The sequence below is a fragment of the Halomonas caseinilytica genome (assembly GCF_001662285.1).
Taxonomy (GTDB): Bacteria; Pseudomonadota; Gammaproteobacteria; order Pseudomonadales; family Halomonadaceae; genus Halomonas; species Halomonas caseinilytica.
The window spans coordinates 167,631-281,323 of record NZ_BDEO01000011.1 but is presented as its reverse complement, the minus strand read 5'-3'; the positions used below and the strand labels follow the sequence as shown (position 1 = coordinate 281,323).

General features: G+C 64.3%; 104 protein-coding genes (1 of these 104 only partly in view). 74 read left to right on the top strand and 30 right to left on the bottom strand.

What is annotated here, in order from left to right:
• Positions 1–71: 71 nt before the first annotated feature.
• From accC to dsbD, 3 genes are all read right to left on the bottom strand, one after another.
• Positions 72–1,412 carry an acetyl-CoA carboxylase biotin carboxylase subunit gene (accC, locus tag HSDC_RS13460; protein ID WP_064700448.1) on the bottom strand — a complete coding sequence of 447 codons (1,341 nt, stop codon included), beginning with the start codon at positions 1,410–1,412 and terminating at the stop codon, positions 72–74.
• 28 nt (positions 1,413–1,440) lie between these two features.
• Entirely contained in the window at positions 1,441–1,908 is a 468-nt protein-coding gene (accB, locus tag HSDC_RS13455) for an acetyl-CoA carboxylase biotin carboxyl carrier protein (protein ID WP_064700447.1), read from the bottom strand.
• Positions 1,909–2,044: 136 nt separating this feature from the next.
• On the bottom strand, positions 2,045–3,964 hold the full coding sequence (gene dsbD / locus HSDC_RS13450; RefSeq protein ID WP_082920043.1) for a protein-disulfide reductase DsbD: 1,920 nt from the start codon (positions 3,962–3,964) through the stop codon (positions 2,045–2,047).
• A 189-nt stretch (positions 3,965–4,153) separates the two neighbouring features.
• Between dsbD and HSDC_RS13445 the strand changes: the two genes are divergently transcribed.
• Positions 4,154–5,173 (top strand): DUF2333 family protein, encoded by a 1,020-nt coding sequence (locus HSDC_RS13445; RefSeq protein WP_064700446.1) that lies wholly within the window; start codon positions 4,154–4,156, stop codon positions 5,171–5,173.
• A gap of 103 nt (positions 5,174–5,276) precedes the next feature.
• Here HSDC_RS13445 and ppa read toward each other — a convergent pair whose 3' ends face one another.
• Positions 5,277–5,807 carry an inorganic diphosphatase gene (gene ppa / locus HSDC_RS13440; RefSeq protein ID WP_064700445.1) on the bottom strand — a complete coding sequence of 177 codons (531 nt, stop codon included), beginning with the start codon at positions 5,805–5,807 and terminating at the stop codon, positions 5,277–5,279.
• A gap of 231 nt (positions 5,808–6,038) precedes the next feature.
• On the opposite strand from ppa, the gene HSDC_RS13435 reads away from it, so the two are divergent.
• Positions 6,039–7,763 carry a bifunctional protein-serine/threonine kinase/phosphatase gene (locus HSDC_RS13435; RefSeq protein ID WP_064700444.1) on the top strand — a complete coding sequence of 575 codons (1,725 nt, stop codon included), beginning with the start codon at positions 6,039–6,041 and terminating at the stop codon, positions 7,761–7,763.
• 125 nt (positions 7,764–7,888) lie between these two features.
• Here the strand turns inward: HSDC_RS13435 and HSDC_RS13430 are convergent, their stop codons facing one another.
• A complete protein-coding gene (locus HSDC_RS13430) occupies positions 7,889–9,148 on the bottom strand; it encodes a 6-phosphofructokinase (RefSeq protein ID WP_064700443.1) in 1,260 nt (419 codons plus the stop codon).
• A gap of 223 nt (positions 9,149–9,371) precedes the next feature.
• On the opposite strand from HSDC_RS13430, the gene mpl reads away from it, so the two are divergent.
• The 3 genes from mpl (at position 9,372) to HSDC_RS13415 (ending at position 12,049) form a co-directional block, all read left to right on the top strand.
• Positions 9,372–10,754, top strand: coding sequence for a UDP-N-acetylmuramate:L-alanyl-gamma-D-glutamyl-meso-diaminopimelate ligase (gene mpl / locus HSDC_RS13425; RefSeq protein WP_064700442.1), 1,383 nt, complete (start codon positions 9,372–9,374; stop codon positions 10,752–10,754).
• Complete coding sequence (locus tag HSDC_RS13420) at positions 10,744–11,364, top strand: flavin prenyltransferase UbiX (RefSeq protein ID WP_064700441.1); 621 nt, start codon at positions 10,744–10,746, stop codon at positions 11,362–11,364. The genes mpl and HSDC_RS13420 overlap by 11 nt, the downstream gene beginning before the upstream one ends.
• A gap of 61 nt (positions 11,365–11,425) precedes the next feature.
• Positions 11,426–12,049 (top strand): LysE family translocator, encoded by a 624-nt coding sequence (locus HSDC_RS13415; RefSeq protein ID WP_064700440.1) that lies wholly within the window; start codon positions 11,426–11,428, stop codon positions 12,047–12,049.
• Positions 12,050–12,061: 12 nt separating this feature from the next.
• On the opposite strand, the gene HSDC_RS13410 is transcribed toward HSDC_RS13415, so the two are convergent.
• From HSDC_RS13410 to HSDC_RS13400, 3 genes are read right to left on the bottom strand one after another with little or no spacing between them, the layout of a single operon-like run.
• Positions 12,062–13,465, bottom strand: a complete 1,404-nt coding sequence (locus HSDC_RS13410) for a bifunctional DedA family/phosphatase PAP2 family protein (protein WP_064700439.1) — start codon at positions 13,463–13,465, stop codon at positions 12,062–12,064.
• 15 nt (positions 13,466–13,480) lie between these two features.
• Entirely contained in the window at positions 13,481–14,431 is a 951-nt protein-coding gene (locus tag HSDC_RS13405; protein WP_064700438.1) for a GGDEF domain-containing protein, read from the bottom strand.
• Positions 14,424–15,284, bottom strand: coding sequence for a hypothetical protein (locus HSDC_RS13400; RefSeq protein WP_064700437.1), 861 nt, complete (start codon positions 15,282–15,284; stop codon positions 14,424–14,426). Before HSDC_RS13400 ends, HSDC_RS13405 begins: the two co-directional genes overlap by 8 nt.
• 99 nt (positions 15,285–15,383) lie before the next feature.
• Here HSDC_RS13400 and HSDC_RS13395 point away from each other — a divergent pair, with 99 nt between their 5' ends.
• The 11 genes from HSDC_RS13395 (at position 15,384) to lipB (ending at position 25,795) form a co-directional block, all read left to right on the top strand.
• Entirely contained in the window at positions 15,384–16,697 is a 1,314-nt protein-coding gene (locus HSDC_RS13395; protein ID WP_064700436.1) for a glutamate-5-semialdehyde dehydrogenase, read from the top strand.
• Positions 16,678–17,367 carry a nicotinate-nucleotide adenylyltransferase gene (nadD, locus tag HSDC_RS13390; RefSeq protein ID WP_064700435.1) on the top strand — a complete coding sequence of 230 codons (690 nt, stop codon included), beginning with the start codon at positions 16,678–16,680 and terminating at the stop codon, positions 17,365–17,367. The genes HSDC_RS13395 and nadD overlap by 20 nt, the downstream gene beginning before the upstream one ends.
• Positions 17,368–17,503: 136 nt before the next feature.
• Entirely contained in the window at positions 17,504–17,875 is a 372-nt protein-coding gene (gene rsfS, locus HSDC_RS13385; protein WP_064700434.1) for a ribosome silencing factor, read from the top strand.
• Positions 17,872–18,339: a 23S rRNA (pseudouridine(1915)-N(3))-methyltransferase RlmH gene (gene rlmH / locus HSDC_RS13380; protein WP_064700433.1), complete on the top strand. Its 468-nt coding sequence runs from the start codon at positions 17,872–17,874 to the stop codon at positions 18,337–18,339. Before rsfS ends, rlmH begins: the two co-directional genes overlap by 4 nt.
• Before the next feature lie 33 nt (positions 18,340–18,372).
• Positions 18,373–20,268, top strand: a complete 1,896-nt coding sequence (mrdA, locus tag HSDC_RS13375) for a penicillin-binding protein 2 (RefSeq protein ID WP_064700432.1) — start codon at positions 18,373–18,375, stop codon at positions 20,266–20,268.
• Position 20,269: 1 nt separating this feature from the next.
• Positions 20,270–21,430, top strand: coding sequence for a rod shape-determining protein RodA (rodA, locus tag HSDC_RS13370; protein ID WP_064700431.1), 1,161 nt, complete (start codon positions 20,270–20,272; stop codon positions 21,428–21,430).
• Between the two features lie 73 nt (positions 21,431–21,503).
• Positions 21,504–22,559 (top strand): lytic murein transglycosylase B, encoded by a 1,056-nt coding sequence (mltB, locus tag HSDC_RS13365; protein WP_064700430.1) that lies wholly within the window; start codon positions 21,504–21,506, stop codon positions 22,557–22,559.
• On the top strand, positions 22,556–23,452 hold the full coding sequence (locus tag HSDC_RS13360) for a septal ring lytic transglycosylase RlpA family protein (RefSeq protein ID WP_064700429.1): 897 nt from the start codon (positions 22,556–22,558) through the stop codon (positions 23,450–23,452). The genes mltB and HSDC_RS13360 overlap by 4 nt, the downstream gene beginning before the upstream one ends.
• A 53-nt stretch (positions 23,453–23,505) precedes the next feature.
• Complete coding sequence (locus HSDC_RS13355; RefSeq protein WP_425292855.1) at positions 23,506–24,735, top strand: D-alanyl-D-alanine carboxypeptidase family protein; 1,230 nt, start codon at positions 23,506–23,508, stop codon at positions 24,733–24,735.
• A 110-nt stretch (positions 24,736–24,845) separates the two neighbouring features.
• Entirely contained in the window at positions 24,846–25,160 is a 315-nt protein-coding gene (locus HSDC_RS13350; protein WP_064700428.1) for an HP0495 family protein, read from the top strand.
• Positions 25,161–25,162: 2 nt separating this feature from the next.
• Positions 25,163–25,795, top strand: a complete 633-nt coding sequence (gene lipB, locus HSDC_RS13345) for a lipoyl(octanoyl) transferase LipB (protein ID WP_137055307.1) — start codon at positions 25,163–25,165, stop codon at positions 25,793–25,795.
• A 99-nt stretch (positions 25,796–25,894) separates the two neighbouring features.
• Here the strand turns inward: lipB and lipA are convergent, their stop codons facing one another.
• Both lipA and HSDC_RS13335 read right to left on the bottom strand, forming a co-directional pair.
• On the bottom strand, positions 25,895–26,962 hold the full coding sequence (lipA, locus tag HSDC_RS13340) for a lipoyl synthase (RefSeq protein WP_064700514.1): 1,068 nt from the start codon (positions 26,960–26,962) through the stop codon (positions 25,895–25,897).
• Between the two features lie 153 nt (positions 26,963–27,115).
• On the bottom strand, positions 27,116–28,105 hold the full coding sequence (locus HSDC_RS13335) for a LysR family transcriptional regulator (RefSeq protein ID WP_064700513.1): 990 nt from the start codon (positions 28,103–28,105) through the stop codon (positions 27,116–27,118).
• Between the two features lie 187 nt (positions 28,106–28,292).
• Between HSDC_RS13335 and HSDC_RS13330 the strand changes: the two genes are divergently transcribed.
• The 6 genes from HSDC_RS13330 to HSDC_RS13305 all read left to right on the top strand — a co-directional run bounded on the left by HSDC_RS13330 (position 28,293) and on the right by HSDC_RS13305 (position 36,265).
• Positions 28,293–29,105, top strand: coding sequence for an ATP-binding protein (locus HSDC_RS13330; RefSeq protein ID WP_064700426.1), 813 nt, complete (start codon positions 28,293–28,295; stop codon positions 29,103–29,105).
• A gap of 104 nt (positions 29,106–29,209) precedes the next feature.
• Complete coding sequence (locus HSDC_RS13325; RefSeq protein WP_064700425.1) at positions 29,210–31,456, top strand: DUF3141 domain-containing protein; 2,247 nt, start codon at positions 29,210–29,212, stop codon at positions 31,454–31,456.
• A gap of 390 nt (positions 31,457–31,846) precedes the next feature.
• The gene (gene topA / locus HSDC_RS13320; protein WP_064700424.1) at positions 31,847–34,483 is read left to right on the top strand and encodes a type I DNA topoisomerase; all 2,637 of its coding nucleotides are present in this window, start codon (positions 31,847–31,849) and stop codon (positions 34,481–34,483) included.
• Positions 34,480–34,953, top strand: a complete 474-nt coding sequence (locus tag HSDC_RS13315) for a DUF6586 family protein (RefSeq protein WP_064700423.1) — start codon at positions 34,480–34,482, stop codon at positions 34,951–34,953. Before topA ends, HSDC_RS13315 begins: the two co-directional genes overlap by 4 nt.
• 204 nt (positions 34,954–35,157) lie before the next feature.
• Positions 35,158–35,802 (top strand): L,D-transpeptidase family protein, encoded by a 645-nt coding sequence (locus tag HSDC_RS13310; protein WP_064700422.1) that lies wholly within the window; start codon positions 35,158–35,160, stop codon positions 35,800–35,802.
• A gap of 199 nt (positions 35,803–36,001) precedes the next feature.
• The gene (locus HSDC_RS13305; RefSeq protein ID WP_064700421.1) at positions 36,002–36,265 is read left to right on the top strand and encodes an Lpp/OprI family alanine-zipper lipoprotein; all 264 of its coding nucleotides are present in this window, start codon (positions 36,002–36,004) and stop codon (positions 36,263–36,265) included.
• A gap of 112 nt (positions 36,266–36,377) precedes the next feature.
• Here the strand turns inward: HSDC_RS13305 and HSDC_RS13300 are convergent, their stop codons facing one another.
• Entirely contained in the window at positions 36,378–37,445 is a 1,068-nt protein-coding gene (locus HSDC_RS13300) for a L,D-transpeptidase family protein (RefSeq protein ID WP_244534462.1), read from the bottom strand.
• A 125-nt stretch (positions 37,446–37,570) separates the two neighbouring features.
• Positions 37,571–41,017, bottom strand: a complete 3,447-nt coding sequence (mfd, locus tag HSDC_RS13295) for a transcription-repair coupling factor (protein WP_064700420.1) — start codon at positions 41,015–41,017, stop codon at positions 37,571–37,573.
• Between the two features lie 182 nt (positions 41,018–41,199).
• Here mfd and HSDC_RS13290 point away from each other — a divergent pair, with 182 nt between their 5' ends.
• The 8 genes from HSDC_RS13290 (at position 41,200) to nqrM (ending at position 49,363) form a co-directional block, all read left to right on the top strand.
• Positions 41,200–42,663, top strand: coding sequence for a glyceraldehyde-3-phosphate dehydrogenase (locus HSDC_RS13290; RefSeq protein ID WP_064700419.1), 1,464 nt, complete (start codon positions 41,200–41,202; stop codon positions 42,661–42,663).
• 295 nt (positions 42,664–42,958) lie between these two features.
• A complete protein-coding gene (locus tag HSDC_RS13285; protein ID WP_064700418.1) occupies positions 42,959–44,308 on the top strand; it encodes a Na(+)-translocating NADH-quinone reductase subunit A in 1,350 nt (449 codons plus the stop codon).
• On the top strand, positions 44,308–45,534 hold the full coding sequence (locus HSDC_RS13280; protein WP_064700417.1) for an NADH:ubiquinone reductase (Na(+)-transporting) subunit B: 1,227 nt from the start codon (positions 44,308–44,310) through the stop codon (positions 45,532–45,534). The genes HSDC_RS13285 and HSDC_RS13280 overlap by 1 nt, the downstream gene beginning before the upstream one ends.
• Positions 45,534–46,346: a Na(+)-translocating NADH-quinone reductase subunit C gene (locus tag HSDC_RS13275; RefSeq protein ID WP_064700416.1), complete on the top strand. Its 813-nt coding sequence runs from the start codon at positions 45,534–45,536 to the stop codon at positions 46,344–46,346. The genes HSDC_RS13280 and HSDC_RS13275 overlap by 1 nt, the downstream gene beginning before the upstream one ends.
• Positions 46,347–46,348: 2 nt before the next feature.
• On the top strand, positions 46,349–47,017 hold the full coding sequence (locus HSDC_RS13270) for an NADH:ubiquinone reductase (Na(+)-transporting) subunit D (protein WP_064700415.1): 669 nt from the start codon (positions 46,349–46,351) through the stop codon (positions 47,015–47,017).
• A 1-nt stretch (position 47,018) separates the two neighbouring features.
• Complete coding sequence (nqrE, locus tag HSDC_RS13265) at positions 47,019–47,636, top strand: NADH:ubiquinone reductase (Na(+)-transporting) subunit E (RefSeq protein ID WP_064700414.1); 618 nt, start codon at positions 47,019–47,021, stop codon at positions 47,634–47,636.
• 69 nt (positions 47,637–47,705) lie between these two features.
• Entirely contained in the window at positions 47,706–48,938 is a 1,233-nt protein-coding gene (gene nqrF, locus HSDC_RS13260; protein WP_064700413.1) for an NADH:ubiquinone reductase (Na(+)-transporting) subunit F, read from the top strand.
• Positions 48,939–49,108: 170 nt separating this feature from the next.
• Positions 49,109–49,363: a (Na+)-NQR maturation NqrM gene (nqrM, locus tag HSDC_RS13255; protein ID WP_064700412.1), complete on the top strand. Its 255-nt coding sequence runs from the start codon at positions 49,109–49,111 to the stop codon at positions 49,361–49,363.
• Between the two features lie 54 nt (positions 49,364–49,417).
• Here the strand turns inward: nqrM and HSDC_RS13250 are convergent, their stop codons facing one another.
• The 6 genes from HSDC_RS13250 to leuS form a co-directional block, all read right to left on the bottom strand.
• Entirely contained in the window at positions 49,418–49,849 is a 432-nt protein-coding gene (locus HSDC_RS13250) for a DUF488 domain-containing protein (protein WP_064700411.1), read from the bottom strand.
• On the bottom strand, positions 49,839–50,816 hold the full coding sequence (locus HSDC_RS13245) for a PA2778 family cysteine peptidase (protein WP_064700410.1): 978 nt from the start codon (positions 50,814–50,816) through the stop codon (positions 49,839–49,841). Before HSDC_RS13245 ends, HSDC_RS13250 begins: the two co-directional genes overlap by 11 nt.
• Before the next feature lie 17 nt (positions 50,817–50,833).
• Positions 50,834–51,223: a PA2779 family protein gene (locus HSDC_RS13240; protein ID WP_064700409.1), complete on the bottom strand. Its 390-nt coding sequence runs from the start codon at positions 51,221–51,223 to the stop codon at positions 50,834–50,836.
• A 138-nt stretch (positions 51,224–51,361) separates the two neighbouring features.
• Entirely contained in the window at positions 51,362–52,417 is a 1,056-nt protein-coding gene (gene holA / locus HSDC_RS13235; protein ID WP_064700408.1) for a DNA polymerase III subunit delta, read from the bottom strand.
• Between the two features lie 10 nt (positions 52,418–52,427).
• On the bottom strand, positions 52,428–52,919 hold the full coding sequence (locus HSDC_RS13230; protein WP_064700407.1) for an LPS-assembly lipoprotein LptE: 492 nt from the start codon (positions 52,917–52,919) through the stop codon (positions 52,428–52,430).
• A 21-nt stretch (positions 52,920–52,940) separates the two neighbouring features.
• The gene (gene leuS / locus HSDC_RS13225; RefSeq protein ID WP_064700406.1) at positions 52,941–55,523 is read right to left on the bottom strand and encodes a leucine--tRNA ligase; all 2,583 of its coding nucleotides are present in this window, start codon (positions 55,521–55,523) and stop codon (positions 52,941–52,943) included.
• A 218-nt stretch (positions 55,524–55,741) separates the two neighbouring features.
• Here leuS and HSDC_RS13220 point away from each other — a divergent pair, with 218 nt between their 5' ends.
• Positions 55,742–56,263: a zinc ribbon-containing protein gene (locus HSDC_RS13220; protein WP_064700405.1), complete on the top strand. Its 522-nt coding sequence runs from the start codon at positions 55,742–55,744 to the stop codon at positions 56,261–56,263.
• A gap of 5 nt (positions 56,264–56,268) precedes the next feature.
• Here HSDC_RS13220 and HSDC_RS13215 read toward each other — a convergent pair whose 3' ends face one another.
• Complete coding sequence (locus tag HSDC_RS13215) at positions 56,269–57,609, bottom strand: hypothetical protein (RefSeq protein WP_064700404.1); 1,341 nt, start codon at positions 57,607–57,609, stop codon at positions 56,269–56,271.
• An 80-nt stretch (positions 57,610–57,689) separates the two neighbouring features.
• A complete protein-coding gene (locus HSDC_RS13210; RefSeq protein ID WP_064700403.1) occupies positions 57,690–58,586 on the bottom strand; it encodes a LysR family transcriptional regulator in 897 nt (298 codons plus the stop codon).
• Positions 58,587–58,742: 156 nt separating this feature from the next.
• Here HSDC_RS13210 and leuC point away from each other — a divergent pair, with 156 nt between their 5' ends.
• The 16 genes from leuC to HSDC_RS13130 all read left to right on the top strand — a co-directional run bounded on the left by leuC (position 58,743) and on the right by HSDC_RS13130 (position 74,966).
• Positions 58,743–60,182 (top strand): 3-isopropylmalate dehydratase large subunit, encoded by a 1,440-nt coding sequence (leuC, locus tag HSDC_RS13205; protein WP_064700402.1) that lies wholly within the window; start codon positions 58,743–58,745, stop codon positions 60,180–60,182.
• A gap of 3 nt (positions 60,183–60,185) precedes the next feature.
• Positions 60,186–60,830 (top strand): 3-isopropylmalate dehydratase small subunit, encoded by a 645-nt coding sequence (gene leuD, locus HSDC_RS13200; RefSeq protein WP_064700401.1) that lies wholly within the window; start codon positions 60,186–60,188, stop codon positions 60,828–60,830.
• Positions 60,831–61,034: 204 nt separating this feature from the next.
• A complete protein-coding gene (gene leuB, locus HSDC_RS13195) occupies positions 61,035–62,114 on the top strand; it encodes a 3-isopropylmalate dehydrogenase (RefSeq protein ID WP_064700400.1) in 1,080 nt (359 codons plus the stop codon).
• Positions 62,115–62,217: 103 nt separating this feature from the next.
• The gene (gene asd / locus HSDC_RS13190) at positions 62,218–63,330 is read left to right on the top strand and encodes an aspartate-semialdehyde dehydrogenase (protein WP_064700399.1); all 1,113 of its coding nucleotides are present in this window, start codon (positions 62,218–62,220) and stop codon (positions 63,328–63,330) included.
• A 208-nt stretch (positions 63,331–63,538) separates the two neighbouring features.
• Positions 63,539–64,474, top strand: coding sequence for a tRNA pseudouridine(38-40) synthase TruA (truA, locus tag HSDC_RS13185; protein WP_064700398.1), 936 nt, complete (start codon positions 63,539–63,541; stop codon positions 64,472–64,474).
• Entirely contained in the window at positions 64,467–65,108 is a 642-nt protein-coding gene (locus HSDC_RS13180) for a phosphoribosylanthranilate isomerase (RefSeq protein ID WP_064700397.1), read from the top strand. Before truA ends, HSDC_RS13180 begins: the two co-directional genes overlap by 8 nt.
• Before the next feature lie 53 nt (positions 65,109–65,161).
• A complete protein-coding gene (gene trpB / locus HSDC_RS13175) occupies positions 65,162–66,376 on the top strand; it encodes a tryptophan synthase subunit beta (RefSeq protein ID WP_064700396.1) in 1,215 nt (404 codons plus the stop codon).
• Between the two features lie 9 nt (positions 66,377–66,385).
• Positions 66,386–67,189, top strand: coding sequence for a tryptophan synthase subunit alpha (trpA, locus tag HSDC_RS13170; RefSeq protein ID WP_064700395.1), 804 nt, complete (start codon positions 66,386–66,388; stop codon positions 67,187–67,189).
• 78 nt (positions 67,190–67,267) lie between these two features.
• The gene (accD, locus tag HSDC_RS13165; protein WP_064700394.1) at positions 67,268–68,299 is read left to right on the top strand and encodes an acetyl-CoA carboxylase, carboxyltransferase subunit beta; all 1,032 of its coding nucleotides are present in this window, start codon (positions 67,268–67,270) and stop codon (positions 68,297–68,299) included.
• Positions 68,300–68,309: 10 nt separating this feature from the next.
• On the top strand, positions 68,310–69,617 hold the full coding sequence (gene folC / locus HSDC_RS13160) for a bifunctional tetrahydrofolate synthase/dihydrofolate synthase (RefSeq protein WP_064700393.1): 1,308 nt from the start codon (positions 68,310–68,312) through the stop codon (positions 69,615–69,617).
• On the top strand, positions 69,614–70,297 hold the full coding sequence (locus tag HSDC_RS13155) for an SPOR domain-containing protein (protein ID WP_064700392.1): 684 nt from the start codon (positions 69,614–69,616) through the stop codon (positions 70,295–70,297). Before folC ends, HSDC_RS13155 begins: the two co-directional genes overlap by 4 nt.
• Before the next feature lie 5 nt (positions 70,298–70,302).
• Positions 70,303–70,881 carry a CvpA family protein gene (locus HSDC_RS13150; protein WP_064700391.1) on the top strand — a complete coding sequence of 193 codons (579 nt, stop codon included), beginning with the start codon at positions 70,303–70,305 and terminating at the stop codon, positions 70,879–70,881.
• Between the two features lie 59 nt (positions 70,882–70,940).
• Complete coding sequence (gene purF, locus HSDC_RS13145) at positions 70,941–72,458, top strand: amidophosphoribosyltransferase (RefSeq protein ID WP_064700390.1); 1,518 nt, start codon at positions 70,941–70,943, stop codon at positions 72,456–72,458.
• A 9-nt stretch (positions 72,459–72,467) separates the two neighbouring features.
• Positions 72,468–73,694 (top strand): O-succinylhomoserine sulfhydrylase, encoded by a 1,227-nt coding sequence (locus HSDC_RS13140; protein WP_064700389.1) that lies wholly within the window; start codon positions 72,468–72,470, stop codon positions 73,692–73,694.
• Between the two features lie 83 nt (positions 73,695–73,777).
• Positions 73,778–74,332, top strand: a complete 555-nt coding sequence (locus HSDC_RS13135) for a cytochrome b (protein WP_064700388.1) — start codon at positions 73,778–73,780, stop codon at positions 74,330–74,332.
• A 49-nt stretch (positions 74,333–74,381) separates the two neighbouring features.
• Positions 74,382–74,966, top strand: coding sequence for a YceI family protein (locus HSDC_RS13130; RefSeq protein WP_064700511.1), 585 nt, complete (start codon positions 74,382–74,384; stop codon positions 74,964–74,966).
• A 128-nt stretch (positions 74,967–75,094) separates the two neighbouring features.
• Here HSDC_RS13130 and HSDC_RS13125 read toward each other — a convergent pair whose 3' ends face one another.
• Entirely contained in the window at positions 75,095–75,889 is a 795-nt protein-coding gene (locus tag HSDC_RS13125) for a 2OG-Fe dioxygenase family protein (protein WP_064700387.1), read from the bottom strand.
• Positions 75,890–76,168: 279 nt separating this feature from the next.
• Here HSDC_RS13125 and HSDC_RS13120 point away from each other — a divergent pair, with 279 nt between their 5' ends.
• From HSDC_RS13120 to HSDC_RS13110, 3 genes are all read left to right on the top strand, one after another.
• Positions 76,169–77,986 carry a putative bifunctional diguanylate cyclase/phosphodiesterase gene (locus HSDC_RS13120; RefSeq protein ID WP_064700386.1) on the top strand — a complete coding sequence of 606 codons (1,818 nt, stop codon included), beginning with the start codon at positions 76,169–76,171 and terminating at the stop codon, positions 77,984–77,986.
• A 129-nt stretch (positions 77,987–78,115) separates the two neighbouring features.
• Entirely contained in the window at positions 78,116–79,402 is a 1,287-nt protein-coding gene (locus HSDC_RS13115; RefSeq protein ID WP_064700510.1) for an MATE family efflux transporter, read from the top strand.
• A 192-nt stretch (positions 79,403–79,594) separates the two neighbouring features.
• Complete coding sequence (locus HSDC_RS13110) at positions 79,595–80,854, top strand: D-amino acid dehydrogenase (RefSeq protein WP_064700385.1); 1,260 nt, start codon at positions 79,595–79,597, stop codon at positions 80,852–80,854.
• Positions 80,855–80,964: 110 nt separating this feature from the next.
• Here the strand turns inward: HSDC_RS13110 and HSDC_RS13105 are convergent, their stop codons facing one another.
• The 3 genes from HSDC_RS13105 to phhA form a co-directional block, all read right to left on the bottom strand.
• Complete coding sequence (locus HSDC_RS13105; RefSeq protein ID WP_064700384.1) at positions 80,965–82,152, bottom strand: amino acid aminotransferase; 1,188 nt, start codon at positions 82,150–82,152, stop codon at positions 80,965–80,967.
• On the bottom strand, positions 82,153–82,491 hold the full coding sequence (locus tag HSDC_RS13100) for a 4a-hydroxytetrahydrobiopterin dehydratase (protein WP_064700383.1): 339 nt from the start codon (positions 82,489–82,491) through the stop codon (positions 82,153–82,155).
• 105 nt (positions 82,492–82,596) lie between these two features.
• Positions 82,597–83,412 (bottom strand): phenylalanine 4-monooxygenase, encoded by an 816-nt coding sequence (phhA, locus tag HSDC_RS13095; RefSeq protein WP_073292155.1) that lies wholly within the window; start codon positions 83,410–83,412, stop codon positions 82,597–82,599.
• Positions 83,413–83,697: 285 nt separating this feature from the next.
• Here phhA and HSDC_RS13090 point away from each other — a divergent pair, with 285 nt between their 5' ends.
• Together HSDC_RS13090 and HSDC_RS13085 are read left to right on the top strand one after the other, a co-directional pair.
• Positions 83,698–85,263: a sigma-54-dependent transcriptional regulator gene (locus HSDC_RS13090; RefSeq protein ID WP_064700382.1), complete on the top strand. Its 1,566-nt coding sequence runs from the start codon at positions 83,698–83,700 to the stop codon at positions 85,261–85,263.
• Positions 85,260–85,871, top strand: coding sequence for a hypothetical protein (locus HSDC_RS13085; RefSeq protein WP_064700381.1), 612 nt, complete (start codon positions 85,260–85,262; stop codon positions 85,869–85,871). The genes HSDC_RS13090 and HSDC_RS13085 overlap by 4 nt, the downstream gene beginning before the upstream one ends.
• A 22-nt stretch (positions 85,872–85,893) precedes the next feature.
• On the opposite strand, the gene cfa is transcribed toward HSDC_RS13085, so the two are convergent.
• Positions 85,894–87,045, bottom strand: coding sequence for a cyclopropane fatty acyl phospholipid synthase (gene cfa / locus HSDC_RS13080; RefSeq protein WP_064700380.1), 1,152 nt, complete (start codon positions 87,043–87,045; stop codon positions 85,894–85,896).
• 171 nt (positions 87,046–87,216) lie between these two features.
• Between cfa and HSDC_RS13075 the strand changes: the two genes are divergently transcribed.
• The 5 genes from HSDC_RS13075 to HSDC_RS13055 all read left to right on the top strand — a co-directional run bounded on the left by HSDC_RS13075 (position 87,217) and on the right by HSDC_RS13055 (position 92,031).
• The gene (locus tag HSDC_RS13075) at positions 87,217–87,525 is read left to right on the top strand and encodes an MTH1187 family thiamine-binding protein (protein ID WP_064700379.1); all 309 of its coding nucleotides are present in this window, start codon (positions 87,217–87,219) and stop codon (positions 87,523–87,525) included.
• 255 nt (positions 87,526–87,780) lie between these two features.
• Positions 87,781–88,881 (top strand): 4-hydroxyphenylpyruvate dioxygenase, encoded by a 1,101-nt coding sequence (hppD, locus tag HSDC_RS13070; protein ID WP_064700378.1) that lies wholly within the window; start codon positions 87,781–87,783, stop codon positions 88,879–88,881.
• 189 nt (positions 88,882–89,070) lie between these two features.
• Positions 89,071–90,531: a sodium-dependent transporter gene (locus HSDC_RS13065; RefSeq protein ID WP_064700377.1), complete on the top strand. Its 1,461-nt coding sequence runs from the start codon at positions 89,071–89,073 to the stop codon at positions 90,529–90,531.
• Between the two features lie 224 nt (positions 90,532–90,755).
• Complete coding sequence (cobA, locus tag HSDC_RS13060; protein WP_064700508.1) at positions 90,756–91,565, top strand: uroporphyrinogen-III C-methyltransferase; 810 nt, start codon at positions 90,756–90,758, stop codon at positions 91,563–91,565.
• 49 nt (positions 91,566–91,614) lie between these two features.
• Positions 91,615–92,031, top strand: coding sequence for a septal ring lytic transglycosylase RlpA family protein (locus tag HSDC_RS13055; protein ID WP_064700376.1), 417 nt, complete (start codon positions 91,615–91,617; stop codon positions 92,029–92,031).
• A 128-nt stretch (positions 92,032–92,159) separates the two neighbouring features.
• Here HSDC_RS13055 and HSDC_RS13050 read toward each other — a convergent pair whose 3' ends face one another.
• Genes HSDC_RS13050 through HSDC_RS13035 form a run of 4 tightly spaced genes read right to left on the bottom strand, consistent with a single transcriptional unit; the run spans position 92,160 to position 95,843 of the window.
• Positions 92,160–93,218 carry an ABC transporter substrate-binding protein gene (locus HSDC_RS13050; RefSeq protein ID WP_064700375.1) on the bottom strand — a complete coding sequence of 353 codons (1,059 nt, stop codon included), beginning with the start codon at positions 93,216–93,218 and terminating at the stop codon, positions 92,160–92,162.
• Complete coding sequence (locus HSDC_RS13045) at positions 93,215–94,588, bottom strand: sensor histidine kinase (protein ID WP_064700374.1); 1,374 nt, start codon at positions 94,586–94,588, stop codon at positions 93,215–93,217. The genes HSDC_RS13050 and HSDC_RS13045 overlap by 4 nt, the downstream gene beginning before the upstream one ends.
• A complete protein-coding gene (locus HSDC_RS13040) occupies positions 94,585–95,247 on the bottom strand; it encodes a response regulator transcription factor (protein ID WP_064700373.1) in 663 nt (220 codons plus the stop codon). Before HSDC_RS13040 ends, HSDC_RS13045 begins: the two co-directional genes overlap by 4 nt.
• Positions 95,244–95,843 carry a helix-turn-helix domain-containing protein gene (locus HSDC_RS13035; RefSeq protein ID WP_064700372.1) on the bottom strand — a complete coding sequence of 200 codons (600 nt, stop codon included), beginning with the start codon at positions 95,841–95,843 and terminating at the stop codon, positions 95,244–95,246. Before HSDC_RS13035 ends, HSDC_RS13040 begins: the two co-directional genes overlap by 4 nt.
• A 185-nt stretch (positions 95,844–96,028) precedes the next feature.
• Here HSDC_RS13035 and HSDC_RS13030 point away from each other — a divergent pair, with 185 nt between their 5' ends.
• From HSDC_RS13030 to HSDC_RS12950, 17 genes are all read left to right on the top strand, one after another.
• Positions 96,029–97,015 carry a Bug family tripartite tricarboxylate transporter substrate binding protein gene (locus tag HSDC_RS13030; protein ID WP_064700371.1) on the top strand — a complete coding sequence of 329 codons (987 nt, stop codon included), beginning with the start codon at positions 96,029–96,031 and terminating at the stop codon, positions 97,013–97,015.
• The gene (locus HSDC_RS13025) at positions 97,015–97,467 is read left to right on the top strand and encodes a tripartite tricarboxylate transporter TctB family protein (RefSeq protein WP_064700370.1); all 453 of its coding nucleotides are present in this window, start codon (positions 97,015–97,017) and stop codon (positions 97,465–97,467) included. Before HSDC_RS13030 ends, HSDC_RS13025 begins: the two co-directional genes overlap by 1 nt.
• Positions 97,467–98,993: a tripartite tricarboxylate transporter permease gene (locus tag HSDC_RS13020; RefSeq protein ID WP_064700369.1), complete on the top strand. Its 1,527-nt coding sequence runs from the start codon at positions 97,467–97,469 to the stop codon at positions 98,991–98,993. Before HSDC_RS13025 ends, HSDC_RS13020 begins: the two co-directional genes overlap by 1 nt.
• 331 nt (positions 98,994–99,324) lie before the next feature.
• Positions 99,325–100,647 (top strand): urea ABC transporter substrate-binding protein, encoded by a 1,323-nt coding sequence (gene urtA, locus HSDC_RS13015; protein WP_064700368.1) that lies wholly within the window; start codon positions 99,325–99,327, stop codon positions 100,645–100,647.
• A 253-nt stretch (positions 100,648–100,900) separates the two neighbouring features.
• The gene (gene urtB / locus HSDC_RS13010; RefSeq protein ID WP_064700367.1) at positions 100,901–102,502 is read left to right on the top strand and encodes an urea ABC transporter permease subunit UrtB; all 1,602 of its coding nucleotides are present in this window, start codon (positions 100,901–100,903) and stop codon (positions 102,500–102,502) included.
• A gap of 6 nt (positions 102,503–102,508) precedes the next feature.
• Positions 102,509–103,633: an urea ABC transporter permease subunit UrtC gene (urtC, locus tag HSDC_RS13005; RefSeq protein ID WP_064700366.1), complete on the top strand. Its 1,125-nt coding sequence runs from the start codon at positions 102,509–102,511 to the stop codon at positions 103,631–103,633.
• Positions 103,630–104,469, top strand: coding sequence for an urea ABC transporter ATP-binding protein UrtD (gene urtD, locus HSDC_RS13000; protein WP_064700365.1), 840 nt, complete (start codon positions 103,630–103,632; stop codon positions 104,467–104,469). The genes urtC and urtD overlap by 4 nt, the downstream gene beginning before the upstream one ends.
• The gene (gene urtE, locus HSDC_RS12995) at positions 104,469–105,167 is read left to right on the top strand and encodes an urea ABC transporter ATP-binding subunit UrtE (protein ID WP_064700364.1); all 699 of its coding nucleotides are present in this window, start codon (positions 104,469–104,471) and stop codon (positions 105,165–105,167) included. The genes urtD and urtE overlap by 1 nt, the downstream gene beginning before the upstream one ends.
• Positions 105,168–105,434: 267 nt before the next feature.
• Complete coding sequence (locus HSDC_RS12990; RefSeq protein ID WP_064700363.1) at positions 105,435–106,325, top strand: urease accessory protein UreD; 891 nt, start codon at positions 105,435–105,437, stop codon at positions 106,323–106,325.
• 160 nt (positions 106,326–106,485) lie between these two features.
• Positions 106,486–106,788, top strand: a complete 303-nt coding sequence (locus HSDC_RS12985; RefSeq protein WP_064700362.1) for an urease subunit gamma — start codon at positions 106,486–106,488, stop codon at positions 106,786–106,788.
• Between the two features lie 89 nt (positions 106,789–106,877).
• The gene (locus HSDC_RS12980; protein ID WP_064700361.1) at positions 106,878–107,231 is read left to right on the top strand and encodes an urease subunit beta; all 354 of its coding nucleotides are present in this window, start codon (positions 106,878–106,880) and stop codon (positions 107,229–107,231) included.
• On the top strand, positions 107,228–108,937 hold the full coding sequence (ureC, locus tag HSDC_RS12975; RefSeq protein ID WP_064700360.1) for an urease subunit alpha: 1,710 nt from the start codon (positions 107,228–107,230) through the stop codon (positions 108,935–108,937). The genes HSDC_RS12980 and ureC overlap by 4 nt, the downstream gene beginning before the upstream one ends.
• Before the next feature lie 58 nt (positions 108,938–108,995).
• A complete protein-coding gene (gene ureE, locus HSDC_RS12970; protein WP_064700359.1) occupies positions 108,996–109,469 on the top strand; it encodes an urease accessory protein UreE in 474 nt (157 codons plus the stop codon).
• On the top strand, positions 109,459–110,148 hold the full coding sequence (locus HSDC_RS12965) for an urease accessory protein UreF (protein WP_244534460.1): 690 nt from the start codon (positions 109,459–109,461) through the stop codon (positions 110,146–110,148). Before ureE ends, HSDC_RS12965 begins: the two co-directional genes overlap by 11 nt.
• Before the next feature lie 250 nt (positions 110,149–110,398).
• Positions 110,399–111,040: an urease accessory protein UreG gene (gene ureG, locus HSDC_RS12960; RefSeq protein WP_064700358.1), complete on the top strand. Its 642-nt coding sequence runs from the start codon at positions 110,399–110,401 to the stop codon at positions 111,038–111,040.
• Positions 111,041–111,083: 43 nt separating this feature from the next.
• Entirely contained in the window at positions 111,084–111,674 is a 591-nt protein-coding gene (locus HSDC_RS12955; RefSeq protein WP_064700506.1) for a HupE/UreJ family protein, read from the top strand.
• A gap of 97 nt (positions 111,675–111,771) precedes the next feature.
• The gene (locus HSDC_RS12950; protein ID WP_082920037.1) at positions 111,772–113,244 is read left to right on the top strand and encodes a phospholipase D-like domain-containing protein; all 1,473 of its coding nucleotides are present in this window, start codon (positions 111,772–111,774) and stop codon (positions 113,242–113,244) included.
• Positions 113,245–113,262: 18 nt separating this feature from the next.
• Here the strand turns inward: HSDC_RS12950 and HSDC_RS12945 are convergent, their stop codons facing one another.
• A protein-coding gene (locus tag HSDC_RS12945) for a YihY/virulence factor BrkB family protein (protein ID WP_064700356.1) crosses the window boundary here: on the bottom strand, positions 113,263–113,693 show its end. The gene runs 499 nt beyond the window's last position; only the last 431 of its 930 coding nucleotides appear in the window; its start codon lies off the right edge, out of view — the gene reads right to left on this strand; it ends in the stop codon at positions 113,263–113,265.

The following is a 113,693-nucleotide window of genomic DNA, read 5'->3' as shown; positions in this document are numbered from 1 at the left end:
ATTGGCGGATCGTCGAAACGACAACGGGGCGGCGTCCGCCGCCCCGTCGGGGAGGGCACGTCGGCCATGACTTACAGGCCGAGTTTCTTCTCCAGATAGTGGATGTTCACGCCGCCCTGCTGGAAGTAGCCGTCGCGGACCAGATCCTTGTGCAGGTCGGTATTGGTCTTGATGCCTTCGACCAGCAACTCGTCCAGGGCGTTGCGCATACGGATCAATGCCGTCTCACGGTCGTCGCCCCAGGTGATCAGCTTGCCGATCAGCGAGTCGTAGTGGGGCGGTACCGAGTAGCCGGTGTAGACATGGGAATCCATGCGCACCCCGAGGCCGCCGGGCGGGTGATAGAGGGTGACCCGGCCGGGAGAGGGCATGAAGGTCCGGGAGTCCTCGGCGTTGATGCGGCATTCGAAGGCATGGCCGGAAAGCTCGACATCTTCCTGACGGATCGACAGGGGAAGCCCCGAGGCGATGCGCAGTTGTTCACGGACGATGTCGACGCCGGTCACCATTTCGGTCACCGGGTGCTCGACCTGTACCCGGGTGTTCATCTCGATGAAGAAGAACTCGCCGTTCTCGTAGAGGAACTCGAAGGTGCCGGCACCACGGTAGCCGATCTTGAGGCAGGCATCCCGGCAGGCCTGGAAGACCTGTTCGCGCGCCTGCTGGTCCAGGCCGGGGGCCGGGGCTTCCTCGAGAACCTTCTGATGGCGACGCTGCAGGGAGCAGTCCCGGTCATAGAGATGAATGGCATTACCCTGGCCGTCGGCCAGTACTTGCACCTCGACGTGCCGCGGATTCTCGAGGAACTTCTCCATGTAGACGGTGCCGTCGCCGAAGGACGAATGTGCCTCGGTGCGGGTCACATTGACCGCGGAGAGCAGATGGCCTTCGGTGTGCACCACGCGCATGCCGCGCCCACCACCGCCGGCGGCGGCCTTGATGATGACCGGATAGCCGATGCGACGCGCGGTGGCCAGTATCTCGCCTTCGTCGTCGCCCAGCGGCCCGTTGGAACCGGGCACCGTGGGAACACCGGCTTCCTTCATGGCATTGATGGCGCTGACCTTGTCGCCCATCAGGCGGATGGTCTCGGCGGTCGGGCCGATGAAGGTGAAGCCGGAGCGTTCGACCTGCTCGGCGAAGTCGGCGTTCTCCGAGAGAAAACCGTAGCCGGGGTGGATGGCGCTGGTGTCGGTGACTTCGGCGGCGCTGATCAGCGCCGGGATGTTGAGATAGGACTGGGCCGAGGGCGCGGGGCCGATGCAGACAGCCTCGTCAGCCAGGCGTACATGCATCAGTTCGCGGTCGGCCTTGGAGTGGACCGCGACTGTCCGAATGCCCAGTTCCTTGCAGGCGCGCAGGATGCGCAGGGCGATCTCGCCGCGATTGGCGATGAGAACCTTGTCCAGCATGATGGAGTCCGCCAGTGTTGTGGGAAGATCAGGAAATGACGACCATCGGTTGCTCGAACTCGACCGGCTCGCCGTCCTCGACCAGGATCGCTTCGACCACGCCGTCACGGTCGGCTTCGATCTGGTTCATCATCTTCATTGCTTCGACGATGCACACGGTCTCACCCTTCTTGACGCTCTGACCGAGCTCGACAAAGGCCTTGGCCCCCGGCGCCGGCGCGCGGTAGAAGGTGCCCACCATGGGCGAGACGATGGCTTGGCCCTGGTATTCGGGGCCTTCGTCGGCCGCCGGGGCTTCAGCAGGTGCCGCCGGTTGCGGAGCCGGTGCAGCGGACGGTGCCGGGGCCGGCCAGGCAGGCGTTGCGGGCTGGGGGTGTTCCGTACCGTTGGGATGACGGCTGATGCGAACCGACTCTTCGCCTTCCTGGATCTCGATCTCGCTGATGTTCGACTCTTCCAGCAGCTCGATCAGCTTCTTGACCTTGCGGATGTCCATGACGTTGTCTCGATCAGTGGGTTCTGGGGTGCCCGGCGCAGTCAACCCGGGCGATTTCTGAATAGATCGCGGCAAGTTGGCGTGCTTTGCCGTCTCTAGGCGCCGTAAAGGCTGATGGAGCGGAGTTTGCCGAAAATCAACGTGGATGTCCAGCCAGCAACGAACGCTGTTCGTTTAGCGGTTTCACGGTGCCTGATGCTACCTGGTCGCGTTGCAACCAGTTGGCCACTTCGTTCAGGTGCGCGGCCAGATCGGGAGCGTCGACTTCCCCCTGGATGCGTGCGTCGCGCAGTTCCCGACTGCCGTCGAAGAATAGCAGGCTCGGCGGGCCGAACAGGCCGAAGTGGTCGAGCAGTTCGCGGCTGGTCTTGCCGCTTTCGGTAACATCGACATCGATCCGCCGGAAATCCTCGAGGGCCGCGATCACGCGAGGAGAGGGAAATACCTCGCGTTCCATGACCGTACAGGAGATGCACCATTCGGCGGTGACATTGACCATGGCGGGCGTGTCGCTGGTGGCCAGCGCCGACTGTAGTTCATCGAGGCTCTCGACCACGGTGACGTCCCGTTGCGTGGCTTGCTCGACCGGCGAGGCAGGCAGGGTGGTCGTGGTCGGGGCCAGCGGACGCAGCGGGTCATGGGCGCCGCGCGAGGCGCCGATCACCAGGGTGATGCCCCATGTCAGCAGCAGCAGGCCGGCGGCCTGACGAACCCGGGGCCAGCCCTGGGCCTGGTCGAGGTTCAACGCGCCCAGCGCCAGTGCTGTGCCGATGGCCAGGGCCGCCCACAGCAGCAGGCCGACGGCGCCCGGCAGCAGACGCTCGATCAGCCAGATCGCCACGCCCAGCAGGAGGATGCCAAAGGCAATCTTGATGCCGTTCATCCAGGGGCCGGTACGCGGCAACAGCGTGGTGCCGAAGGTGCCGACCAGCAGCAGGGGAAGGCCCATGCCTAGGGCAAGGGCGAGCAGGGCGGCGCCACCCATCAGGGCATCGCCGGTGGAGGAGATGAAGACCAGGGCGCCGGCCAGCGGGGCGGAGACGCAGGGCGAGACCACCAGCACCGAGAGCGCGCCAGCCAGGGCCAGGCCGATGGGGCCGCTGCGCTGGGCCTTGTTCTGCCAGGCCTCGAGTCGCTGTGTCAGGCGTGGGGAGAGGCGCAAATCGAAGGCACCGAACATGGCTAGTGCGAAGAGCACGAAAAGCAGGGCAAAGGCGCCCAAAACCGGGGCCGACTGCAGCCTGGCCTGCAGGTTCAGGCCGGCACCGAACAGACCCATGAGGACGCCGACGACGGCATAGGTGGCGGCCATGCCGGCCACATAGCTGGCCGAGAGGGCGAAGGCGCGTGAGCGACTGGGGTTCTGGCCGACGATGATCGAGGATAGGATCGGCACCATGGGCAGCACGCAGGGTGTGAAGGTCAGCCCCAGCCCGGCAAGCAGAAAGAGTCCCAGGACCAGCGGCAGGCTGGCGTTGCCTATCAGTTCGCGGAAGTGGCCATCCTCGCTGCGTGGCGCTTCGCTTGCCGCTGCTGAGGCCTTGGGGGCGGTGGCCCGAGAGTTCGCGCCGTCGCCGCCGGTTGGCGATCGCCAATCGGCGAAGGCTGCCGGGGCCTGGCCTTGCGGCGCCTGCAGCTCGAGGGTCTCGGGTGGATAGCAAAGGCCGGCGTCGGCGCATCCCTGGAAGGTCAGCACCAGATCCAGGGGGCCCTGATGGGGCGTGTCCAGCGGGGCCTCGAGGACCACGCGGTCATAGTAGACGTTGACCTCGCCGAGGAATTCGTCGGTCTTGGGTTCGCCAGGGGGGAGCTCGAGATCGCCGAGGTTGACGTCCGCGTTCCGGGCCTCGACATCGAAGCGGTGCCGATACAGATAATAGCCATCGGCGTTTTCGAAGCCGATCTTCAGGGTGTCGCCGTCATGCCAGACACTGGGTTGGAAGGCTTCCATGACCGGCAGAAACTCCGAATCATCGCCCGAGGCAAACCAGTCGGCCTGAACCGACAGTGGCAGCAGCAACAGGACGAGGCAGGCGAAACGGCGAAGCTGTGACACGGGATTTCCTTTCTCCGGGGCGTGGATGGCGCGGTTGAGACTCGCGCGATGGCTTGGGGTTCCGCGCCTGTGCCGCTATGCTCAGGTGCGGAGGTATTCATGGAGGCGTCAGGATAACGCACTCGAGCGGGATGGCGTCATGATCATGATCCGTCCGGCTCTTCATCTTTACGGTAGGGAAACACGCAAATGGGATTGACGAGAAAGGGTGAGGCGCGCCGTCGCAGCAAGGTCGAGGTGCTGGAGCGCCCGCAATATGGCTGGATCTGGAAACCGTTGCTGGTGTTGCTGATCCTGTATCTGGTGGTGACGGTGGCGCTGGGTGTGTGGTGGAGCCGGACGCCGGCAAACTTCGATGTGGAAGAGGCTGTCGCCGAGCAGCGGGGTGGCGGCACGGCCGAGCGCGGTGCGGTGACGGTTGCCGGCCTGCGGACCACCTTGGCGACCCTGCTCGACAAGCCCGGTGGCTACCTGCGCAACGATATCGCACCGCCGGGGTTGTGGCTCGACAATATGCCGGCCTGGGAGTTTGGAGTGATGCGTCAGGCGCGTGGCCTGATGGCGGCCATGCCAGCGATGTCAGAGGGGGAGGCCTCGTCGCTCGAGTCGGCAGCGACCCGCCTGCGCGGCGATGGTCGGGACTGGTTGTATCCTTCCACGGAACACCATGTCCGACAGGCTATGGAGGCGCTCGATGCCTACCTGGCGCAGCTCGAGGAACCCGGGGCGGTCGGCTTCGGTGATGGCGGACAAGGGCTCGCTGACTGGCTGTCGCAAGTGGCCGGATCGCTCGATGACCTGGGAGGGCGGCTCTCGGCCAGCGTCGGTGACAAGGAGCGCCTCGCCGACCTCGGGGTGCCGGCGTCATCGATGCCTGAGTCGACGCCCTGGTATCGAGTCGACAATGTCTTTTTCGAGGCCCGCGGCCAGGCCTGGGCGCTGCGTCACCTGCTGGCGGCGATGCGTCGCGATCAGGCGGATGTGATTGAAGCGGCCGGGTTGGCCGAGCGTTGGGATGCCTTGACCGTCGAGCTGGAGCGCAGTCAGCGCCGGCTCTGGAGTCCGGTGGTGCTCAATGGCTCGGGGTTCGGTATCTTCGCCAACCATTCCTTGGTGATGGCCAGCCATGTGCTGCGGGCCAGGGATCTCGTGCGCGAGCTGGCCGGGAAGCTGCCCGAGTCGGGCGAGGCGACCGCTCCGGCAACCTAGAGTGCCCTCGGGGCGACATGGCCTGGCCACGGTCAAGAAGGCCGGGAGCAGACGACGAAGGGCCGCCCGAGGGCGGCCCTTGCGTTCTTGCGTGACGCGTGGATCAGGCCTTGTCGTAGGCAGCCACGGACTTCTCGATGGCCTTGCGAGCGGCTTCGGCGCCTTCCCAGGATTCCACCTTCACCCACTTGCCTTTCTCGAGGTCCTTGTAGTTCTCGAAGAAGTGGGCAATCTGCTGGCGCAGCAGCTCCGGGAGGTCGGTGACTTCCTGGATGTCGTCGTAGAGACTGGAGAGCTTCGCGTGCGGCACGCACACCAGCTTGGCGTCCTCGCCGGCCTCGTCGGTCATGTTGAGAATGCCGACCGGGCGGGCACGGATCACGCTGCCGGGAGTGACCGGATAAGGCGTCACCACGAGGGCATCGAGGGGGTCGCCGTCATCGGCCAGGGTGTGGGGGATGAAGCCGTAGTTGGCCGGGTAGAACATCGGCGTGGCCATGAAACGGTCGACCAGCAGCGCGCCCATGTCCTTGTCGATCTCGTACTTGACCGGCGCATGGTTGGCCGGAATTTCGATCGCGACATAGACGTCGTTGGGCAGATCCTTGCCGGCGGGGATGTTGTCGAAGTTCATGAGGGCGTCCTTCTCTGGCGAGTGTCCGGTTCGAGTGGAGCAAATGCGGCGAATTATACGAAGCCGTCGGGGGGATTACCAATCCCTTCCTGTTGTCGTGGCCTGTCGATGTGGCGATTGAAGCCACTACGGCTTTGGTGGGCGAGCCAGCGTCGCCGACGACGTGTATGATGGCCCCCTGTTGAGCCGCCGGCATGTCCGGCGAGTCGCCGCGAGCCCGAGGAGAATGTCTTGGCATCCGCGCAACTGTCTCTGAGTTACGGTCAGGCCTTCGTGGCGCCGGAGCGGCGTCGGCATCGCAGTTCGATGTCGGTCCTCGTGCCCGAGGCACTGCAATTGTCGACCAAGGGCGCCTGCGCCCTGATCAGCGACTCCACGACTCGCAATACCCTGGCCAAGCAGGCCGGGGACATCAGTGTGCGTGGCTTTTTGGCCGATTACTTTTCGACGCCCGATCACTGGGACGTGAAGACGTCGGTCAACCGAGTGCTGCGTTCGCTCAATGGCTGGTGCTTCGGGCAGAGTCGCCAGCTGAGCGATGGGAGTTATGTGAGCTCGTTGTCCGCGATGATCTATCGCGGGCGGGAAGCCCACCTCTTCCACATGGGCGATACCCTGGTGTTCCGCCTGAGGGGGGCCGAGTTCGAGCAACTCTCGCGTGATCACGTCACCGATCTCGGAGGCTATCGTTACCCGTCCCGGGCGTTGGGCATGGATGCCAGCATCGATATCGATTATGCGCGTATGCCCCTCAAGCAGGGTGACATCTTTCTGTTCACCACCCAGGCGGTGCAGGGCACCCTGATGCCGTCCGATTATGTCGGCCTGATTCGCCAGGATGCCAGTGATCTGGATGCCGCCTGCGAGCGACTGGCCCAGACCGCTCGGGCGCGCGCCCAGGAGCGTGGCTACGGTGGTGACCAGTTCTGCTTCCAGCTGGTGCGCATCGACGAGTTGCCCGAGGAAGAGGAGGACCGGCCCGGCAAGGTCTACGGTGATCTGCCGATACCGCCGGAATTGTCGGTGGGCGAGCGGTTGGACGGGCTGGAGGTGCTGTCGGTACTGTCGCGGACGGCGCAGTCTCGCGTCTATCGCGTGCGCGACTTGCGCGGCGGCCGGGAAATGGTGATGAAGGCGCCGAGTCCCGAGCTGTCCACGCGCAATGCTTACCTGGAGCACTTCCTGCTACAGCAGTGGGTGGTAGAGCGGGTGCACTCGCCCTTCGTGGTCAAGGTCATGGAGCCCTCGCGGCCACGCCGCTTCCTCTACTACCTGATGGCCTACGTCGAGGGCGAGACGCTTACCGCCTGGGCGCGTCGTCATCCCCAGGCGAGTTTGGCGCAGCGCCTCGACATTGCCGTCCAGATGGGCAAGGCCCTGCAGGCGTTGCATCATCGCGATCTGTTGCACCAGCAGGTGCATCCCGACAATGTGCTGATCGACAAGCATGGCCAGGTGGTGCTGGCGGATTTCAGCGCCTGCCATCTTCGCGACGTCGATGGCCATCGGCGCTCTCGTACCCTGGCGCGTCAGGTGGGGCTGACCGAGCACAGCGCCCCTGAGTATGCGCTGGATGATGAAGTGGGCCGTCGTAGTGACCAGTATTCGCTGGCCTCAACGGTGTACTGGCTGTTCACCGGCGAGCTTCCCTATTCGCTGCCGACCAAGGATCTGCTGCGGCATACCGATCTGGAGCAGATGACCTATCGCAGCGCCCGGACCCTCAATCCCGAGGTCTCGCCGGCGCTGGACGATACGCTGCGCCGTGCCTTGGCGCCCCAGCGGGCCCTGCGGTTCCGGCGACTCTCGGAATTTCTGCATACCTTGCGAGAGTCGGCCAGCGACACGAAAGGAGCGGCACAGGATGGCGGTTCGGCCCGTGAGCCGGCCCTGTTCTGGCAGGGCGTGGCGGGGATCCTGCTGCTGTTGCTGGTGCTGTCCTGGTTGTTGCGCTAGAACCAGGCTGCGCCCGGAGCCGAAAGATCGTCCGCTTCGCGGCCGTAAGCTTGAAGCTGGAAGAAAAACCCTTGGCCCCATGCCGTCAGGGTTCATGCTGTCTTCCAGCTTCCAGCTTCCAGCTTTTAGAGCTTGAATTCCGGTAGCTTGCGTTCGACGCGATGCTTGGCGAGCTTGGCGACCTTCGGCAGGCCATTCTCGAAGGGCGGGAAGTCCTCGCCCTGGATCAGCGGGGCAAGGTAGCGACGGCATTCCTCGGTGATGCCGAAGCCGTCCTCGCGAATGAAGTCCCGAGGCATGAACTTCTCGCGGTTGGCCACGTCGGCCAGCGGTGCAGCCTCTACGGTCCAGGCATAGGGAGCGTCACTGGTGCGCTTGATGGCGGGCATCTTGGCATTCTGTCCATCCAGTGCCAGTTCCACGGCCTTTTCGCCGACGGCATAGGCCTGGTCGACATCGGTCTTGGAGGCCAGGTGCCGCGCGGCGCGTTGCAGGTAGTCGGCCACTGCCCAGTGATACTTGTACCCGAGGTCCTGCTTGATCATGCCGGCCAGTGTCGGTGCCACGCCGCCCAGTTGGCGATGGCCGAAGGCATCGGTATTGCCGGAATCCGCCAGGAAGGTGCCATCCTCGTAGCGGGCTCCTTCGGAAACCACGATAACGCAGTAGCCGTAGAGCTTGACCGACTCCTCGACGCGGGCCATGACCGCGGCGCGATCGAAGTTGATCTCGGGGAAGATCACCAGGTGTGGGGGATCGCCTTCGCCCTGGCCGGCGAGGGCGCCGGCAGCGGCAATCCAGCCGGCGTGGCGGCCCATTACCTCGAGCACGAAGACCTTGGTGGAGGTCGCGCACATGGAGGCGATGTCCAGGGACGCTTCCAGGGTCGAGGTGGCGATGTACTTGGCCACGCTGCCGAAGCCCGGCGAGTTGTCGGTGATCGGCAGATCGTTGTCCACCGTCTTGGGAACATGGATGGCGGTAAGTGGGTAGCCCATCTTCTCGGACAGTTGCGAGACCTTCAGGCAGGTGTCGGCGCTGTCGCCGCCGCCGTTGTAGAAGAAGTAGCGGATGTCGTGGGCGCGGAAGACCTCGATCAGCCGCTCGTACTGGGCGCGATGGGTTTCGATGTCCTTGAGCTTGTAGCGGCAGGAACCGAAGGCGCCGGCCGGCGTGTGGCGCAAGGCGGCGATGGCTTCGTCGCTCTCCTGGCTGACATCGATCAAATCCTCGGTCAGGGCGCCGATGATGCCGTTATGCCCGGCATAGACCTTGCCGATCCGGTCATCGTGGCGGCGGCAGGCTTCGATGACACCGCAGGCGCTGGCATTGATCACGGCGGTGACGCCACCGGACTGGGCATAAAAGGCGTTGTGCTGAGCCATGGAGCTATCCTGTTGCTGGGTCGCATCAAGGGGCGCGCGGCCGGCGACGTTCCTGTCGCGTATCGCCGCCGCCGAGGGTTCGGAGCAGGCGAAGATTCTAGCCCATTGACCGGAACGCTGCATCCCATGACCTCGCGCGGCGATGGCTGGAGGGGGCGCGGGTGCCATGCTAGTCTGCCGCTTTCCGCCAGGCGGCCTGGCACGAATTTCCTGCGGAGACGGCATGCATCTTCACATCCTCGGTATCTGTGGCACCTTCATGGGCAGCCTGGCCCTGCTGGCCCGCGAGCAGGGGCTGCAGGTCAGCGGCTCCGACGCCGGCGTCTACCCGCCCATGAGCACCCAACTGCAGGAGGCGGGCATCACGCTGATGGAGGGCTATGGCGCCGACAACCTCGATCCCCGGCCCGACCTGGTGGTGGTCGGCAATGCCTTGTCGCGCGGCAACCCCGAAGTGGAAGCCTTGCTCGACCTGGGCCTGCCGTATGTCTCGGGGCCTCAGTGGCTGGCAGAGCATGTGCTCCCGGGGCGCCGGGTGATTGCCGTGGCGGGGACGCATGGCAAGACGACGACGGCGAGCCTGGTTGCCTGGTTGCTGGAGGAAGCGGGGTTGTCGCCGGGCTTTCTGATCGGGGGAGTGCCGCGCAACTTCGGTGTCTCGGCGCGTCTGGGGGCGCTGGATGCGCCCTTCGTGGTCGAGGCCGACGAATATGACACCGCCTTCTTCGACAAGCGTTCCAAGTTCGTACACTATCGACCCGAGATCGCCATCCTGGGCAATCTCGAGTTTGATCATGCCGATATCTTTCCCGACCTGGCGGCTATCGAGCGCCAGTTCCATCATCTGGTCCGTACCGTGCCCGGCAAGGGACGGTTGTTGGTCGCCGACGGCGAGCCGGCCCTGGATCGTGTGCTCGAGCAGGGCTGCTGGACGCCGGTCGAGCGCTTCGGCCAGTCGCCGGACAGCGACTGGCAGCTGACCCTCCAGCGAGGCGACGCAGGGCGCTTTGACGTCAGCCATCGGGACGCCGGCGTCGAGGAGCGGGCCGTGGTCGACTGGCCCCTGAGTGGCACCCACAACGCGCGAAATGCCCTGGCCGCACTGGCTGCCGCCCATGCATGCGGCGTCGGCCTTTCCCGGGGAAGCGAAGCCCTGGCGCGCTTCGAGACACCGCGGCGGCGTCAGGAGTTGCGGGGCGAGGTGGCGGGTATCCGCGTGATCGATGACTTTGCCCATCATCCCACGGCCATCGCCGCGACCCTCGAGGGGCTGCGTGCCACGGAAGGCGGCGGTCGCCTGCTGGCGGTGATCGAGCCCCGATCCAATACCATGCGACTGGGATCCCAGCGTGAGCGACTCGCCACCAGCGTGGCGAGTGCCGACCTGGCCTACTGGTACCAGCCGGCGGAACTGGACTGGTCGCTGGCACCGGTGATCGAGGCCGCCACGACCCCGAGCCGGGTATACGATGATCTGGATGCCCTGGTGGCGGCGCTGGTGGACGATGCCAGGGCCGGGGATCGTATCGTGGTGATGTCCAACGGGGGCTTCGGTGGCATTCACGAACGACTCCTGGCTGCGCTGGAGGCAACCCATGGCCGATGATCTGCACCCCCCCGTCACCGTGGCCATCACCGGCGCCTCTGGCGCCCAGTACGGGCTGCGCCTGATCGAAGTGCTGGTGGCCGCCGACCACGAGGTCTGGGTGATGATCTCCAAGGCTGCTCATATGGTCATCGCCACGGAGACCGATGACGATCTCCCCGCGCGACCCGAGCGACTGGTGGTGGCGCTCACCCAGCGGTATGGCGCGAAACCCGGCCAGATTCGCTGTTTCGGCCGTGAGGACTGGATGGCACCGGTGGCGTCCGGTTCGGGCGCCAGTTCAGCGATGGTGATCTGCCCTTGTTCCACCGGCACTCTCTCGGCCGTTGCCTGTGGGGCCAGCAACAATCTCATCGAGCGCGCGGCGGACGTCGCCCTGAAGGAGCGACGCACTCTGGTGCTGGTGCCTCGCGAGACGCCTCTGTCGGCGATCCATCTGGAACACATGCTTGCCCTGACGCGCCAGGGGGCGGTAGTGCTGCCGGCGGCGCCGGGGTTCTATCATCGCCCGCGTGAAGTGGAGGACATGATCGACTTCATCGTGGCGCGCATTCTCAACCAACTGGGCATCTCGCACCGGCTGGTGCCGCGCTGGGGCGAAGCGCCGTAGCGCAGGCGCCTCGCCCCTGTCATCGTTCGACGGGCTGCCGTTCGACCATAAGGATATGGACATGCTCAACCTTTCCCTGCTTTCGGTCTTCGTACCCACCTTTCTGCTCGTGTCCCTGACGCCGGGCATGTGCATGACGCTGGCCATGGTGTTGGGCATGACCCAGGGCGTGCGTCGTACCCTGTGGATGATGATCGGCGAGCTGGCCGGGGTCGGCTTGGTGGCCGCCGCCGCGGGGGCGGGGGTGGCGACACTGATGTTGCAACAGCCCGCGCTGTTCGCCGTGTTCAAGTGGCTCGGGGGCGCCTACCTGATCTATCTGGGCGTGATGATGTGGCGCTCCCGGGGGCGCATGGCGGTGCCCGAGACGTTGGATACCCAGGCGGCGGCGGGGCGCCGTGAGCTGGCGGTGCAGGGATTCGTCACGGCAGTGGCCAACCCCAAGGGCTGGGCCTTCTTCGTGGCCCTGCTGCCGCCGTTTCTCGATGCTTCCCGGCCCCTGGCGGGGCAGTTGGCCCTGTTGATCGCGCTCATCCTGAGCATCGAATTCCTGGCGCTGGTCACCTATGCCACCGGAGGCCAGACCCTGCGCCACCTGCTGGGCAAGAGCCGTAACGTGCGTCTGCTCAATCGTATCGCCGGCACATTGATGCTGGGGGTCGGGATCTGGTTGGCGCTGGGCTGACCCGGACGTTGTTTACGCTGGCCCCAGCCAGGCCACCCGTGCCGCGCAGAGCGCCAGGGATGCGGCTCCCAGCGCCCACCAGGGGCAGGGCGAGAGCCGGGGCCGTTCCTGGCGCTGCCAGGCAAGCTGGACCAGGGCACAGACCACCAGTCCCAGCAAGGCGCCGCCGATCAGGTCGCTGAGCCAGTGTACGCCGATCACCAGCCGGGAGAGGGCCATGGGCACGATGATGGCGATCGCTCCCCAGTAGGCCCAGAAACGCTGGCTTGTTGGCAGTTCCCGAGCGATGAAGGCGGCGGTCATCCCGAACAGCACAACGGCCGTGGAGGTATGGGCGCTGGGGTAGGACATCGACCCCACGAGGAAGTCTGGTGTCAGCGGACGGGGGCGGGCGGTCAGGGTCTTGCCCAGGGTGTTGAGCAGGGCGATGCCGAGCAGGCCGCCGCCGACGTGGCCCAGAATGTCCCAGCGTCGTTTCCATAGCCACCAGAGTGCCCAGGGCAGCAGCAGGGCGACAATGCCGAAGAGGTCGCCGACATCTCCCAGGATGTGACCGAATCGAGTCAGGCCGGGTATCGTCATGGTGTCGATCAGGTTGTTGAGACGCTGATCCATGGCCATCGGCCCATCATGCTGCAGAACCACCAGGGTCCAGGCCGAGAGGGCGGCGAGCGACGAAAGCAGCAACAGCCAGGAGGCCAGGGGAGGATCCCGGTCGCGTTGAAGGGACAGGAGTCGCCAGATCATGCGCCCCAGGGCATGGCGCCGAGACAGCCAGGCCAGGATGCGATAGACATGGCCGTCGCGGTAGGTCTGGTGGCGCAGCCAGGAGAAGGTCAGGGCCAGCGCCACGACCAGCACGCCGAGTCCGGCCAGCCAGGACCTGAGCCCCTCGGGCAGTCCCGGTAGTCGTTGCCAGGCGTGGCCGAGCAGGTAGCCGGGAAGTACATAGGCCGGAGCCCACAGGGCCGCCGATATCAGGTTGGCCCAGGTGAAGGTGCGAGGAGGCATGTGCAGCATGCCGGCGATCATCGGGATGATGGGACGCACCGGGCCAACGAAGCGTCCCAGGAAGACCGAGAAGGAGCCATGCGTACGGAAGAAGCGCGCGCCGTGTGCGAGCCACTCCGGATGGCGCGAGAGAGGCCAGAAGGTGGCGACTCTTTCGCGCTGGGCGTAGCCGAGCCAGAAGCTGAGCCCGTCACCGGCCACGGCGCCGAGAAAGGCCGCGAGAATGACCAGTGTCACGGAGATTTCCTGATGGCCGGCCATGGAGGCAACGGCGGTGATCAGGACCACGCCGGGCACCAGCAGGCCGACCAGGGCCAGCGACTCCATCAGCGCGATGCCGGCGACGATCAGCAGCAACACAGGGGGCGAGGGGGAGAGCTGGTAGAGGGCGTCGGTCAGGTTCAAGGCGGTCTCCGTGAATCAGGAATCCCGAGTGGTCGTCAGGCGGCGAGTGGCGGTGTGCAGACGATGTTCGAAAGACGACTGGTCTTCTCCGGCATGGCGCATGACGAGCCGGGTGCGAGTTTCCAGCGGTCCGGTTTCCACCAGTATGATCGGCTCGAAGGCGCGGGACAGGCGCTGTTGCACCAGCAGGGCGCCACTCTCGGTCGTGTTCGGCATGACGAGCCAGAAGACGCTGTCCCCGGCGCGGCCCAGGATGTCGTGGGCGCGACAGCGCCCGGCGGCGGTCTCGCACAGGGCATCGAGCAGTGCTTGGCGGGCCTTGGGGCCGAACTGCTCGTCGGCGATCTCCAGTTGCGGCAGGTGGATCAACAGGACGGACAAGGACTGGCCGAGCAGCTCGGTGCGGTCGAGCTCGCCGGCCAGGCGCTCATGGAGGTGGCTGCGGCTGACGGCCCGGCATTCCGGATCCCAGGGGTCGGTGGCCCGCAGCAGCGCCTGTTGGCGCAAGCGTCCCCAGGAAGCCAGCGTGGCCATGGCCACCAGGCTCAGATAGGCCAGTAGAACATCGGCATCGGGGCGGGGGTTGTCCAGCAGGGCCATCCAGACGGGTGCCAGGCCGAGGTTGAGCAGTATGGCGGGGACCAGCGGGAGTAGCAGCAAGGCGAGAACCGGCGGCAGGCCGATCCAGAGGGCCGGCAGGCCGGCGGGGCGGGGCAGCTCTGCCGCGATCAACAAAAAGCCGCAGATCAGGACCATGTAGGCGGCGGTGCGGGCATGTCCTCCGCCCAGGGAAGCGAGCAGGGTCGCCATCAGCATGATCGGTGCCAGCAGGGCGGGCAGAGGCATGCGCTGATATTCGCCTGCCAGATAGAACCACAGGGACTGGCCCAGCAGCAGCAAGGTGCCGATGGCCAGTACCAGGGTCAGCGGCCGGTGGCGGGTCTGGCGCGGCTCGATGTCAGGCATTCGTCGCGCTCTCCTTGATCCATAATGGGGGCGACTGGCGAGACAGGGCGTGCTGCTCGGTGGTCAGCGACACCAGATAGGGCAACGGAATGGCTCGGGCCTTGACCTGGGGTTCCAGGGCGTCGAGCAGACGCTGTCGGCGTTGTGCCGACTGCTCGGCATCGCGACTGATCAGCAGGATGCCGAGCGTGCCCCGATCGAGACGATAGCAGTTCTCGAAGCGTTGAAGGTGATGGCGCAGCCGTCCGGCCAGCGGAAACAGGCGCCGCGGCGGCAAGCGCAGCAGCAGCAGTTCGGCATGGACCGACTCGCGGGTCGCGCGCCGGCGTTCGCGGTCCAGGTCGCGCTCGAGCTGGGCGCGTGGCCAGAGCGGCCAGCCGGCGATCAGGCTGGCCCGGTGGCGCGCCGCGAAGCGCCACGCCTGAAGCGCCCTGGAGCGTGATAGGCCAAGCACCATCAAGCCGGCCAGCAACAGGCCCACCAGCCACCATGGCTCGTCTCTCAGCACGTCGTGCTGGGCGTACCAGGTCACGGCCGCCAGTACACCGTGAAGCACCAGCATCCAGGGAGGCTGTGGCCACATCAGCAGTATGGCCCAGGCCCATAGCCAGGTGACATGGCGTTCCGGCGTCGTCCAGAGCAGGGCGGCCAGCAAGAGACCGGGCAACAATTGCCACAGCGTGGCGGTGAATCGCCGGTGGCGAAGTGTCAGGCGCATGGCGGTGACTGCCAGCCAGGCCGTCATTGCCCACAGCAAGGCGGCATCGACTGCCACGTCGGCGGTGATGGCTCGCAGGGCGATGAGGATCGCCGCGACCAGCAGGTTGATCCGCAACAGGCCGGTTTTGTACATGCTCCGCATGGTGACTTAGTATGGGCTCCTTCCCGATTCGACTTGACCAGGGGCGTGGCCGCCTTCGCGGCAGATCCCCTTCAGGAGATACTCTACGGCATGACTGCGCACGCCACACACTCCGTTATCGGCACCGCCGGGGCCGAGGGCATCGACGATGTCGAGGCCTACATGCAACGTCTCGGGCAAGCTGCCCGCCATGCCGCCACCGCCATGCGGCGCGTCGACACGGCCTCCAAGAACGCGGCGCTGGCTGCCATGGCCCGTCATCTGGAGGCCGCTCGGGCCGAGGTGCTGGCTGCCAACGCACGGGACCTGGACCGGGGGCGGGCCAATGGCCTGGATGCCGCCCTGCTCGATCGGCTGGCGCTCGACGATGCCCGTCTGCAGGGCATGATCGACGGGCTCGCCCAGGTGGCGGCACTGCCGGACCCGGTCGGCGAGATCGATGGCCTGCGCGCGCAGCCCAGCGGCATCCAGGTCGGACAGATGCGCGTGCCGCTCGGTGTGATCGGTATCATCTACGAATCGCGCCCCAACGTCACCCTGGAGGCAGCCAGTTTGTGCCTCAAGTCCGGCAACGCCTGCATTCTACGCGGTGGCTCAGAGGCCAGCGAGTCCAATGCCGCCATCGCCGAGTGCATTCGCCGTGGGCTCGACGAGGCGGGGCTGCCGTCGGCTGCGGTGCAGGTCGTGGCGACCACGGACCGTGCCGCCGTGGGCCGCCTGATCAGCATGCCGGAGTACGTCGACGTGATCATTCCGCGCGGTGGCAAGTCGCTGATCGAGCGAATCACGCGTGAAGCCAGCGTGCCGGTGATCAAGCATCTCGACGGTGTCTGCCATGTCTATCTCGACGCCAGCGCCGATCTCGAGAAGGCTCTGGCCATCGCTGTCAATGCCAAGACCCAGCGCTACGGCACCTGCAATACCCTGGAAACATTGCTGGTCGACGAGCCGCTCGCCGCATCGCTGCTGCCCCGGCTGGCCTCGGCCTATGCCGAGCATGGCGTCGAGCTGAGGGGGTGCGAGCGAACCCGTGCGATCCTCGGTGATGGCGTCGTGCCGGCCAGCGAGGCCGATTGGGAGGCCGAATACCTGGCCCCGGTGCTGGCCATTCGCGTGGTCGATGGCGTCGAGGAGGCCATGGCGCATATCGAACGTTACGGTTCGCGCCACACCGATGCGATCGTCACCGAGAACTACAGCCTGGCCCGGCGTTTCATGACCGAGGTCGATTCCAGTTCGGTGATCGTCAATGCCTCCACTCGCTTCGCCGATGGGTTCGAGTATGGTCTGGGGGCCGAGATCGGCATCTCCACCGATCGGCTGCATGCTCGAGGCCCGGTGGGGCTCGAGGGTCTGACCACACGCAAGTACGTGGTGTTCGGCGATGGCCAGATCCGTAGCTGAGGCGCGACGGCCGCCCCGCATCGCCATGCTGGGCGGCACCTTCGACCCGGTGCACCTAGGCCATCTCCGCTGCGCCGTCGAGCTGCGCGAGATGCTGGCGCTGGATCGCGTGCACATGGTGCCGGCGGCCCGCTCGCCCTTGCGCGATGCGCCCCAGGTAGCGCCGGAGGATCGCCTGGCGCTGCTGCGACTGGGGATCGGCGATACGCCGGGGCTTCTTGCCGACGCTCGAGAGTTCTCCCGCCACGGCCCCTCCTATAGTGCCGATACCCTGGCCGAGCTTCGCGAGGCCTATGGCCCCGAAGCGCGACTGGTCATGGCGCTGGGGCACGATGCCTTCATGCGCTTGCCCGAGTGGCGTCAACCACACCGGCTCTTCGAGCTGGCACATCTGGTGGTGGTCGATCGCCCGGACCATGACGCACCGCTTGGCGAGGCGCTCGAGGAACTGGTGGTCGGTCGCGAGGTCGATGGGGTCGCCGGACTGATGGCCGAGCCGCATGGTCGGCTGCTCAGGCTGACGCTGCCGTCGCGCATGGCCATTTCCGCCACCGAGGTGAGGCGCCGCCTGGCCTGTGGCGAAAGCGTTCGCTATTTGCTGCCCGAGGCGGTGGAGTCGCATGTGCTGGCGCATGGGCTGTATCGGGAAGCGGGCAGAGAAGGCGGCTGAGGCAGCCGGACGACGGCTCCGTGGCCCTGCCGGGCACGAATTTCGTGTGTTTCGGTTGTCGGGCGCTGCCATGCTGGCCGTGAGTCGGTACAATGGAAAGATGAATTCCCCGCTGACGAGGGCAGACACGAAGGGTATGCACATCGACGCACTCAAGACTCTGGTGATGGACGCGCTGGAGGAACTCAAGGCCCGGGACATCGTGCAACTCGATGTCTCTCGATTGACCAGCGTAACGGAACTGATGGTAGTGGCCAGTGGCACGTCCAACCGCCATCTCGCTGCTCTCGCCGACAACCTGATCCAGACCGCCAAGGAAAGTGGCGTGCCGCCGCTCGGTGTCGAGGGAGAAAGCGGCGCCGAGTGGGTGCTGGTGGACCTGGGGGATGTGGTGGTGCATCTGATGATGCCCGAGACCCGGGCGCTCTATGACCTGGAGCGTCTCTGGGCGGATCTGCCCTCGGACGGTCTCGAACCCCTGGAGGAAGAGGCGCACGGCACTTCATGAGGGTCCGTCTGCTGGCAGTGGGGACCCGTATGCCGGACTGGGTGACGCGGGGGGTCGAGGAATACCGCAAACGCCTGCCGCGGGATTTCGCCCTCGAGATCGAGGAGATCTCGCCCGGTGCCCGGGGCAAGAATGCCGATACCCGCCGGGCCGTGGCCCTCGAGGCCGAACGTATCCGTGCCCGCCTCAAGGGTGATGAGTACCGCGTGGCCCTTGAGGTGGGCGGCCGGGCCTGGAGCACCGAGCAGCTCGCCGAGCAGACCGAGCGCTGGCGTCTCGAGGGGCGGGATGTAGCGCTGTTGGTCGGAGGCCCGGAAGGGCTGGACCCCTCGCTTTCCGCCCAGGCCGACCAGCGTTGGTCGCTGTCTCCCTTGACCCTGCCGCACCCATTGGTGCGAATCCTGCTGGCGGAACAGCTGTACCGTGCCTGGACCCTGATGGTCGGCCATCCCTATCACCGTTGAGCGATCCCAAGTGTCCCGAGGGCAGCACCGAGCATGCGTCAGCAACGCGACACCCTGAAGAATCCCGAACAGGAGCTTCGCGTCTTCCGCATGCGAGCCTTGCTGGCGGTGGTCGTGGTCATTCTCCTGAGCGGGGGACTGGCCGCGCGCCTGTTCTATCTGCAGGTGGTGCAGCACGAGGTCTTCACCACTCGGTCCGAGAAGAATCGGGTGCGTGTCGAGCCGCTGCCGCCGACCCGTGGCCTCATTTATGATCGCAACGGCCAGTTGCTGGCCGAGAATCGTCCTACCTACAACCTGACCCTGGTGCGTGAGCGGGTCGATGACCTGGACGAGACGCTCTCGCTGCTGGTCGACCTGCTCGATCTGCCCGATGAAGAGGTCGAGGCCTTTCGCGAGCGTTCACGCCAGCGCCAGCGTCCTTTCCAGCCGGCACTGTTGATGAGCGACCTGACCGAAAAGCAGATCGCCCGTCTGGCGGTGAATCGTTACCGCCTGCCCGGCGTCGAGGTGGAAGCGCAGTTGCTACGCTATTACCCGGATGCCGACTTGCTGTCTCACGCCTTGGGGTATGTCGGGCGTATCAATGCCGAAGAGCTCGAGCACCTGGACAGCGGCAACTATGCCGGCACCCATTTCATCGGCAAGACTGGCGTCGAGAACTTCTACGAGAAGGAGCTCCATGGGCAGGCTGGCCTGCGCAAGGTCGAGACCAATGCGCGTGGCCGTGTCCTGAGGGAGCTGGATCATACCGATCCGGTACCCGGCAAGGATCTGACGCTGACCCTGGACAAGCCGCTCCAGAAACTGGCTGTCGACCTGCTGGACGGACGGCGTGGCGCCATCGTGGCCATCGCCCCGCAGACCGGCGAAATCCTGGCCATGGCCTCGGTCCCCGGCTTCGACAGCAACCAGTTCGTCACCGGCATTGATGTGGCCTCCTATCGCGCCCTGCAGCAGGATCTCGACCTGCCGCTGTTCAATCGCGCCGCTCGTGGCAGCTATCCGGCCGGCTCGACGATCAAGCCGTTCATGGCCATGGCCGGCTTGCGAGAGGGCGTGATTACTCCGGAAGAGACGATCTACGATCCCGGCTACTATGAGTTGCCCAACGATGATCGTCGTTATCGCAACTGGCTGCGCTGGGGGCACGGGCGCGTGGATCTCGAGCGTGCCCTGGAGGTGTCCAACAACACCTATTTCTACTCCCTGGCCCATGATCTGGGCATCGATCGGATCCACGACAACCTGGCCCGTTTCGGTTTCGGCCAGCGCACCGCCTATGACGTATATGGGCAGGGGGCTGCCTTGCTGCCCTCCCGTGAGTGGAAAAAAGAGCGTTTCAATCAGTCGTGGTATCCAGGCGAGACGCTGTCGGTAGGCATCGGTCAAGGCTATCTGCAGATTACGCCCCTGCAGCTGGCGACCGCCACGGCAGTGCTGGCCAATCGCGGGGACTGGGTCCGGCCGCGCTTGGCCCTCGAGGTCGGCGATGAGCCGGTGCCGACCGACTTGCCGGATACGCCACCGGATATCCAGGTCGACAACGAGAACTGGTGGGACCGGGTGTTTTCGGGCATGGAGAAGGTAATGTCCGGCAATGAGGGAACGGCGCGCCGCAGCGGCAGGGGGCTGGAGTATCGCATGGCGGGCAAGTCGGGCACCGCTCAGGTGTTCTCGCTGGGTCAGGACGAGAAGTACAACGCTGAAGAACTCAAGGAACGGTTGCGCGACCATGCGCTATTCATGGCGTTCGCACCGGTGGAGGATCCGCAGATCGCCGTGTCGGTGATCGTCGAGAACGCGGGGGGCGGCAGTAGCCATGCTGCCGGCCTGGCGCGCGCCATGACCGATTTCTGGCTGCTCGAGCGTCATGGCGGTGACGCCGCGGACGACAAGGCCGAGGGTGACGAGGCGCAAGGAGACTGAAATGGCGAGGTTCGATCTACCCATGGGCATGCGTGGTCACCCCGTTCGTCCGCCACGCAGCGGCATGTCGCGTCGGCGCAGCCTGTGGGAACGTATCCACCTGGATCCCTGGCTGCTGGGATTGCTGCTGCTGTTGATGCTCTCGGGGCTGGTGGTGCTCTATAGTGCCAGTGGGCAGAATCTCGACATGGTGATTGCCCAGGGGCTGCGTTTCGGCGTGGCCTTGGGGGTAATGGTGGTGATCGCTCAGTTCTCTCCGGCCACCTTGTATCGCTGGGCATTGCCGGCCTACCTGGTGGGCGTGTTGATGCTGGTAGCGGTGGAAGTCATGGGTGACATGGGCATGGGGGCCCAGCGCTGGCTGGAGATCCCCGGCGTGATCCGCTTCCAGCCCTCGGAGATGATGAAGCTGGCGATGCCGTTGATGGTCGCGGCCTGGCTGAGTCGACGCCCCTTGCCGCCAGGATGGCGGGAGCTGGTGGTGTGCGCCCTGCTGATCGGGGGGCCGGTGCTGCTGATCGCGCGGCAGCCCGATCTTGGCACCTCGTTGTTGGTGGCCACGGCGGCGATCTTCGTGATCCTGCTGGCGGGGCTTTCCTGGCGCATCATCTTCGGTCTGATCCTGCTGGCTGCCGCCGCGTTGCCCTTGCTGTGGATGAACATGCACAACTATCAGCGCCAGCGCGTATTGACCTTCCTGTCTCCCGAGACCGACCCGCTCGGCGCCGGCTGGAACATCATCCAGTCGACCACTGCACTCGGTAGCGGTGGGCTCTGGGGCAAGGGATGGCTGCACGGTACCCAGTCGCAGCTGGAGTTTCTGCCAGAGCGTCATACTGACTTCATCGTGGCGGTACTGGGCGAAGAATTCGGCCTGGTGGGCATGCTGGCCTTCATCTTCCTCTATCTGCTGATCGTCTGCCGCGGGCTGTGGCTGGCGGGCACGGCGCAGGAGACCTTCGGGCGCCTGCTGGCCGGGAGCATCATCCTGACATTCTTCATCTATGTCTTCGTCAATATCGGCATGGTGAGCGGTATCCTGCCGGTGGTCGGCGTGCCGCTGCCACTGGTCAGTTTCGGTGGAACCTCCAGCGTGACCTTGCTGGCCGGTTTCGGTATTCTCATGGCGATTCATGCGCATCGCCGTCTGCTGCCGCGCTAGGCGTTGCCTGATCGGTGTTGTCTGAACAGTCGACGAGCGCAGGCGTGGGTTCAGGGTTCAAGGAGAAGAGACGATGACGAGGACGTCACGGAGCGTGGGACGGATCCTGATGGCGAGTGGCTGCCTGATGCTGGCCAGTGCCACGGCGCTGGCTGGAGACTTCGACCCGCGGAATGGCGAGGTCAAGCGGCTGGTCGACGAGGTGAGCGCCGAGGGCGTCGACCGAGCCTGGCTGGAAAAGGCCATGGGCGAGGCGGATTTCAGCCAGGAAGTGCTGGATGCCATGTCCGGTGCGGCGGAGCACCATCTGGTATGGCACGAATATCGCGATATTTTCCTGGACGAGGCACGTGTTGCCAAGGGCGTGCGCTTCATCGAACAGCATCGTGATGCCTTTGAACGCGCAGAGCACGACTACCAGGTGCCGCCCGAGATCATCGCGGCCATTCTTGGTGTCGAGACGCGTTATGGAGAGGTGACAGGACATCATCGCGTGCTGGATTCGCTCTCGACGCTGGCGTTCCACCATGACACCCGAGGCGATTTCTTCCGCGGCGAGTTGGCCGCCTTTCTGGAGATCGCCTATGAGCAGGATGTCGAGCCGGGCGATCTCGAAGGCTCCTATGCCGGCGCCATGGGCTATCCGCAGTTCATTCCCACCAGCTATCGCGCCTACGCGGTGGACTTCGATGGCGACGGAGCGCGTAATCTGTGGACCGACCCGGTGGATGCCATCGGCAGTGTCGGCAACTATTTCGCTAAGCATCGCTGGCAGGGCGATGCCCCGATCTATCGGAATGCCGAAGGGCCAGCTGAGCCGCCCGCCGATCTCGACTTCAATCAGGCGCGCAAGCCCTATGTCTCGGTCGATCGACTGCGCGAGGCCGGCATCACGCCGGTGGCGCCGTTGCCCTCGGATACTCGGGTGATTCCGCTGGCGCTGGAGCAGGCCGATGGCAGTTACCGTTATCGCCTCGGTCTCGATAACTTCTACGTCATTACCCGCTACAACCACAGTTACCTGTATGCCATGGCCGTCACCGAACTCGCCGAGGCGATCGCCGAGGCGCGCGGTGCGCCGACGCACTGGTTCGAGTCGACGGCGGTCGAATCCGAGGAGCGTCCATGAAGTCTTGGTGGAGCATCATGTGTGTCGGCCTTCTGCTGGCCGGGTGTGCCGGCGATGGTGGGCACCGCGCAGTGAAGGAAGCAGGCGGCGAGGTCGCGTCGACCGACGAGGCCGGAGGCCGTTATGCAATGTCCAGCGATGCCTATCCCCAGGAACCGCCGGATGTCAGCCGAGTGCCTGATGCCGTGCCACGCCCTGAACCGCGCTCGCGTGCCGGCAACAAGGCCACCTACGAGGTGTGGGGCAAGACCTATCATGTCCTGCCCGATGCCAGCGGTTACGAGCGCCGGGGGACGGCCTCCTGGTATGGCAAGAAGTTTCATGGCTACGCCACGTCCAATGGCGAGATCTATGACATGTACAAGATGAGCGCCGCTCATCGCAATCTGCCATTGCCGTCTTACGCTCGCGTGACCAACCTCGACAACGGGCGCTCGGTGATCGTCAGGGTGAATGATCGTGGCCCCTTTCACAGCGAAAGGGAGATCGACCTGTCCTATGCGGCGGCGGCGCGCCTGGATATTCTCGACCGAGGAACCGGCCGCGTCAGGGTCGAGGCCATCGATCCCGAAACCTGGCAGGCCGATCAGGGCGGGGAGGCAACCGCCTCGCCAGACAGTGCCGAGCGGCGCCCGGTGGCGAAGGCTGCCGACCGAGGCGCCTCCGAGCCCATCTACCTCCAGGTGGCGGCGCTCGGTTCGGCGGACAATGCCGAAGCACTCAAGGACCGGCTGGAAGGGACCTTGTCTCAACCGGTCCGGATCGCCAGTGCTGCCGGGCTTTATCGTGTTCAGGTCGGTCCCCTGCAACACACCGATCAGGTCGGACCCGTGCGCGGCCAGTTGCGTCGCGTCGGCTTCGACAAGGCCTTTATCGTCAACGGCGCTGACTGACCGGCGCCATAGCCAGTGATTATCCTGTGATGCACCCGAAGAGATTGCCATCCATGAAAGTGTCGTGCTTGTTTTCCTTCCGCCGGCTGATGCCGGCCCTGTTGGCATGCTGCTCCCTGGTCGCCGCGCCGACGCAGGCGCAGGAGGCATCGCCGTCTCCCCAGCCACAGGTACAGCCTCAGCCGCAGACCATGATTCCCGCGCCGCCGCGCCTGGCCGCGACCTCCTGGATCCTGATGGATGCCGGCAGCGGCCGGGTGATCGCCCAGCACAACCCTGACGAGCGATTGCCGCCGGCGAGCCTGACCAAGCTGATGACCGCCTATCTGGTAGAGCGCGAACTCAACAAGGGCAATATTTCTCCCGATGACCTGGTGCCGGTCAGCGAGAAGGCCTGGCGTACCGGCGGCTCGAAGATGTTCATCGAGGTCGGTGAACGGGTGCCGGTCAGCGAGTTGCTGCATGGCATTGTCATTGTCTCGGGCAATGACGCCAGTGTGGCCATGGCCGAGTATCTGGCGGGCGGCACCGAGCCTTTCGCCGATATCATGAACCAGCATGCGGCACGGCTGGGCATGGAGAACACCCATTTCGTCAACCCCACCGGCCTGCCGCACGACAATCACTATTCCTCCGCCCGGGATCTGGCACTGCTGTCGCGTCACATCATCAACGATTATCCCAAGCACTACAGCATGTATCGCCAGAAGCACTTTACCTATGGCGGTATCGATCAGCCCAACCGCAATAGCCTGCTGTGGCGCGACAGCAGCGTGGACGGCCTGAAGACCGGCTGGACCGAGGCGGCAGGCTACTGCCTGGTATCGTCGGCCAAGCGCGAAGACATGCGCCTGATCTCGGTGGTCATGGGGACCGACTCGGCAGAGGCGCGGGTCCAGGAGTCCCAGAAGCTGCTGAGCTATGGGTTCCGTTATTTCGAGACCCTCAAGCTCTATGACAAGGGCGCGGTGCTCAATACTTCACGCGTCTGGGGCGGCGACAAGGACGAGCTGAAGATCGGCGTCGACAAGGACGTCTTCATGACGGTTCCCCGGGACCGTAACGAAGAACTCACTGCCAAGCTCGACATTCGCCAGGATCTGACGGCGCCGATCGAGGCCGGAGAGACCATCGGCACCATGGAAGTGCGCCTGGGCGACGAAGTCGTCGGCAAGCGTGACTTGCTGGCGCTGGAAGATGTCGAGGAGGGCGGTTTCTTCAAGCGCCTCATCGACAAGATTCATCGCTTCTTTGCCAACCTGATGGGCGGCTTCTTCGACTGAGTCAGGTGAGATGCCGGAGCTTCCCCATTCCTGACCAACCCGTGTCTCGCTCTTGGTGGCGGGGCACGGGTTGCGTAGAATGAGCGCAGATACTTTCATCAAGGTGCGGGATGAACGACAAGCCCCTGCGCGATTTGCGCCAACCGAGTGCTGCCAGCCCCAGAGGCGAGCCACCGAAAATCACCTTCCCCTGCGACTACCCGCTCAAGGTGGTGGGCGATGCCGATGAGGAATTCGTCGCCATGGTCTGCCAGACGATCACGCGGCATGATCCGACATTCGACCCGAAAGACATCCAGGTCGTGGATAGCCGCAATGGTCGTTTCCAGTCGGTGAGGCTGACGATGCGGGCCACCAGCGAAGAACAGCTCCAGGCCTTGTTTACCGAGCTCAAGGGCAGTGGCCTCGTGCACATGGTGGTTTGAGCGTGGAGGCCATTCAGGTACACCGCCTGGGGCGCCGCCCCTATGAACCCGTCTGGCGGGCGATGCGGGATATCACCGATCAGCGGGATGCCTCGACGCCGGATCAGCTCTGGCTGGTCGAGCATGATCCGGTCTTCACCCAGGGGCGGGCCGGCAAGCCGGAACATGTGCTGATGCCCGGCGACATCCCGGTGGTGGAGACCGACCGAGGCGGGCAAGTGACTTATCATGGCCCCGGCCAGATCGTCGCCTATCCGCTGCTGGATGTGCGGCGTGCTGGGCTGGGTGTGCGTGACCTGGTCAGTTGCCTGGAGCGGGCGGTCATCGCCTTGCTCGCCGAGTGGCATGTCGAGGCACATGCCAGGCCCGATGCGCCTGGTGTCTACGTGGGCGAGGCCAAGATCGCGTCATTGGGGCTGCGCATTCGGCGCGGTGCCAGCTTCCATGGCGTGGCCCTCAACATCGATGGTGATCTCTCGCCCTTCGAGCGTATCAATCCCTGTGGCTATGCCGGCATGGCGATGACGCGCGTGGCGGATGTGGTCGCGGATGCCCCCGATGTAGCGACGGCCGGGACACGCCTTGCCTATTGTCTGGCTCGGGAGCTCGGTCGCGAGCTGTCATTCGTCGACTGAGTCGGCGAATGCCGTGCTTCGGCAAGAGGCGTTTTTCGGTGGTTGTCATCCAAGACGCCGGCTCTTCGGGCCGGCGTCTTCGTCGTGCGAGAGGGGCGATCAGCCGACGTTGAGGGTCGGGATCAGATTTGGGTCCGCTTCCTGCTTCGACTGGCCGGGCACCTTGCCTGGCGAGGCCAGCTCGAGCCCCAGATTGTTATTCTCGAAGACCCGATCGGCGCGGTAGCTGGAACGCACCAGCGGTCCGGAGGGGACTTCCATGAAGCCTTTCTCGAGTCCGAGTTGACGGTAACGCTCGAATTCCTCGGGTGTCACCCAGCGTTCCACCGGCAGGTGGTTGCGGGTGGGGCGAAGGTATTGCCCCAGGGTGACGATGTCGACGCCGATGGCACGCAGGTCATCGAAGGTCTGGAGGATTTCCTCGTCGGTCTCGCCGAGGCCGAGCATCAGGCTGGTCTTGGTGATCACGCCGGGGCGGTGGCGCTTGGCATGAGCCAGTACATCCAGCGTCTTGCGATAGCCGGCCCGAGGGTCGCGGACCCGGTGGGTCAGGCGTTCCACGGTCTCGACGTTCTGGGCGAAGACCTCGAGACCGGAATCGACGACGCGCTCGATGGCGTCGGGTACGGCGTCGAAGTCGGGCGTCAGCGCCTCGACCGCGACCTCGGGGGTGCGGGCCTTGATGGCGCGGATGCAGTCGGCGTAATGGGTGGCGCCGCCATCGGGAAGGTCATCCCGGTCCACCGAGGTCAGCACGACATAGCGCAGCCCCATCAGCTCGACCGACTTGGCGGTGTTCTCGGGCTCCTCGGCATCCAGCCAGCCCTTGGGATTGCCGGTATCCACGGCGCAGAAGCGGCAGGCGCGGGTGCATACCGAGCCCATCAGCATGATGGTGGCGGTCCCGTTGCTCCAGCACTCACCCATGTTGGGGCAGTGCGATTCGGCACAAACGGTGCTGAGCCGGTGTTCATCGACGTTGCGTTTCACGGCGTCGAATCTTTCGCCACCGGGTATCTGCGCACGCAGCCACTTCGGCTTGCGGCCGAGGCTGGCATTGTCCTCTTGCTGACTGCGTTGCTTCATGCCGTCCTTGATCGCGGTCGCACCGTGCTCGTTACGGTACTTTTCTCCGCTGGACACCTTATTGACGGTCCTGTTGCTCATGATCTGCAAGCCTCTCCATTCGGCGGCTGTGCGTCACGCCCATGCGGTCGTGGGGTGTCCGCGTCAACGAAGCGGGACGGCCGGCGTCGGGCATGGCGTGTATACATGTTGGGCGCAAACTTACCATATTCGCCACTGGCCTGGACAGGAGGGTCAGGAACGAGCGGTATCCGGTAGACAGGCGACGCCGTGACTGGGCAATGGCGAGGGGGCGGCAGTGAAATGCGCGTGCAGTTCGTCGAGATGGTCGCGCACGAAGCGCAGGAAGAGCTCGGTGACCGGTGTAGGAAAGCGCTCGCGGTGATAGACGGTACACCAGGAGTGGCGCAGCGGAAAGCCTGGCAAGGGCAAGTGCTCGAGCAGCCCGGCCTCGAGTTCCAGGCGCACGGCCAGGCGCGGCAGGACGGCAACGCCGAGCTGCGCCATGACGCCCTGCTTGACCGCTTCGTTGGTCCCCATCTCGATGATGTGGGGCAGGTCGACGTCTTCGGCGGCGGCATGCTCTTCCAGCGCTCCGCGAACCCCGGAGCCGGATTCGCGCATCAGAACGTAGTGGCGCGCGAGATCCTCGAGGCTGGGGTGTCGGGTCTTCAGCAGTGGATGGCCGGGCCAGACCACGGGAATCATCTCGTTGTCGAGAATCGGCATGAACACCAGGTCGTCGTCTTCGGGCACTCGCGCCATGATGACCAGGTCGTCGCGTTGCTCGGTCAGGCGTGCCAGGGCCTGGGCGCGATTGCAGACCTGCAGGCGAATCTGGACGTTGGGATAGTGGGCGCGGAAACGGGCAAGCAGGTGGGGCACCACGTATTGTGCCGTCGAGACGGCGGCCAGGTTGAGCTCTCCGTGGATGGTGCCGGCCAAATCGGAGAGGCTCATCTGCAGCCGTGATACCTGCTCGAAGATACTTTGCGCCGAGTTGGCCAGAGCGTCAGCGGCGGGCAACATGTGCAGTGTACGGCCGGCGTACTTGAACAGAGGTTGGCCGAGGGCCTGTTCGAGCTGGCGAATCTGAGCGCTGACCGCCGGCTGCGTCAGGCCGAGGGTCTCTGCTGCCCGGGAGTAGGATTGTCGTTCGTAGACGGCACGAAACACCTGGAGCTGGCGGAAGGTGAGGCGGTTGAGCAGCTTGGGGGTGGTCATGGTGTCGTCCATCGAGCCGGGACGCGGAGGCGTCCAGTCTGTCGGCCCATCATGCTAGCATCGCGGCTCGTTGTACGGCTATCCAGGAGCGTCCACGCCCATGCGTCTCTCACCGTTTTCTTGCCCTCTTGTGGCAGGCCACGGCGTTGCCGCGCTGCGAGTGCGGCAGGCCTGCGCCGAGCGGGGCATGCAGCCTGTGGCCGCGCGTGGTACCGAGAGCTCGCTCATCGAGGAGGCGCGAGCCGCGGGGTGCGACGCCTTGCATCCCGGAGAGTGCGATGCGGCCCGGCAGGCGGCGCTTGCCGAACGTTGCCGACATCTCGGGCTGCGTTTTCTGGGGGGCGAGCCCAGGTTGCTGGATGCCATGGCGGAAGGGCGGGTCATGCGCCAGAAGATGCGCGAGGCGGGGCTTCCCCTGGCGGCTTCGGAGCCAGGCGGTGAGGTCATCGCGATTTCCCTGCTGGCCGACCGCTTTGGGCGGGTTCTCTATCTGTCTCCCCGCCGGCATCGTGACCACATCTCAATGGCGCCGCTGGGTGAGTTGACGAAGGAGCGTTATCGCTATCTGGGGGAACTGGCGGCGCGTGGCATCGCCAGGCTCGGGGTGGTCGGGCTCGTCGAGGCACGCTTTCGCATCGAGGGCAATCGACTTGGCTTCCTGGACATGCGCCCCGGCCCGACCGGCGACGAGGCGCTGGACGAGGTCTTGATGGGGTTGGACCCGCTGGTCGAACAGTTGCGCGTGCTGTCCGGGGAGAGACTGCGGGAACGGCAGTCGAGATTGGCCGTCAACGGGCAGGCTCGCCTGTGGCGGCTCGTGCCGCCCTCGGGGGGCGTGCTCACTGGCGGTCCCGGCGTGCGCCTGGATCGCTGCGAAGAGGGCGGTGAGGCCAGGTTGGTGGTCTGGGGACGTCGTTCGGGAGATGTCGAGACGCGTGCCCGGCGAGTCTTTGTCGAATGGTGGGGAGAGTCGGAAGCCCGGCGCTGGCTGGCCATCTGACGCAAGGAGTGCGTGTCGGCATTTCCCTTGTGGCAGGGGATTCGCTATATTGCATTGCAGCAATCGGGTTGTCCGCCGGTTCCGCCCATGCCAGGAGTCCCGCGATGTATGCCATGATGCCTCCCTCACCATCCACGGCGATGTTTCTGCTGGATCCGTTCGGTTTCAACCGCGCTGCCTGCGATTACTGGGGCGATGCTCTGGAACGGGCCACGCTCTACCTGGATGTCATGCGCCAGCGTGGCAACCAGTATCTCGAGCATATCGAAAAGACCAAGCCCAATGTGCTCGGCTTCGAGGCTGAGGTGCTGCTCGATGGCCGCGATCTGCCAAGCCCGGTGAACTATGAGCTGTTGCGGATCCAGCCGCCGGACGGCGTCGAGGTCGATCCAACCAGCCGGCCTTTCGTCGTGGTCGATCCGCGCGCCGGGCATGGTCCGGGCATTGGTGGCTTCAAGCCCGACAGTGAGGTCGGGGTCGCGTTGCGGGCCGGACATCCATGCTATTTCATCGGCTTTCTGCCGTTCCCCGTGCCGGGCCAGAAAGTCGAGGACGTGGTCGAGGCAGAAATCGCCTTTCTGCGTCATGTCATCGACTGCCATCCCGACACCTCCGAGAAACCCATGGTGGTGGGCAACTGCCAGGCGGGCTGGCAGATCATGATGGCCGCGGCTCTGGAGCCCGAGGTGTTCGGCCCGATCCTGATTGCCGGCGCGCCCTTGTCGTACTGGGCCGGCGAGCGAGGGCGCGCTCCGATGCGCTATACCGGCGGGCTGGTCGGGGGAAGCTGGATGACCGCGTTGCTCGGTGACCTGGGCGCCGGCCTCTTCGATGGTGCCTGGCTGGTACAGAATTTCGAGCGTCTCAATCCGGCCAACACCTGGTGGGACAAGCAGTATCGCCTCTATGCCAACGTCGACACCGAAGCCGGTCGCTATCTGGACTTCGAACGCTGGTGGGGTGGGCATGTCGTGCTGGGGGCCGACGAGATTCAGTACATCGTCGACAATCTCTTCATCGGCAACCGGCTGTCCACCGCGCAACTGGTGACCTCGGACGGGCGGCGCATCGACCTGCGCAACCTGCGCTCGCCGGTGGTGGTGTTCTGTTCCCGCGGGGACGACATCACGCCTCCGCCCCAGGCGCTGGGATGGGTGCGTGATCTGTATGAAGACACCGAAGACCTCGTCGCCAACGAGCAGACCATCGTCTACTGCGTGCACGACAGCACCGGCCACCTCGGTATCTTCGTCTCGGGCAGCGTGTCGCGGCGCGAGCACACCGAGTTCACCGCCAACATGGACTATATCGATGTCTTGCCGCCGGGGCTTTACGAAACCACGGTGACGCCGGCCGAGGCGCACTCGGACGCCGAGCTGATCGAGCGGGACTATCTGCTCGAGTTTCAGCGTCGCGAGGTCGAGGATCTCGACCGTGAGGTGCAGCATCGTCCGGACGACGACCGTCGTTTCGCCACGGTGGCAAGGCTCTCCGATATCAACCTGGGGCTGTATCGACTCTTCTGGCAGCCCTGGGTGAAGGCGCTGGCGACGCCGGAGACAGCACGCTGGATGCGGAGAATGCATCCGAATCGGTTGGGCTATCATCTGTTGTCGGATCGCAATCCCATGATGGGAGCGGTCCCGGTGCTGGCCGACCGAGTGCGGCGCGAGCGCCATCCGGTCGGCGACGACAATGTCTTCCGAGGTCTGGAAGGCATCATGTCCAGCGGTATCTCCCAGGGATTGGAGACCTGGCGACTGTATCGCGACGGCCTCATCGAGCAGAGCTTTTTGGCATTCTATGGACAACCCGTGCTGCAGGCGTTGGTGGGCCTGAATGGCGATGCCCAGGCGCTGCGTCGTCGGCCCGGTGCCGAGCCCGAGCATCGGCGTTTCATCGAGCAGCGACGTCGTGCCACTCGCGACAGGATCGCTGAAGGAGGGGATCACGAAGCGGTGATGCGTTCGGTGATCTATGTGCTCGGTGGTGCGCCGGCCAGTGACGAACGCAACTTCAAGCGGCTGCGTGCGTCGCGGGCCGAACTCGAGCCTGGTATCCAACTCGCCGAGTTCAAGCATCTGGTGCGGGAGCAGTTCTTCATTCTCAAGCAGGATCGTGACGCCGCGCTGAACGCGATTCCGACATTGTTGTCGGGCAAGAGCGCCAAGCAGATCGAGGCCCACCTGGAACACATCGAGCATGTGCTGGCTGCCAGTGGAGAGCTTTCCGAGCGTGCCGCGGCGCGCTTCGAACGGGTGCGTGAGCTTTTCGAGTCGGCCAAGCCAAAGCGTAGCGGCGGACGCGCGCGAGCACGGCGACCGGAGACGCCCGCTGGACGCGAAGGCTGAACGCATCGGCATCTAGCCTGACACCCCCGCCGGCTTGCCGACGGGGGTGTTTCGTTGACAACGCTACCCGACTTCGCTTGTGATTCCCTTCGGCCTCGGGCTAGGTTCTAGGTTCATAGGTCGCGACTGGCGTGAAGACGAGCGCTGGGGTAGGGTAAGCGCATTTTTCACCGCTGAAGACGAAGGGAAACACTGCTCGAATGCCTGCGCGTGTGAGTCGCTGTGTGGCGTGGGGCTCGAAAGCTCACCTAACGATCTGTTAAGTCCTGCTTTCTGTGCTCCGTGCGTCTTGCGCTTCACGACGCCCGGCGGTTCATTCAGTGTCTCTCGAGGCGGGCCGAAACCGTTCGGCGCCAGTTCTGGCTGGCGCCAATAGCATTGTGGAGCACTATGGGCAAGTCACTGGTCATCGTCGAGTCGCCGGCCAAGGCCAAGACGATCAACAAGTATCTCGGCAACGACTACATCGTGAAGTCGAGCGTGGGACACATCCGTGACCTGCCGACCAGCGGCTCGGGCAAGGCGACCTCGGATCCAAAGGAACGCGCCCGTCAGGCGGCGGCGACGCGCAAGATGTCTGCCGAGGAGAAGGCCGAGTACCGCAAGCGGAAGGCGCACGACCAGCTCATTCGTCGCATGGGGATCGACCCCGACCATGGTTGGAAAGCCGATTATGTGGTGTTGCCCGGCAAGGAAAAGGTAGTGGCGGAGCTGAAGAAGCTCGCCGACAAGGCCGATCACGTCTATCTGGCCACCGATCTGGATCGCGAGGGGGAAGCCATTGCCTGGCATCTGCGCGAGACGATCGGAGGCGATGAGTCGCGCTATCGCCGGGTGGTGTTCAACGAGATCACCAAGAACGCCATTCAGGAAGCCTTCGAGGACCCTGGGCAGTTGAACATGCCGCGGGTGGAAGCCCAGCAGGCGCGGCGGTTCCTCGATCGCGTGGTCGGCTTCATGCTCTCGCCGCTGCTGTGGGCCAAGATCGCCCGTGGCCTCTCCGCCGGCCGTGTGCAGTCGGTGGCCATGCGCTTGATCGTCGAACGCGAGCGAGAGATCCGGGCTTTCGTGCCGGAGGAATTCTGGGACGTGCATGCTGACCTGACGCCGAGCAATGGTGAGGGGGAGACGGTACGCTTCGAACTGGTCCGCCAGGATGGCAAGCCCTTCCGGCCGACCAGCGAGGCCGAGACCCTGGAGCGGATCGCCGCGCTGCGCGAGGCGAACCTGGCCGTCACCGCCCGCGAGGACAAGCCGACACGCTCCAGGCCGAGCGCGCCCTTCATCACCTCGACCCTGCAGCAGGCCGCCAGCGGTCGCCTGGGATTCTCGGTGAAGAAGACCATGACGCTGGCCCAGCGCCTCTACGAAGCCGGCTACATCACCTACATGCGTACCGATTCCACCAACCTCTCGCAGGAGGCGGTGGCCAGTGCGCGCGATTACATCGGCGAGTCGTACGGCGAACGCTATCTCCCCGACTCGCCCAATCGCTATTCCAGCAAGGAAGGTGCCCAGGAGGCCCACGAGGCGATCCGGCCTTCCGATGTGCAGCGTCAGGCTGGCGACCTTGCCGGCATGGAACGTGATGCCGAGCGTCTCTATGAGCTGATCTGGCGTCAGTTCGTGGCCTGCCAGATGACGCCGGCCGAATATCTGTCCACCACCCTGACGGTGGAAGCCTCAGGCTACGAGCTCAAGGCCAAGGGGCGGGTGCTGAAGTTCGACGGCTACACCCGGGTCATGAAGCCAATGGGCCGCAAGGACGAGGACCAGTCGCTGCCCGACATCGCCGAGGGGACCGCGCTGACGCTCGAGGCACTGGACCCGCAGCAGCACTTCACCAAGCCGCCGGCACGCTACACCGAGGCCAGCCTGGTCAAGGAGCTCGAGAAGAAGGGCATCGGTCGGCCATCCACCTATGCCTCCATCATCTCGACCATCCAGGATCGAGGTTATGTGCGGCTCGAGAATCGGCGCTTCTATGCCGAAAAGCTGGGCGATATCGTCACCGAGCGGCTCAAGGAATCCTTCCCCGACCTGATGGATTATTCCTTCACCGCGCGCATGGAGGACAGTCTCGACGAGGTCGCCGAGGGCCAGCGGCGCTGGCGTGAGTTGCTCGATGCCTTCTATGCCGAGTTCCGGGCGGAGCTCAGCGAGGCCGAGAGCGAGGAGGGCATGCGGCCCAACCAGCCGGTGCCCACCGATATCGAGTGTCCTACCTGTGGGCGCGAGATGCAGATTCGCACCGCCTCGACGGGGGTCTTCCTCGGCTGCAGCGGCTACAACCTGCCGCCCAAGGAGCGCTGCAAGACCACCATGGACCTGCTGCCGGGTGACGAGGCCGTGGCCGCCGACGCCGGTGAAGAGGCCGAGACCGACGCACTGCGTGCCAAGCATCGCTGTCCGAAGTGCGGCACCGCCATGGACAGTTACCTGATCGATGAACAGCGCAAGCTGCATATCTGCGGCAACAGTCCCGATTGCGATGGCCATGAGATCGAGCGGGGACGATTCCGCATCAAGGGCTATGACGGGCCGACCATCGAGTGCGACAAGTGCGGCAGCGAGATGCAGCTCAAGTCCGGGCGCTTCGGCAAGTACTTCGGCTGTACCAACGAGACCTGCAAGAACACGCGCAAGCTGCTCCGCAACGGGGAAGTGGCACCTCCCAAGATGGACCCCATTCCCATGCCCGAACTGGCCTGCCAGAAGGTCGATGACCACTACGTGCTGCGCGATGGCGCCAGCGGCCTCTTCCTGGCGGCCAGCAAGTTTCCCAAGAATCGCGAGACGCGGCCTCCCCTGGTCGCGGAGCTCAAGGCCCATGCCGATGAGCTGCCCGAGAAGTACCGCTACCTGCTCGATGCGCCGAGTGCGGACCCTGACGGACGTCCAGCCCAGATCCGTTTCTCGCGCAAGGCCAAGGAGCAGTTCGTGATGACCGACGATAACGGCAAGGCGACCGGCTGGAAGGCCACCTTCGCCGATGGTCGCTGGCAGGTGGAGGACAAGCGCAAGTGACACCTCGTGCGCGCACCAATCAGTTGCTCTATCAGGCCGAGCTTTTGCTGGCCGTGGCCCCGGGAGATGACGAGCACGGCGAGGCCCGACGCATGGCTGCCGAGGAGGGCGCCCTGGCGTTGCTCGAACTGGCGCTGGCGTCTCTGGTGCGGGAGCTCACCGAGCTGACCGAACATGCTGTGCAGTCGGGCGAGGACTGGCGACACCTGCTGTTGTCCGATGACGTGCGGCTGGCCGAGCTCGAGCGGCTGCGCAGTCTCGCCGAGCGCCCCGACAGTTGGCTGGCCCGGTTGCTGGCACGACTCGAGGCGTTGCACTCCAGCGACGGCGTGGCGCGTCGCTCGAGCGGCGCGGCCCAGGGGCTGATAGCCGTTGGGGGCGTCGACGATCTGGGCGCTGAACTGCTCGAGTGCCTGGGCGAGGCCAAGCGCGAGATCGGCGATCTGCGGCAGACCAGTGAGGAATGGTAGCCGGGCCACATGGTGGGCAAGCCCGTGATGTCGCCATGTCGCGACATCGTGGGTTGCTCCGGACGGTGTGTCCGGGTGATGCGCCCGGGGGGAGAAGGCGGTGAGATTGAGCGATGAGAAAGAAGCGTGGAACTGACACTCGCTGCCAGGTGAGGTATAAACGTCGTCGGTTTCATCGCCCATCGTCGACGAGTTCCGCCTACCATGACATTGCTTTCCCGACGCCGCTTCGCGTTGCTGCTCGCGAGCCTGTGCCTGGCCCTGCTGACACCCGTTCTGGCTCATGCCGACCTGATGAGGGCCATTCAGGCGCGTAGCGGACTGATGGACGAGATTCTGCTGCAGGCTGACCAGCCCCGTTACAGCAATGAAGTCTGGGTCTTGATCGACAAGCAGGCATCGAGCCTGAGCCTGTATCGTGGCAACACGCTGCTGGAACGGTTCTCACCGATCTCGCTGGGGCGAGGTGGGGCCGAGACCCAGCGCCTGCGTGGCGGCCGTGTGACCCCCCTGGGCGAGTTTCGTGTCACTCGATTCAATTTCGACAGCAAGTTCCACACCTTCATCGGCCTGGACTATCCGACGCCCACTCATGCACGCATGGCGCTGCAGACCGGTATCTACAGCCAGCGAGAATACGACGACTACTTCGCCTATTACCGCCGGCATGGTCGGCCGCCCCAGGATACGGTGCTGGGCGGGTATATCGGTATCCATGGCGTCGGGGTGGCGGACGCGGATATCCATCGCCGTTTCGACTGGACGGATGGCTGTGTCGCGGTCACCGATGGGCAGGTTGATACCCTGTCGTCGATGATCGACATTGGCACGAGGGTCGTCATCCGCTAGGCTTTACATGCGCTAGGGACGTTCTCGTCTGGAAGCGGGCGCTGGGCGTTCACGAACAGCGTTTGACTTCTACGGCGCGCAGCGTAATGTTGCTAACAGAAGTGCTGACGTCAGCACTTCCTCGAAGTCCCGCCCTGCGGGAAGCCTGCTTCGGCAGGCGTCGCCAATGCAGTTCCAAGGAAGATCCAAGGAGAACATCATGACTCTCAAGACAACTCTGAAGCTGACCGCCGCTGCTGCTTCTCTGGCCGTTCTGGCCGGCTGTGCCTCTTCCGGCGCTCTGGAAGAAGTGCGTACCACTGCCGAATCCGCTCAGGCCGATGCCGCTGAAGCTCGCAGCATCGCGACCGAAGCTCAGAACACCGCCAACCAGGCGCAGCGCGACGCTCAGCAGGCTCTGCAGATGTCTCAGCAGAACCGTGAAGAGATGAACCGCATGTTCGAGCGTTCCATGCGCAAGTGATCGTGCCTCGCCGCCCATGGGCGGCGTATTGACACGATAGACAAGGGCCCCGCCATTCGGCGGGGCCCTTGTCGTTGTTGGCGCCACCGGCGCGTGCCGGTGGCGGTCGGTATCAGCTGCCGAAGGAAAGCTGGTTCATGAAGCCGGGCTCGGCGAAGACCAGCTCCAGGCGATCGTAGAGGGTCTTGGGTGCTGGCATGGGCTCGGGAGCCTCCGGCGTTTCCGAGGCCTTCAGCGCCACCGGGATGCCCGTGGGAACTTCGACGACTTCACGCAGCCGGCCGTAATCTACGGGGTAGTCATCGGCGTCGATGCTGGCTTCCACCTGGGCGAGCGCCTCGGTGACTCGCTGGATGGTGGTGCCCTGTTCCTCGTCCAGATAGGGGTAGGCCTGGACATAGAGGGTATCGTCGGCCCAGCCGAGCTTGAAGCTGTCGTTGACCAGGTTCACCTGAGTGCCTCGGGGCAAGCGGGGGAAGAGGGCGTCGATGTCCTCGGGCAGCATGCGGATGCAGCCATGAGTGACGCGCATGCCCACCCCTTCCGGCTTGTTGGTGCCGTGGATCAGATAGCCCGGGATACCCAGGCGCATCTTGTAACGGCCCAGGGGATTGTCGGGGCCGGGCGGCACCACGCTGGGCAGCGATCGACCGTTGGCTGCGTGTTCCTTGATGATCGACTGGGGCGGATACCAGGCGGGATCCTTGATCTTCTCGGTGATCGTGGTGGTGCCCAGCGGTGTCTTCCAGTCCATGCGGCCCACGGCAATGGGGTATGTCTCGACCGTGGCGGGCTCGCCCTCGGCGTGGGGAGGATAGTAGTACAGGCGCATCTCGGCGACGTTGACCACGACCCCCTTGCGTGGCGCATCCGGCAGGATGAAGCGACCGGGGATGGTGACCTCGGTGCCCTCGCCGGGATACCAGACGCTGACGTCGGGATTGGCGCGTACCATGGCCTCGTAGCCGATGCCGTGTTCGTGGCCGATGTCGATCAGGGTGTCTTCCTCATCGGCCACGACGGTGGTGACTTCGCCGATCAGGTCGCCATCTTCGGGAAGTCGATAATGCCCCGGAGGCAGATCGCCGTCGGCGGCCTGGAGCGGAGCGGCGAGCACGCCGGTCAGGCTAAGGGCCAGGGCGAGGCGGGTGGTATGCCCGAGAAGGGCGGAGGAAGTCATCGCTGTCATCGTCTCTGATTGCCGTTCGTTCGGGGCCATGGCCACATCCTTGTGCCGAAGGCCTGTGTATTGGAGTGATTCGCCGGCCAGAGGTTCGCCGGCCGGCGTCGAGTGACCGTTGAGCCTCATGCGGCTTCGGCCTTGCGATTGAGTGAATCCAGAAGTCGCTCCACGAAGTCGAAGCGTGATGTCTCGTCTCCCAGGTCTGCCGAGAAGCGCAGGGTATCGGCGCCTTCGAGCCGGTAGGTCTGTGGATCGTGCTGGATCAGCTCGACCAGAATCAATGGGTCGACCCGAGTGTGCCGGGAAAAGATCACGCGGCCACGCTCGGCGCCGGCCTCGAGCTTGACGATGCCCAGGCGCTCGGCGCGCTGGCGCAACCGGGTCTGGCGCAGCAGGGTCTTGACCGGTGCCGGCAACAGGCCGAAGCGATCGATCATCTCGACCTGGAGCTCCTTCAGCTCGGCCTCGGTTTGGGCATTGCTGATGCGCTTGTACATGACCAGGCGTTGCTGAACGTCGTGGAGATAATCATCGGGAATCAGTGCCGGCAGGTTGAGGCTGATCTCGACTCCCTCGTCGAGGGGGGCTTCGATATTGGGTGTCTTGCCGTCGCGTATCGCTTTCACCGCACGATCCAGCATCTGCATGTAGAGACTATAGCCCAGGGCCTCCATTTGTCCGCTCTGTTCGTCGCCGAGCAGCTCGCCGGCGCCGCGGATCTCCATGTCGTGGCTGGCCAGCGTGAAACCGGCGCCCAGGTCCTCGGCCTGGGCGATCGCCTCCAGGCGTTTGGTGGCATCGCGGGTCATCGCGCGCGGCGGCGGGGCCAGCAGGTAGGCGTAGGCCTGGTGGTGGCTGCGCCCGACACGTCCACGCAGCTGGTGAAGCTGGGCCAGCCCGAACTTGTCGGCCCGCTCGATGATGATGGTGTTGGCACTGGGCACGTCGATACCGGTCTCGATGATGGTGGAGCAGACCAGCACGTTGAAGCGCTTGTGGTAGAAATCGGACATCACCCGTTCCAGCGAGCGTTCGGGGAGCTGGCCGTGGGCCACGCCGACCCGGGCCTCGGGAATCAGCTCACGCACAGTCTCGGCGGCAGTCTCGATGGTCTTGACCTCGTTGTGCAGGAAGTAGACCTGCCCGCCACGCAGTATCTCGCGCAACACCGCTTCCTTGATCACCGATTCGTCACGCTGCTGGACGAAGGTCTTCACTGACAGGCGACGCGCCGGCGGGGTGGCGATGATGGAGAGGTCGCGGATGCCGCTCATGGCCATGTTGAGGGTGCGGGGGATGGGCGTGGCGGTCAGCGTCAGGATGTCCACCTCGGCCCTCAGCTGCTTGAGTCGCTCCTTCTGGGCGACACCGAAGCGGTGCTCCTCGTCGATGATCAAAAGGCCCATGTTGGCGAAGCGCATCGACTTGGAGAGCAGCTTGTGGGTGCCGATGACGATGTCGGCGCGACCATCTTCGATGCGTTGCTTGGCGGCGCTCTGTCCCTGGCCGCCAGTGAAGCGCGAGACGAGCTCGATGTTGACGGCGGTATCGGCGAAGCGATCGCGGAAGTTCTCGTAGTGCTGGCGAGCGAGCAGGGTGGTGGGCACCAGTACCACGACCTGGCGTTCGGAATGCACGGCCAGGAAGGCGGCGCGCATTGCCACCTCGGTCTTGCCGAAGCCGACATCGCCGCACACAACGCGATCCATCGGCCGGGGAGCCGTCATGTCTCCGACCACGGCCTCGATGGCGGCCTGCTGGTCGGGCGTTTCCTCGAATGGAAAGCTGGCGGCAAAGCGCGCGTATTCGGCGTCCGGCATCTGGCAGGCGAAGCCTTCCCGGGCTTCGCGACGCGCATAGATGTCGAGCAGCTCGGCGGCGGTGTCGCGAATTTTCTCGGCGGCTTTCTTTCTAGCCTTGTCCCATTGTTCGGAGCCCAGGCGGTGCAGCGGAGCCAGTTCGTCATCGGCGCCAGCATAGCGGGAGATCAGGTGAAGGCTATCCACCGGCACGTAGAGCTTGGCACCGTCGGCGTACTCGAGGGCAACGAATTCGGCGGCCTGGCCACCCGTCTCCAAGGTCTCGAGCCCCAGGTAGCGCCCCACACCGTGCGCCTGATGCACCACCGGCGCCCCGGGGCGAAGCTCGGAGAGATGGCGTATGGCCAGTTCGCTATCGTCGGTGGCCTTCTCCCGACGGCGACTCTGGCGGACGACCTCGCCGAACAGTTCGGTCTCGCTGATGACCGCCAGGTCCGGGGCGTCGAGCCACAAGCCGGCGTCGATGGCCCCCTCGGTGATGGCCAGGCGCTGCCCGCTTTCGAGAAAGGTCGGGAAGTCGTCGACATGAGGCAGCTCGAGTCGCAGGGGCGCCAGGGTCTCTTCGAGGGCTTCACGACGCCCTCGGGATTCGGCAACGAACAGCACCCGGGTGGGGTGATCCTCGAGGAAGCGGGAGAGCGCGGCCAGTGGCTCCTTGGCTCGGGCGTTGACCGTCACTTCCGGTACGCTGCGCGCCGCCGGCGCGATGGCATGGGGGTGATCCTCATCGTCGGTGAGTTCGACGCGAGGATATTGCTTGATGGCGGCGAAGACCTCGGGAACCGGTACGAAGGCGCGATGGGGAGGCAGCAGGGGGCGGGTCGGGTCGACGCCCAGGTTGTCATAGCGGCTCTCGATGGCTGCCCAGTGATGTTCGGCCGCCTCGAATACGCCCGGTGTCAGGGCGACTTGAGTGGTGTCGGCGAGATGGTCGAACAGCGTTGCCGTCTCGTCGAAGAACAGCGGCAGGTATTGCTCCAGGCCAGGCGAGGGAATGCCTTTCAGGGCATCCAGGTACAAGGGGCACTGGCGCGGGTCGACGTCGAACAGCGTCTCGAAGCCCTCCCGGAAGCAGGCGATGGCGCTACGCGACAGGGAGTATTCGTGGGCTGGCAGCAGCTCGAGGCGCTCCACCTTGTCCTGACTGCGCTGGGTGTCCGGATCGAAACGACGCAGGGTGTCGATCTCGTCATCGAACAAGTCGATGCGCAGGGGCGCTTCGCTGCCCATGGGGTAGAGGTCGATGAGGGCGCCGCGAAGGGCATATTCGCCGGGTTCATAGACCGTTTCGACGGCGCGGTAGCCGGCTCGCGACAGGCGATCGCGGAAGCTCTCACGCTCCAGCGTCATGCCGACCTCGAGCGTCATGACCCGACCGGCGATGTAGTCGACCGGCGGCAGGCGTTGCATCAGGGTGTTGATCGGCACCAGCACAATGCCGTGTTCGCCTTCCTGCAGGCGGCGCAAGGTGCGCAGGCGGGCCGAGACGATGTCCTGATGGGGCGAGAAACTATCGTAGGGTAGCGTTTCCCAGTCGGGGAAGGGCAATACCGGCAGGCGCGAGTAGAAGGCCAGATCGCCCTCCAGACGCTGGGCGGCGGCGGTGTCGGCCGTGATCACCAGCAGCGGGGCGTCCACGGCCAGGTGCGCCAGGGCCAGTGCTGTGGCACTGCCGGGCGGTGTCTGCCAGTAGAGGGTGTCACGCAGCCCCTTGGGACGACGGGGGTCGAGTGGTGAAAAAGTCGGCATGGCGTCGGTCGCGTCGTGTCGAATGGGATAACTGCGGGCATCATACCAGTCCCGTGTGTCATGTAGTGAGAAGCCGGTTGTTGTAATCCGTCTACACCGGTTGCGACCATCCCGCGATTGCTCTTGGAGGGTCGGCTTCGGATAATATCGCCGAATCTCAATCCCCCACAGAGAGGCCTCTCGTGAGTCAGGAATCCCTCGATACCGTCTTCCAGGAATGGCACGACGACCAGGCAATCGCCGAGCAGATGATCCCGTTGATCGGCAGCCTCTATCGTTGCAACAACGTCGTGACCACCATGTTCGGACGTTCACTGTTCAATCGCAGTGTCATCCGGATCCTCAAGGACCACCGTTTCGTCCGCAAGATCGAGGGGACCGAACTCTCCGTTCGGGAGACTTTCCCGCTGATCCAGGCCATGCAGTCGCTCAACCTGGGGCCGGCCCACGTCGATGTCGGCAAGCTGGGCGTGGCCTTCAAGAAGCGGGGCGGCGGTGATGCCGAGGCGTTCCTGCGCGAGGAGCTGGCCGAGATCGTCGATGCCCACGACCCGGATGCGGGCACTGGCGAGCCCAAGGACGTGGTGCTGTATGGCTTCGGCCGTATCGGGCGTATCCTGGCCCGTGTATTGATCGAGAAGGCGGGCGGCGGCAACCTGCTGCGCCTCCGGGCGATCGTGGTGCGCGGGCGGGGCGATATCGCCAAGGATCTCGAGAAGCGAGCGAGCCTGCTGCGCCGTGATAGCGTGCATGGCCCCTTCGATGGCACCATCAGCGTCGATGTCGAGTCCCGAACCCTGATCGCCAACGGTAACGTCATCAAGGTGATCTACGCCGATTCGCCTGCCGAGATCGATTACACGGCCTATGGCATCGACAATGCCGTGGTGGTCGACAACACCGGCATCTGGCGTGACGAGGCGGGCCTGGGCCAGCATCTGGAATGCAAGGGCGTTTCCAAGGCGCTGCTCACGGCACCGGGCAAGGGGGATGTCAAGAATATCGTCTATGGCATCAACCATCAGGACATCACCAGCGATGACCGCATCATCTCGGCGGCGTCCTGCACCACCAATGCCATCGTGCCGGTGCTCAAGGTGCTCAACGACGAGTTCGGCATCGCCCATGGCCATGTCGAGACGGTGCACTCCTATACCAATGACCAGAACCTGATCGACAACTACCACAAGGGCGACCGGCGTGGCCGTAGCGCACCGCTCAACATGGTGTTGACCGAAACTGGTGCCGCCAAAGCTGTGGCCAAGGCGTTGCCCGAGCTGTCGGGCAAGCTCACCGGCAATGCCATTCGGGTGCCCACGCCCAATGTCTCCATGGCGATTCTCAACCTGACGCTGGATCGGGATACCGATGTCGCCTCGCTCAACGACTACCTGCGCCGCATGTCCATCGGCTCCGACTACCAGAAGCAGATCGACTTCGTCGATTCGCCCGAGGTGGTGTCCACCGACTTCGTCGGCAATCGTCACGCCGGTATCGTCGATGCCCAGGCGACCATCGCCAACGGCAAGCATGTGGTGCTCTACGTCTGGTACGACAACGAGTTCGGGTACAGCTGCCAGGTCATTCGTATCCTGCAGCAGGTATCCAATGTGAGCTTCCTCAAGTTGCCCCGCGCCCAGGCGTGAGCCTGCCTGCCGCCCCGGCGCTTGACCGGGGCGGCAATTCCCGCCAAGTCTCGCCTCTCTCGCCGACCAACGTTCTTTCTACTGCTTGGGCTGCCATGCGCGAGGAGCGTCAGCCCCCCGTCTTGCGACCTTCGGTCGGTAGTCATCGCATCGGCTTCTCTTTATAATATCCGGGATTTTCGGGGTGGTTCGAGCTTGTCTCGAGCCCGACTGGTAACATTCCGACAATTAAAAGAATCTGAACCCATTCGTACCCCTTTCCTTCGTATATCCGATCCATCAACTGGGCGAGACTATGATCGAAGTCAAGAAAGGCCTGGATCTCCCCATCACGGGTGCCCCGGAGCAGCGTATCGAGGATGCGCGTCCGGTGCGTCACGTGGCCGTCCTAGGAACCGACTATATCGGCATGAAGCCGACCATGGAGGTCCGGGAGGGGGACAAGGTCAAGCTGGGCCAGCTGCTCTTCACCGACAAGAAGATCGAAGGCGTACGCTTCACCGCGCCGGCGGCGGGCGAGGTCGTGGCCATCAACCGTGGCGAGAAACGCAAGCTGTTGTCGGTGGTGATCAAGGTCGACGACACCGAGGATGCGGTCTCGTTCACGGCCCATGGTCGTGACAAGCTGGCATCCCTGGAGCGCCAGGCCGTGGTCGACCAATTGGTCGAGTCGGGCCTGTGGACAGCGCTGCGCACGCGCCCTTATTCGCGGACGCCGGCCCTGGATGCCAAGCCGGAGAATATCTTCGTCACTGCCATCGATACTCACCCGCTCTGCGCCGACCCCGCCGGTATCATCAACGAGCAGGCCGAGGCCTTCGAGGATGGGCTCAAGGTCCTGACGCGACTGACCGAGGGCAAGGTGTTCCTGTGCAGCGCACCGGACGCTTCCCTGCCCGGCGACAATGTCGACGGGGTCGCGACGGAAACCTTCTCGGGCCCCCACCCTGCGGGGCTGGTCGGTACCCATATCCATCACCTCTCGCCCGTGGCGCTGCACAAGTCGGTGTGGCACATCGGCTACCAGGATGTCATCGCGTTCGGCAAGCTGTTCGCCGAGGGCAAGCTGGACGTCAATCGGGTCGTCGCCGTCGGTGGGCCGCGCGCCGAGCAGCCCCGTCTGCTGCGCACTCGCCTCGGCGCCAGTACCGAAGAGCTGCTGGACGGGGAGGTCGTGAATCCCGAGGACACTCGGGTGATCTCCGGTTCGGTGTTTTCCGGTTTCACCTGCGAGGGCAGTCTGCGTTTTCTCGGTCGTTTCCACAATCAGCTCAGCCTGCTTGAGGAAGGCAACAAGCGAAGCCTGATGGGGTGGCTCTCGCCGGGGGCCAACCGCCATTCCGTCATGGGGATTTACCTCTCCAAGCTCAAGGGCCTGCGTAACTACGCGCCGACCACTTCCACCAACGGCTCCGAGCGGGCCATGGTGCCCGTCGGGGTGTACGAGGAAGTGATGCCGCTGGACATCCTGCCCACCCAGCTGCTGCGTTCGTTGATCGTCGGTGACATCGAGACGGCGATGCAGCTTGGTTGCCTGGAGCTGGATGAGGAGGACCTGGCGCTGTGCACCTACGTGTGCCCCGGCAAGTACGAATACGGTCCCATCCTGCGCGATAACCTCACCACGATCGAGAAAGAGGCCTGATGATGGGTATCCGACAGACACTCGACAATCTCGAGCCGCACTTCCACAAGGGCGGGAAGTACGAACAGTTCTACCCGCTCTATGAAGCGGTCGACACCATCTTCTACACGCCGCCGAACGTGGCCAAGACTACCGCTCATGTGCGCGACGGCATCGACCTCAAGCGCATCATGATCACGGTGTGGCTGTGTACCTTCCCGGCGATGTTCTTCGGCATGTGGAATGCCGGCTGGCAGGCTAACATGGCCATCGCCGATGGCTTCGGCGCGGCCACCGGCTGGCGCGAGGCCATCGTGATGACCCTGGGCGGAGGCCATGATCCGGGCAGCCTGTGGGGCAACTTCGTGCTTGGTGCCACCTATTTCCTGCCCATCTATCTGGTGACCTTCGTCGTCGGCGGCTTCTGGGAAGTCCTGTTCGCGATCAAGCGTGGCCACGAGGTCAACGAGGGGTTCTTCGTCACCTCCGTGCTCTATGCCCTGATTCTGCCGGCGACCGTTCCGCTGTGGCAGGTAGCGCTCGGCATTACCTTCGGTGTGGTGATCGGCAAGGAAATCTTCGGCGGTACCGGCAAGAACTTCCTCAACCCGGCATTGACGGGGCGGGCCTTCCTGTACTTCGCCTATCCGGCACAGATCTCCGGCGATTCCGTGTGGGTAGCAGCCGACGGCTTCACTGGAGCCACGGCACTGTCCACCGCCTACCAGAGCGGCATGAGCGCCCTGAGCGATCAGCTCAGCTGGTGGGATGCCTTCCTCGGCTTCATGCCGGGCTCGATCGGTGAGACGTCCACGCTGGCTATCCTGATCGGCGCGGCGGTGCTGCTGTGGACCAAGATCGCCTCCTGGCGGATCATGCTCGGTGTCTTCCTCGGCATGGTCGCGACCAGCGCGCTGTTCAACCTGATCGGCTCCGACACCAATCCGATGTTCGCCATGCCCTGGTACTGGCACCTGGTGATTGGCGGCTTTGCCTTCGGCATGGTGTTCATGGCAACCGACCCGGTGTCCGCCTCCATGACCAATCCGGGGCGTCTCATCTTCGGGATCCTGATCGGCGTCATGACCGTGCTGATCCGCGTGGTGAACCCGGCCTTCCCGGAAGGCATCATGCTGGCGATCCTGTTCGCCAACCTGTTCGCCCCGCTGATTGACCACTTCTTTGTTCAGGCCAACATCAAGCGCCGCCAGCGGCGTACCGGTGATCTGGCCGAGGAGAATGCCTGATGGCACAGAGCAACAACTCCATCAAGAAGATCCTGACGGTGGCGTTTGCACTCTGCATCGTGTGCTCGATCATCGTCTCCACCGCCGCGGTGGCGTTGCGCTCGAAGCAGCAGCTCAACCAGGAACTGGACCGCAAGACCAATATCCTCAACGTGGCCGACCTCTACGAGCCCGGCGACGATGTGGCGGAAGAGTTCCAGAAGGTGACGCCCAAGGTCGTGGATCTGCGCAGTGGCGAATATACCGATGAGTTCGATCCCGACAACTACAGTGGCTTCGAGGCGGCCAGGGACCCTGCGCAGTCGCGGACGCTGTCCGGTGAGACGGACATCGCCGGGTTGTCCCGTCAGGAGAATTACAGCACCGTCTACCTGGTGGGTGATCCGGACGATCCCGAGCAGGTGATTCTGCCGATCCGCGGCCAGGGCCTGTGGGGGCTGATGCGTGGCTACCTGGCAGTCGAGGGCGATGGCAATACCATCGTCGGCATCACCTACTACTCGCATTCCGAGACGCCGGGTCTGGGCGCCAAGGTCGACACGCCGAAGTGGAAGGCGCAGTGGAAAGGCAAGCAGATCTATGGCGAGGGTGACGGTGTCGAGCCGGAAATTGGCCTGGTCAAGGGCGGGGCGAGCGAGAAGACCGAAGTCGATGCGCTCTCCGGTGCCACGCTGACCAGCAACGGCGTGACCAACATGCTGCAGTTCTGGCTCGGGCCGGAAGGCTTTGGTCCCTATCTGGCCAAGTTCCGTGGTGGCATCGACCAGGAAGCCGTCAACACTACGTCCACTGACGAGACCGAAGGAGCCTGAAGATGTCTGCACCGACTGCCAAGGGCGTCCTGACGACGCCAATCTTCAAGAACAACCCCATCGCATTGCAGATCCTGGGGATCTGTAGTGCGCTGGCGGTGACCAGCAGCATGAGCGTCTCGCTGGTCATGTCGCTGGCGGTAATCTTCGTGACGGCCTTTTCCAACTTTTTCGTCTCGTTGATCCGCCATCACATTCCGTCCTCCATCCGCATCATCGTGCAGATGACCATCATCGCCTCGCTGGTGATCGTGGTGGACCAGATTCTCAAGGCCTATGCCTATGAGATGTCCAAGCAGCTGTCGGTCTTCGTGGGCCTGATCATCACCAACTGCATCGTGATGGGCCGCGCCGAAGGCTTTGCCATGACCAACTCTCCGGGGCTGTCCTTCCTGGATGGCGTCGGCAATGGCATCGGCTATGGCTTCATCCTGATGACCGTCGGCTTCTTCCGTGAACTGTTCGGTTCCGGCAGCGTGTTCGGCTTCACCGTGCTGGAGACAGTGTCCAGCGGTGGCTGGTACGTGCCGAATGGCTTGATGCTGTTGCCACCCTCGGCCTTTTTCATCATCGGTCTGATCATCTGGGTGTTGCGTGCCATCAACCCCGAGCAGGTCGAGGAAAACGAGTTCGAGATGAAGGCCAATACCCAGCCGAAGGAGGCCGTGTAACATGGAACATTATCTGAGCTTGTTCATTGCCTCGGTCTTCGTCGAGAACATGGCCCTGGCATTCTTCCTGGGCATGTGTACCTTCCTGGCGGTGTCCAAGAAGGTTTCCTCGGCGTTCGGCCTGGGCATCGCCGTCATCGTGGTGCTGACCATCACGGTGCCGGTCAACAATCTGATACTGACGTATCTCCTGGGCGAGGGCGCCCTTGTCTGGACGGGCATCCCCGGGGCCGAGAACATCGATCTGACGTTCCTCGGCTATCTGAGCTATATCGGCGTCATTGCCGCTATCGTCCAGATTCTGGAGATGTTCCTGGACAAGTACGTGCCGGCGCTCTACAACGCCCTGGGTGTCTTCCTGCCGTTGATCACCGTGAACTGCGCGATCCTCGGTGCGACCCTGTTCATGTCCGAGCGCAACTACAATCTCGGCGAGTCCGTGGTCTATGGTCTGGGCGCCGGTGTCGGTTGGGCGCTGGCGATCACCGCCCTGGCCGGCATCCGCGAGAAGCTCAAGTACAGCGACGTGCCCGCCTCCCTGCAGGGCCTGGGCATCACCTTCATCACTGTCGGTCTGATGTCGCTGGGCTTCATGTCCTTCTCCGGCATCCAGCTCTGAAGTGGGTCGTGTTCTGCCGGTGGCCGAGGGCCACCGGTAACCAGGCAACGCAAGCAATAGGAAACCGACATGGTTGATACAACAGTCATCTTGCTCGGTGTGGTCATGTTCACCGTGGTCATCATCGGTCTGACGGCGGTGATCCTGGCCGCCCGGAGCAAGCTCGTGAGCACCGGGGACGTCGCCATCGAGATCAACGGCGATCCCGAGCACACCTTGACCACCCAGGCGGGCGGCAAGCTGCTCAACACCCTGGCCGCCAATGGCATCTTCCTGTCATCCGCCTGCGGCGGTGGCGGCTCTTGTGCCCAGTGCCGGTGCCGTGTGGAAGAGGGGGGCGGCTCGATCCTGCCCACCGAGGAATCGCACTTCACCCTGCGCGAGAAGAAGGAAGGCTGGCGCCTGTCCTGCCAGGTGCCGGTGAAGCAGGACATGAAGATCGAGGTGCCCGAGGAGGTCTTCGGCGTCAAGAAGTGGGAATGCGAGGTCATCGAGAACCCGAACGTCGCGACCTTCATCAAGGAGCTCAACCTGCGTCTTCCCGAGGGCGAGGATGTCGCCTTCCGTGCCGGCGGCTACGTGCAGCTGGTGGCACCTCCCTACGACATCAAGTTCTCCGACTTCGATATCGAGGAGGAGTACAGGGAGGATTGGGAGAAGTTTGGCCTCTTCGACATCTCCCACAAGAATACCGAAGAGATCATCCGGGCCTACTCCATGGCGAACTATCCGGAAGAGAAAGGTATTCTCAAGTTCAACGTGCGTATTGCCACGCCGCCGCCCAACACCAGCCATCCCCCCGGCGTGATGTCGACCTATGTCTTCAGCCTGAAGCCGGGTGACAAGGTGACCGTGATGGGGCCGTTCGGTGAGTTCTTCGCCAAGGATACCGACGCGGAGATGGTCTTCGTCGGCGGTGGCGCTGGCATGGCGCCGATGCGCAGTCACATCTTCGATCAGCTCAAGCGCCTGGATACCAAGCGCAAGATCTCCTTCTGGTATGGTGCCCGTTCCTGGCGGGAGACCTTCTACAATGAGGAGTACGACAAGCTGGCCGAGGAGCACGACAACTTCGAGTGGCACCTGGCGCTTTCCGACCCCCTGCCCGAGGATAACTGGGACGGGCCGACCGGCTTCATCCACAATGTGCTCTACGAGCAGTATCTCAAGGACCATCCGGCGCCCGAGGACTGCGAGTACTACATGTGTGGGCCGCCCATGATGAATGCTTCGGTGATCAAGATGCTGGTGGACCTCGGCGTCGAACCGGAAAACATCATGCTGGACGATTTCGGTGGTTGACACCGAATAAACCTTAGGGCCGGCCTCAGGGCCGGCCCTTTGCGGTCTGTTTGTCCGGTATGCCGATCACTGGTGTCGGCATACCGGACAAGGAGTCCGATAGGGATCACATGACTGGCTTCATGGTCATAATGAGTGAAGGCCCATCCTTTTCATTCTGGAGTATCGACATGAGTACCTTTCTGGTCGTTCTGGCCCTGATGCTGTTGATCGTGGCAGCCATGGCTGTGGGTGTCATCCTGGGGCGCCGACCGATTCAGGGATCCTGCGGCGGGTTGAACAACCTGGGACTCAAGGAAGGTTGCGAAGTCTGCGGTGGCAAGGATGAGGTCTGCGAAGAGGAAAATCGCAAGCGAGGCCGTGCACGTCGCAGCAGTGACGAGAACAGCGGTGCCGACCTCGGCTATGATGCCACGCGGCGTTGATCGGACGATCTCTGCCTGGAGGTCGTGCACCGGGTTTCATGCAGCGCCTTGACGTCATGTGTCACTGGAAGGTGACTCATGTCCGAAACAGGGCGGCGAGGCAGGTTCGCTGTCTGCTGCGTCCTCTTCCTGCAAGGCGGTGAGCACGGCCTCCCTGAGTATCGGCAGGTGAGAGGCGTCGAGATCGCGCGCTGCCGAAAGCAGGGTCAGGCGTCCGCTGCGTGCGTATCGCATCAGTGGCAACAGGCTCTCGGGGGCGTCGCGTAGCTCGCCCCGATAACGGCTGGCGAAGACGCCGGCGCTGATTTCCCCTTCATGATACTGACGGCGCAGGGTCAGGGACGGAGAGGCGTCCCGGTACCAGTCGGTCAGCGCCAGCGATTCGCGTCGTTTGCCGCGAGGCCAGAGCCGATCGACCAGCAGGCGGGCGCCGTCGTCGGACTCGATGGGCTGGTAGACGCGCTTGAGCACGATGTCATAGCTCACGATACGCTCTCCTATCCTGTTCGAGTGATGCCAGTTCCTCCCGGGCGCGCGATTGCCAGGGGCCCGGCAGCATCGCTGCCTGCTCGAAGGCGTGCCGTGCGGGTTCGATGTCGTCCCGCCCCTTGAGCAGCAGGCCGAGATTGAGCCAGGCCGGAGCCAGCTCGGTATCCGCACGGGTCGCGGCGCGAAAGGCGGCGATGGCGCCATTCGTGTCGCCGGTCGCATGTCGGGCGTTGCCCAGTGCGAAGTGCGTCATGGCAGAGTCGGGATAGCGTTCGGCCAGGGCGTTCCAGGCTGGCAGGGCTGCTTGCGCCCCTTGTGCGGATTCGAAGTCGGTGATGGCCCGGATGGCGCTGTCGGCATCGCCACTGGCCGGAAGTTCGCCGGGGGCCAAGGCGATGAATCCCCAGCGCTCGCTGCGTGCCCAGGTCGCATCGAAACGATCGAAGGTCACCCGCCGCTTGGCGGTTGTTCCGCTGTGCAGGATCAACTCTTCGGCCGGTCGATCGTAGCCGATGGCGACCGCGTAATGCCAGACAGGCCACACGGGGAGCGACAGGTTCTGCATGACCACCACCGGATGGTTGGCATCGAGCTCGGCCAGCAGTGCCTCGAAACCGCCTTCCAGTGGAAAGGGGATGCGCCCATGGCGGCGTATCGTTGCCAGCATCTCGGGCTGTACGCTTCCCTTCCGGCCGGGCAGGAAAACCTGAGGAATCAGGGTGTCCACGTCCACTGACACGCCGCTGGCACCAAGCGCCATGGCCAGGGAGGCGGGGCCGCACTGGTAGTCGCGTTGTGCGTGGAAAGGCACATCATCGATCAGCGTGCGTTGGGGAAGGACGCGGGCGGCCTCGGGAGACAGGGTCGGTGTCGAGGCGCAGCCCGTCAGTACCAGCAGAAGACATGCCAACGCGAAAACGCCCGCAAAGCGGGCGTTTCCTGGCTGCCGAAGCAGGCGGTTCATGTGGTGTGCCTCTCCGATCAGCGAGTGAAGGGATAGACATCGGTGAGGCCGAGAATATCGGTCACCAGCAGGATCACGAAGACGGCGAACAGGGCGCCGACGATACCGGCCCCGGCGGGCATCTGGTCGAGCCGGTCGGCCATCTCGCTCACCTCGGCATCGGAGAGTGCCGCCACGCGGGCCTCTACCTCATCGGCATCGACGCCTTGCAACTGCAGTTGACGCTGTACATCGTCACGAGCGAGGACATCGCGAATGCGCTCGCGATCCTGCTGGATGGTACTGGCATCGAGTGCCGCGGCGGTACCCACCAGATCGCTGTTTGGCGCGGCGGCGACGGCCGGCAGGCTGCCGACGACCAGAGTGGCAATCAGCAGGGGGATGAGGAGACGGCTGAGTCGTTTCATGGGGAAGTATCCTTTGATGGAAAGTGGTTACGACGGCTCGTGTCGGCTCCGCGTGTGCATCCTTGCGTCACGACGATGGCGATGTCGTGTCATTATAGCGGATAAGTGCCTGACATTTCACGAATCGCTGACCCCTTGTCAGCCGATTCGGTAGGACGAGGGCAGTTCAGCCAGTAGTCCACGACCGCCGGCCAGCGTCAGCGCCAGGTCGTGCAGGCCGTCCCACAGGGGGATGGCACCGGCCCCCTTGATAGTCAGGTCGAGACGCTGGGCGAACAGCAACAACTTGTGCAGTCGCTTCATGGGCAAGCGGCTGATGGCCTGCTGGTAGGCGGGGCGCCGCTTGTCGAAGATCGGTGGTTTCTGCGCCTTGCAGGCGTGCTCGAGGCTTTGTCCTTGATCCAGGTGCTGGTGGATCGACAACAGCAGGCGCAGTTCGCGGGTCAGGGCCCACAGTACGATAGGGGGCTCGACACCTTCGCCACGCAAGCCGGCCAGGATCCGCGAGACGCGCACGCGCTCTCCCTTGAGACAGGCATCCAGCAGGGTGAAGACATCGAAGCGGGCGCTGTCCTCCACACCACCGGCGATCTGCTGGGGGGAGACGCGTGACCCCGGCGGCAGCAGCAAGGCCAGTTTCTGCAACTCCTGGTCGGCGGCCAGCAGATTGCCTTCGATACGCTCGCCGAGCAGCCGAGCGGCATCGAGATCCAGGGTCAATCCGTGTCGCGAGGCGCGGTCGCGCAGCCAGAAGTGCAGCCGCGAGGTATCCACCGGCCATACCGGCACGAAGAGGCCGGCCTTGTCCAGTGCCTTGAACCAGGCGCTCTTCTGTTCGCGGTAGTCGAGCTTGCCGGAGGTGACCAGCAGGACATTGTCGCTCCCGGCCATGCCCTCGGCATATTCCTTGAGAGCCTTGCCGCCCTCCTGGCCGGGCTTGCCGTTCAGGCGCAGCTCGATGAGCTTGCGGGAAGCGAACAGGGAAAGACTGGCGGCGCTTTCGAGCAGGCGGCCCCAGGCGAAGTTGGCTTCCACATGGAGCACTTCGCGTTCCTCGATGCCGGCGTTGCGAGCCGCATGGCGCACGGCATCGCATGCCTCCATGTGCTGCAGCGGCTCGTCACCGGCGACGATCACGGCCGGCGGTAGGGACTTGGCCAGGGCAGCCTCGAGCTTGTCGGCGAAGACCTTCACGGTTGCTCCCTCATTGCCCGTCGAGAGCTCGCAGTCGGTCGAGCAGTTGATCGACGGCTTTTTGACGCAGGCGACGACGTACCGCCTCGCGACGGTCGTCTTCCGAAAGCAGGTTGTTGCTGCTCAAGGTGAAGCGTTCCTGGACCTCGACGTGCTGCTGAGCGAGTCGGTAGGCGCCATCGTCGCGCCGCTGTATCGAGAAGGGCACGCTGAGGCTCATGTCGTATTCCTGGCGACCGGAATCCAGTACGCTCAGGCGTTGCTCGCCGAAGGCTTCCGGTCCCAGGTTCAAGACCTGTGGAGCCGCCTCGTCGACGCTGACCCCCGCCGCCTGGAGCCGCTCGATCGCGAGCCGGGAGACGTCATCCCCGGTGCCGTCCACGGCGAGCGAGGTGAAGGGCAGGGCGGCGCTCCCTGTTCCTCTCAAGCGGAAGCCGCATCCTGCCAGCGCCAGGGAGACGCCGGTGGCCAGGGTCAGGCGAAGGAATGTTCGACGCTGCATGGAAACTCCTTGGGCGGCGGATCAGCCGACGACGATGTTGACCAGCTTGCCGGGCACCACGATCACCTTGCGGATCGGCTTGTCCTCGATGTGGCGCTTGACGTTCTCGGTGGCCATGGCCTGGGCCTCGATGGCCGCCTTGTCGGCATCGGCGGGCACCTGGAGGCGGGCGCGCAGCTTGCCGTTGACCTGGGCCACCAGTTCGATGGTGTCACGGGCGAGCGCCGATTCGTCCAGTGCCGGCCAGCGTGCGTCGATGGCCGGCTCGTCATGGCCGAGTTCGGCCCAGAGAGCATGGCAGATATGCGGGGTGATGGGCGCCAGCAGCAGCACGCAGGCTTCCACGGCCTCCCGCGCCACGGCCAATCCCTGCGGTGAGGTGTCGGGGAACTTGCCGAGTGCGTTGGCGAGCTCCATGACGGCGGCGATGGCAGTATTGAAGGTGGTGCGACGGCCGATGTCGTCGCTGGCCTTGGCGATGGTCTCGTGGGTCTTGCGGCGCAGCTCACGCTGGGCGTCGTCGAGCGCTTCGGTATCCAGGGTGCCGGGCGTGCCGGCCTCGAGGTGCTCGGCGACCAGACGCCACAGGCGCTTGAGGAAACGGTGAGCGCCCTCGACACCGGAGTCCGACCACTCCAGGGACTGTTCGGGCGGTGCGGCGAACATCATGAAAAGGCGCACAGTATCGGCGCCGAAACGGTCGATCATCGCTTGAGGGTCGACACCGTTGTTCTTTGACTTGGACATCTTCTCGATGCCGCCCATCTCCACCGGCTGGCCATCCGCGACCAGGGTGGCGCTGACCGGCCGTCCCTTGTCGTCGCGGCTGACCTCGACATCGGCGGGGTTGAACCATTCCTTGCCACCGTTGGCGGTGGGGCGGTAGTAGGTTTCGGCGATCACCATGCCCTGGGTCAGCAGGCGCTGGAAGGGCTCGTCGGTCTGCACCAGGCCGAAGTCGCGCATCAGCTTGGTGAAGAAGCGCGCGTAGAGCAGGTGCAGGATGGCGTGCTCGATACCGCCGATGTACAGGTCCACCGGCAGCCAGTAGTCGGCACGCTCGTCGAGCATGGCCGTAGGGTTGTCGGCACAGCAGAAGCGCGCGAAGTACCAGGACGACTCCATGAAGGTGTCGAAGGTATCGGTCTCGCGTGTCCAGCCGTCGCCCAGATCGCTGAAGTCGGGCATCTTCTTCAGCGGCGAGCCGGAGGCATCGACGGTGACCTCGAGTGGCAGCTCCACCGGGAGTTCGTCGTCGGTGAGCGGTACGGTCTGGCCCTCGGGGCCGTACTTGACGGGGATCGGCGCGCCCCAGTAGCGCTGGCGTGCCACGCCCCAGTCGCGAAGTCGGTAGTTGGTCTTGACCTCGCCGCGCCCCTGTTCGGCAAGCCGGGTGGCAATGGCGTCGAAGGCTGCCTCGAAGTCGAGACCGTCGAATTCGCCGGAGTTGATCAGGGTGCCGTATTCGGTATGAGCGCCGGCCGAGAGATCCGGGGTATCGCCGTTGGCGTCGGCGATCACCGGCTCGATGGAAATGCCGTACTTGGTGGCGAACTCCCAGTCACGCTGGTCGTGGGCCGGCACCGCCATCACCGCCCCGGTACCGAACTCCATCAGCACGAAGTTGGCGACATAGACCGGCAACTCGCGACCGGTGAGCGGGTGAAGGGCTGAATGCCCGGTGGGCATGCCTTTCTTTTCCCGGGTTGCCAGTTCGGCCTCGGAGGTGCCGCCGCGGGCGCATTCCTCGAGAAAGTCGGCCAGGGCCGCATCGTCTTGGGCGGCAGACTTGGCCAGCGGGTGGTCGGCGGCCACGGCCAGGTAGGTCACGCCCATCAGGGTGTCGGGGCGCGTGGTGTAGACCGATAGCGGCTCCATCGACGTGCCGTCGGCGGCCCGCGTATCGAAGCTCAGCTCCACGCCGCGCGACTTGCCGATCCAGTTGCGCTGCATGGTCTTGACCTGTTCGGGCCAGTCGATCCGGTCGAGATCGGCCAGCAACTCCTCGGCATAGTCGGTGATCTTGAGGAACCACAGGGGAATTTCCTTGCGCTCGACCAGCGCGCCGCTGCGCCAGCCGCGGCCCTCGATGACCTGTTCGTTGGCCAGCACGGTCTGGTCGACCGGGTCCCAGTTGACCGTGGACATCTTCTTGTAGACCAGGCCCTTTTCCACCAGCTTGGTGAAGAACCACTGTTCCCAGCGGTAGTAGTCGCTGTCGCAGGTGGCGAACTCGCGACTCCAGTCATAGGCGAAGCCCAGCGACTTGAGCTGGTCGCGCATGGTGTCGATGTTCTGGTGGGTCCAGCGGGCCGGGGGAACCTGATTCTGGATGGCCGCGTTCTCCGCCGGCATGCCGAAGGCGTCCCAGCCCATGGGCTGCATCACGTTCTTGCCTTGCATGCGTTGGTAGCGGGAGACCACATCGCCGATGGTGTAGTTGCGCACATGCCCCATGTGTAGCTTGCCGCTGGGATAGGGAAACATCGACAGGCAGTAGAACTTCTCGCGATCGGCATCTTCGATCGCCTTGAAGCACTGGTTCTCGTCCCAGAACCGCTGGGCATCGCGTTCGATATCAAAGGGCTTGTATTGTGCGTCCATCGCTGTATTCGGGTACCTTGCTGGTCGAGGGCAACGCGGGCGGTGCTGCAGATGTCAGCGGGTCGGCGCAAGGCGTCGCCTCAATGAGGCGAAAGGTGCTTGATTCGCCGACGGCGTGCCGTCTAAATGGAAGAAGCGTAGGCTCGCAAGGATACCCCAGCACGACGGGTTCCGGCTATGGGCCGGCCCAATGTCGGGCGTCAGACGAGGAGAAGCAGATGAGCGAGCAACAGGAGCCGAAATCCCGGGATCATCGTCTGAAGGCGGCGTATGAGCGTATGCTCGACCGCCTCAAGGAAGGTGCCGGAGAGTTGAACCGCGATGCGCTGCAGCGCGAACTCGACGAGGCCGTCGAGTTCGAGGCCGAGGTGGAAGAGTTTACCCGTGATGAGCTGTCATTGTTGCGTGCCTGGGTCGAACGCGACCTCAAGGAAATGCGTCGCTACCTGGGCGCCGGCGGCGAAGGGGTGGCCAGCTGGCTGGGTATCGACCTGTCGGTGTTGTCGCGCAAGGTGACCGAGTCCCTGTTTTCCATTGCCGATCGCAGCCTCATCGAGCGCGAGCGCCTGGAAGATGACCTGGAGGCCTCGCGGGCCGATTACACCGCCGGTGAGATGGCGGTGCCCGGTCGCATGGCTTGCGTGCATTGCGACGCCGTCGTCGAGCTTCCCGGTGTGGCGCGCATCGAGCCTTGTCACCAGTGCGGACATCGTTATTTCGTGAGGGCGCCGAAGGACTGAGCCGCTCAGCCGTCGAGCAACCAGAGGGTGCCGACGACCAGAAGCGCCATGACCAGGGCATACCCCAGGTTATGGCGCATCATGTGGGTGCCGGTGACACCATAGCGGCCTTGCAGGGATAGGTTGATGCCCGACAGCGGGCCGACACTGGTACCCACTGCCCAGGCGCTCAGGGCGACGAAGGCGAACAGCGTCTGATCCCCGGGAGGCAGGTCGAGTACCGAGGCCAGGACGGAAACGCCGATGATGGGGTGCAGGCCGACCACGGCGCTGGCCACGATGGCCAGGAAGCTCAGCGAAGCCTGAGGTACACCGAAATGGGCGAACAACGTCCAGTCGCTGCCGGTGGCGGCGTCGACCAGTGTCGACAGGCCCAGCGTCAACAGGCCGGCACAGAGGAACAGCGAGATCTCGCCGCGCATGGCTGGCAAGCGGGTCACGGTATGCTGGCGCACTCGTCCCAGGGTCCAGTGTGGTCCCCGGAAGAGGTTGGTGGCCAGGGCCACGGTTGGCATGAGGAAGGTGATGATGCCAACGATCGACAGCTCGGGGGTCAGCACGTAGTGAAAGAGCATCACCAGGCCGGCCATGGCCACCGGCATCAGCAGGCTGCGCGGTGACATCGAGAAACCGGCGGTTTCGGTCAGGTCGAAGCGGCGGGGCAGCTCGATCAGCGTCAGCAACCCCGAGCACAATGCCAGCGGCAGACCATGAGCGAGAAGGGTGGCGTAGTCCATCGCCGGGGCGAGGGTCATCACGACCCCCATGGAGGCGAAGAAGGGCGACCAGAAGGCTGCGCTGGACAACCCGCGATTGAGGCCCAGCAGTTGTGGGGTGGTAAGCGGCGCACGGCGTTCCAGTCGGTCGCCGATCATGAACACCGTCGACAGGTTAAGGATCGTTCCGAGCAGGTGCACACCGAGCCATGTACCGGCGAGCCCTCGGCGGCCTGTCACGGCACGGCCGCCGGGCGGTCGTGATTGGCCGCGCAGGTTGCCGATCAGGCCGATGAAACTCACCCCCACCAGCATGGCCACGACATAAGTGTTGCCGTCGAGCACCGCCCACCAATCGATACCTGCACCGAAACCGAAGCGTGCCATCAGCAACAGACCGAGCCCGATGGCGGCCAGCCAGCCCGCCTGCCGACGATTCCGGGACGGGATATCGCGCCACAGCAGGGCGGTGCTCAGCCAGAAGGCATAACCGACCAGGTGCGGGCTGAAAGGTGAGGCGCCGCTGAACTGGGTGATCTGGATGACCAGGCCGGCCAGTATCGTCAGTCCGGCCAGGGCGCGCCGGCGCCGGGTGGCCTCGTTGGGGGCGTTGTCTCGCTCAGGCTGCATGTGGGAGGTTCTGGGGAAATTCATAGCATCCTAAGCAAGCACGCCGACGGTCACAAGTCAGCACATGGCTATCGCATCGCTCATTCTCGCCAGGCGAGCGCTTCGGGGGTGCGAGCGGCATCGAACATGTCGAGCATCGCTCGGGCAGCGTTGGAAAGCGTGCGACTACGGTGGACCAGATATCCCAGGGGGCGATGGATGGGGGGGTGGTCCACGTCGAGTTCGTGCAACTCGCCGACCACCATGCTTTCGGGCAGCAGGCTCCAGCCCAGGCCGATGCTGGCCATCATCTTGAGGGTCTCTAGGTAATTGGTGGAAATCGCCACCGGCAGGTCCAGGCCGGCGGCCGCGAAGCGCGATTCGATCAGGGTGCGGGTAAAGGTCAGTGGGCCGGGCAGCACGGCATCGTGATCGCACAGTTCATGCAGGGCCAGATGGCGGCGCCGGGCCAGCGGATGATCCTCGGCGCAGACGAAGCAGAGGCGGTCGATCCAGACCGGCACGGTTTCCAGCTGGGCATCGGGATGTGGTGCCAGGGTCGCCGCGGCGATCTCGAGTTCTCCGTCGAGCACGCCTTGGTAGGCCTGCTCGGAGTCCAGGAAATGCAGGTCCAGACGCACTTCGGGATGACAACGGGTATAGCGCTCGAGCAACGATGGCAAGCGATGCAGCCCGAGGTGATGACTGGTCGCCAGAGTCAGGCGACCAGCGACGTCGCCGCTGAGGTTGCCGAGCGCTCGGCGACTGTCGTCGACCATCACCAGGATGCGCCGGGCTCGGGGCAGCAGCAGTCGACCGGCTTCGGTCAGCGCAACGCGCCGGCCGATGCGATCGAAGAGCCTGGCGTCGATCTGCCCCTCGAGCACGGCAATGCGCTTGCTGACTGCCGGCTGAGTCAGGTGCAACTGCTCGGCGGCCCGGGAGAAGCTGCCGCTGTCGGCCACGGCCAGGAAGGCCTGCAGGCTTTGCGTGTCCACGCCGTCTCTCCTTTAATTGCATTCCAGAAAGGAATCCAATAAATAAATAACATGAATTGCTTTTATGTGCGCGCCGCGTGACACTCGAATCAACGATATAACGGCAAGCGAATTGCCGACCGTGACGCCCAGACAGGCCCTGCCCGGGAGGATGACATGCCAGGCCAGACACTCTATGACAAGCTGTGGTCGCAGCATCTGGTGAAGGAGCGCGACGATGGTACCGCGCTGATCTACATCGACCGGCATCTGCTGCACGAAGTGACTTCGCCCCAGGCCTTCGAGGGGCTGCGACTGGCAGGACGCCGGCCCTGGCGGCTGGATGCCAACCTGGCGACCCCGGATCACAACGTGCCGACCACCTTGCTGGAACGTGCCGAGGGCAACGCCGGGATCAAGGATCCGGTGTCGCTGATCCAGGTGCAGACTCTGGACGACAACTGCGAATCCTTCGGCATCGAGGAATTCCGCATCAATGACCCGCGCCAGGGCATCGTCCATGTGGTGGGCCCGGAACAGGGGGCGACCCTGCCCGGCATGACCGTCGTCTGCGGGGACTCCCACACGGCGACCCACGGTGCCTTTGCGGCGCTTTCCCATGGCATCGGCACCTCCGAGGTGGAGCACGTGCTGGCTACCCAGTGCCTGCTGGCGCAGAAGATGAAGAACATGCAGGTGCGAGTGGAAGGCGAGCTTGGCGAAGGCGTTACCGCCAAGGACGTGGTCCTGGCCATCATCGGCCGTATCGGCACCGCCGGAGGTACGGGTTACGCCATCGAGTTTGCCGGCAGTGCCATTCGTGGGCTCTCCATGGAGGGCCGGATGACGGTCTGCAACATGGCCATCGAAGCCGGTGCGCGAGTCGGACTCATCGCCGTGGACGACACGACCATCGATTACCTCCGCGATCGCCACTACGCCCCCCGGGGCGAACAGTGGGAGGCGGCGGTGGCCGATTGGCGGAACCTGGTGTCCGATGCCGACGCCGAGTTCGACAAGGTGGTGACCCTGGATGCCGCCGAGATCGAGCCTCAGGTCTCCTGGGGCACCAGCCCTGAGATGGTCACCGGTATCGGCGGCGAGGTGCCCGATCCGGCCGATGCCGAGGACGACACGACGCGCACCGGCATCACGCGGGCGCTGGAATACATGGGGCTGGCGCCGAAGCAGAAGATCACTGATATCCGGCTCGACAAGGTCTTCATCGGCTCCTGCACCAATTCGCGCATCGAGGACCTGCGCGCGGCGGCCAAGGTTGCCAAGGGCCACAAGGTCGCCGACTCGATTGCCCTGGCCATGGTGGTGCCCGGCTCCGGGCTGGTGAAGCGCCAGGCCGAGGAGGAGGGACTCGACCGGATCTTCATCGATGCCGGCTTCGAGTGGCGCGAGCCAGGCTGTTCCATGTGCTTGGCCATGAATGCCGATAAGCTGGGTGCCGGCGAGCATTGTGCCTCGACCTCGAATCGCAACTTCGAGGGGCGCCAGGGCTATGGCGGCCGGACCCATCTGGTGAGCCCGGCGATGGCCGCCGCGGCTGCCATCGCTGGTCACTTCGTGGATGTTCGCCACTTCGATGCCGAAGCTCAGGAGGCTTGAGCCATGCAGAAATTCGAACGTCTCGACGGCCTTGTTGCGCCGCTGGATCGCGCCAACGTCGACACCGACCTGATCATTCCCAAGCAGTTCCTGAAGTCGATCAAGCGCAGCGGCTTTGGCGTCAACCTGTTCGATGAGCTGCGCTACCTCGACGAAGGTCAGCCCGGCCAGGACGTCTCGGGGCGTCCGCTCAACCCGGACTTCGTGCTCAATCAGCCTCGTTACCATGGGGCGAGCATCCTGCTGGCGCGCCAGAACTTCGGTTGCGGCAGCTCCCGCGAGCATGCGCCCTGGGCGTTGGCCGATTATGGCTTCCGGGTGGTGATTGCCCCGAGTTTCGCCGACATCTTCTACAACAACGCCTTCAAGAACGGCATCCTGCTGATCAAGCTTTCCGAGGCCGAGGTCGACCGGTTGTTCGAGGAAGTGGCGGCGAACGAGGGCTATCGCCTCGACGTGGATCTGGAGCAGCAGCGCGTCATTACACCGTCGGGAGAGGTGCTCGAGTTTGAAGTGGATGCCTTTCGCAAGCACTGCCTGCTCGAAGGACTCGACGACATCGGCATCACCCTGCAGGACGAAGACGCCATCCATGCGTTCGAAAAACGGCACAGGGCGGAGCGCCCCTGGCTGTTTCGGGAAGCCTGAATCGGCAAGAGAGGCGCTCCGCCTTAACGGCCGGTGCCGATCAGGGTCGGCTTCTCAACGCATATGGCAGCGGAGCGTCGGGAGCAGGCCGGAGAGGAGGTCCGACGCCAGGGATGGCGTCGGTAGCGCCCACGGATGGGTTTACAGCGCCTCCTCGACGGCCTGCCTCCGAATCAGCTCCGCCCACTCAACAAGGAAAACACGATGACACGCAAGATTCTGGTTCTCCCGGGCGATGGCATTGGCCCGGAGATCACCGCCCAGGCCAGCCGGGTGCTGGCCGCCTGCCAGGCGCAGGGACTGGATGTCGAGGTAGAAGAGGCGCCGGTTGGCGGTGCCGCCTATGATCTCGAGGGCTCGCCGCTGCCGGAAGGCACTCTGACTAGGGCCAAGGCCGCCGATGCCGTGCTGCTCGGGGCCGTGGGCGGTCCCAAGTGGGACAAGCTCGAGGACATCAGCAAGCGTCCCGAGAAGGGCCTGCTGGGCCTGCGCAAGGAGCTCGGCCTGTTCGGCAACCTGCGACCGGCGCTGCTCTATCCGCAGCTGGCCGGGGCCTCGAGTCTCAAGCCCGAGCTGGTCGCCGGTCTCGACATCATGATCGTGCGCGAGCTGACCGGTGGCATCTACTTCGGTCAGCCGCGCGGCATCGAGGAGCGCAACGGCCAGCGGGTGGGCTACAACACCTATGTCTACGCCGAAGCCGAGATCGAGCGCATCGGTCGCATGGCCTTCGAGATGGCCCGGAAACGCGGCAAGAAACTGTGTTCGGTCGACAAGGCCAACGTGCTCGAGGTGACCATGCTGTGGCGCGAGGTCATGGAGCGCCTGGCGCCGGAATATCCGGACGTCGAGTTGTCGCACATGTACGTCGACAATGCTGCCATGCAACTGGTCCGCGCGCCCAAGCAGTTCGACGTGGTGGTCACCGGCAACATGTTCGGCGACATCCTCTCCGATGCCGCGGCCATGCTGACAGGGTCGATCGGCATGCTGCCCTCGGCGTCACTCAACGAGAGCGGGCAGGGCATGTACGAGCCCTGCCACGGCAGCGCGCCGGACATCGCCGGCCAGGGACTGGCGAACCCCCTGGCGACCATTCTCTCCGTGGCCATGATGTTGCGCTATTCGCTGGCCGAGCCGGCGCTGGCCGAGCGTATCGAAGCCGCTGTCGGCAAGGTGCTGGATGATGGCCTTAGAACCGCCGATATCGCCGCCGAAGGCGAGCGCGCGGTGTCGACCGCCGAGATGGGCGATGCCGTGCTGGCAGCCTTCGAGACGCCGTAGGAACGTCGACCGGACATGAGCCCAGAGGCTGTCCGGATGCCGCGTCGATGCTCGGCGCGGCTTGCTGTATACTAACAGGTTCACTTTTTCTGGAGGACTTCACATGTTGAAAGTCGGTTTTGTCGGATGGCGTGGCATGGTGGGCTCCGTGCTCATGCAACGCATGGTGGAAGATGGAGACTTCAATGGCATCGAGCCGGTCTTCTTCACCACCTCCCAGGTCGGTCAGCCTGGCCCCGACGTCGGCGTGGACGTGCCTCCGCTGAAGGATGCCTTCGACCTGGAAGCGCTGAAGGTCCTTGACGTGATCGTCACCTGCCAGGGCGGCGACTACACCAAGAAGGTCTTTGATGATCTGCGCGGCGGTGGCTGGAAAGGCTACTGGATCGATGCCGCCAGCACCTTGCGCATGGCCGACGAGGCCACCATCGTGCTGGACCCGGTCAACCGCAAGGTCATCGACGAGCAACTGGCCCGTGGGGCCAGGACCTTCGTCGGCGGCAACTGCACCGTCAGCCTGATGATGATGGGCCTGGGTGGCCTGTTCGAGGCCGATATGGTCGAGTGGATGACCTCCATGACCTATCAGGCGGCTTCCGGCTCCGGCGCCAAGCACATGCGCGAGCTGCTCAACCAGATGGGAGCGCTGCGCGACAGCGTGTCCACGGAGCTGGCCGACCCCGGCAGCGCCATCCTCGACATCGACCGCAAGGTCACCGCGGCCATGCGCGGCGGCGACTTCCCGGTCGACAACTTCGGTGCGCCGCTGGCCGGTAGCCTGCTGCCCTGGATCGACTCCAAGCTCGACAACGGCCAGAGTCGCGAAGAGTGGAAGGGCTCGGTGGAGACCAACAAGATTCTCGGTCGGCAGGACAATCCGGTGCCCATCGATGGGCTCTGCGTACGCATCGGTGCCATGCGCTCCCACAGCCAGGCCTTTACCATCAAGCTCAAGCAGGATGTGCCGCTCGACGAGATCGAGGAGCGCATCGCGACCCACAACGACTGGGTCAAGCTGATTCCCAACGACAAGGATGCCACCAACGACGGCCTGACACCGGCCGCGGCTACCGGCACCCTGACCGTGCCGGTGGGGCGCCTGCGCAAGCTGGCCATGGGCGGTGAATACCTTTCCGCCTTCAGCGTCGGCGACCAGTTGCTGTGGGGGGCGGCGGAGCCGCTCAAGCGGATGCTCAAGATCCTGCGCGAACAGTAAGGTCCTGGACGGTGGCGCCCGAAGGCGGACATCGTCATTGCGAGGCCACGGAAGGGGCGTCCCGGAAGGGGCGCCCTTGTGCTTTTGTTGCCCATTCCCCGGCGTGGGTGGCGTTCCTCCCGCTCGGCGGGGATAATGCCCCGGCATCGTCCATGCCACTGTCGGCACACTGCCGGCGGATTTTGCCAACCACCGACCCGACAGCGCCATGAGTCTCTTTCAACGCCTCGACGAGCACCATCCCCTGACCGGCCGCCTGGCCATGGCCGTGGAGTATGACGGCAGCCAGTATTGTGGCTGGCAGCGTCTCAAGCACGCCGCCTCGGTGCAGGCTTCGCTCGAGGCGGCGCTGTCGCGGGTGGCCGGTGCCGCGGTGCGGGTACATGCCAGCGGACGTACCGACTCCGGCGTCCACGCGACCCGCCAGATCGTGCATTTCGATCCGCCGGCTGCTCGCTCCCAGAAAGCCTGGGTGTTCGGCACCAATGCCAACTTGCCGCGCGATATTGCCGTACGCTGGATCAAGCCGGTGGGGGATGACTTCCATGCCCGCTTCAAGGCGCTGGCGCGGCGTTACCGCTATGTGCTGCTCAACCAGCCCAGTCGCCCCGTTCTGGAGCGGGCCAATGTGACCTGGTGCCGCGACCCGCTGGACGCCGAGGCGATGCACGAGGCGGCCCAGGTCCTGGTGGGCGAGCACGACTTTTCGAGCTTTCGCGCGGCCGGCTGCCAGTCGAAGACGCCCTGGCGGCATCTGCATTTCATCGAGGTTCATCGTCACGGCCCCCTGGTGGTGGTGGACGTACAGGGCAATGCCTTTCTCCACCACATGATCCGTAACATCGTCGGCGCCCTGGTGACCGTGGGGCGGGGCGAACAGGACACCGACTATCTGGCTCGGCTGCTGGCGCTCAGGGATCGGACCCGGGGTGACGTGACGGCGCCGGCCTGTGGCCTGCATTTCGTCGACTCTCTCTATGATCCCGGCTGGGCGCTGCCCCGGGAGCCCCTCGGGCCGAATCTGCTGGCTTTCCTGGGGGAGTGGACCGGCGAGCGCCCCTTGCCGGACTGCCCCATGATCGAATTCCGGCGAGGCCGCCCCGTGGCGGAGGCAGAACATGCCGAGGAGAGCGATGATGCTTGATCATGCCACGCCCAAGCGGCGGACCCGTGTGAAATTCTGTGGGCTGACTCGGGCCGAGGATGTGGATGCTGCCGTGGCCCTGGGAGCCGATGCCCTGGGATTCGTGCTCTGGCCCGGCAGCCGGCGAGCCATCGATCTCGAGCGGCTGGCGTCGCTTGCCGCCCGGGTGCCGGCCTTCGTCACCCGGGTGGGGTTGTTCGTCGATCCCGACACTGCCTTGGTGGAAAGGGCGGCCGAGCATCTCGATCTTCTGCAGTTCCATGGTGACGAGTCATCGGCGTGTTGCGCATCCTTCGGTCGGCCCTGGATCAAGGCGCTGCGCATGCGAGATGGCCTGGATCTGGAGACCGCCGCCCGGGACCATGCCGGTGCCAGGGCCTTGCTGCTGGACGCCTATCGTCCAGGGATGCCCGGTGGAACCGGCGAGACCTTCGATTGGTCGCGAATCCCCGCAACCCTGGCAAAACCTGTTATCCTCGCCGGAGGCCTCACGCCGGCCAATGTGGCCGAGGCCATCGCGACGGTGGCGCCCTTCGCGGTGGATGTTTCCGGCGGTATCGAGACTGCGCCCGGATGCAAGGACGTCGATGCCATGACGGCCTTTCTGGACGCGGTGCGACGCGCCGACGCCTGATCGCCTTTCGCGCTTCACCTACAACCCTACACCGATCCTGTGAGGTGTCTTTCGTGAGCAAGTTCAGTGACCTGACCCGACTGCCGGACGACCGTGGCCACTTCGGCCCCTATGGTGGCCGGTTCGTTTCGGAGACCCTGAGCTTCGCCCTGGAGGATCTGGAGAAGACGTATCGACGTCTTCGCGAGGACCCGGATTTCCAGGCGGAATTCGACTATGACCTGGCCCACTACGTGGGGCGCCCGTCACCGCTCTATCATGCCGAGCGATGGTCGAAGCAGCTCGGTGGGGCGCAGATCTGGCTCAAGCGCGAGGACCTCAACCACACCGGCGCCCACAAGGTGAACAACACCATCGGCCAGGCGCTGCTCGCCAAGAAGAGCGGCAAGCCCAGGGTCATTGCCGAGACCGGCGCGGGACAGCATGGCGTGGCCACGGCCACCGTGGCCGCACGCCTGGGATTGGCGTGCGAGATCTACATGGGCGCCGAGGATGTCGAGCGCCAGAAGCTCAACGTCTATCGCATGCGCCTGCTGGGGGCCGAGGTCATTCCGGTGGAGTCCGGCACCCGCACCCTCAAGGACGCGATGAATGAGGCGCTGCGCGACTGGGTGACCAACGTCGATGATACCTTCTACATCATCGGCACCGTGGCGGGGCCGCATCCCTATCCGATGCTGGTGCGCGATTTCAACGCCGTGGTCGGCCGCGAGGCGCGTCGTCAGTCCCTGGAAGAGTTCGGTCGCCTGCCCGATGCCTTGATCGCCTGCGTCGGGGGAGGTTCCAATGCCATGGGGCTCTTCTATCCCTTTGCCGAGGATGACGACGTTGCCATGATCGGCGTGGAAGCCGGAGGCGATGGGCTGGCGACCGGCCGTCACGCGGCGCCGCTGGCGTCCGGCGCGCCGCGCGGGGTCCTGCATGGCAATCGCACCTACTTGATGTCCGACGAAGGCGGGCAGGTGTCCGACACTCACTCGGTCTCGGCGGGCCTGGATTATCCCGGTGTCGGGCCGGAGCACGCTTTCTGGAAGGATGTGGGGCGTGTCGAGTATGTCGCGGCCGATGACGCGGAGGTGCTCGAGGCCTTCCGCGAGTTGACTCATGTGGAAGGCATCATGCCGGCCCTGGAATCGGCCCACGCCCTGGCCCATGCCAAGCGGCTGGCGCCGACCATGCGACCCGACCAGCATATCGTGGTCAATCTCTCCGGACGTGGCGACAAGGACATCATGACCGTCGCCAAGCTCGACGGCATCGAATTCTGAGGCAGTCTGATGAACCGTATCGATCAACGTTTTGCCGATCTCAAGGCACAGGGCCGCCGCGCGCTGATTCCCTACATCACCGCGGGTGACCCCGCGCCGGCGCATACGGTGGACTTCATGCATGCCCTGGTGCGTGCCGGTGCCGATATCATCGAGCTGGGGGTGCCGTTTTCCGACCCGATGGCCGATGGCCCGGTGATCCAGAAGGCCTGCGAGCGCGCCTTGCGCCATGGCGTGCGCCTGGGGCATCTGTTCGAGATGGTCAGGGAATTTCGCCGTGACGACGCCGAGACGCCGGTGGTGCTGATGGGCTATCTCAATCCCGTGGAGCGGTTCGGCTTCGAGGCGTTCGCCGACCAGGCCAGCGAGGCCGGTGTCGATGGCGTGCTGCTCGTCGACATGCCGCCGGAAGAGGCGGATCTGCTGGGGCCGGTGCTCGAGTCGCGGGGCCTGTCCTCGATCTTCCTGGTGGCCCCTACCACTTCCCGCGCCCGGGCCGCTACAATATGCGCCCATGGCGAAGGGTATCTCTACTATGTTTCGCTCAAGGGCGTGACCGGCGGGGCCGCTGCCGATGCCGATGACATCGCGGCCCACCTGGCGCCGCTGCGCGAGATGACCGACCTGCCCCTGTGTGTGGGCTTCGGCATTCGTGACGGGGCTTCGGCCGCCGCCGTCGGACGTGTGGCCGACGGGGTGATCGTCGGCAGTGCCCTGGTCAGCCGCATCGCCGAAAACGCCGAACGACCCGAGGCGATTCCCGCCGCCCTGGAGGCGGTCCTGGGTGAGATGCGCCAGGCACTGGACGCCTAGCGGCAGCCTGGCCTGCCAACTGATTCGACTTGGCCCCCGCCATGCGGGGGCGACAGCACAAAGGGAAGCGATTCTGACATGAGCTGGCTAGACAAGATCGTGCCCTCGGTGGGGCGCATTCAGCGCAAGGAGCGGCGTACGAGCGTCCCCGACGGCCTGTGGCGAAAGTGCCCGAAGTGCGAGTCGGTGCTTTATCTGCCGGAACTCGAAAAGCACCACAACGTCTGCCCCAAGTGTGATCATCATCTGCGACTGACGGCACGCAAGCGGCTGGACTGGTTCCTCGACAAGGAGGGGCGCGAGGAAATCGCCGCCGACCTCGAACCCGTCGACCGTCTCAAGTTCCGTGACTCCAAGAAGTACAAGGATCGCCTCAGTGCGGCCCAGAAGGCCACCGGCGAGAAAGATGGCCTGGTGGCCATGCGGGGGACCCTGGAAGGGCTGCCGGTGGTGGCCGTGGCCTTCGAGTTCACCTTCATGGGTGGCTCGATGGGGGCCGTGGTGGGCGAGAAGTTCGTGCGTGCCGCAACCCAGGCCCTGGATGAAGGCATTCCGCTGGTGTGCTTCTCCGCTTCGGGCGGGGCGCGCATGCAGGAGGCGCTGTTCTCGCTGATGCAGATGGCCAAGACCTCTGCTGCCCTGGAGAAACTCAAGCAGGCCGGCGTGCCTTACATTTCGGTGCTGACCGATCCGGTGTTCGGCGGCGTATCGGCGTCATTGGCCATGCTCGGCGATCTCAATGTCGCCGAACCCAATGCGCTGATCGGCTTTGCCGGCCCCCGGGTCATCGAGCAGACGGTTCGCGAGCAGTTGCCCGAGGGCTTCCAGCGCAGCGAGTTTCTGCTCGAGCATGGTGCCGTGGACATGATCGTCCATCGCCAGGAGATCCGCGAGCGGCTTGGCGGCGTCTTGCGCAAGCTGACCCATCAACCGGCCAACGGGCCAGCGGTGACCGGGTCCGGCGAGCCGGATCTCGTCGATGCGGCGCAGCAAGCCGAGCCATCGCCTGAGGAGCCGGCGACGACCGAACCCGAGGCGCCGAGCGACGAGCGAGCCGGGACGGATAGCGAGGAAGCCGACGAGCCGCCACGCCGCGACGACAATCGTTGAGTTCGCAGACATGCGAGACGCTTCTCCTTCCCCGCTCGATGCCTGGCTGAGTCGACTGGAGGCAGCTCATCCGGTGGGTATCGACCTCGGCCTCGAGCGGGTGGCCGAGGTCGCTCGTCGCATGGGGTTGCTCGACGGCCCGGTGGCCGGACGCGTGATCACCGTGGCCGGCACCAATGGCAAGGGCTCCACCGTGGCCATGCTCGATGCGCTGGCCCGACACCATGGCCTGTCCGCGGCCACCTATACCTCTCCTCATCTACTGCGCTACAACGAGCGATTGTGTCTGGACGGCCACGAAGCCGATGATGCGACCCTGATCGCCGGCTTCGAGGCGGTGGAAGCCGCACGCCTCGATGGCGAGCCGATCAGCCTGACCTACTTCGAAGTCGGCACGCTGGGAGCGCTGCACGCCATCCGCGCTTTCTCCCCGGAGGTGGCGATCCTCGAGGTAGGGCTAGGCGGACGCCTCGATGCGGTCAATGTTCTCGATGCCGATGTGGCGGTGGTGACCACCATCGCCCGTGACCACGCGGCTTTTCTTGGCGACGATCTCGAAGGCATCGGCCGTGAGAAGGCGGGCATCATGCGTGCCGGGCGGCCCGCCGTGCTGGGCTCTTCCGATCTGCCGGCCAGTGTGCGCTCTACCGCCGAGGCGTTGTCGGCACCGGTGCATGCCCTGGGCACGGCCTACGGGGTCGAGCGGGAGGCGGCGTCGTGGCGCTGGTGGTGCGACATCGGACAAGCGCTGCGGGGGCTGCCCGATCCGGGACTGCCGCTGGATAATGCCGCCACCGCCCTGATGGCCTTGCAGCTGGCTGGTGTCGAGCTTGACGAGACTGCCAGCCGGCAGGCCCTGGGAAGCGTCGTGCTGCCTGGTCGGATGCAGTGGCGCGGAGCCTGGTGCCTGGATGTGGGGCATAATCCTCAAGCGGCGGCTTATGTGGCCGGCCGACTCGCCGAGCGCCCCGTTGCGGGACGAACCTTCGCGCTGCTCGGCATGCTGGGCGACAAGGATGCTGATGGGGTGATCGAAGCGCTGGCGCCGTCGATCGATGCCTGGGTGCCGGTGACCCTGGAGGGGGAGCGGGCACGCAGTGCCGACGAGCTGGCGACACGTCTCGAGGCGCTTGACCAGGAGGTCGTGCACTGCGACGTCTCGCCGGCCCAGGGGGCGGCCTGGCTGGAGGCGCATCTTGCGCCGCAGGATCGTGTGCTGGTCTGTGGCTCCTTCTTCACCGTTGGAGGCGTGCTGGCGGCCTGGGCGGCACGGGCGCAGACTGAAACGGATGACAGGCCGAGCGAGGGAATGACATGAAATACGGTATGCGCGAGCGGATCAGTGGTGCCTTGATTCTCATTGCCCTGGCGGTGATCTTCGTCCCCCTGCTGTTCGACGATCCGGCACCGCGCGAGGACCGTCCCGAACCCGTGCTGACCATCGAGCAACCGATCGAGGTCGAGCGTCGCGACCTCGAGGAGCCGGCGCCGCCGGAGAGCCTCGACGAAAGCGCCTCCGCGGAGACCGCGACCGAGGTGGATCAGGCGCCCGTGGAACGCGTGGTGACTGACGGCGACACCGCGAGTCAGGCGCCGGTGGCGAGCGAGGAGACCGAGGCGGCGGACGCTGATGAGGTGGCATCGAACCGCCAGACGACAAGCGACGATGAAGCCGCTGCCGACGACGAGCGTGCGGCGGCCGGCCAGCAAGAGGATCCCATTGCCGAGCTCGCCCGAGCCGCCGATGAGCGCCAGGCGGAGGCGACGCCGGGCGGTGACTGGGCGATTCAGGTTGGCAGCTTCGGGCAGTCCGGCAATGCCGAGCGCCTGCAGGCACGCCTGGAAGAACAGGGCTATCCCGCCTATCACCGTGCGCGCGACAATGACCTGACCACGGTTTACGTCGGCCCCTATGCCAGTTCGGAAGTGGCCGAAAACGTGATGGGCAAGCTCAAGGCCGGGCTCAATCTGCAAGGCCTGCTGGTGAGGACCGAGTGAACGGGATGGCGCTGACCTGGCTCGACTGGCTGTGCATTGGCGTACTGGCCGTGACCACTCTGACGGGGTTGTTCAGAGGGCTGATCCGCGAGGCTCTGGGGCTTGCCTCATGGATCGTCGCTCTGCTGGCGGCGCGTTGGCTGTCCGCACCGGTGGCCGATGTGTTCTCGGGCATGATCGAAAGCCCTGATGGCCGCCTGGTGCTGGCGTTCGTGCTGGTGGTCTTCGTGGTCATTCTGGCCTGCGGACTGATCATTCGCCTGATGCATGCGGCGGTGGAGTGGGTCGGCATGGGCCTGTTCAATCGTCTCGCCGGTGCCGCCTTCGGCTTGGCCAAGGGAGCGGCGGTGCTGGTGCTGGCGACCATCCTGATCGGCCTGACGCCGTTGTCACAGTTGCAGGCCTGGCAGCAGGCTGAGCTACGACCCGAGCTGGAGCGACTGCGGGCTTGGTCGGTAGGCCAGCTACTGGCCTGGGAAGACCGTCTGCCCGCTTCGGCATCGTCCCTGGAGGCGTTGTCCACGCCGGACGAGCCAACGACATCGCGGCAGGTGCAGGGAAGCGCGGAGCCGGATCCAGAATAGTGTGAATATCGGGATGGTGCGTTGCCATCCCTTCCTTACGGCAAGCGAGGTAAGCAGTAATGTGCGGGATCGTGGGCCTGATGGCCAAGCAGGCGGTGAACCAGGGGATCTATGATGCCCTGACGGTGCTGCAGCACCGCGGCCAGGATGCCGCCGGCATGATGACCTGGAATGAGGGTCGCTTCCTGCTGCGCAAGAGCAACGGTCTGGTCCGGGATGTCTTCCATACCCGTCACATGGCGCGTCTCAAGGGGAACCTGGGGATCGGCCATGTGCGTTATCCCACCGCCGGCTCCTCCAGCGAGGCGGAGTCCCAGCCGTTCTATGTCAACTCTCCCTTCGGCATCACCCTGGCCCACAATGGCAACCTGACGAATTCCGACCAGCTAAAGCAGGAGCTGTTCTCCTCCGACCTGCGTCACATCAATACCAGTTCCGATTCCGAGGTGCTGCTCAATGTCTTCGCCCATGAGCTGGGCAAGCAGGGGCTTCACCTGGCCCCGGGCGACATCTTCGATGCCGTGCGACGCGTGCATCGCCGGTGTCGTGGCGGCTATGCGGCCGTGTCGATCATCAATGGCGTCGGCATGGTGGCCTTCCGGGATCCCAACGGTATTCGTCCGGTGGTCTTCGGAACGCGCGACGAGGGGGAAGGCCAGGAAGTGATGATCGCTTCCGAGTCGGTGGCGCTGGATGTCGGCGGCTTCGAACTGCATCGCGATCTGGCGCCCGGCGAGGCGATGTTCGTCGACATGGACGGCAACATCCATACCCAGAGCTGCGCGGATCATCCGCGCCTGGCGCCGTGCATCTTCGAGCATGTCTACCTGGCGCGCCCCGACACCCTGCTCGATGGGGCTTACGTCTATGGCACGCGCATGCAGATGGGGCGCAAGCTGGGGGATCGCATCAAGAGCGAATGGCCGGATCACGACATCGACGTGGTCATCCCGATTCCCGATACGTCGCGGACCTCGGCCCTGGAACTGGCCCAGCACCTTGGCGTGACCTTCCGCGAAGGCTTCATGAAGAATCGCTACATCGGCCGAACCTTCATCATGCCGGGGCAGACCCAGCGCAAGAAGTCGGTGCGTCAGAAGCTCAATGCCATCGATATCGAGTTCAAGGGCAAGAACGTGCTGCTGGTGGATGATTCCATTGTACGGGGCACGACCTGTCGCCAGATCATCCAGATGGCCCGGGAGGCCGGTGCCCGCAAGGTCTATTTCGCCTCGGCGGCGCCGCCGGTTCGCTATCCCAATGTCTATGGCATCGACATGCCGGCGGCCAGCGAATTGATCGCCCATGGCCGTAGCGAAGTCGAGGTCGGTGAGCTGATCGGCGCGGACCGGATGGTCTATCAGGATCTGGATGACCTGAAGGCAGCGTGTCGCGAAGTGAACCCGGCTCTGGACGAATTCGACTGTTCGGTGTTCGATGGGCACTACATCACCGGCGACATCGACGAAGCCTACCTGGCCGAGCTGGAGGCGATGCGCAACGACGAAGCCAAGCTGTCGAGTGCCGGCGACCATGCGCTGGTCGGCATGCATAATCAGGAAGACGACATCGACTGAGGGGGTGCCATGCACGATGACGACCAGGTCGGCGAGGACTGGGGGCTGTCCACCCTGGCAGTGCGTGCCGGTCACCGGCGGACTGCCGAGCAGGAACACAGCGAGCCCATCTTTCCGACGTCCAGCTTCGTCTACGGCAGTGCGGCGGAGGCGGCACGCAAGTTCGGTGGCGAGGAGCCGGGCAATATCTACTCCCGCTTCACCAATCCCACGGTGCATACTTTCGAGCGTCGCCTGGCCGCGCTGGAGGGCGGAGAGCGCTGCGTGGCCACGGCTTCGGGCATGTCGGCGATTCTCTCCACGGCGCTGGCGCTGCTGTCCGCCGGCGACGAGATCGTCGCCTCCCGTTCCCTGTTCGGCTCCACGGTCAGCCTGTTCGACAAGTATCTGGGCAAGCTGGGCATCACGACCCGGTATGTCGAGCTGTCGAATCTCGAAGACTGGGAAGCGGCGCTGACGCCGGCGACCAAACTGCTGTTCGCTGAGACGCCTTCCAACCCGCTGTCCGAAGTGGTCGATATCGGCGCCTTGGCCGAGATTGCCCACCGGCATGACGCCTGGCTCGCCATCGACAACTGCTTTCTGACGCCGGCACTGCAGCGTCCGTTGGCACTGGGCGCGGATCTGGTGATTCACTCCGCGACCAAGTATCTCGATGGACAGGGCAGGGCGGTCGGCGGTGCCGTCGTCGGCCCCGACAAGCTCCTCGAGGAGGTCTTCGGCGTGGTGCGTACCTGTGGTCCGTGTCTCAGCCCCTTCAACGCCTGGATCTTCACCAAGGGACTCGAGACGCTCAGCTTGCGCATGCGGGCGCATTGCGCCAATGCCCAGGCGCTGGCCGAATGGCTGGAGGCGCATCCGGCGGTGGAGCGGGTCCATTACAGTGGGTTGACTTCCCATGCGCAGCATGAGCTGGCGGCGCGTCAGCAAGGGGCGTTCGGTGCCGTGCTCGGTTTCGAGGTACGAGGCGGGCGCGAAGGCGCCTGGTCGGTGATCGATGCCACCCGATTGTTGTCGATCACCGGCAACCTCGGCGATGCCAAGAGCACCATCACCCATCCCGGCACCACGACCCATGGACGCCTGTCGGAAGCACAGAAGGCATCGGCCGGCATCAGCGAGGGATTGATCCGCGTGGCTGTCGGCCTCGAGGACCTCGAGGACATTCGTGTTGACCTGGCGCGTGGTCTGGATGCCTTGGCAGGTGCCTGTACGTCGAATGGTTTTTCCGAATGAAGCGTTCGGCTATTTTCAGCGGACCGGATGATCGGCGCAACGTATAGTGACGCCCATGTCATGACGTTTCGGGAAGATCGCGCATGTGGGGTAACACGCGTTTTGGTTGGGGGCTCGTCAGTATCCTGTTGCACTGGCTCAGCGCGCTGGTCATCGTCGGCCTCTTCGTGCTGGGCTGGTGGATGACCGGGCTGGGCTATTACGATAGCTGGTATAACCTGGCGCCCTGGTGGCACCGCAGCGTGGGCATGCTGCTGCTGTTCGCGACCCTGGGCCGGCTGGTCTGGCGCCTGCTGCAGCCCACGCCGGTTGCTCGGGGACATCGGCTGGAGCGTTTCGCCGCCCATGTCGGGCACATTCTGCTCTATTGCCTCATGCTGCTCGTGCTGGTGAGTGGTTATCTGATCTCCACCGCCGAGGGCGACGGGATCGATGTCTTCGGCTGGTTCCGGGTGCCGGCACTGGTCAGCGGGTTGCCCGATCAGGCGACGCTGGCGGGGACGATCCACTGGTATGCGGCCTGGGCGTTGATCGTGCTGGCGGCTGGCCATGCCCTGGCAGCCTTCAAGCATCATCTGATCGATCATCACGATGTTCTCGTGCGCATGTTGCTGCCGCGCTACACGCGCCGCCACTGACCGAGGGTGGTGGACGCATTGCATCATCCAACCACAAGGAGAGGACATGATGTTCAAGAAGACTGTGCTGAGCGCCGCCCTGGCCACCGCCACGCTGGTGCCTTTCGCCCAAGCTCAAGCTGCCGACTACACCATCGATACCGAGGGCCAGCATGCCTTCGTGCAATTCAAGATCAGCCATCTGGGCTTTTCCTACATCCTCGGTTCCTTCGAGGAGTTCTCAGGGGGCTTCAGCTATGATCCCGAGAATCCCGATGCTTCCTCGGCGAACGTCGAGGTGGACGTGACCAGCTTGACCACCAATCACGCCGAGCGTGACAAGCACATCAAGAGCGAGGACTTCCTCGACGCTGGGGAGTACCCCACGGCCACCTTCACCTCCACCGGCTTCGAGCCCACCGGCGAGAACGAGGGTGTGCTGACCGGCGACCTGACACTGCATGGGGAAACCAACGAGATCGAGATGCCGGTCACGCTGCTCGGCGAGGGCGAAGATCCCTGGGGCAACTATCGTGCCGGTTTCGAGGGCACTACTACCCTGACGCTTGCCGATTACGGCATCGACATGTCGAGCTTCCCCGAGCCGATGCATGAGCTCGAGCTTTATGTGACCTTCGAGGGAATTCGCCAGTGACGTTGCTCGAATGATGCCGGTGCAGGACGCTGCAAGGCGATCAAGACAGCGATGAAGAACGCGACACCCCCGGCACAGGCCGGGGGTGTCGCGTTTCAGGCGGCAGTCACCGCCTCCGGAACACGAGCTTATGAGGCTTCATTGAGCACGGCGTCCGGGAAATGACGCCGCAGGACCCGGTTCTGGAAAGGATCCACGAACCGGCTGTTGATGATGATGATGAAGCGCTCGAAGGGCTCCTCGGCATTCTGCTGCGTGATGGCGTCCACGCTGTGGTAGAGCCGGTCGTCACGCAGGTGCAGAATGTCGCCCGGATCGAGTGTCGCGTCGGCCACCGGCCGGGTACCGGCCTTGTCGGCATAGAGGTGATTGTCGGCACCGGTCACGTTGTGGCGGCTGACCACCATGATGCTCAAGGCCTGGCATCCGTCGGCATGGATGCCCTGGCCCTGGAGAGGGTCGACCTGCCCCTTGCCCCTGACGCCCGTGATCTGCATCAGGATCGGCTCGTTGGCCTGAAGCTTCCAGAGCCGCGCCCAGGCGCGCACGAAGGCCTTGACATCGGGGCGCTGCAGGAAGGTCTCCGTCAAGGGGGCATAGTAGCGCAGCCGGTCGGCCATGCTTTCGGCATCATTGAAGGCGCCTCCCTGTGCCATGGGGCAGTGCCCCATGTCCTGAACCTCACCATTCCCGTCCAGGGCCAGCCACGACATGCGCTTCCAGCGTTGATTGACGTAAGGGTCTCTCGGCAGATCCGCCGTGAAGGATTGCCAGGCGGGCAGATCGAGGCGGTCCCGCAGGCTGGTCATCGCCCAGTCCTGCTCCGCCAGTTGCGCCGTGACCTCGGGCGACCAGTAGTCGCCGAGGGAGTCCGACGGCATGGTGGTGCTATCAAATCCATACTTGAGTGTGTCGAGTTTCATGGAATGACTCCTTTCCTGAGAGTGTGACTTTTCGGATCGTTGCCGGAGAACACCGGGCAACAGTAAGGAAAGGAGGAGAGATGTAACTCAATGTCAAAGTCTCGAAGCCATGGAATGGCACCGAAATCAATGAGGCATGCCGTCAGGAGCGGAACGATCGTATTCGTGGCGCTTGAACTCGTGCGGCATCAATGACAGTTTTCATCATGCTTGGTCATGGATGACGTATGAGAAATCTCATACCCTTGTCGGCTACTTCCTACAACAATGAGGGTGGACATGGTCGGTCGCGCTTCGCGTCTACGACAGTGGTTGCGTCGCATCGGAGTGAGACGTCGTGGGAAGCCACCGAACTATACTTGCCCGACGCCGACGGACGACGTGGAGCGGGTCAGGCGTCAGTACCAGGAGAGCGAACAGCGCTTCCGGGCGCTGCTCGAGAGTCTCCCCAAGGTTGCGGTGCAGGGTTATGACCGGGATCGTCGCGTCATCTACTGGAACGAGGCCAGCACGACGCTTTATGGCTACACGGCCGAAGAGGCAAGCGGCAGGCGACTCGAGGACCTGATCATTCCCGACGAGATGCGCGAGGACATGATCGAGGCGCATCGTGCCTGGATCCAGGAAGGGAAGGAGATTCCGGCCGAAGAGCTCGAACTCAGGCATCATAGCGGGGAACGGGTACCAGTGTTCTCCCACCATGTGATGCTTGGTGAGCATACCGAGTCTCCGCTGATGTTCTGTATCGATGTCGATCTGTCCGATCAGAAGCGCGCACGTCGCGACCTGGCCTTCGTCACGCATTTCGATGCCTTGACCCATCTGCCCAATCGGCATGCTTTCGAAACCGAGCTGGAAGAGGTGCTGGAAAACTGCCTTCAGCGACAAGCCGGCCTGACGGTGATCTATCTCGATGTCGACCGTTTCTCCGAGATCAATGATGCCATGGGCTATGAACAGGGCGATCGTCTGCTGGTCGAGCTGGCCCGGCGGCTGGGACAGGAACAGCGATTGGCCGATCTGATGTCCCGTGCGGCAAGTGATGAGTTCGTGATGGCCTTTCCCGGGGTGGATCAGCAAGAGGATATCAGCCGCCTGGTCGGCAAGGTGCAGCAGACGCTGCGCCGACCCTTCGTGATGGAGGAGGGGGAGCGTCGGATCACCGCAGCGATGGGAGTCAGTCTGTTTCCCGATAATGGCCTGAGTGCCCGGGAGTTGATCCGCAATGCCGACGTCGCCAAGAATCGCGCCAAGCTGGATGGACCGGGCGGGCTGCAATTCTTCCAGCAGCATCACCATGATGAGCTGGTCCGCGAGCAGCGGATGGTCGAACAGCTTGAGCTGGCCATCGAGCATCGGGAACTGAGCCTGCATTACCAGCCCCAGGTTTCCGTGGTCAGCGGTCGTATCGAGAATCTCGAAGCCTTGCTGCGCTGGCAGCCACGCGATTCTTCCTCCTTTGTCCCGCCGGGAGAGTTCATCTCGCTGGCCGAGCGGTCGGGGTTGATCCATCGGCTCGGCGATTGGGTGATGGAGGAAGTGTGTCGACAACAGGCCGCATGGCGCAGAGCAGGGTTTTCGACCTCGCGAGTCGATATCAACCTCTCGGGGCGCCAGATGCTGCGGCCCGACACCTTGGCGCGCTTCGAGGCATGCCTGGAACGATATGGCCTGACGCCGCAGGATATCGGAATCGAGTTGACCGAGAATGTGCTCATCGAAGCCGCTCCCCTGGTGCTGGAAGACCTGAGGCGCCTGTATCATCGCGGGGTGCGCATTGCCATTGACGATTTCGGGACCGGCTATTCTTCGCTGAGCTATCTCAAGCACTTTCCCGTCACGGCCCTCAAGGTCGATCGCGCCTTCATGCGCGATGCGCCCAAGCAGCCCGAGGACCGCGCCATCATGGAAGCCGCCATCTTCATCGGCCATCGCCTGGGGCTTGAGGTCGTGGCCGAAGGCGTCGAGAGTGCGGAGCAGCTCTCCCTGATACGCGAGATGCGCTGCGATCTGGCCCAGGGATATTTCTTCTATCGCCCCATGCCGGCGCCCGATATCCAGGTATTGCTGGGCGGTACGGCGGGGTGGTCGAGGTAAGCCCCGCGCTGGTCTGCGAGATGGCGTAGAATGGGGGCTTATCGTGCACTATCCGGAGTCATCGTGAGTCATACCGATACGACCCCTGCGCCGTCGCTGGGCGTGACGCTGTGGCGCCAGACCTGGCCGATGGCCATTGGCGTGTTGTCTCTGCTCGGCTTTCAACTGGTCGACAGTGCCTTCATTGCGCGGCTGGGAACGGCACCGCTGGCGGCGCAGTCCTTCACCTTTCCGCTGAGCTTTCTGATCATCGGCGTTCAAGTGGGAATGGGCATCGCCATTGCCGCCTTGATATCGCGAGCCCTGGGCGCGGGCGAGCAGGCCAGGGCAAAACGCCTGGGCAGTCTGGTACTGCTGAGCGGTACCGGCGTGATCGCACTGCTGGTGCTGTTGCTGTGGTGGCTGCAGGCGCCTATCTTCCTGCGTCTGGGGGCAGCGCCCGAATCGCTGGGATTGATTCGCTCCTATTGGACCCCCCAGTTGCTGTCCGCCTGGCTGGGGGCCTGCCTGTATTTCGGTTACAGCCTGTTCCGGGCCCATGGCAACACGCGTCTGCCGGGCGTGTTGATGGTTGTGACCAGCCTGGTCAACCTGGCGCTCGATCCCCTGTTGATCTTCGGTGCCGGCCCCTGGCCCGGCCTGGGGCTGCCCGGTGCTGCCATTGCCACGGTGCTGGCCTTCGCCCTGGGACTGATGATACTGGGCTGGCGACTGGCGGGCCTCGACTGGTTGTCGTGGCAAGGGCTCGTGGACGAATGGCGTCTCTCGCTTCGTCCCTTTGCGGGCATTGCCGGCCCCGCGATGATCAGCCAGTTGATGCCTCCCCTGGCGGCGATGCTTGCCATTTCGGCGGTAGCGAGCCTGGGAGAGGCCCAAGTCGCAGCCTGGGGCCTGGCCAATCGCCTGGAAACGGTATCCTTGATGGTGGTGCTGGCCATGACGATGTCGCTGCCACCCTGGCTGGGGCGCTGCTATGGCGCTGGGGACTGGGCGCAGATACATCGTCTGCTGCGACTGGCGCTGCGGGTTGTCGTGGTCTGGCAATTGGCACTGGGGCTGATCCTGGCGGTGGCCGCGCCCTGGGTGGCGCAGGCGTTGTCGGGCAATCCCGAGGTGCGTGGAGACCTGGCAATGCTGGTACGCTTCATGCTGCCGAGCTATGCGGCCCTGGGGGTCTGCATGCTGGTGGTGTCCGCCGGCAATGCCTTGGGTTGGCCTCTGCGCGCCATGTTGATGTCCGCGGCGCGGTTGTTCGTTTTCTATCTGCCTTGCCTGTGGATCGGGACCTGGCTGGCTGGTCTGACGGGGCTGGCGGCCGGCGCGGCCCTGGGGAATCTGCTGGCCGGTCTGGCAGCCTGGGGACTGTTGCGTCGTGTGCTTTCCAGTCCACGTCGCATGGCGGCGGTATCATCATAGTGTTTTGTTCTGTTTTTGTTGTTTTCTATAGGATTTTAAAAATATTTGGAAATATAATTTGAATTTTATATCTGATTATTATCCATAAAACAGAATAAACATCTATCTTGTAATCCTTATACTGCTTTCCCGAGGCGCCGGGCGGGTGCCGATGGCCTGCTGGCAGCGACCACAAGCACAAGAGGGGAAAGCATGAAGGTAATGATTCTGGGAAGTGGCGTCGTGGGCGTCACCAGCGCTTATTATCTGGCACGCCAGGGCCATGAGGTAACGGTGGTGGACCGTCAACCGTCGCCGGCCATGGAGACCAGTTATGGCAATGCCGGCCAGGTATCCTTCGGTTTTTCCTCTCCCTGGGCGGCGCCTGGCATCCCGCAGAAGGCCGTGAAGTGGATGTTCCAGGAACACGCGCCGCTCAAGATCCAGCCAAGAATGGACCCGACCATGGCGCGCTTCATGCTGCAGATGTTCGGCAACTGCAATGCCGAACGCTATGCGGTGAACAAGGAGCGCATGGTGCGTATCGCCGAACATAGCCGGGCCTGCATCGATGCCCTGCGTGCGGAGACGGGCATCCGCTACGAGGATCGTCAGCGGGGCCTGCTGCAACTGTTCCGCCACGAGAGCCAGGTCGAGGCGGTGGCCAAGGACATGCAGGTGCTCGCCCAGTGCGGCGTGCGCCACGATCTGCTCGATGCCGAAGCGATCAAGGCGGTGGAACCCGCGTTGGCCCGGGTGCCCGGGAAGTTCGTCGGCGGCCTGCACCTGCCCGATGATCAGACCGGGGATTGCCACCTATTTACCAATCGGTTGGCCGACTATTGCCGTGAGCAACTCGGCGTGGATTTCCGCTTCAATGTCGAGGTCCAGCGCCTCAAGCGTGGCGGAAGCGGCATTGAAAGTGTGGTGACCAGCGCCGGCGAATGGACCGCTGATGCCTATGTGGTCTGTTTGGGCAGCTATTCGCCCTTTCTCGTCAAGGACCTCGATATTCGCCTGCCGATCTATCCCGTCAAGGGCTACAGCCTGACCGTGCCCGTCGTCGATGACGGCGGCGCGCCGCAATCCACGGTGATGGACGAGACCTTCAAGGTGGCGATTTCTCGCTTCGATGACCGCATTCGCGTCGGCGGCACCGCGGAGCTGGCGTCCTATGACCTGAGCCTGCTGGAGAAGCGTCGTGCGACCATCGGCATGGTGGTGCGCGATGTCTTCCCAGAAGGGGGGGATGTGGCCAGGGCGGAGTTCTGGGCCGGTCTTCGTCCGATGACGCCGGATTCCACGCCGATCATCGGCGCAACCCGACATGACAACCTGTGGCTGAACACCGGCCACGGTACCCTGGGTTGGACCATGAGCTGCGGCAGTGCCCAGTTGCTGGCCGACCTGATCGACGGGCGTGATACCGCCATCGATCCCGCAGGCCTGGACGTATCGCGCTACGCGGCATGAAGGTGTCATGAGCCGGCATCGAAAAGGCCCCGTCGGACATGCCGGCGGGGCCTTTCGGTTGCCTGCCCGGCCATGCTGCCGGGCAGAGGCCTGGGGAGGCCTCGGCGAACTCAGTTGACGGCGGCGATCGCCTTGGCGAGATAGGGCAGGTTCTCCTGGGAGAAGCCGGCGACGTTGGCACGGCCGGAACGCACCATGTAGATGCCGAACTCATCGCGCAGGCGATCCACCTGTTCCGGCGTCAGGCCGGTATAGGAGAACATGCCGCGCTGCTCGGCGACGCAGGCATACTTCTGATCCAGGCCATAGGGCTTCAAGGCCTCGACGAAGTCGCGACGCAGGGTATTGATGCGGTCGCGCATTTCGGTGAGTTCCTCGCGCCAGATGGCGGCGAGCTCGGCCGAATGAAGAATCTCGGCGACGATGGCGCCGCCGTGGGCCGGCGGGTTGGAATAGTTCTCGCGGGCCACGATGGCGACCTGCGAGCGCACGTTTTCCATCTGCTCATTGTCCTTGGCGACCATGATCAGGCAGCCGGTCCGCTCGCAGTAGATGCCGAAGTTCTTCGAGCAGGAGCTGGTGATGATCACCTCATCGAGGTTCTCGGCCAGCAGGCGCGGGCCATAGGCATCCTCGTCGAGACCTTCGCCGAAGCCCTGGTAGGCGAAGTCGACCAGCGGCAGCAGATTGCGCTGCTTGACCACTTCCAGGACTTGTCCCCACTGTTCGCGGGAGAGATCGAAGCCGGTCGGGTTGTGGCAGCAGGCGTGAAGCAGCACCACGTCACCTTCGGGAATCTCCTTGAGGGCGGCGAGCATGCCGTCGAAGTCGAGCCGGTTCTCGGCATCCACGTAGGGATACTTCTTCAGGGTGAGGCCCGCAGCCGGGAAGATGCCGAGGTGGTTCGGCCAGGTCGGGTCGCTGACCCAGATGTCCTTGCCGGGCAACTGGGTGGCGATGAAGTCCGCCGCCAGGCGCAGGGCGCCGGTACCGCCGGGCGATTGGGTGGCGCTGGCGCGACCGGCCTCGAGCACCGGCGAGCCTTCACCGAGCACCAGGGGCAGTACCGCCTGGCCGTAGCGTGGATCGCCGTGGGAACCGATGTAGGTCTTGGTGGACTCGTTCTTGAGCAGCAGGGCCTCGGCATCCTTGACCGCGCGCATCACCGGGGTGTTGCCCTGAGCGTCACGATAGACGCCGACGCCGAGATCGACCTTCTGGGGATTGGTGTCCTTCTTGAAGGCCTCGATGAGCCCGAGGATGGCATCCCCGGGGACCCGCTCAATTTGCTCGAACATTTACTTCGCTACCTCGTCGGTTCTGGCGGCAAGAATGAAATCGTTCTTGTGCAGGCCCTTCATCTCGTGGGACCACCAGGTCACGGTGACCTTGCCCCATTCGGTCAGCAGCGCCGGGTGATGCCCCGCCTGCTCGGCGATTTCGCCAACCTCGTTGGTAAACGCCAGGGCCTGACGAAAGTTGCGGAACTTGAAGATCCGCTCCAGTTGCATGATGCCATCGCGCTCGACGATCTGCCACTCGGGGATGTCGCGACGGTATTGCTCGATTTCGCTCTCGGTGACGTGAGGGGCGTCCCAACTGCACGCCTCGCACTGCTGTTCGGAAAGCTCGCTCATGATGACTCCTCGTCGTTGGGTCTTCCTGGAATGTCTGGGGATGCCAGGGCGTAGACTCAAGGGCACTGGCGCGTTCAGGCACCGACGGCTTCGGTGACTGTGGGGTCAGGCGGAAAGTGACTTGGGCGGAAAGCGCGGCTCGAAGAGCCCCTGCGCCATGGCGTCGTGGACCATGCCCATGATGTCGCGTTCCGATAGTTCATGCAGGGTTTCCAGGCTGTCCAGTACATAGTAGAGCGGCTGGAGAATATCGATGCGATAGGGAGTGCGCAGGGCATCCATGGGGTCGAAGGGAGCATGAACCGGCGTGTCGGACAGCGCATGCAGGGTCTCCTTGGGCGAGGAGATGATGCCGCCGCCATAGATGCGCCGTCCTGCGGCGGTATCGACCAGGCCGAATTCCACGGTCATCCAGTACAGTCGTGCCAGATAGACCCGCTCCTTCGGTGCCGCCTCCAGGCCCAGCCGGCCATAGGTGGCGGTGAATTCGGCGAAGGCCGGGTTGGTGAGCATCGGGCAGTGGCCGAAGATCTCGTGGAAGATGTCCGGTTCTTGGAGGTAGTCCATTTCTTCCGGGGCGCGGATGAAGGTCGCGACCGGGAAGCGTCGGGCGGCCAGCAGTTCGAAGAAGGTGTCGAAGGGGATCAGGGCCGGTACCTGGGCGGTTTCCCAGCCGGTGGCGGCCTTGAGAACGTGATCGACATCAGCGAGCTGGGGCACATGGTCGAGCGGAAGCGCCAGACGTTCGAGGCCATCCAGATATTCCTGGCATACGCGTCCTTCGATCAGCGCGAGCTGTCGCTCCATGAGAGTCTGCCAGGTGGCATTCTCGCGCGCCGACCAGGCAATGTGCCCGTCGTCATCCGGCATGTGGACCCGATAGCCGGTCTTGCTGGTGATCTGGTCGTCTCGTGCCTTCATGGGATCTCCCGCGGTGGATTGAGGTTGTTATGTGCCTGAGGGATATCCTTGAGCCTAGGCGCTGCGGTGCGGGGATGGCAGGGCCATGCCGCATCGACGGGTGGTTCGTCGAGAGCGGAAGCGTAAGGGAAACGTTACAGTTGTTGGCACCCACGGCCACTCTGGCGAGGTGAAGCGGGATGAGGCGCGTTGTGGCAGGGCAGGTGTCACGTTATCTTGACACTCGAGTCACGTCGACCTGACACGTAATGTCGCGTCGCCCGTTTTCCGATCGAAGAGACCTCCATGCGCTTGAGATTTCATTGCCAGAACCGGATCGGTATCCTGCGCGATATCGTTGCCCACTTTGCTGATTATGGGCTCAACGTCGCCCATGGTGAGGTCGGCGGAGAGCACGGCAATGCCATCTACCTGCATGTGCCCAACCTGCTCAATGCCCAACTGGCCACCTTGAGACCCGAACTGGAGCAGGTGCCAGGGGTGTTCGGGGTGCGCCGCGTCAGCCTGATGCCCAGCGAGCGTCGCCATCTCGAGCTCGACGCGCTGCTGTCGTCGCTTTCCGATCCCGTGATGTCCATCGATATGGAAGGCCATCTGGTGGCCGCCAATCGCGCGGCCGGCCAGCTGCTCGGCGTGCGTGTCGATGAAGTGCCGGGGCTGTCGCTGGACCGGTATCTGCCCGATCTGGACCTGCCGGCGCTGATTCGGCGCAACAATGCCCGGGTCAACGGGCTGCGTATCCGCTTGCACGAGGCCACCTATCTTGCCGACATCGCGCCGCTGCATCGCGAGAACCTGGAAGACGTGGCCTCGCTGGCCGGCGCCGTGGTGACCCTGCATCGCGCCGATCGCATCGGCGAGCGCATCTATCAGGTGCAGCGCCAGGAACTGCGGGGGTTCGAATCGCTGTTCCAGTCGAGCCCCCGGCTCGAAGCCTTGATCCGCGAGGCGCGGCGCATGGCACCGCTGGATGCGCCGCTGTTGATCCAGGGCGAGACGGGCACCGGCAAGGAACTGCTGGCGCGGGCCTGCCATCTGGCCAGTGCGCGGGGGCAAGCCCCCTTCATGGCGCTGAACTGTGCCGGCTTGCCGGAATCCATGGCCGAGACCGAACTGTTCGGCTATGCACCGGGGGCCTTCGAGGGGGCTCGCCCGGAGGGCAAGCTCGGCCTGCTGGAGCTGACCGCCGGCGGTACCATCTTTCTTGACGAGGTGGGCGAGACCAGCCCGCGCATGCAGGTCAAGCTGCTACGCTTCCTGCAGGATGGCGGTTTCCGGCGGGTCGGCAGCGACGAGGAGACCTACCTGGATGTGCGAGTGATCTGCGCCACCCAGCAGGATCTTCCCAGCCTCTGCAGTGCGGGACGGTTTCGTCAGGATCTCTATCATCGCCTCAACGTGCTCACCCTGACGGTGCCGCCGCTGCGCGATTGCCTGGATGGCATCGAGGCGTTGGCCGGGCACTTCGTCGATCGTGCTGCGCGACAGATCGGCTGCCCGTTGCCGACCCTGTCGCCGGCCGCCGTGGCCAGGCTCTGTGCCTATCATTGGCCAGGCAATGTGCGTCAGCTGGAGAATGTGCTTTTCCAGGCTGTCTCGCTGTGCGAGGGCGGGACCATCGAGCCCGGTCAGTTGCGTCTTCCCGACGTCGGCCAGGCTCCGGGCCTGTCCGGCATCGATCTGGATGGTTCGCTGGCCGATATCCTCGGCGAGGTCGAGCGCCGGGTGCTGGCTACGCTCTATCCGCAGAATCCATCGAGCCGCCAACTGGCGAAACGCCTCGGCGTCTCGCACACCACCATTGCCAACAAGCTCAAGCGACACGGCATCGGTGGAGGAGAGGAGGCATGAAGGCCGGTTTTTCCGGGCGTCTGCCCTTGTGGTTGAAGGTGGCGTTCACGCTATGGATCCTGTTCTGGGCACCGGCCGTGGCCCTCAAGGTCGGCATTCAGAATTATCTGTGGCTGTGCAACCTGGCCAATTTCCTGCTGCTGATAGGCCTTTGGGCGGAGAGTCGCCTGATCATCTCGATGCAGTGGCTGGCCACTGCCCTGGTGGGCAGCCTCTGGGCACTGGATGCAGGCGTTGCCTGGGTGTCCGGATGGCATCCCATCGGTGGCACCGAATACATGTTCGACGCCAATACGCCCCTGGGAGTAAGGTTGCTGTCGCTCTACCACTTGATTCTGCCGCTGGTCGCCGGTGCCGGCGTCGCCCGCCTGGGGTATGCTCCCAGGGCGTTGGTCTGGCAGACCGCATTGACCTGGGTGGCGGTACCGGCCGCCTTCCTGCTGACTGAGCCCTGGCGCAACGTCAACTGGGTGCATGGCCCGTTCGGGACGCCGCAAGGCCTGCTCGACCCCGTCGTCTACTTGATCGGTCTGATGCTGGCCTGGCCACTACTGCTGTATCTCCCCGTCCACCTGGCGACCCGTTTATGGCAGCGGCGTCGCCTGTGACCGTCGTTATGAGACGGTGGGATCAGCGAGGCGCGTCGTAGCGACCGTCCCGACGATGCGAATAGACGACTTGCCAGAGCTGCAGGTCCCGAGCCCGGAAGGCGCCGGCACAGACCGAGAGGTAATAGCGGAACATTCGACGGGTCCGCTCGTTGTAGCGATCGGCGATCTCGTGCCAGTGGGCATCGAAGTTGGCCAGCCAGGCCATCAGGGTACGGTCGTAGTCGGCGCCGAAGTTCTGCCAGTCCTCCATCAACAGCTTGCCCTCGCTGGCGTCGGCGATGTGCTTGATCGACGGCAGGACGCCGTTGGGAAAGATGTAGCGGTTGATCCAGGGGTCGGCGCCGATATCCGACTTGTTGGAGCCGATGGTGTGAAGAACGAAGAGACCATCTTTCGCCAGCAGGCGTTGCACCGTATCGAAGTAGGTGGCGTAGTTGCGGTGGCCGACGTGTTCGAACATGCCGATGGAAACGATGCGGTCGAAGGACCCTTCCAGGTCGCGGTAGTCCTCGAGGAGGATCTCGACCGGTAGTCCCTGGCAACGCTGCCGGGCCAGTTCGGCCTGCTCGCGGGAGATGGTGATGCCGGTGACTTCGACGCCGTAATGGCGTGCAGCGTGCTCGGCGAAGCTGCCCCAGCCGCAGCCGATGTCCAGCACGCGCATGCCGGGGTGCAGGTCCAGCTTGCGGCAGGCGAGGTCGAGCTTGGCGACCTGGGCCTCGTGCAGGTTTTTCGCGTCTTTCCAGTAGCCGCAGGAATAGCACATGGTTTCATCGAGCATGCGCTGGAAGAGGTCGTTGCCGAGGTCATAGTGCGCCTCGCCGACGATATAGGCTCTGGCACGGCTCTGCAGGTTCATGACGCCCGACAGCAGGCGATATTTCCAGCGTTCCGAGCGTGACTTGGCATGCTCGCCCAGCCCGTGGCGCAGCATCAGGTGTGCCATCTCGTCGATGCGCTCGCACTCCCACCAGCCATCCATGTATGCCTCTCCCAAGCCCAGGGTGCCCTGGCGGAGGACGCGCGAGAAGAAATCGGGGTGGTAGACCTGAATGTCCTGGGGTGAACTACCGTTCAGGGTGACGCCGGAGCCGTCCAGCAGCTTCTCGACGGTGTGGCGAGCCCGGGAGTCGGGCAGGGCGACGGGGCCAAGGTGCGGTTCGCTGGTCATGGAAGTCCTCCTGGTCCTTCAGACGCGAATGGGAGAGTGTAGCGGGCCGGGATGTGGCATGTTGGATCAGGTGCGGGTCCTTCAGGACTCCTGTTATAAATACTGAGCGTAGACCAGGCCCAATTGTTCTTGGTAATCAACCCTTTTGACATTCTGCATGAAGGAGTACGGATGAATGTGATCATCGATATCTGTGTGGTGCCCATCGGGGTCGGCGTTTCGGTGTCCGCCCATGTTGCGGCCTGCCAGGATGTCATCCGCGAGGCGGGGCTCGAGCATCGCATGCACGCTTACGGCACCAATGTCGAGGGCCCTTGGGACGACGTGATGGCCGCGGTCAAGCGTTGCCATGAGGTCGTCCATGACATGGGGGCGCCGCGCATCACCACGACAATGAAGATTAGCACGCGAACGGATCGTGTGCAGCACATGGACGACAAGGTCTCGAGTGTGGTCGAGCGACTCGGCGACAAGGCATGATGGCGTCATTGGTGTCAGCCTGATGTGACGCAGTGTAAGGATATCGTTACACGGAGGGAGGGCTGAGCGGGGCGGAGACGGTGCTGTCACGCAGTCTTTACACCAGGGAGCGGTCGATGCCGGTCGATACCGATCGATGCCGGTGATTCGGGCATTCCGGGGTCACGAGGGGAGCACTAGGCTGGAGGCATCTCAGGGCCGAGTGCCCGGTAGACAGCAGCGACCGATACAACCACAACCGACATCGGAGGATGCATGAACGCTCCCGCCAAGACGCCCCGGACCATCAGCGAAACCAATCCCATCGGTACCGATGGCTTCGAATTCGTCGAGTATACCGCTCCCACCGAGGAAGGTATCGAGGCCCTGCGCGCCCTGTTCCTGACCCTTGGCTTCACCGAAACCCGTCGTCATCGCTCCAAGGCGGTGAGCCTGTTCCAGCAGGAGAACATCAATTTCGTGCTGAACGCCGAGCCCGGTAGTCATGCCGCTGCATTCGCGGCCAAGCATGGTCCTTCGGCCTGCGCCATGGCCTGGCGTGTCGCCGATGCCAAGCTGGCCTTCGAGCACGCTGTCGAGGCTGGCGCCAAGGCTGTGGAAACGCCGGTTGGCCCTGGCGAGGTGGGCATTCCCGCCGTCGAGGGGATCGGTGGCTCCCTGCTGTACTTCGTCGACCACAAGGTGGACGGCGAGGGGCGCACTATCTATGACATCGATTTCGAGCCGATTCCGGGAACGAGCCCGCAGGACAACAGCGCCGGCCTGCAGGTCCTGGATCACCTGACCCACAATGTCGATCGAGGCCAGATGAATGTCTGGGCCGACTTCTATACACGCCTGGCCAACTTTCGCGAGATCCGCTACTTCGATATCGAAGGCAAGAAGACCGGCCTGCACTCCCGGGCGATGACGGCGCCCTGCGGCAAGATGCACATTCCGATCAACGAGTCCGCCGACGATACCTCCCAGATCGCCGAATTCCTGCGCGAGTACAATGGCGAGGGCATTCAGCACCTGGCCATGGCCACCGATGACATCTATGCCACGGTGCGCGCGCTCAAGGCCAATGGCATCACCTTCATGACCACCCCGGACACCTACTACGAAAAGGTCGATGCCAGGGTGCCCAACCATGAGGAGAACCTCGAGGAACTGCGTGAGCTGAATCTGCTGGTGGATGGCGGTCCCGAGCAGGGCGTGTTGCTGCAGATATTTACCGAGACCGTGATCGGACCGATCTTCTTCGAGATCATCCAGCGCAAGGGCAACGATGGCTTCGGCGAAGGTAACTTCAAGGCCTTGTTCGAATCCATCGAGGAAGACCAGATTCGTCGTGGCGTGCTCAAGGACGACTGAGCCGTGACGTTCGCCCCCGCCACCTCCTGGCGGGGGCGGGCACGAGGCGCCTGACGAGAACAATCTACCGCCTCTCTGCCCAATCACGACAAAATCCGTCACAATATCGTCGCTGCAATCTGCCATGTCGCGTGGTAGGCGACCTAACAGTGACGGGTAAAACAAGAGTTCCGTGATTCCTGGTGTAACATGACAAAGACTGAACGACCCCGTATCCAGTGGCTCGGCCGCTGGGGCTTCGTCCTGGCGGCTACCGGCTCTGCGGTCGGCCTGGGCAACGTATGGAAATTCCCTTACATGACCGGTGAGTACGGAGGAGCGGCCTTCGTGCTCGTTTACCTGGTCTGCATCCTGTCGGTCGGGGTTCCGGTGATGATGACCGAGATCGCCCTCGGGCGACGCGGTCGTGGCAGCCCCATCGACGCCATTCGCCGGATGGCCAGCGAATCGGGCCGTTCATCGGCCTGGTCGTTGCTTGGCTGGATGGCCATGCTGTGCGGTTTCATGATCCTGTGCTTCTACGTGGTCGTGGCAGGATGGTCATTCGCCTATTTATGGAAGATGCTCAGCGGCGGCCTGGCGGGCTCCAGTGTCGACGACATGGCCGCCATCTTTTCCGCCAACAACGCCAATCCCTGGAGCCTCGGTGCCTGGAGCACGGTAGTGGCGGTGGCCACCATGGTGATCGTCGGCAAGGGGGTGCAGTCCGGTATCGAGAAAAGTGTCAGCTGGATGATGCCCGGCATGGTCATCATGCTGCTCATCATGATCGGCTATGGCGCCTTCTCGGGCGGCTTCGGCGACGCGTTGCGCTTCCTGTTCGCCTTCAATGCCTCGAGCCTGTCGAGCGAGGGCATGCTGGCAGCCATGGGGCACGCTTTCTTCACCCTCTCGCTGGCGTCGGGCGCCATCCTCACCTACGGCAGCTACCTGCCGCGCGAGGCCTCCATCGGTCGTACCACCCTGACCGTAGCGGTGGCCGATACGCTGGTGGCGTTGATGGCGGGCCTGGCGATCTTCCCGGTGATCTTTGCCAACGGCATGGAACCGGGCAGTGGCCCAGGGCTGATCTTCATGAGCCTGCCCCTGGCGTTCCAGGCCATGCCTCTGGGCACCCTGTTCGGCATCCTGTTCTTCGTGATGTTGTCCATGGCGGCGCTGACCTCGTCGATCTCCATGGTCGAGGCCACGGTGTCCTGGTTGACCGATAACAAGGGACTCAGCCGTCGTGCGGCCTCCTGGGGGACCGGCATTGTCCTCTGGGTGATCAGCACGCTGGCGATGCTGTCGTTCAATGTCGGCGCCGAGTGGACCCTGCTCGGCAAGCACTTCTTCGACTGGCTGGACTTCCTGACCTCGCGTCTGATGATGCCCTTGGGTGGACTGGGCATGGCACTGCTCGCCGGCTTCGTGCTCAAGAGCGAGACGCTTCGCGAGGAGCTCGGCCTGTCGCCGCTGATCCATGGTCTTTGGTTGTTCATGGTGCGTTACGTGAGTCCGCTCGGTATCCTGCTGATCTTCGTCGATGCCCTGGGTTGGCTCGATATCGATTTCGCCGCCCAGTGGCCTTGGCTGGCGCTGGTGCTGGCGATCATCACCCTGATTGGCGAACTGACCCGTCCGGGATTGAAGCGCGCCTTCTGCCCCTGACGGCCATAGCAGCCGATCCTTGAACATCGCCCCCGCTTCGCGGGGGCGATGTCATTTCACCCCCTTGGTTGGTTATATGCTTGCGCTGAGTCGTTAGTGGTAATTTTTCGACAATTTTATTACTTTATTGCATATAAAATTTATCCGGTCAGGAATATTGGAATATGAGTGCCGCCTCCCGAACCTCGTCGAGCGATGCCTTGCCGCCGTCGTCTTCCGTATCGATGCCGGGGCGAGTCAGTCTGGTGGGCGCCGGGCCGGGAGATCCGGAACTGTTGACCATCAAGGCCTGGCGTCGCCTGCAGTCGGCGGAGGTGATCCTGCATGATCGCCTGGTGAGCGAGGAGATTCTGGCGCTGGCCAATCCGGATGCCCGACGACTTTACGTCGGCAAGGAGCGTTCCAGGCACAGCGTGCCTCAGGAGGGCATCAACCAGGCGTTGGTAGACTGGGCGCGTGCCGGTCAGCGGGTCGTGCGGCTCAAGGGCGGGGACCCCTTCATCTTCGGCCGGGGAGGCGAAGAGCTCGAAGCCCTGGTCGGCGCGGGTATCATGGTCGAGGTCGTGCCCGGCATCACCGCCGCCTCGGGGTGTGCTGCCTATGCCGGCATTCCCCTGACCCACCGCGACCATGCGCAGTCGGTGCGTTTCATCACCGGCCATCTGCGCGATGGAGGGTGCGAACTGGATTGGCCGACGCTGGCTCGACCGGGGCAGACCCTGGTGTTCTACATGGGGCTCGGGAGTCTCGAGATCATCGGAGAGCGCCTGCAGGCCCATGGTCTGGCGCCCGATACCCTACTGGCGCTGATCGAGCAGGGGACCACGCGACGCCAGAGGGTCCACGTGGGAACCCTGGCCGATTTGCCTTCGGCGGACGATGCGGATAAGATTCGACCGCCGACACTGATCATCGTCGGCGATGTGGTGACGTTGCACGGCGCGCTGGATTGGTTCGATAACGCACGAGCCGGGGCCGCTGGCTGGTTGCAGGGAAAGCACCCGACGCCGTCTGACACGTCTCGAGGCACCTGATTACCGTGAGGAGGCTGGTATGGGTGTACAAGCTGTCGTGAGGTGACGCATGGGGTTTTCCGACAAGACGAGTGGCGCTAAGCGCCATTTCCTGCGACATGGCGTGCTTGCCGTGGCGCTTTTTCTGCTGAGCGGTTGCGCGAGTGATGGCGTGGCCAGCGAATCAGGGATGACGCCGATCCAGAAAGGGGTGGCATCCTATTACAGCGACCGTTTTCAGGGGCGCACCACCGCCAGCGGTGTGCCGTTCGATCAGCGGGCGTTGACGGCGGCCCACAAGTCCTTGCCGTTCGGCACCAAGGTGCTGGTGACTCGCCGCGACAATGGTCGCCAGGTCGAGGTCATGATCAATGACCGGGGGCCCTATGTCGATGGGCGCGTCATTGATCTTTCCAAGAGTGCCGCCCGGGAACTGGGCATGCTGGGGCGCGGTGTGGCGCCGGTGGAGCTCAGTTACGTGCGCTGAGCCTGCATTTGTCGAAAAGGTACCTGGGCTCGCCGAGGTCCTCGACCGTGCTTGACGCTGTCGGGTGATCCGGCGAAGCCTGCTTCTTCTTCCTTCTTCCTTCTTCCTTCTTCCTTCGAAACGACCTCTCAGCGTGAGGCATCCTCACGGCCGAATTCGCGACGCCAGCGTGTCAGCAGCGCCTGGCGTTTGAGATCGTCGAGGGTCGCCAGCAGTCCGGGACTCAGCGTGAGCGGGCGCAAGGCGTTGCCGTGCTCGGCACGCCAGGCATCGGCCGTGCCAGGACCGCTCAATGCCGGATGCACGGCTCCGAGGGAGGTCTGCTCGGCGATCACGCCTTGCCCGGCCTCGCTGATCAGATAGTCGAGAAAACGCACCGCGCTGCTTGGGTGCGGCGCCTGATCTGCCATGAAGGCCAGGCGCTGGATCACCAGGGTATAGTCGTCCGGGACGACCATCTCGAGGTCGGGGTCGGCATTGACGACACGGCGAGCGTAACTGCCGAGCAGGTTGTAGCCGATCCAGTAGCGCCCCTCGGAAAGGCCCTCCAGCATCTCGCCGGTGGTGTCGACCAGTGAGGTGTCGACATCGCCCAGTGCCGTGACCAAATCCCAATAGCGTGGCGAGAGTCGTGATTCCTCGATCGCGTAGGTGTAGCCGGCACCGCTGCGCTGCGGGTCGTAGGTCACGACGCGACCGCTCAGCTCGTCGCGGTGATCGCGCAGGGTCGCCAGCAGCTCGGTGTGGCTGTCCGGTCGACCGTAGCGTTCCACCAGCTCGCGGCGCACCACCATGACGATGGGCTCGAAGGTGAAGGCGAATAGCTCGTGACGCCAACGTGCCCAGGCAGGCCAATCCTGCGCGCCGGGCGTGTCCAGCGGCCGGGCATGACCATCGTTGGCGAGCCGGTACTGCCAGGGCATGGCCGAGGAGATGAGGATATCGGCCTTGTCGGGTGATGCCAGGAAGCGTCGGTACAGGGGCAGGGTATCCAGGTTGCGATAGGTCAGATCGATGTGCGGATGGCGGCGATGGAAGTCCTCCAGCAATGGCCGGATATGTGACACGTCCAGGGCTCCGTGCACGACCAGCTGCGCCGGCTGCTCGGTGTCGGCCGGGTAATGCACCACCTCGGCGACGACGTTGAGTGGAAACAGCAGGACGAACAGCGCAACGAGATGCTTCATCGGGGATCTCCGGGAAACCTCAGAATGACCCTCAGCCCCTGGGCGTCGTGGCCGTCTTCAAGGGACAGACGTGCACCATGGGTCCGGGCGATGCCGTCGACGATGGCCAGCCCCAGCCCGGAGCCATCCGGGTCGTCACTGCCGCGATGGAAGGGGCGCAGCATTAGCAGTCGCTTGGTTGCGGGAATGCCGGGGCCATCGTCCTCGACCTCGAGCACTGGTGGGGCATCGGTGACCCTGACGGTGATGCGGCGGGCGCCATAGCGTCGACCGTTGTCGATCAGGTTGCCCAAGGCCTCCTCGATCTGCCAGTCCAGCCCCTGTACCTGGACCGTCGCCGTTGGCGCTTCCACGCCGAGATCGACGCCGTCGCGATGACAGGCGCTCCAGTGCTGCTTGACGGTTCGTCGGGCCAGCTCATCGAGGGCGACAGGCGCGAGTTCGGGGCGATATTCGGGGTTGTCGAGCCGGGTCAGCGACAGGAGTTGAATGGCCAGCCGGGAGGTGCGGGCGCTGGTCTCCTGCATGGCGACCAGGGCTTGATGCCACTGGGCCGGATCGTCCTGGCGCAGTGCCAGCTCGGCGCGGGCCGAGAGGCCGGCCAGGGGCGTGCGCAACTGATGCGAGGCATCGCCGATGAAGCGCTCCTGATTGGCGCGAACGCGGCGCATGCGTGCCAGCAATTCATTGATCGTCTCGCGCAGTTCGGCCAGTTCCCGGGGCAGGGGCAGTTCCAGGGGGGCCAGAGTGCGCGGATCCCTGGCGCGGATGGCGCGGCGCAAGCGGGTGAGCGGAGCGAGGGCGGTACGGATGGCGATCACCAGGATAGCGGCGGCCAGCAGGGCCATGCCGAGAATGTAGGCCAGATTGCCGCGCAGTAGTTGGTGGGCCAGGCGCTCGCGTCCTTCCTGGGTATGTGCGACCCGCACCTCGAAGCGTTCACGCTGGCGCCAGTCCTCGAGGCGCGTGCGACGAATACCTTCGCGCAGGGCCATGCCGCGCCATTGGATGTCACGATAGTGGAGCTCGTCATCGGCGCCGGTAGCGGCATCGGCCATGCCCGGCAATTCGGCGTTGCCGGTAACGAAGCGCCCCCGGTCGTCATAGATGGCGTAGAAGACTCGCTCCTCGGCGTCGGTCGCCAGCATCTCGAGTGCGACGGGCGGCAGGTCGAGCCACAAGCGCTCATCCTGCCACTGGACCTGCTCGGCGATCGCCAGGGTCGAGGCCTCGAGCAGTCGATCGAAGGCGCGATCGGCCGTCTGACGGGCATCGAGCCAGGCCTGGAACAGCATCAGTCCGCCCAGTGCCAGCAGTGGCAGCAGCAACCACGTCAGCAGCCGGCGATAGAGGCTATCCCGGGTGATCACGTTGCCTCCAGCAGGTAGCCGATGCCGCGTACCGTGCGCAGAGCGATGCCGTCATTGTGCAGCCGCTTGCGCAGGCGGTGGACATAGACCTCGATGGCATTGTCGCCCATGGGCTCGCCCTGGAAGGCTTCCTCGGCCAGCCGTGCCTTGTCCACTGGCTCGCCGGCATGACGCATCAGGCAGGCCAGCAGGCGCTGTTCACGTGGTGGTAGGGCAAGGGGCGTGTCGGAGAGGCTGAAGCGTTGTGCCAGGCCATCGAAGCTCAGCGGGCCCACCTGGAGCACCTGGTGACGTTCGCGGCGGCGCAGCAGGGCGCGAATCCTGGCCTCGAGTTCGTCCAGCGCGAAGGGCTTGGCGAGGTAATCGTCGGCACCGAGATCCAGGCCGCGTACCCGATCCTCCACGGCGCCACGTGCGGTGAGGATCAGTACGGGGGTGTCGGGGTCGTGTCGACGCAGGACTTCCAGCACATCCAGACCGCTGCAGCCGGGAAGATTGAGATCCAGCAGAATCAGGGCATGGCCATGATCCGGTGTGTCCAGGTGGTTGCGTGCTTCGCTGCCGTCGGCCAGGTGGCGAACCTGATGCCCCTCGAGTTGCAGGGTATCCACCAGGGTTTCGGCCAGCAGGCGATCGTCTTCCACCAGCAGTACCGTCATGGTGTCGCCTCCTTGCTCTTGTGGAGCCGCGCCACGGCGCTGTCGAGCGCATGGCGCGCTCGTTGCGGGCTGAGTCGGCTCGCCGGCCCGGAAAGCGTCAGCCACAGCGAGGGGGCATGCGGATCGCCTTCCAGCAGATGACATTCCATGGTGCCGCCCGGCAGCGATGGGCGGGGATCTTCGGGGGTGGCGATTTCCCAGCGTTGTCCTGGTCTGAGGTCATGGCGCAGATCGGCAGCGGGCAGAGCGACCAGCCGGCATTCGGCGATGCCTGGCTGGACCTCCAGCAGGGCGGCGGTTTCGCCGGTTTCGGCCGTCAGTCGATCGAGCAGGGGCTGAATGCACGTGGCCAGTTGGCGCGAAGGAGCATGCCGACGTGCCAGGCGCGACGGGCTGCTGCCCAGGCGCCAGCGTCCGTCGGCGCCACGCTGGACATAATCGTGGCGTTCCAGCGAACCGAGCAGGCGCAGCAGAGTGCTCTTGTAGAAACCGGTGGCCTGGGCCAGGTCGGCGAGGGTGAAGTGCTCCTGGGGTGAGTCGAAGGCCTCGAGTACCGTCAAGGCGCGTTCGACGGCTTCAACGCGATCCTGTGCCATGCCATGCCTCTATGTCTCACGGGGTTAAACTTTGGTCGCAATTTGCCTCGGAGGACGTTGACCCGCCGGAGCGTCACGCCTAGCTTTCTATCCTAAGGAACGTTGTTCTGCCTTACAGAATTGTAAGCTAGCCGTCAGCGTCCTTCAAGCGATCTCCATTTCATTGACCTCAGGGGACAACAACAATGTCCATCAAGACGCCGCTCACTTTTGTCGCCGTCGTCGCCTTAACGGCCGGCGCGAGTTCTGCCATGGCCTTCGAGCCGGAGGGCAAGATGGAATGCCTGGCGCCCGCCGACCCGGGTGGCGGCTGGGACTTCACCTGCCGCAGTGTCGGCAAGGTCATGGAAGATCTGGACTTGGTGCCGGCCAGTGTGCAGACCATCAACATGGCCGGTGCCGGCGGTGGCGTGGCCTATGCGCACACCGTCAGCAAGCGCGCCGGCGATGACCAGTTGCTGGTGGCCGCTTCCACGGCGACGACAACGCGCCTGGCCCAAGGGCAATTCCCGGGCATGAACGCCGACATGGTCAACTGGATCGGTGCTCTGGGGGCCGATTACGGCATCATCGCCGTGTCCGACGATTCCGAGTACGACGACCTGCCGGAACTGATGGATGCGCTCAAGGAGGACCCGCGCAGCGTCAAGTTCGCCGGTGGTAGCGCCAAGGGAGGCTGGGATCATCTCAAGGTGCTGATTGCCGCTCAGGCCGCCGGTGTGGAGAACCTGCCGCGAGTTCCCTATCTCTCCTACAACAATGGCGGCGAGGCCATGACCCAGGTGGTCGGCGGCCACGTCGATGCCTTCACCGGTGACATCACCGAGGCTCAGGGGTTCATGGAGTCGGGCGACCTGCGGGTGCTGGCGGTGCTCTCCGAGGAACGCCTGCCCGGTGAGTTCAGCGACATCCCCACCGCCAAGGAGCAGGGCATCGATGCCGTCGGTCCCAACTGGCGTGGCTTCTACATGCCGGCCGATATCTCCGACGACGCCAAGGAGTACTGGACCGATGCCATGGACACCATCTACCAGAGCGAGGAGTGGAAAAGCGTCATGAAGCAGAACGGCCTGATGCCGTTCCACATGAGCGCCGGTGAATTCGAGACGTTCGTCAAGAACCAGATCGATGACATTGAGACACTTTCCAAGGACATCGGGTTGATCAAGTGATGACCTTCAATGACCGTATCTTCGGTATTCTGATGATCGTCCTGGCCGTCGCGTACGGCTGGGGCGCGACCCAGTTTCCCGAACCGTTTGGCGGCAGCGAGGCTGTCGGTCCCGAGACCTTTCCCTATCTGCTGGCGGCAGTGCTGACGGTGTCGAGCCTTTACCTGATCGTGCGGCCCGACCCGGACAACGCCTGGCCCTGGAGCCGTACCGGCGTCGAGCTGGTCATTGCCGTGGTGGTGCTGTTGCTCTACACGGCCCTGCTGCAGCCATTGGGCTTCATCATCAGCACTACCTTGGCAGTCGGCACGCTGTGCTGGCGGATGGGTGCGACCCTGCCCAAGGCCTATGTGACCGGCGCCGTGGCCGGCGTGGTGGTGTTCCTGGTATTCAACTATGCCCTTGGCCTTGCGCTGCCGCTGGGTCTGCTGTCGTTCCTGGAGGTTGGCTGATGGAAACTCTGGGTTATCTGATGGACGGTTTTGCGGTCGCGCTGGCACCGCACAACCTGATGTTCGCCTTGCTGGGGGCCTTTCTCGGCACCCTGATCGGCGCTCTGCCGGGCCTCGGGCCGGCCAACGGCGTGGCGATTCTGATTCCGCTGGCCTTCACGCTGGGGCTGCAGCCTGAGACCGCGATGATCATGCTCACCGCGGTCTACGCGGGTGCCATGTATGGTGGGCGCATCTCGTCGATCCTGCTCAATATACCCGGTGACGAACCGGCAATGATGACCTGCCTGGATGGCTACCCGATGGCCAAGAAGGGCAAGGCCGCCGAAGCCCTGGCGATTTCTGCCGTGGCCTCCTTCATGGGCAGCCTGATTGCCACCATCGGCCTGATTCTGCTGGCTCCCTTGCTGGCCGATTTCGCCCTGACCTTCGGCCCGGCCGAGTACTTCGCGCTCTTCCTGCTGGCCTTCGCGACCCTGGGCGGCATTACCGGCAAGAACCCGATGAAGACGGTGGTGGCGGCCTGCATCGGCCTGATGATTGCCACCGTGGGCATCGATACCACCGGGGTGCAGCGTTACACCTTCGGCGTGCTGGAACTCTACGAAGGGGTGGATTTCATCATCGCCATCGTCGGGCTGTTCGCCATCTCCGAGTTGTTGTTCTTCATCGAGGACAAGGCCGGTGGCGGCAAGGAGAAGATGGCCGTCAACAAGCTGACGCTTTCCTGGAAGGACATTCGCGAGATCATGCCGTCGAGCATCCGGGGTGGCATCCTGGGCTTCATCGCCGGCGTGTTGCCGGGGGCGGGCGCCTCGCTGGGCAGTTTCATCGGCTATACGCTGGAAAAGAAAGTCGTCGGCAAGAAGGGGTATTTCGGCGAGGGTGACCCGCGTGGCGTCGCAGGCCCCGAGGCGGGTAACAACGGTGCCTCCAGCGGTGCCCTGGTGCCCATGCTAACCCTCGGTGTACCGGGCAGCGGCACCACCGCCGTGCTGCTGGCGCTGCTGATCTCGCTGAACATCACCCCCGGACCGCTGATGTTCACCCAGAACGCCGACATCGTCTGGGGCGTCATCGCCGCGTTGCTGATTGGCAACTTCCTGCTGCTGGTGCTCAACATTCCGCTGGTGGGGATTTTCGTCAAGCTGCTGTCGGTACCGCCGATGTATCTGTTGCCGATCGTGACCATGATCGCCTTTGTCGGCATCTACTCGATCAGCAATACCACCTTCGACCTCTACTTCATGGTGGCCTTCGGCGTTGCCGGTTATGTGCTGCGCAAGCTGGAGATCCCGCTGGTGCCGGTCATCCTTGGCTTGTTGCTGGGGCCGGAGATGGAGAAGAACCTGCGGCATGCCATGGACATCTCCGACGGTGACTGGACCGTGCTCTGGAACAGTGGTCTGGCCATCGGCCTGTGGGTGTTTGCCGGCCTGGGGTTGATCCTGCCCTATATCGTCGGGCCCATCCTGCGTCGGCGGATGAAGGTCGCTACCGGGACGGGAGGTCCCGAAGGCGACTGAACCTTTCAGTACCGGCGATTCCCTGACGGGGGGCACTGGCATGGCCAGTGCCCCCCGTCTTGTTATGGGTCGCACGGTAGCGGTGCAGAGCGGACGATGTGGGCACTGATTCGAGGCAATGGCCGCTCGTTGACTGCACCAAGGCAGCACATCGAGAAGATGCGATAGGTGGCGAGACGCGCTATTGGCCTGACATCAAAGCAATAATCACATGAAAGGTGATTCTGGCGCGACCCTTGCAAAGGATTGCGGGCAGGGTGCGCTCGGCGCATGCCCTGACTGTCGATCACTGACTTCCGATAACAATGATCCGGATCGCAAGGAGATCACCATGACCTCACGTCGTCCCGCCATGCGACCTCACTGGCTGGCCGCTCCATTATTGAGCCTGGCCGTCGCCACACCTGCCCTGGCGGAGGAAGATCCCATCAAGGTGGGCATCCTGCATTCCCTGTCCGGCACCATGGCGATCAGCGAAACGGTGCTCAAGGACACCGTGGAGATGCTGATCGAGCAGCAGAATGCGGAAGGTGGCCTGCTGGGCCGTGAACTGGAAGCGGTAGTGGTCGATCCCGCCTCCGACTGGCCGCTGTTTGCCGAGAAGGCCCGCGAACTGCTCGCTCAGGAGAAGGTTGACGTCATCTTCGGCAATTGGACGTCGGTGTCGCGCAAGTCGGTGCTACCGGTAGTCGAGGAGCTCAACGGCCTGCTCTTCTATCCGGTGCAGTACGAGGGCGAGGAATCTTCCGAGAACGTTTTCTACACGGGGGCGGCGCCCAACCAGCAGGCGATTCCTGCTGTCAATTACCTGCATGATCAGGTCGGCGTCGAGCGCTGGGTGCTGGCCGGCACCGACTACGTCTATCCGCGTACCACCAACAAGATCCTCGAGGCCTATCTGAAGAACGAATTCGGCGTATCCGACGAGGACATCACGGTCAACTACACGCCCTTCGGACACTCGGACTGGCAGAACATCGTCTCCGAGATCAAGGCCTTCGGCAGTGAGGGCAGAAAGACCGCGGTGGTTTCCACCATCAACGGCGATGCCAACGTGCCTTTCTACCGCGAGCTTGGCAATCAGGGCATTGATGCCGCCGACATCCCGGTCGTCGCCTTCTCGGTGGGCGAGCAGGAGCTCACCGGCATCGACACTGGCCCGCTGGTCGGCCATCTGGCCGCCTGGAACTACTTCATGAGCGTCGATACCGAGGCCAACTACGACTTCATCGACGCCTGGATAGAGCACACCGGCGACGAGATGGCGGTGACCAACGATCCCATGGAAGCGCACTACATTGGCTTCAACATGTGGACCGAGGCGGTGCGCAAGGCAGGCACCACCGAGGTGGACGCGGTCAAGGAGGCCATCGTCGGTGTCTCGGTGCCCAACCTCTCGGGCGGCTACGCGACGATGATGCCCAACCACCACATCACCAAGCCGGTGCTGATCGGCGAGATCCAGGACAATGGCCAGTTCTCCGTCGTCTGGAAGACGCCTTCCACCGTGGCCGGCGACGCCTGGTCCGACTATCTGGATGGCTCCAGGGACCTGATCAGCGACTGGCGCAAGCCCATGGAATGCGGCAACTACAACGTGGTGCGCGGTAGCTGCGGCGGCAGCCAGGCCGAGGAAGAGGCATCCCAGGAGTAATCAGCCTCGTCACTGCCACAGGGCCGGCTACACCCTGGACTATCGAAGAACGCGGTAGCTCGGGGCTGTTCCGTCGACAAGCCTGCGAGGAGGCGCTGTGAACCCATCCCTGGGCGCTACCGACGTCATCCATGACGTCGGACCTCCTCTTCGGCTTGTCCCTGGCGCCCCTTGCTGCGGGCAACAGCGATTGCCTTGGCGAACGCCGGTCCGATGGATCATGTCATCTCCCTGCTTCATACAGGACACGCCCATGAGGATGCTCCCACGCTTCCTGTCAGGCCTGCTGTGCCTGTGCCTGCTGTGCGGCCTGCCGCTGGCTGTTCAGGCGCAGGACGATCCCGGCCAGGCTTTGCTGGATCCCCTCGCTACCGCCTCCTACGCCGAGAAGGGCGAGGCGATCGAGGCCATCATCGAAAGCGGCGACGCGCGCAGTCGCCGCTGGCTCGAGGCGCTGCTCGGCGGCAAGCTGCAGCGCCACAAGAACACCGGCCGTTTCGTCGTGGTCGTCGAGAATCGCGGCCGCAACTGGCCGGTGGTCGATGCGCTGAGCTTCGAGGACGCCGGCGAGATGTCGCGCCGCGATCTTGACCGCATCGGCATCAACAATGCCCTGCGCGGCCAGTTGCAGGGCGCGTTGGCGGTGCTCGACCTGCATGCCGATGAGGTCGCCGAGCGTCGCGAGGCGGCCAGAGCGCTGCTTGGCGCTGTCGATGCCGGCCTGGTCGAGCCAATCCGGGCGGTCATCGACGGTGAAGAGGACGCCGAGGTGCGTCGCCTGCTCGAGCAGGCCCTGTCCATTCAGCGCCTGGAAGCGGGCGAGGTCGAAGCGGTGGAGACCTTGAGCGGCAGCCTCAATGCCCAGGTACGCTCGGCGCTGAATGCCGCCAGCCGCAGCGAGGATGCCGAGCTTGCCGCTGCCGCGACCTCGGCCATGGCCGATATCGAGCAGAAGATGGCGCTCAACCGGGGCCTGGAGACGCTCTACTTTGGCCTCTCTCTGGGCTCGGTTCTGGTGCTGGCGGCCATCGGCCTGGCGATCACCTTCGGTGTCATGGGGGTGATCAACATGGCCCATGGCGAGCTGATAATGCTCGGTGCCTACACCACCTGGGCCATGCAGCAACTGTTGCCCGGCCAGCCCGGCTTGGCGCTGTTGCTGTCGATCCCCGCTGGCTTTCTGGTGGCGGCACTGGCGGGAGTGGTCATCGAGCGAGGTGTCATCCAGTTCCTCAAGGGACGACCGCTGGAGACCCTGCTGGCCACCTTTGGTGTCAGCCTGATCCTGCAACAACTGGTGCGCACGGTGATCTCGCCGCAGAACCGTACCGTGGTCACGCCGGAGTGGATGAGCGGCTCGCTGATGCTCAACGAGGGTCTTTCGCTGACCCTCAATCGCCTCTATGTGCTGGGCTTCGCTCTGGTGGTGTTCGCCGTCCTGATGCTGGTGATGCGACGTACCCGCCTGGGCCTGGAGGTGCGGGCGGTGACCCAGAACCGCAGCATGGCACGCGCCATGGGCATCCGCGCCACTCGAGTGGACATCCTGACCTTCGCCCTGGGCTCCGGGGTGGCGGGACTGGCCGGGGTGGCGCTCTCGCAGCTCACCAACGTTGGCCCCAACCTTGGCCAGAACTACATCATCGACTCCTTCATGGTGGTGGTGTTCGGCGGTGTGGGGAATCTCTGGGGAACCCTGGTGGCCGGCCTGTCGCTGGGCGTCATCAACCAGGTCCTCGAGCCCTGGGCTGGTGCGGTGCTGGCCAAGATCGTGGTGCTCGTGTTCATCATCCTGTTCATCCAGAAGCGCCCCCGCGGACTCTTTCCGCAGAAGGGCCGGGCAGCGGAGGGCTGATTCGCCATGTGGTTGACGAGACCTTTTCGTGAGCGCGCCACCCGGCTGTTCCTGGGCATCCTGCTGGCCGCCCTGGCGTTGGTGACATTGCTCAACCTGGCCGTGCCGGCGGGCCATCCTCTGCATGTCTCCACCTATGCGGTGACGCTGCTCGGCAAGTATCTCAGCTATGCACTGCTGGCGGTGGCCGTCGATCTGGTGTGGGGCTATCTGGGCATTCTCAGCCTCGGCCATGGCGCCTTCTTCGCCCTGGGCGGCTATGCCATGGGCATGTACCTGATGCGACAGATCGGTGATCGGGGTACCTACGGAGACCCTGTGCTGCCGGATTTCATGGTGTTCCTGGACTGGGACAGCCTGCCCTGGTACTGGCTGGGCTTCGACATGCCGTGGTTCGCCTTCTTGATGGTGTTGCTGGCGCCGGGCCTTTTGGCGCTGGTGTTCGGTTTTCTGGCATTTCGCTCGCGTGTCACCGGGGTGTATCTGTCGATCATCACCCAGGCCATGACCTTTGCCCTGATGCTGGCCTTCTTCCGCAACGAGATGGGCTTCGGTGGCAACAACGGCCTCACCGATTTCCGCGAGCTGCTGGGCTTCGACCTGAGAAGCGACGCCACCCGGCTGGGACTGTTCCTCGCCACCGGCATCGCTCTGGCACTGGGCTATGTGCTGTGCCGGGCGATCGTCGCCAGCAAGCTGGGCCGGGTCAGCGTGGCCTGCCGCGACGCCGAGGCGCGAGCCCGCTTTCTGGGCTATCGGGTCGAGCGTTTCCAACTGTTCGTCTTCGTGGTCTCGGCGATGCTTGCCGGGCTGGCCGGCGCTCTCTACGTGCCCCAGGTGGGCATCATCAATCCCAGCGAGTTCTCGCCGATCTTCTCCATCGAAGTGGTGCTGTGGGTAGCGCTCGGCGGCCGCGCCACCCTCTACGGGGCGGTGATCGGCGCGCTGCTGGTCAACTATGCCAAGACGGTATTCACCGGGGTGATGCCCGATGCCTGGCTGTTCGCCCTGGGTGGCATGTTCGTGCTGGTCACCGTCTTCCTGCCCAAGGGCATCGCCGGTTTGCTGTGCCTGCGTCTCCGGCGTCGCGCCGCAACATCACAACCGACCGCAGGGGAGGCTGCCACATGAGTTTCCTGCAATCCCTGGCCGATCGCGATCGCGTCTTCGACTTCCTGGCGCCGGCGGCGTCGCCGGTGGACGTGCGCCACGGTCCCATCCTTTATCTGGAAGACGTCAGTGTCAGCTTCGACGGCTTCAAGGCCATCGATGCCCTCAACCTGACCATCGACGACGGCGAGCTGCGTTGCATCATCGGTCCCAACGGGGCCGGCAAGACCACCATGATGGACATCATCACCGGCAAGACCCGACCCGATACCGGCTCGGCGTGGTTCGGCAGCCGTCACGACCTGCTGACCATGAACGAACCGGAGATCGCCAGCCTCGGTATCGGCCGCAAGTTCCAGAAACCCACGGTGTTCGAGGCATTGACGGTCTTCGAGAACCTGGAGCTGGCCATGGCCGCCGACAAGCGCATTCTGCCCACGCTGACCGCGCGTTTGACCGGCGAGGTGCGCGACCGCATCGAGGAGGTGCTGGCGACCATTGGCCTCATCGAGTTGCGTCATGCGCCGTCGGGCATCCTGTCCCACGGCCAGAAGCAGTGGCTGGAGATCGGCATGCTGCTGATGCAACGGCCGCGCCTGCTGCTGGTGGACGAGCCGGTGGCCGGCATGACCGAGCAGGAGATGGAGCGCACCGCCGAGCTGCTCACCGGCCTGGCCGGCAAGGGCAGGCAGTCGGTGGTGGTCGTCGAACATGACATGGGCTTCGTGCGTTCCATCGCGCGCACCGTGACGGTACTGCACCAGGGTAGCGTGCTGGCCGAGGGCAGCATGGACCGGGTCGCCAGCGATCCCAAGGTGGTCGAGGTGTACCTGGGAACCGAGGAGGAGGTCGCCTGATGCTGAGCATCGACACGCTCAACCAATTCTACGGCGAGAGCCACACGCTCTGGGATCTCGACCTTGAGGTGCCGGCGGGGCAGTGCACCTGCGTGATGGGACGCAACGGGGTCGGCAAGACCACGCTGATGAAGGCGGTCATGGGCGAGGTGGCCACGGCCTCCGGCAGTATCCGCTATGCCGACGACGTGGAATTGACCCGCAAGCGCGTGGAGGAGCGCTCGCGACTGGGCATCGGCTATGTGCCCCAGGGCCGACAGATATTTCCGCTGCTCACGGTCGAGGAAAATCTGCGTACCGGCCTGGCCGCACGTGGCGACGGTCGCAAGTCGATTCCCGAGCGCATTCATGAGCTTTTCCCGGTGCTGGCCGAAATGCGTCATCGCCGCGGTGGCGACCTCTCCGGCGGCCAGCAGCAGCAATTGGCCATCGGGCGCGCCCTGGTGCTGGAGCCGCGTCTGTTGATCCTCGACGAGCCGGGAGAGGGCATCCAGCCCAATATCGTCACCCAGATCGGCGAGGTGATCCGCCGGCTGATCGCCGAGGACGGCCTGACCGTGCTGCTGGTGGAGCAGAAACTGCCTTTTGCGCGCCGGTACGCCGATCGTTTTGCCATCCTGGACCGCGGTCGGTCGGTGGCCGGAGGCGACATCGGCGAGCTCTCCGATGCGCTGATCAAGGAGCATTTGACTGTCTAGGTTCTGGCGCCACGAGCGCCCGCCACGGTGTCGACCGCAGCGGGCGTTTTGCTCTGTGTCGGTGCAATTGGGGCTATTGCGCACTCGGATGGTGCGCAAAGCGGGCTGTTCACCGGTTGCTGTGGTGCATGCCGGTAGCTGGATACCTTTCTGTGTACAAGGTAACCCAATGATTGAAAATGGTTTTTTCGTCACTTCACCAGATTGGTACGCGGCTTGCTCAGTATGAGGCAATGATTGCCACCGGATGCATAAGGACCCTCGTCAATGACGGCCATTCCGCGCGCCATTCCGTCGACCACCGAGTCCGGTCACCGTTTCGATGGTCATCGCCGTTGGGCGGCCTCGCTGGAACTGGGCTTCGATGCTCATGCGGATGGCCGTACCCGCCTGGTGCGGGCGCATCATCGGGGCCCATTACGCGTCCAGCGATCCTTTTATCCGGAAGGGCGTACGGGGACTTGCCATGTCTATCTGTTGCATCCGCCCGGCGGGGTGGTCAGTGGCGATGCGCTGAACATCGAGGTCGAGGTGGCAGCCGGTGCCCAGGCGCTGTTGACCACGCCGGCCGCCAACAAGCTCTACCGAACGGACAGCCACGCCGTGGCCTGGGAGCAGAACGCTCGATTGCGGGTGGCGGACAACGCCCTGCTGGAGTGGCTGCCCCAGGAGACCATTGCCTTCGATGGCTCGCGGGGCAGGCAGACGACGACCATCGAGCTCGGCAGCCAGGCCCGTTGTCTGGGCTGGGAGGTGCTGGCCTTGGGACGGCCGGCGAGTCATTTGCCGTTTGCGACCGGATACCTGGAACAACGCTTTCACATGACACGGGAGGGGCGTCCGCTATGGCGGGAGCGACAACCCCTGGACCCTGATCATCCGCGCTTTCTTGGTCATTGGGGGCAGGGTGGCGCCACGGTCCAGGCCTCGCTCTGGGCAGTGGGGCTCGACGACCCACAAGACGCCATCGCGGCCTTGCGTGATGCCTTGCCGAGTTCGCGACGCTGGGCCGTCACGGCCCGCAACGAGGTTCTGCTGTTGCGTTATCTGGGCGATGCGCGCAACGAGGCCTGGTCGTTGTGCGAAGCGGCCTGGACGGTGTTGCGGCCACGACTGGCGGGGCGCGAGGCGCAGGTGCCACGGATCTGGAAGACATGATGGGAGCTGGAAGCTTGAAGTCAGAAGCTGGAAGTCTCCGGTATCCAGGCAATGGGGTTTCTTCCGGCTTCCCGCTTCCAGGCGCGGAGCGCCGCTCTTCCAGCTTGGTTGCAACATCTAGGACACAGAAGATCAACGACATGGTTCGGGAGCTACTGCTATGGAACTGACCCCTCGCGACAAGGACAAGCTGCTGCTGTTCACGGCGGGACTGCTGGCGGAGCGGCGGCGTGATCGCGGCCTCCGGTTGAATTACCCCGAGGCCATGGCATTGATCAGCTGCTGGATCATGGAAGGAGCCCGTGACGGCCGCAGCGTGGCCGAGCTGATGAGTGAAGGACGAGAGGTCCTCGGACGCGACGATGTCATGGAAGGGGTAGCCGAGATGATCGATCAGGTGCAGGTGGAGGCCACCTTTCCGGACGGGACCAAGCTGGTCACCATCCACGATCCCATCGTCTGAGCCTGGCGGCACTCGGCCATGCGGCGTTGGCTTCGTGCGTTCCGTTTCAGCCGTTGATGACAGCCACACATCGAAGAGGGACGAGCTCTATGATTCCCGGTGAATACCAGCTCCAGGATGGCGAGATTGCGCTTTGTGAAGGACGACCGCGGATCACCATCGAGGTTGCCAATACCGGCGATCGGCCTATCCAGGTCGGCTCCCATTATCACTTTGCCGAGGTCAATCCGGCCCTGGTGTTCGAGCGTGATCGGGCACGAGGCTATCGCCTGGACGTGGCCGCCGGTACGGCGATTCGCTTCGAGCCCGGGCAGAGCCGCGACGTCACGCTGATTCCCTATGCGGGGAGCCGGCATGTCTTCGGCTTCCGCGGTGAGGTGATGGGGCCGCTTTCCAGCACGCCCGCGACTGCCGGGACCGACGGCAAGGGAGCGTCATCATGAGGATCAGCCGGCAAGCCTATGCCGATATGTACGGACCGACGACGGGGGATCGGGTACGGCTCGGTGATACCGAGTTGTGGATCGAGGTGGAAAGCGATGCCACCCACTATGGAGACGAGGTGAAGTTCGGCGGTGGCAAGGTGATTCGCGATGGCATGGGCCAGAGCCAGCGCCAGCGCCATGACGATGCGGTGATGGATACCGTGATCACCAATGCGCTGATCCTCGATTGGTGGGGCATCGTCAAGGCCGATGTGGGACTCAAGGGCGGACGCATCGCCGCCATCGGCAAGGCCGGCAATCCCGATACCCAACCCGATGTGCAGATCGTCATTGGTCCCGGTACCGAGATCATCGCCGGCGAGGGCAAGATCCTCACCGCCGGTCACATCGATTCACACGTGCACTTCATCTGCCCACAGCAAGTGGAGGAGGCGCTGTCCAGCGGTGTGACCACCATGCTGGGAGGCGGCACGGGACCGGCTACTGGCTCCAATGCCACGACCTGCACCCCAGGCGCCTGGCACATCGGCCGGATGCTCCAGGCCGTGGATGAGTTACCGATGAACATCGGCCTGCTCGGCAAGGGCAATGCCAGTCTGCCCGAGTCGCTCGACGCCCAGATCGAGGCGGGCGCCATGGGGCTCAAGCTGCACGAGGACTGGGGCACCACACCGGCATCCATCGACAACTGCCTGAGCGTGGCCGAGCGCTTCGACGTCCAGATCGCCATCCATACCGATACCCTGAACGAATCGGGCTTCGTCGAGGATACACTCGCCGCCTTCCGGGGGCGCGGTATCCACACCTACCACACCGAAGGCGCTGGGGGCGGGCACGCACCGGATATCCTCACCGCCTGCGCCCTCGACCATGTCCTGCCGTCTTCCACCAACCCGACCCGGCCCTACACGGTGAACACCATCGACGAGCACTTGGACATGCTGATGGTGTGCCATCACTTGGATCCGTCGATCCCCGAGGACGTGGCCTTCGCCGACTCGCGCATCCGGCGCGAGACCATCGCCGCCGAGGATATCCTTCAGGATATGGGCGTGATTTCCATGATCGCCTCGGATGCCCAGGCCATGGGACGGGTCGGCGAGGTGATCTGCCGGACCTGGCAGACCGCGCACAAGATGAAGGTTCAGCGTGGCCTGCTGTCAGAGGATGCCAAGCGCGGTGCCGACAACTTTCGCGCTCGCCGCTATATCGCCAAGACCACCATCAATCCGGCATTGACGCATGGCATTGCCCACGAGGTGGGCTCGGTAGAGGTCGGCAAGCTGGCCGACCTGGTGCTGTGGGACCCTGCCTTCTTCGGCGTCAAGCCAGCGCTGGTTCTCAAGGGAGGCATGATCGCTCTGGCCCCCATGGGCGACCCCAATGGGTCCATTCCCACGCCTCAGCCGGTGCATTACCGACCGATGTTCGGTGCGCTGGGGCGGGCAGCGAGCCGCACGCGCCTGTCGTTCGTCAGTCAGGCGGCCCTGGACGCCGGGATCAAGGAAAGGCTGGGGCTGGCCAGCGAGCTTTCCGCCTGTCGCCACGTGCGCGGCGTGCGCAAGGCTGACATGAAGCTCAACAACGCCTGCCCCGACCTGAAGGTCGATCCCCAGACCTATGAGGTGCGTTGTGACGGCGAGCTGCTGACCTGCGAGCCGGCCAGCGAGCTGCCGCTGGCGCAGCGTTATCACCTGTTCTGAACCCTGTGGAGATAGCGCCATGCTCGGCAGAAAGCCCGGAGGCAAGGAAACGACGACGATGCTGACACTGATCGAACGCCTGGGACCCATCGCGGCAGACCGCGCCACCGATACCCTGACGTTGCCCTATGAGCGTCGTGTGCTGGGCCGGCTCAAGGCGATGAGCGATGCGGGACGCGAGCTCGGCCTGTTCCTGGAGCGCGGCCCGGTACTGCGCGACGGCGACGGCCTGCGTGCCGGAAGCGGCGAGGTGATCCGGGTGAGGGCGGCCGACGAGCCGGTAGTCACGGCATGGGTCGATGCCGGATTGCCGCAGGCCAGGCTCGCCTACCATCTGGGCAACCGCCATGTGCAACTGGCGCTGGGAGAGGGCGAACGCGGCGGTTTCGTGCGCTTCCCGCCGGACCATGTGCTGGAGGCCCTGGCCGAACGGCTCGGCGCCAGACTCGAGTATCACGAGGCGCCATTCGATCCCGAGCCTGGCGCCTACGACGGTGGCCGCCATCATCATGGCCACGATCATGCCCATTGAATCCGGCCACCCTGATCCGTTGGCGCTGGTGGGGCTGCTGCAACTGGTCAGCCCGGCGTTGCCGATCGGGGCCTTCGCCTGGTCGCAGGGGCTGGAGAGCGCCTTCGAGCTTGGCTGGGTGGGCGACGAAAAGAGCCTCGAGACCTGGGTGCATGGCGTGCTCGACGATGGGCTGATGCATTGCGATCTGCCGGTGCTGGCCCGTGCCATGCGAGCCTGGGCGGCAGGCGATTCGGCGGCGCTGACGTACTGGAACGACTGGCTCCTGGCCAACCGCGAGACCCGTGAATTGCTCGAGGAGGAGGAACGCCTGGGTGCTGCGCTGGTACGCCTTCTGGACAACCTGGCGCTCTTGCCGTCAGCGCCGCGGCCTCCCGAGTCACCAGGCTATGTGGTGATGTTCGGCCTGGCTGCCTGGCGGCGCGACATCGATGAGCGGTCGGCACTGCTGGGCTTTGCCTGGGCCTGGCTCGAGAACCAACTGGCCGTGGCCTGCAAGGCATTGCCGCTGGGCCAGACGGCGGCGCAGCGTATCATCGAGCGCATGCGGCCCGCCCTGACCCGAGCGGTCGAGACGGCGTTGACGCTGCCCGACGATGAGCTCGGGCCGGCACTGCCCGGCCTGGCGCTCGCCAGCGCTCTGCACGAGACCCAGTATTCGCGGTTGTTTCGAAGTTGACAGATGGAAGCCGGCCAGGCCTGCGCACTGCGCGCACCACGCCCCGCGTCCGAAACCCTGGCGCCTCGGTCGGTCTCCTGTGGTCGGAAAGACGGCACCGCCCTGTGCCGGCTTTCCTCGATCTTCCTCCCTGAAGATCGACCGCGTCGCCTCGACCGGGTCACCAGCGGCCACGCGAGGTGGATTCGGCAGCGGCCTGGCTGCACCGCAAACCTGACAGAGCCGCCCTGACGGCCAAGGAGAAAATGAGATGAAACATTGCCTGCGTGTAGGCGTCGGTGGTCCGGTGGGCTCCGGCAAGACGGCGTTGCTCAAGCAGTTGTGCCTGGCATTGCGCGATCACTACGACCTCGCGGTGGTGACCAACGATATCTATACCCGTGAGGATGCCGACTTCCTGACACATCATCAGGCGCTGCCTGCCGACCGGATTCTCGGGGTCGAGACCGGCGGTTGTCCGCACACCGCGATCCGCGAGGATGCCTCGATGAATCTCGCTGCCATCGACGATCTTCAGGCACGCCACCCAGGGCTCGAACTGGTGCTGGTCGAATCCGGTGGCGACAACCTGTCGGCGACCTTCAGCCCGGAGCTATCCGATCTGACGCTGTATGTCATCGATGTCTCGGCCGGCGACAAGATCCCGCGCAAGGGAGGGCCAGGCATTACCAAGTCGGACCTGCTGATCATCAACAAGATCGACATCGCCGAGCAGGTTCACGCCTCGCTCGACGTGATGGAGCGCGATGCCACCATGATGCGTGGCGAGCGGCCCTTCGTGTTCACCAACCTGCACGATGGCATAGGACTGGATACCATCGTCGACTTTCTCCTCGAGCGCGGCATGCTGCCCGACCGGCTTGGCAGGCATCGTCGCGCCGCGGATGACTGACCCTTTGCACCTCAAGACCTTCGATCACGACAAGGAGATCCTCATGCCCCTTCTGCCTCATTTTCGTGTCTGGCTGGCCGTTCCCGGCCTGTTGCTGGCGTCCGGCCTGGCCATGGCACATCCCGGACACGGCGCCGAGCACGGCGGTTTCATGGCTGGCCTGACACATCCGCTGCTGGGCCCTGACCACTTGCTGGCGATGGTGGCCATCGGCCTGTGGAGCCTCGGCCAGCCGCTCCGGCCGCGTTTGGCTATTCCCTTGCTGGCGGTGGGGGGCATGATCATCGGTGCCGGACTGGCCGTTGCCGGCATCAGCCTGCCAGGCGTGGAAAGTGCCATTGCCCTGTCTGTTCTGCTGGCAGGTATCCTGGTCGCGACCCTGGCAAGACTGCCGAGCCTCGTCGGTGGCCTGTTGGTGGTGGGCTTCATGCTCTTTCACGGCTATGCCCATGGCACCGAGATGCCGCATGGCGCCTCGCTGGTCACTTATCTGGCGGGCTTCAGTCTGGCAACCCTGGCCATCACCCTGGCCGCGCGCTTGGCCGGCGGTTGGCTGCAGGCTCGGCAGAGTCGCCCCTTGCGCGTTGTCGGTGCCGTGATCGCGGCGATTGGCGCCTTCTTCGCCCTGTCCTGATTCTGGCAGGTAACGGAACCTGCACGGCGGACGGCAAGCCGGTATGCTGCTTGGCAGGGGGTCAGAGGATTGGCCGTCATCAGCAGGGAGCGCCGGCATGCCAAGACTCGCGAGTACCCGCCGGGGAGGCGGCAGGATCATGTGGTTGTGGGGAGCCTTGGCCATCGCGTTGGTGCTGTGGGGGGCCATGGCCGCCTGGCAGCGATACAAGCCGCTGCCGGAAGGCATCGGAAAGGCCTATCCCGAACGCCCCGTCACCGGGGCGCGGCTGCTCGTCGACGAGACCTGGTACGACGCCTCGGGCCGGCGGCATCTCGACCAGGCGATCTTCGACGAGGCCCTGGCGATGATCGCCCAGGCGCGACGCCTGGTCGTGATGGACATGTTCCTGTTCAACGACTTCGCGGGCTCCGCGTCGGGAGACGCCGATTTCGTGCCGCTCTCGTCCCGCTTGACTCAAGCATTGATCGCACAGCGCTCCCGTCATCCCGACCTCGACGTGGTGGTCATCACCGATCCGCTGAACACGCTGTACGGTGGCTTGGCGCTGGCTCACCTGGAGCGGCTGCGCGAGGCTGGCATCAAGGTCGTGGAGACCGATCTGGACCGACTGCGAGCCTCCAATCCGCTTTGGTCCGGTATCTGGCACCTGGGACTCGACCGGCTGGGCAACGATCCCGAGGGCGGCTGGCTGCCCAATGCCCTGGGGCGAGGACACGTGACCCTGCGCAGTTATCTGGCGATGCTCAACTTCCGCGCCAATCACCGCAAGACCCTGGTGGTGGACCAGGGAGATGGCTGGGCCGGACTGGTGACCTCTGCCAATCCCCATGATGCGAGCAGCCTGCACGATAACCTGGCGCTGCGCTTCGAGGGGCCGGCAGCGCTCGACCTGCTGGCCTCGGAACGCCCGGTCGCGGCCTGGGCCGGGGTGGAGCTGCCGGGGCCTCTACCGCCGCCGTCATCCACCGAGCCTTCGGGCACGAGCTTGAAGATACTGACCGAAGGGGCGATCCGTGACGCCTTGCTGCAGATGGTGCGTGGGGCGGCATCCGGCGATCGGCTCGATGTCGCGGTCTTCTATCTGTCGCATCGGCCCTTGATTGAAGCGCTGGTCGAGGCCCGGCGTCGCGGCGTGGAGGTACGGGTGCTGCTCGATGCCAATCGTGAGGCCTTCGGCATCGAAAAGGGTGGCATTCCCAATCGACCGGTGGCCGAGGAGCTCGAGGCGGCCGGCATCGAGGTGCGCTGGTGCGTTACCCGAGGCGAGCAATGCCACACCAAGCTGCTGCTGCATCGACCCGCTGCGGGCGGTGAAGCCTCGATGATCTTGGGGTCGGCCAACTACACGCGGCGCAATCTCGATAATCTCAATCTGGAGACCAGCGTACGTTTGACGGGCGTGTCGAGCGAGCCGGTGCTGGCCGCGGCCATCGACTACGTCGAGCGACGCTGGCATTCGACGCCGCAGCGAACCACCAGCCGCGAATACGTCGAGGCCGATGACGTGGGCGCCATGGCCTGGTGGCGATATCGACTGATGGAGGCCAGTGGGCTGTCCACCTTCTGATGCCGGAAGGTCGGGGCGTCAGTCGACGTGGGTGACGGCCTGGTGGCGGGAGTCGATGTGCCAGGCCAGGCCCAGGCGGGTGTTGCGTTCCAGCTCGGCGATGACCTGGGCGCCGAGCAGCAGGATGATGGCGCCGACCTCCAGGATCAGCAGGATCACGATCAGCGTCGCCAGGGAGCCATAGACGGCGTTGACGAAGGAGAGGTTGGTGAAATAGAGGACCAGCAGCAGGCGCGCGCCTTCCCAGAGCAGGGCGGCGACGAAGCCGCCGACCAGGGCGCGGTGCAGGGCGATCCGTACGACCGGCATGACCTTGTAGATGGCGCTGAACAGCAGGAAGACGCCGACGAAACTGGTCAGGTTGAGCATCGGGCCGGAGAGTCCCGACAACGGCAGTTCACGCCCGAGCAAGGCCATCCAGACCGCATTGACGGTATTGGCCAGGCTGA

Bases quoted from the DNA above. Each gene is read 5' to 3' on its own strand.
- accC (WP_064700448.1), bottom strand. From the start codon at position 1,412: ATGCTGGACAAGGTTCTCATCGCCAATCGCGGCGAGATCGCCCTGCGC.
- accB (WP_064700447.1), bottom strand. From the start codon at position 1,908: ATGGACATCCGCAAGGTCAAGAAGCTGATCGAGCTGCTGGAAGAGTCG.
- HSDC_RS13445 (WP_064700446.1), top strand. From the start codon at position 4,154: ATGGGATTGACGAGAAAGGGTGAGGCGCGCCGTCGCAGCAAGGTCGAG.
- ppa (WP_064700445.1), bottom strand. From the start codon at position 5,807: ATGAACTTCGACAACATCCCCGCCGGCAAGGATCTGCCCAACGACGTC.
- HSDC_RS13430 (WP_064700443.1), bottom strand. From the start codon at position 9,148: ATGGCTCAGCACAACGCCTTTTATGCCCAGTCCGGTGGCGTCACCGCC.
- mpl (WP_064700442.1), top strand. From the start codon at position 9,372: ATGCATCTTCACATCCTCGGTATCTGTGGCACCTTCATGGGCAGCCTG.
- HSDC_RS13420 (WP_064700441.1), top strand. From the start codon at position 10,744: ATGGCCGATGATCTGCACCCCCCCGTCACCGTGGCCATCACCGGCGCC.
- HSDC_RS13415 (WP_064700440.1), top strand. From the start codon at position 11,426: ATGCTCAACCTTTCCCTGCTTTCGGTCTTCGTACCCACCTTTCTGCTC.
- HSDC_RS13405 (WP_064700438.1), bottom strand. From the start codon at position 14,431: ATGCCTGACATCGAGCCGCGCCAGACCCGCCACCGGCCGCTGACCCTG.
- HSDC_RS13400 (WP_064700437.1), bottom strand. From the start codon at position 15,284: ATGTACAAAACCGGCCTGTTGCGGATCAACCTGCTGGTCGCGGCGATC.
- HSDC_RS13395 (WP_064700436.1), top strand. From the start codon at position 15,384: ATGACTGCGCACGCCACACACTCCGTTATCGGCACCGCCGGGGCCGAG.
- nadD (WP_064700435.1), top strand. From the start codon at position 16,678: ATGGCCAGATCCGTAGCTGAGGCGCGACGGCCGCCCCGCATCGCCATG.
- rsfS (WP_064700434.1), top strand. From the start codon at position 17,504: ATGCACATCGACGCACTCAAGACTCTGGTGATGGACGCGCTGGAGGAA.
- rlmH (WP_064700433.1), top strand. From the start codon at position 17,872: ATGAGGGTCCGTCTGCTGGCAGTGGGGACCCGTATGCCGGACTGGGTG.
- mrdA (WP_064700432.1), top strand. From the start codon at position 18,373: ATGCGTCAGCAACGCGACACCCTGAAGAATCCCGAACAGGAGCTTCGC.
- rodA (WP_064700431.1), top strand. From the start codon at position 20,270: ATGGCGAGGTTCGATCTACCCATGGGCATGCGTGGTCACCCCGTTCGT.
- mltB (WP_064700430.1), top strand. From the start codon at position 21,504: ATGACGAGGACGTCACGGAGCGTGGGACGGATCCTGATGGCGAGTGGC.
- HSDC_RS13360 (WP_064700429.1), top strand. From the start codon at position 22,556: ATGAAGTCTTGGTGGAGCATCATGTGTGTCGGCCTTCTGCTGGCCGGG.
- HSDC_RS13355 (WP_425292855.1), top strand. From the start codon at position 23,506: ATGAAAGTGTCGTGCTTGTTTTCCTTCCGCCGGCTGATGCCGGCCCTG.
- HSDC_RS13350 (WP_064700428.1), top strand. From the start codon at position 24,846: ATGAACGACAAGCCCCTGCGCGATTTGCGCCAACCGAGTGCTGCCAGC.
- lipA (WP_064700514.1), bottom strand. From the start codon at position 26,962: ATGAGCAACAGGACCGTCAATAAGGTGTCCAGCGGAGAAAAGTACCGT.
- HSDC_RS13335 (WP_064700513.1), bottom strand. From the start codon at position 28,105: ATGACCACCCCCAAGCTGCTCAACCGCCTCACCTTCCGCCAGCTCCAG.
- HSDC_RS13330 (WP_064700426.1), top strand. From the start codon at position 28,293: ATGCAGCCTGTGGCCGCGCGTGGTACCGAGAGCTCGCTCATCGAGGAG.
- HSDC_RS13325 (WP_064700425.1), top strand. From the start codon at position 29,210: ATGTATGCCATGATGCCTCCCTCACCATCCACGGCGATGTTTCTGCTG.
- topA (WP_064700424.1), top strand. From the start codon at position 31,847: ATGGGCAAGTCACTGGTCATCGTCGAGTCGCCGGCCAAGGCCAAGACG.
- HSDC_RS13310 (WP_064700422.1), top strand. From the start codon at position 35,158: ATGACATTGCTTTCCCGACGCCGCTTCGCGTTGCTGCTCGCGAGCCTG.
- HSDC_RS13305 (WP_064700421.1), top strand. From the start codon at position 36,002: ATGACTCTCAAGACAACTCTGAAGCTGACCGCCGCTGCTGCTTCTCTG.
- HSDC_RS13300 (WP_244534462.1), bottom strand. From the start codon at position 37,445: ATGACTTCCTCCGCCCTTCTCGGGCATACCACCCGCCTCGCCCTGGCC.
- mfd (WP_064700420.1), bottom strand. From the start codon at position 41,017: ATGCCGACTTTTTCACCACTCGACCCCCGTCGTCCCAAGGGGCTGCGT.
- HSDC_RS13285 (WP_064700418.1), top strand. From the start codon at position 42,959: ATGATCGAAGTCAAGAAAGGCCTGGATCTCCCCATCACGGGTGCCCCG.
- HSDC_RS13280 (WP_064700417.1), top strand. From the start codon at position 44,308: ATGATGGGTATCCGACAGACACTCGACAATCTCGAGCCGCACTTCCAC.
- HSDC_RS13275 (WP_064700416.1), top strand. From the start codon at position 45,534: ATGGCACAGAGCAACAACTCCATCAAGAAGATCCTGACGGTGGCGTTT.
- HSDC_RS13270 (WP_064700415.1), top strand. From the start codon at position 46,349: ATGTCTGCACCGACTGCCAAGGGCGTCCTGACGACGCCAATCTTCAAG.
- nqrE (WP_064700414.1), top strand. From the start codon at position 47,019: ATGGAACATTATCTGAGCTTGTTCATTGCCTCGGTCTTCGTCGAGAAC.
- nqrF (WP_064700413.1), top strand. From the start codon at position 47,706: ATGGTTGATACAACAGTCATCTTGCTCGGTGTGGTCATGTTCACCGTG.
- nqrM (WP_064700412.1), top strand. From the start codon at position 49,109: ATGAGTACCTTTCTGGTCGTTCTGGCCCTGATGCTGTTGATCGTGGCA.
- HSDC_RS13245 (WP_064700410.1), bottom strand. From the start codon at position 50,816: ATGAACCGCCTGCTTCGGCAGCCAGGAAACGCCCGCTTTGCGGGCGTT.
- HSDC_RS13240 (WP_064700409.1), bottom strand. From the start codon at position 51,223: ATGAAACGACTCAGCCGTCTCCTCATCCCCCTGCTGATTGCCACTCTG.
- HSDC_RS13230 (WP_064700407.1), bottom strand. From the start codon at position 52,919: ATGCAGCGTCGAACATTCCTTCGCCTGACCCTGGCCACCGGCGTCTCC.
- leuS (WP_064700406.1), bottom strand. From the start codon at position 55,523: ATGGACGCACAATACAAGCCCTTTGATATCGAACGCGATGCCCAGCGG.
- HSDC_RS13220 (WP_064700405.1), top strand. From the start codon at position 55,742: ATGAGCGAGCAACAGGAGCCGAAATCCCGGGATCATCGTCTGAAGGCG.
- HSDC_RS13215 (WP_064700404.1), bottom strand. From the start codon at position 57,609: ATGCAGCCTGAGCGAGACAACGCCCCCAACGAGGCCACCCGGCGCCGG.
- leuC (WP_064700402.1), top strand. From the start codon at position 58,743: ATGCCAGGCCAGACACTCTATGACAAGCTGTGGTCGCAGCATCTGGTG.
- leuD (WP_064700401.1), top strand. From the start codon at position 60,186: ATGCAGAAATTCGAACGTCTCGACGGCCTTGTTGCGCCGCTGGATCGC.
- leuB (WP_064700400.1), top strand. From the start codon at position 61,035: ATGACACGCAAGATTCTGGTTCTCCCGGGCGATGGCATTGGCCCGGAG.
- asd (WP_064700399.1), top strand. From the start codon at position 62,218: ATGTTGAAAGTCGGTTTTGTCGGATGGCGTGGCATGGTGGGCTCCGTG.
- truA (WP_064700398.1), top strand. From the start codon at position 63,539: ATGAGTCTCTTTCAACGCCTCGACGAGCACCATCCCCTGACCGGCCGC.
- HSDC_RS13180 (WP_064700397.1), top strand. From the start codon at position 64,467: ATGCTTGATCATGCCACGCCCAAGCGGCGGACCCGTGTGAAATTCTGT.
- trpA (WP_064700395.1), top strand. From the start codon at position 66,386: ATGAACCGTATCGATCAACGTTTTGCCGATCTCAAGGCACAGGGCCGC.
- accD (WP_064700394.1), top strand. From the start codon at position 67,268: ATGAGCTGGCTAGACAAGATCGTGCCCTCGGTGGGGCGCATTCAGCGC.
- folC (WP_064700393.1), top strand. From the start codon at position 68,310: ATGCGAGACGCTTCTCCTTCCCCGCTCGATGCCTGGCTGAGTCGACTG.
- HSDC_RS13155 (WP_064700392.1), top strand. From the start codon at position 69,614: ATGAAATACGGTATGCGCGAGCGGATCAGTGGTGCCTTGATTCTCATT.
- HSDC_RS13150 (WP_064700391.1), top strand. From the start codon at position 70,303: ATGGCGCTGACCTGGCTCGACTGGCTGTGCATTGGCGTACTGGCCGTG.
- purF (WP_064700390.1), top strand. From the start codon at position 70,941: ATGTGCGGGATCGTGGGCCTGATGGCCAAGCAGGCGGTGAACCAGGGG.
- HSDC_RS13140 (WP_064700389.1), top strand. From the start codon at position 72,468: ATGCACGATGACGACCAGGTCGGCGAGGACTGGGGGCTGTCCACCCTG.
- HSDC_RS13135 (WP_064700388.1), top strand. From the start codon at position 73,778: ATGTGGGGTAACACGCGTTTTGGTTGGGGGCTCGTCAGTATCCTGTTG.
- HSDC_RS13130 (WP_064700511.1), top strand. From the start codon at position 74,382: ATGTTCAAGAAGACTGTGCTGAGCGCCGCCCTGGCCACCGCCACGCTG.
- HSDC_RS13125 (WP_064700387.1), bottom strand. From the start codon at position 75,889: ATGAAACTCGACACACTCAAGTATGGATTTGATAGCACCACCATGCCG.
- HSDC_RS13120 (WP_064700386.1), top strand. From the start codon at position 76,169: ATGGTCGGTCGCGCTTCGCGTCTACGACAGTGGTTGCGTCGCATCGGA.
- HSDC_RS13115 (WP_064700510.1), top strand. From the start codon at position 78,116: ATGGCCATTGGCGTGTTGTCTCTGCTCGGCTTTCAACTGGTCGACAGT.
- HSDC_RS13110 (WP_064700385.1), top strand. From the start codon at position 79,595: ATGAAGGTAATGATTCTGGGAAGTGGCGTCGTGGGCGTCACCAGCGCT.
- HSDC_RS13105 (WP_064700384.1), bottom strand. From the start codon at position 82,152: ATGTTCGAGCAAATTGAGCGGGTCCCCGGGGATGCCATCCTCGGGCTC.
- HSDC_RS13100 (WP_064700383.1), bottom strand. From the start codon at position 82,491: ATGAGCGAGCTTTCCGAACAGCAGTGCGAGGCGTGCAGTTGGGACGCC.
- phhA (WP_073292155.1), bottom strand. From the start codon at position 83,412: ATGAAGGCACGAGACGACCAGATCACCAGCAAGACCGGCTATCGGGTC.
- HSDC_RS13090 (WP_064700382.1), top strand. From the start codon at position 83,698: ATGCGCTTGAGATTTCATTGCCAGAACCGGATCGGTATCCTGCGCGAT.
- HSDC_RS13085 (WP_064700381.1), top strand. From the start codon at position 85,260: ATGAAGGCCGGTTTTTCCGGGCGTCTGCCCTTGTGGTTGAAGGTGGCG.
- cfa (WP_064700380.1), bottom strand. From the start codon at position 87,045: ATGACCAGCGAACCGCACCTTGGCCCCGTCGCCCTGCCCGACTCCCGG.
- HSDC_RS13075 (WP_064700379.1), top strand. From the start codon at position 87,217: ATGAATGTGATCATCGATATCTGTGTGGTGCCCATCGGGGTCGGCGTT.
- hppD (WP_064700378.1), top strand. From the start codon at position 87,781: ATGAACGCTCCCGCCAAGACGCCCCGGACCATCAGCGAAACCAATCCC.
- HSDC_RS13065 (WP_064700377.1), top strand. From the start codon at position 89,071: ATGACAAAGACTGAACGACCCCGTATCCAGTGGCTCGGCCGCTGGGGC.
- cobA (WP_064700508.1), top strand. From the start codon at position 90,756: ATGCCGGGGCGAGTCAGTCTGGTGGGCGCCGGGCCGGGAGATCCGGAA.
- HSDC_RS13055 (WP_064700376.1), top strand. From the start codon at position 91,615: ATGGGGTTTTCCGACAAGACGAGTGGCGCTAAGCGCCATTTCCTGCGA.
- HSDC_RS13050 (WP_064700375.1), bottom strand. From the start codon at position 93,218: ATGAAGCATCTCGTTGCGCTGTTCGTCCTGCTGTTTCCACTCAACGTC.
- HSDC_RS13040 (WP_064700373.1), bottom strand. From the start codon at position 95,247: ATGACGGTACTGCTGGTGGAAGACGATCGCCTGCTGGCCGAAACCCTG.
- HSDC_RS13035 (WP_064700372.1), bottom strand. From the start codon at position 95,843: ATGGCACAGGATCGCGTTGAAGCCGTCGAACGCGCCTTGACGGTACTC.
- HSDC_RS13030 (WP_064700371.1), top strand. From the start codon at position 96,029: ATGTCCATCAAGACGCCGCTCACTTTTGTCGCCGTCGTCGCCTTAACG.
- HSDC_RS13025 (WP_064700370.1), top strand. From the start codon at position 97,015: ATGACCTTCAATGACCGTATCTTCGGTATTCTGATGATCGTCCTGGCC.
- HSDC_RS13020 (WP_064700369.1), top strand. From the start codon at position 97,467: ATGGAAACTCTGGGTTATCTGATGGACGGTTTTGCGGTCGCGCTGGCA.
- urtA (WP_064700368.1), top strand. From the start codon at position 99,325: ATGACCTCACGTCGTCCCGCCATGCGACCTCACTGGCTGGCCGCTCCA.
- urtB (WP_064700367.1), top strand. From the start codon at position 100,901: ATGAGGATGCTCCCACGCTTCCTGTCAGGCCTGCTGTGCCTGTGCCTG.
- urtC (WP_064700366.1), top strand. From the start codon at position 102,509: ATGTGGTTGACGAGACCTTTTCGTGAGCGCGCCACCCGGCTGTTCCTG.
- urtD (WP_064700365.1), top strand. From the start codon at position 103,630: ATGAGTTTCCTGCAATCCCTGGCCGATCGCGATCGCGTCTTCGACTTC.
- urtE (WP_064700364.1), top strand. From the start codon at position 104,469: ATGCTGAGCATCGACACGCTCAACCAATTCTACGGCGAGAGCCACACG.
- HSDC_RS12990 (WP_064700363.1), top strand. From the start codon at position 105,435: ATGACGGCCATTCCGCGCGCCATTCCGTCGACCACCGAGTCCGGTCAC.
- HSDC_RS12985 (WP_064700362.1), top strand. From the start codon at position 106,486: ATGGAACTGACCCCTCGCGACAAGGACAAGCTGCTGCTGTTCACGGCG.
- HSDC_RS12980 (WP_064700361.1), top strand. From the start codon at position 106,878: ATGATTCCCGGTGAATACCAGCTCCAGGATGGCGAGATTGCGCTTTGT.
- ureC (WP_064700360.1), top strand. From the start codon at position 107,228: ATGAGGATCAGCCGGCAAGCCTATGCCGATATGTACGGACCGACGACG.
- ureE (WP_064700359.1), top strand. From the start codon at position 108,996: ATGCTGACACTGATCGAACGCCTGGGACCCATCGCGGCAGACCGCGCC.
- HSDC_RS12965 (WP_244534460.1), top strand. From the start codon at position 109,459: ATGCCCATTGAATCCGGCCACCCTGATCCGTTGGCGCTGGTGGGGCTG.
- ureG (WP_064700358.1), top strand. From the start codon at position 110,399: ATGAAACATTGCCTGCGTGTAGGCGTCGGTGGTCCGGTGGGCTCCGGC.
- HSDC_RS12955 (WP_064700506.1), top strand. From the start codon at position 111,084: ATGCCCCTTCTGCCTCATTTTCGTGTCTGGCTGGCCGTTCCCGGCCTG.
- HSDC_RS12950 (WP_082920037.1), top strand. From the start codon at position 111,772: ATGCCAAGACTCGCGAGTACCCGCCGGGGAGGCGGCAGGATCATGTGG.